The sequence below is a fragment of the Streptomyces cyaneofuscatus genome (genome assembly GCF_000718135.1).
Lineage (GTDB): Bacteria > Actinomycetota > Actinomycetes > Streptomycetales > Streptomycetaceae > Streptomyces > Streptomyces cyaneofuscatus.
The window spans coordinates 56,904-171,266 of sequence record NZ_JOEM01000006.1; the positions used below are offsets into that span (position 1 = coordinate 56,904).

98 protein-coding genes, 1 tRNA gene and 1 pseudogene (2 of these 100 running past the window's edge) are annotated in these 114,363 nt (G+C 71.8%); 33 read left to right on the forward strand and 67 right to left on the reverse strand.

Annotation, left to right across the window (positions count from 1 at the left end; all coding sequences use genetic code 11):
• From IF17_RS0111620 to IF17_RS0111645, 6 genes are all read left to right on the forward strand, one after another.
• A protein-coding gene (locus tag IF17_RS0111620) for a phosphatidylglycerol lysyltransferase domain-containing protein (protein WP_051883960.1) crosses the window boundary here: on the forward strand, window positions 1–875 show its 3' portion. 949 nt of this gene lie to the left of the window's left edge; the window shows 875 of its 1,824 coding nt (coding positions 950–1,824); its start codon lies off the left edge, out of view; the stop codon is at window positions 873–875.
• 30 nt (window positions 876–905) lie between these two features.
• A complete protein-coding gene (gene folP, locus IF17_RS0111625) occupies window positions 906–1,766 on the forward strand; it encodes a dihydropteroate synthase (RefSeq protein ID WP_078615860.1) in 861 nt (286 codons plus the stop codon).
• Window positions 1,763–2,236 (forward strand): nuclear transport factor 2 family protein, encoded by a 474-nt coding sequence (locus IF17_RS0111630; RefSeq protein ID WP_030564862.1) that lies wholly within the window; start codon window positions 1,763–1,765, stop codon window positions 2,234–2,236. The genes folP and IF17_RS0111630 overlap by 4 nt, the downstream gene beginning before the upstream one ends.
• A 202-nt stretch (window positions 2,237–2,438) precedes the next feature.
• On the forward strand, window positions 2,439–2,798 hold the full coding sequence (gene folB / locus IF17_RS0111635; protein ID WP_030564865.1) for a dihydroneopterin aldolase: 360 nt from the start codon (window positions 2,439–2,441) through the stop codon (window positions 2,796–2,798).
• Window positions 2,795–3,406: a 2-amino-4-hydroxy-6-hydroxymethyldihydropteridine diphosphokinase gene (gene folK, locus IF17_RS0111640; RefSeq protein WP_030564867.1), complete on the forward strand. Its 612-nt coding sequence runs from the start codon at window positions 2,795–2,797 to the stop codon at window positions 3,404–3,406. Before folB ends, folK begins: the two co-directional genes overlap by 4 nt.
• 76 nt (window positions 3,407–3,482) lie before the next feature.
• The gene (locus IF17_RS0111645) at window positions 3,483–3,974 is read left to right on the forward strand and encodes a DUF3180 domain-containing protein (protein WP_030564869.1); all 492 of its coding nucleotides are present in this window, start codon (window positions 3,483–3,485) and stop codon (window positions 3,972–3,974) included.
• Between the two features lie 52 nt (window positions 3,975–4,026).
• Here the strand turns inward: IF17_RS0111645 and folE are convergent, their stop codons facing one another.
• The 6 genes from folE to dacB form a co-directional block, all read right to left on the reverse strand.
• Entirely contained in the window at window positions 4,027–4,632 is a 606-nt protein-coding gene (folE, locus tag IF17_RS0111650) for a GTP cyclohydrolase I FolE (RefSeq protein WP_030564871.1), read from the reverse strand.
• A 164-nt stretch (window positions 4,633–4,796) separates the two neighbouring features.
• Window positions 4,797–6,857, reverse strand: coding sequence for an ATP-dependent zinc metalloprotease FtsH (gene ftsH / locus IF17_RS0111655; protein ID WP_030564873.1), 2,061 nt, complete (start codon window positions 6,855–6,857; stop codon window positions 4,797–4,799).
• A 186-nt stretch (window positions 6,858–7,043) separates the two neighbouring features.
• A complete protein-coding gene (gene hpt / locus IF17_RS0111660; RefSeq protein ID WP_003968263.1) occupies window positions 7,044–7,583 on the reverse strand; it encodes a hypoxanthine phosphoribosyltransferase in 540 nt (179 codons plus the stop codon).
• Window positions 7,584–7,681: 98 nt separating this feature from the next.
• Entirely contained in the window at window positions 7,682–8,839 is a 1,158-nt protein-coding gene (tilS, locus tag IF17_RS0111665) for a tRNA lysidine(34) synthetase TilS (RefSeq protein ID WP_030564875.1), read from the reverse strand.
• A gap of 187 nt (window positions 8,840–9,026) precedes the next feature.
• Window positions 9,027–10,163 carry a zinc-dependent metalloprotease gene (locus IF17_RS0111670; RefSeq protein WP_032771865.1) on the reverse strand — a complete coding sequence of 379 codons (1,137 nt, stop codon included), beginning with the start codon at window positions 10,161–10,163 and terminating at the stop codon, window positions 9,027–9,029.
• A 91-nt stretch (window positions 10,164–10,254) separates the two neighbouring features.
• Window positions 10,255–11,739 (reverse strand): D-alanyl-D-alanine carboxypeptidase/D-alanyl-D-alanine endopeptidase, encoded by a 1,485-nt coding sequence (gene dacB, locus IF17_RS0111675; protein WP_030564879.1) that lies wholly within the window; start codon window positions 11,737–11,739, stop codon window positions 10,255–10,257.
• Between the two features lie 86 nt (window positions 11,740–11,825).
• On the opposite strand from dacB, the gene IF17_RS0111680 reads away from it, so the two are divergent.
• Window positions 11,826–12,320 carry an inorganic diphosphatase gene (locus tag IF17_RS0111680; RefSeq protein WP_018514302.1) on the forward strand — a complete coding sequence of 165 codons (495 nt, stop codon included), beginning with the start codon at window positions 11,826–11,828 and terminating at the stop codon, window positions 12,318–12,320.
• 176 nt (window positions 12,321–12,496) lie between these two features.
• Complete coding sequence (locus IF17_RS0111685; RefSeq protein WP_030564880.1) at window positions 12,497–14,200, forward strand: threonine/serine exporter family protein; 1,704 nt, start codon at window positions 12,497–12,499, stop codon at window positions 14,198–14,200.
• A gap of 119 nt (window positions 14,201–14,319) precedes the next feature.
• Here the strand turns inward: IF17_RS0111685 and IF17_RS0111690 are convergent, their stop codons facing one another.
• On the reverse strand, window positions 14,320–15,027 hold the full coding sequence (locus tag IF17_RS0111690; RefSeq protein WP_030564882.1) for a DedA family protein: 708 nt from the start codon (window positions 15,025–15,027) through the stop codon (window positions 14,320–14,322).
• Window positions 15,028–15,178: 151 nt separating this feature from the next.
• On the opposite strand from IF17_RS0111690, the gene IF17_RS0111695 reads away from it, so the two are divergent.
• From IF17_RS0111695 to gad, 4 genes are all read left to right on the forward strand, one after another.
• A complete protein-coding gene (locus IF17_RS0111695; protein ID WP_030564884.1) occupies window positions 15,179–15,544 on the forward strand; it encodes a YbjQ family protein in 366 nt (121 codons plus the stop codon).
• A gap of 97 nt (window positions 15,545–15,641) precedes the next feature.
• The gene (locus tag IF17_RS0111700) at window positions 15,642–16,928 is read left to right on the forward strand and encodes an ion channel protein (RefSeq protein ID WP_030564886.1); all 1,287 of its coding nucleotides are present in this window, start codon (window positions 15,642–15,644) and stop codon (window positions 16,926–16,928) included.
• 125 nt (window positions 16,929–17,053) lie between these two features.
• Complete coding sequence (gene wrbA / locus IF17_RS0111705) at window positions 17,054–17,677, forward strand: NAD(P)H:quinone oxidoreductase (RefSeq protein ID WP_030564888.1); 624 nt, start codon at window positions 17,054–17,056, stop codon at window positions 17,675–17,677.
• Window positions 17,678–17,757: 80 nt separating this feature from the next.
• Window positions 17,758–19,185: a glutamate decarboxylase gene (gene gad, locus IF17_RS0111710; protein ID WP_030564890.1), complete on the forward strand. Its 1,428-nt coding sequence runs from the start codon at window positions 17,758–17,760 to the stop codon at window positions 19,183–19,185.
• Between the two features lie 6 nt (window positions 19,186–19,191).
• Here the strand turns inward: gad and IF17_RS0111715 are convergent, their stop codons facing one another.
• The 4 genes from IF17_RS0111715 to IF17_RS0111730 all read right to left on the reverse strand — a co-directional run bounded on the left by IF17_RS0111715 (window position 19,192) and on the right by IF17_RS0111730 (window position 23,161).
• Window positions 19,192–20,037 carry an ABC transporter permease gene (locus IF17_RS0111715; protein ID WP_030564891.1) on the reverse strand — a complete coding sequence of 282 codons (846 nt, stop codon included), beginning with the start codon at window positions 20,035–20,037 and terminating at the stop codon, window positions 19,192–19,194.
• Window positions 20,034–20,999, reverse strand: a complete 966-nt coding sequence (locus IF17_RS0111720; RefSeq protein ID WP_030564892.1) for a daunorubicin resistance protein DrrA family ABC transporter ATP-binding protein — start codon at window positions 20,997–20,999, stop codon at window positions 20,034–20,036. Before IF17_RS0111720 ends, IF17_RS0111715 begins: the two co-directional genes overlap by 4 nt.
• An 89-nt stretch (window positions 21,000–21,088) precedes the next feature.
• Window positions 21,089–21,730, reverse strand: a complete 642-nt coding sequence (locus IF17_RS0111725; RefSeq protein ID WP_030564893.1) for a PadR family transcriptional regulator — start codon at window positions 21,728–21,730, stop codon at window positions 21,089–21,091.
• A 45-nt stretch (window positions 21,731–21,775) separates the two neighbouring features.
• Window positions 21,776–23,161, reverse strand: coding sequence for an MFS transporter (locus IF17_RS0111730; protein WP_244890457.1), 1,386 nt, complete (start codon window positions 23,159–23,161; stop codon window positions 21,776–21,778).
• 65 nt (window positions 23,162–23,226) lie between these two features.
• On the opposite strand from IF17_RS0111730, the gene IF17_RS0111735 reads away from it, so the two are divergent.
• Window positions 23,227–24,234, forward strand: a complete 1,008-nt coding sequence (locus tag IF17_RS0111735) for a GlxA family transcriptional regulator (protein WP_237667096.1) — start codon at window positions 23,227–23,229, stop codon at window positions 24,232–24,234.
• A 41-nt stretch (window positions 24,235–24,275) separates the two neighbouring features.
• On the opposite strand, the gene IF17_RS0111740 is transcribed toward IF17_RS0111735, so the two are convergent.
• Both IF17_RS0111740 and IF17_RS0111745 read right to left on the reverse strand, forming a co-directional pair.
• Window positions 24,276–25,733, reverse strand: a complete 1,458-nt coding sequence (locus IF17_RS0111740) for an aldehyde dehydrogenase family protein (protein WP_030564897.1) — start codon at window positions 25,731–25,733, stop codon at window positions 24,276–24,278.
• Window positions 25,734–25,791: 58 nt separating this feature from the next.
• Window positions 25,792–26,673, reverse strand: coding sequence for a helix-turn-helix domain-containing protein (locus tag IF17_RS0111745; protein WP_167344514.1), 882 nt, complete (start codon window positions 26,671–26,673; stop codon window positions 25,792–25,794).
• Window positions 26,674–27,016: 343 nt separating this feature from the next.
• On the opposite strand from IF17_RS0111745, the gene IF17_RS0111750 reads away from it, so the two are divergent.
• Window positions 27,017–27,520 (forward strand): ATP-binding protein, encoded by a 504-nt coding sequence (locus IF17_RS0111750; RefSeq protein ID WP_030564901.1) that lies wholly within the window; start codon window positions 27,017–27,019, stop codon window positions 27,518–27,520.
• Between the two features lie 122 nt (window positions 27,521–27,642).
• Here IF17_RS0111750 and IF17_RS0111755 read toward each other — a convergent pair whose 3' ends face one another.
• Complete coding sequence (locus IF17_RS0111755) at window positions 27,643–27,879, reverse strand: DUF397 domain-containing protein (protein ID WP_018514287.1); 237 nt, start codon at window positions 27,877–27,879, stop codon at window positions 27,643–27,645.
• 275 nt (window positions 27,880–28,154) lie between these two features.
• On the opposite strand from IF17_RS0111755, the gene IF17_RS0111760 reads away from it, so the two are divergent.
• Entirely contained in the window at window positions 28,155–28,697 is a 543-nt protein-coding gene (locus IF17_RS0111760) for a hypothetical protein (protein ID WP_030564904.1), read from the forward strand.
• A 56-nt stretch (window positions 28,698–28,753) separates the two neighbouring features.
• Here IF17_RS0111760 and IF17_RS0111765 read toward each other — a convergent pair whose 3' ends face one another.
• A complete protein-coding gene (locus IF17_RS0111765) occupies window positions 28,754–30,880 on the reverse strand; it encodes an FUSC family protein (RefSeq protein WP_030564906.1) in 2,127 nt (708 codons plus the stop codon).
• Window positions 30,881–30,916: 36 nt separating this feature from the next.
• Window positions 30,917–32,116 carry a DUF2786 domain-containing protein gene (locus IF17_RS0111770; protein ID WP_030564907.1) on the reverse strand — a complete coding sequence of 400 codons (1,200 nt, stop codon included), beginning with the start codon at window positions 32,114–32,116 and terminating at the stop codon, window positions 30,917–30,919.
• Window positions 32,117–32,199: 83 nt separating this feature from the next.
• Here IF17_RS0111770 and IF17_RS0111775 point away from each other — a divergent pair, with 83 nt between their 5' ends.
• On the forward strand, window positions 32,200–33,873 hold the full coding sequence (locus tag IF17_RS0111775) for a bifunctional 3'-5' exonuclease/DNA polymerase (RefSeq protein ID WP_030564908.1): 1,674 nt from the start codon (window positions 32,200–32,202) through the stop codon (window positions 33,871–33,873).
• A gap of 92 nt (window positions 33,874–33,965) precedes the next feature.
• Here the strand turns inward: IF17_RS0111775 and IF17_RS1000000139710 are convergent, their stop codons facing one another.
• The 4 genes from IF17_RS1000000139710 to IF17_RS0111795 all read right to left on the reverse strand — a co-directional run bounded on the left by IF17_RS1000000139710 (window position 33,966) and on the right by IF17_RS0111795 (window position 38,517).
• Window positions 33,966–35,387, reverse strand: a complete 1,422-nt coding sequence (locus IF17_RS1000000139710; protein ID WP_051883961.1) for a hypothetical protein — start codon at window positions 35,385–35,387, stop codon at window positions 33,966–33,968.
• 78 nt (window positions 35,388–35,465) lie between these two features.
• Entirely contained in the window at window positions 35,466–35,975 is a 510-nt protein-coding gene (locus tag IF17_RS0111785; protein WP_030564913.1) for a SigE family RNA polymerase sigma factor, read from the reverse strand.
• A 194-nt stretch (window positions 35,976–36,169) separates the two neighbouring features.
• The gene (locus tag IF17_RS0111790; RefSeq protein ID WP_030564915.1) at window positions 36,170–37,042 is read right to left on the reverse strand and encodes a dioxygenase family protein; all 873 of its coding nucleotides are present in this window, start codon (window positions 37,040–37,042) and stop codon (window positions 36,170–36,172) included.
• Between the two features lie 107 nt (window positions 37,043–37,149).
• Window positions 37,150–38,517 (reverse strand): carbohydrate-binding protein, encoded by a 1,368-nt coding sequence (locus tag IF17_RS0111795; protein ID WP_030564916.1) that lies wholly within the window; start codon window positions 38,515–38,517, stop codon window positions 37,150–37,152.
• A 204-nt stretch (window positions 38,518–38,721) separates the two neighbouring features.
• Between IF17_RS0111795 and IF17_RS0111800 the strand changes: the two genes are divergently transcribed.
• On the forward strand, window positions 38,722–39,411 hold the full coding sequence (locus IF17_RS0111800) for a phosphotransferase (RefSeq protein WP_030564918.1): 690 nt from the start codon (window positions 38,722–38,724) through the stop codon (window positions 39,409–39,411).
• Between the two features lie 24 nt (window positions 39,412–39,435).
• Here IF17_RS0111800 and IF17_RS0111805 read toward each other — a convergent pair whose 3' ends face one another.
• Window positions 39,436–41,997 carry an FtsX-like permease family protein gene (locus IF17_RS0111805; RefSeq protein WP_030564920.1) on the reverse strand — a complete coding sequence of 854 codons (2,562 nt, stop codon included), beginning with the start codon at window positions 41,995–41,997 and terminating at the stop codon, window positions 39,436–39,438.
• Window positions 41,991–42,800 carry an ABC transporter ATP-binding protein gene (locus IF17_RS0111810; RefSeq protein WP_030564921.1) on the reverse strand — a complete coding sequence of 270 codons (810 nt, stop codon included), beginning with the start codon at window positions 42,798–42,800 and terminating at the stop codon, window positions 41,991–41,993. The genes IF17_RS0111805 and IF17_RS0111810 overlap by 7 nt, the downstream gene beginning before the upstream one ends.
• Window positions 42,801–43,002: 202 nt before the next feature.
• Between IF17_RS0111810 and IF17_RS0111815 the strand changes: the two genes are divergently transcribed.
• The 5 genes from IF17_RS0111815 to IF17_RS0111835 all read left to right on the forward strand — a co-directional run bounded on the left by IF17_RS0111815 (window position 43,003) and on the right by IF17_RS0111835 (window position 47,523).
• The gene (locus IF17_RS0111815) at window positions 43,003–44,385 is read left to right on the forward strand and encodes a sensor histidine kinase (RefSeq protein WP_030564923.1); all 1,383 of its coding nucleotides are present in this window, start codon (window positions 43,003–43,005) and stop codon (window positions 44,383–44,385) included.
• Window positions 44,385–45,029: a response regulator gene (locus IF17_RS0111820; RefSeq protein WP_030564925.1), complete on the forward strand. Its 645-nt coding sequence runs from the start codon at window positions 44,385–44,387 to the stop codon at window positions 45,027–45,029. The genes IF17_RS0111815 and IF17_RS0111820 overlap by 1 nt, the downstream gene beginning before the upstream one ends.
• A 124-nt stretch (window positions 45,030–45,153) precedes the next feature.
• Window positions 45,154–46,098, forward strand: a complete 945-nt coding sequence (locus IF17_RS0111825) for an ABC transporter ATP-binding protein (RefSeq protein WP_030564927.1) — start codon at window positions 45,154–45,156, stop codon at window positions 46,096–46,098.
• Entirely contained in the window at window positions 46,095–47,072 is a 978-nt protein-coding gene (locus IF17_RS0111830) for an ABC transporter permease subunit (protein WP_030564928.1), read from the forward strand. The genes IF17_RS0111825 and IF17_RS0111830 overlap by 4 nt, the downstream gene beginning before the upstream one ends.
• A gap of 46 nt (window positions 47,073–47,118) precedes the next feature.
• Entirely contained in the window at window positions 47,119–47,523 is a 405-nt protein-coding gene (locus tag IF17_RS0111835) for a GntR family transcriptional regulator (protein ID WP_030564930.1), read from the forward strand.
• Between the two features lie 40 nt (window positions 47,524–47,563).
• On the opposite strand, the gene IF17_RS0111840 is transcribed toward IF17_RS0111835, so the two are convergent.
• From IF17_RS0111840 to IF17_RS0111930, 19 genes are all read right to left on the reverse strand, one after another.
• Window positions 47,564–49,735: a serine/threonine-protein kinase gene (locus IF17_RS0111840; RefSeq protein WP_030564932.1), complete on the reverse strand. Its 2,172-nt coding sequence runs from the start codon at window positions 49,733–49,735 to the stop codon at window positions 47,564–47,566.
• Window positions 49,736–49,842: 107 nt separating this feature from the next.
• On the reverse strand, window positions 49,843–50,442 hold the full coding sequence (locus IF17_RS0111845) for a 4'-phosphopantetheinyl transferase family protein (protein WP_051883962.1): 600 nt from the start codon (window positions 50,440–50,442) through the stop codon (window positions 49,843–49,845).
• 47 nt (window positions 50,443–50,489) lie between these two features.
• Window positions 50,490–51,791, reverse strand: a complete 1,302-nt coding sequence (locus tag IF17_RS0111850) for an MFS transporter (protein WP_237667098.1) — start codon at window positions 51,789–51,791, stop codon at window positions 50,490–50,492.
• Between the two features lie 69 nt (window positions 51,792–51,860).
• Entirely contained in the window at window positions 51,861–52,904 is a 1,044-nt protein-coding gene (locus IF17_RS0111855) for a polysaccharide deacetylase family protein (RefSeq protein ID WP_030564938.1), read from the reverse strand.
• Entirely contained in the window at window positions 52,901–54,274 is a 1,374-nt protein-coding gene (locus IF17_RS0111860) for a condensation domain-containing protein (RefSeq protein ID WP_030564940.1), read from the reverse strand. The genes IF17_RS0111855 and IF17_RS0111860 overlap by 4 nt, the downstream gene beginning before the upstream one ends.
• Window positions 54,275–54,354: 80 nt before the next feature.
• Window positions 54,355–55,164: a hypothetical protein gene (locus tag IF17_RS0111865; protein WP_030564941.1), complete on the reverse strand. Its 810-nt coding sequence runs from the start codon at window positions 55,162–55,164 to the stop codon at window positions 54,355–54,357.
• Complete coding sequence (locus IF17_RS0111870; protein ID WP_030564943.1) at window positions 55,161–55,442, reverse strand: acyl carrier protein; 282 nt, start codon at window positions 55,440–55,442, stop codon at window positions 55,161–55,163. The genes IF17_RS0111865 and IF17_RS0111870 overlap by 4 nt, the downstream gene beginning before the upstream one ends.
• Window positions 55,442–56,449, reverse strand: coding sequence for a 3-oxoacyl-[acyl-carrier-protein] synthase III C-terminal domain-containing protein (locus tag IF17_RS0111875; RefSeq protein ID WP_179115505.1), 1,008 nt, complete (start codon window positions 56,447–56,449; stop codon window positions 55,442–55,444). The genes IF17_RS0111870 and IF17_RS0111875 overlap by 1 nt, the downstream gene beginning before the upstream one ends.
• Window positions 56,449–57,273, reverse strand: coding sequence for a class I SAM-dependent methyltransferase (locus tag IF17_RS0111880; protein WP_030564947.1), 825 nt, complete (start codon window positions 57,271–57,273; stop codon window positions 56,449–56,451). The genes IF17_RS0111875 and IF17_RS0111880 overlap by 1 nt, the downstream gene beginning before the upstream one ends.
• A gap of 39 nt (window positions 57,274–57,312) precedes the next feature.
• The gene (locus IF17_RS0111885; protein WP_018514263.1) at window positions 57,313–57,546 is read right to left on the reverse strand and encodes a phosphopantetheine-binding protein; all 234 of its coding nucleotides are present in this window, start codon (window positions 57,544–57,546) and stop codon (window positions 57,313–57,315) included.
• 16 nt (window positions 57,547–57,562) lie between these two features.
• On the reverse strand, window positions 57,563–57,988 hold the full coding sequence (locus IF17_RS0111890) for a holo-ACP synthase (protein WP_030564949.1): 426 nt from the start codon (window positions 57,986–57,988) through the stop codon (window positions 57,563–57,565).
• The gene (locus IF17_RS0111895; protein WP_030564951.1) at window positions 57,985–58,911 is read right to left on the reverse strand and encodes a class-II aminoacyl-tRNA synthetase family protein; all 927 of its coding nucleotides are present in this window, start codon (window positions 58,909–58,911) and stop codon (window positions 57,985–57,987) included. The genes IF17_RS0111890 and IF17_RS0111895 overlap by 4 nt, the downstream gene beginning before the upstream one ends.
• Window positions 58,908–59,780 (reverse strand): diiron oxygenase, encoded by an 873-nt coding sequence (locus tag IF17_RS0111900; protein WP_030564952.1) that lies wholly within the window; start codon window positions 59,778–59,780, stop codon window positions 58,908–58,910. Before IF17_RS0111900 ends, IF17_RS0111895 begins: the two co-directional genes overlap by 4 nt.
• A gap of 238 nt (window positions 59,781–60,018) precedes the next feature.
• A complete protein-coding gene (locus tag IF17_RS0111905) occupies window positions 60,019–60,645 on the reverse strand; it encodes a pyridoxamine 5'-phosphate oxidase family protein (protein ID WP_030564954.1) in 627 nt (208 codons plus the stop codon).
• Entirely contained in the window at window positions 60,642–61,670 is a 1,029-nt protein-coding gene (locus IF17_RS0111910; RefSeq protein ID WP_030564956.1) for a LuxR C-terminal-related transcriptional regulator, read from the reverse strand. Before IF17_RS0111910 ends, IF17_RS0111905 begins: the two co-directional genes overlap by 4 nt.
• Window positions 61,671–62,084: 414 nt before the next feature.
• Window positions 62,085–64,736, reverse strand: coding sequence for a BTAD domain-containing putative transcriptional regulator (locus IF17_RS0111915; RefSeq protein WP_051883963.1), 2,652 nt, complete (start codon window positions 64,734–64,736; stop codon window positions 62,085–62,087).
• Between the two features lie 320 nt (window positions 64,737–65,056).
• The gene (locus IF17_RS0111920; RefSeq protein WP_030564960.1) at window positions 65,057–68,020 is read right to left on the reverse strand and encodes a tetratricopeptide repeat protein; all 2,964 of its coding nucleotides are present in this window, start codon (window positions 68,018–68,020) and stop codon (window positions 65,057–65,059) included.
• Between the two features lie 12 nt (window positions 68,021–68,032).
• Window positions 68,033–69,880, reverse strand: coding sequence for an HSP90 family protein (locus IF17_RS0111925; protein ID WP_030564963.1), 1,848 nt, complete (start codon window positions 69,878–69,880; stop codon window positions 68,033–68,035).
• A 90-nt stretch (window positions 69,881–69,970) separates the two neighbouring features.
• Window positions 69,971–70,963: a hypothetical protein gene (locus IF17_RS0111930; protein WP_030564964.1), complete on the reverse strand. Its 993-nt coding sequence runs from the start codon at window positions 70,961–70,963 to the stop codon at window positions 69,971–69,973.
• A 299-nt stretch (window positions 70,964–71,262) separates the two neighbouring features.
• Here IF17_RS0111930 and IF17_RS01000000136310 point away from each other — a divergent pair, with 299 nt between their 5' ends.
• The 4 genes and pseudogenes from IF17_RS01000000136310 to IF17_RS0111950 all read left to right on the forward strand — a co-directional run bounded on the left by IF17_RS01000000136310 (window position 71,263) and on the right by IF17_RS0111950 (window position 74,268).
• Window positions 71,263–71,601, forward strand: a complete 339-nt coding sequence (locus IF17_RS01000000136310; protein WP_244890458.1) for a hypothetical protein — start codon at window positions 71,263–71,265, stop codon at window positions 71,599–71,601.
• Window positions 71,602–71,612: 11 nt separating this feature from the next.
• Window positions 71,613–72,200 (forward strand): class IV adenylate cyclase, encoded by a 588-nt coding sequence (locus IF17_RS0111940; RefSeq protein WP_030564966.1) that lies wholly within the window; start codon window positions 71,613–71,615, stop codon window positions 72,198–72,200.
• A gap of 1,262 nt (window positions 72,201–73,462) precedes the next feature.
• A pseudogene (locus IF17_RS01000000136315) lies at window positions 73,463–73,831 on the forward strand (ATP-binding protein).
• Between the two features lie 161 nt (window positions 73,832–73,992).
• Window positions 73,993–74,268 carry an STAS domain-containing protein gene (locus IF17_RS0111950; protein ID WP_032771868.1) on the forward strand — a complete coding sequence of 92 codons (276 nt, stop codon included), beginning with the start codon at window positions 73,993–73,995 and terminating at the stop codon, window positions 74,266–74,268.
• A gap of 175 nt (window positions 74,269–74,443) precedes the next feature.
• Here the strand turns inward: IF17_RS0111950 and IF17_RS0111955 are convergent, their stop codons facing one another.
• The gene (locus tag IF17_RS0111955; RefSeq protein ID WP_030564970.1) at window positions 74,444–74,788 is read right to left on the reverse strand and encodes a hypothetical protein; all 345 of its coding nucleotides are present in this window, start codon (window positions 74,786–74,788) and stop codon (window positions 74,444–74,446) included.
• A gap of 1,040 nt (window positions 74,789–75,828) precedes the next feature.
• Between IF17_RS0111955 and IF17_RS0111960 the strand changes: the two genes are divergently transcribed.
• Together IF17_RS0111960 and IF17_RS0111965 are read left to right on the forward strand one after the other, a co-directional pair.
• On the forward strand, window positions 75,829–77,124 hold the full coding sequence (locus tag IF17_RS0111960; protein ID WP_030564972.1) for a PP2C family protein-serine/threonine phosphatase: 1,296 nt from the start codon (window positions 75,829–75,831) through the stop codon (window positions 77,122–77,124).
• 184 nt (window positions 77,125–77,308) lie between these two features.
• The gene (locus IF17_RS0111965; RefSeq protein WP_030564974.1) at window positions 77,309–77,668 is read left to right on the forward strand and encodes a hypothetical protein; all 360 of its coding nucleotides are present in this window, start codon (window positions 77,309–77,311) and stop codon (window positions 77,666–77,668) included.
• A gap of 101 nt (window positions 77,669–77,769) precedes the next feature.
• On the opposite strand, the gene IF17_RS0111970 is transcribed toward IF17_RS0111965, so the two are convergent.
• From IF17_RS0111970 to trhA, 6 genes are all read right to left on the reverse strand, one after another.
• The gene (locus IF17_RS0111970) at window positions 77,770–78,081 is read right to left on the reverse strand and encodes an SCO5918 family protein (protein WP_030564976.1); all 312 of its coding nucleotides are present in this window, start codon (window positions 78,079–78,081) and stop codon (window positions 77,770–77,772) included.
• 56 nt (window positions 78,082–78,137) lie between these two features.
• Window positions 78,138–78,542: a CBS domain-containing protein gene (locus IF17_RS0111975; RefSeq protein WP_030564978.1), complete on the reverse strand. Its 405-nt coding sequence runs from the start codon at window positions 78,540–78,542 to the stop codon at window positions 78,138–78,140.
• Window positions 78,543–78,588: 46 nt separating this feature from the next.
• A complete protein-coding gene (locus IF17_RS0111980; RefSeq protein WP_030564980.1) occupies window positions 78,589–80,106 on the reverse strand; it encodes a DEAD/DEAH box helicase in 1,518 nt (505 codons plus the stop codon).
• Between the two features lie 325 nt (window positions 80,107–80,431).
• Window positions 80,432–80,635, reverse strand: coding sequence for a cold-shock protein (locus IF17_RS0111985; RefSeq protein WP_030564982.1), 204 nt, complete (start codon window positions 80,633–80,635; stop codon window positions 80,432–80,434).
• 648 nt (window positions 80,636–81,283) lie between these two features.
• Window positions 81,284–81,622 carry a helix-turn-helix domain-containing protein gene (locus IF17_RS0111990; RefSeq protein WP_030564984.1) on the reverse strand — a complete coding sequence of 113 codons (339 nt, stop codon included), beginning with the start codon at window positions 81,620–81,622 and terminating at the stop codon, window positions 81,284–81,286.
• Window positions 81,623–82,648: 1,026 nt separating this feature from the next.
• A complete protein-coding gene (gene trhA, locus IF17_RS0111995; RefSeq protein WP_030564986.1) occupies window positions 82,649–83,302 on the reverse strand; it encodes a PAQR family membrane homeostasis protein TrhA in 654 nt (217 codons plus the stop codon).
• 383 nt (window positions 83,303–83,685) lie between these two features.
• Between trhA and IF17_RS0112000 the strand changes: the two genes are divergently transcribed.
• Window positions 83,686–84,240, forward strand: a complete 555-nt coding sequence (locus IF17_RS0112000; protein ID WP_030564987.1) for a hypothetical protein — start codon at window positions 83,686–83,688, stop codon at window positions 84,238–84,240.
• Window positions 84,241–84,837: 597 nt separating this feature from the next.
• On the opposite strand, the gene IF17_RS0112005 is transcribed toward IF17_RS0112000, so the two are convergent.
• From IF17_RS0112005 to IF17_RS0112055, 11 genes are all read right to left on the reverse strand, one after another.
• A tRNA-Thr gene (locus tag IF17_RS0112005) sits at window positions 84,838–84,911 on the reverse strand.
• Window positions 84,912–85,029: 118 nt separating this feature from the next.
• Window positions 85,030–86,562 (reverse strand): alpha/beta hydrolase, encoded by a 1,533-nt coding sequence (locus IF17_RS0112010; RefSeq protein ID WP_030564989.1) that lies wholly within the window; start codon window positions 86,560–86,562, stop codon window positions 85,030–85,032.
• An 80-nt stretch (window positions 86,563–86,642) separates the two neighbouring features.
• Window positions 86,643–87,848: a DNA polymerase III subunit delta' gene (locus tag IF17_RS0112015; RefSeq protein ID WP_030564991.1), complete on the reverse strand. Its 1,206-nt coding sequence runs from the start codon at window positions 87,846–87,848 to the stop codon at window positions 86,643–86,645.
• 117 nt (window positions 87,849–87,965) lie between these two features.
• The gene (tmk, locus tag IF17_RS0112020) at window positions 87,966–91,244 is read right to left on the reverse strand and encodes a dTMP kinase (protein WP_030564993.1); all 3,279 of its coding nucleotides are present in this window, start codon (window positions 91,242–91,244) and stop codon (window positions 87,966–87,968) included.
• A 158-nt stretch (window positions 91,245–91,402) separates the two neighbouring features.
• Entirely contained in the window at window positions 91,403–94,300 is a 2,898-nt protein-coding gene (gene topA, locus IF17_RS0112025; RefSeq protein ID WP_030564994.1) for a type I DNA topoisomerase, read from the reverse strand.
• A 281-nt stretch (window positions 94,301–94,581) separates the two neighbouring features.
• Complete coding sequence (locus IF17_RS0112030) at window positions 94,582–94,779, reverse strand: hypothetical protein (protein ID WP_018514246.1); 198 nt, start codon at window positions 94,777–94,779, stop codon at window positions 94,582–94,584.
• Between the two features lie 545 nt (window positions 94,780–95,324).
• Window positions 95,325–96,851, reverse strand: coding sequence for a N5-glutamine methyltransferase family protein (locus tag IF17_RS0112035; protein ID WP_030564997.1), 1,527 nt, complete (start codon window positions 96,849–96,851; stop codon window positions 95,325–95,327).
• Between the two features lie 163 nt (window positions 96,852–97,014).
• The gene (locus tag IF17_RS0112040) at window positions 97,015–97,659 is read right to left on the reverse strand and encodes a hypothetical protein (RefSeq protein ID WP_030564999.1); all 645 of its coding nucleotides are present in this window, start codon (window positions 97,657–97,659) and stop codon (window positions 97,015–97,017) included.
• Window positions 97,660–97,998: 339 nt separating this feature from the next.
• Complete coding sequence (locus IF17_RS0112045) at window positions 97,999–100,452, reverse strand: sodium-translocating pyrophosphatase (protein ID WP_030565001.1); 2,454 nt, start codon at window positions 100,450–100,452, stop codon at window positions 97,999–98,001.
• Window positions 100,453–100,804: 352 nt separating this feature from the next.
• Entirely contained in the window at window positions 100,805–101,257 is a 453-nt protein-coding gene (locus IF17_RS0112050; protein ID WP_030565003.1) for an ATP-binding protein, read from the reverse strand.
• 219 nt (window positions 101,258–101,476) lie between these two features.
• Window positions 101,477–101,830 carry an STAS domain-containing protein gene (locus IF17_RS0112055; RefSeq protein WP_003967428.1) on the reverse strand — a complete coding sequence of 118 codons (354 nt, stop codon included), beginning with the start codon at window positions 101,828–101,830 and terminating at the stop codon, window positions 101,477–101,479.
• A 79-nt stretch (window positions 101,831–101,909) separates the two neighbouring features.
• On the opposite strand from IF17_RS0112055, the gene IF17_RS0112060 reads away from it, so the two are divergent.
• Window positions 101,910–104,378 (forward strand): DEAD/DEAH box helicase, encoded by a 2,469-nt coding sequence (locus tag IF17_RS0112060; RefSeq protein WP_076967095.1) that lies wholly within the window; start codon window positions 101,910–101,912, stop codon window positions 104,376–104,378.
• A gap of 431 nt (window positions 104,379–104,809) precedes the next feature.
• Window positions 104,810–105,286 (forward strand): DUF3515 family protein, encoded by a 477-nt coding sequence (locus IF17_RS0112065; protein WP_051883964.1) that lies wholly within the window; start codon window positions 104,810–104,812, stop codon window positions 105,284–105,286.
• Between the two features lie 67 nt (window positions 105,287–105,353).
• On the opposite strand, the gene IF17_RS1000000137645 is transcribed toward IF17_RS0112065, so the two are convergent.
• From IF17_RS1000000137645 to ssd, 7 genes are all read right to left on the reverse strand, one after another.
• Complete coding sequence (locus IF17_RS1000000137645) at window positions 105,354–105,944, reverse strand: Rv3654c family TadE-like protein (protein WP_078615869.1); 591 nt, start codon at window positions 105,942–105,944, stop codon at window positions 105,354–105,356.
• Between the two features lie 5 nt (window positions 105,945–105,949).
• Window positions 105,950–106,423: a TadE family type IV pilus minor pilin gene (locus tag IF17_RS0112075; RefSeq protein WP_051883965.1), complete on the reverse strand. Its 474-nt coding sequence runs from the start codon at window positions 106,421–106,423 to the stop codon at window positions 105,950–105,952.
• A complete protein-coding gene (locus IF17_RS1000000137650) occupies window positions 106,410–106,571 on the reverse strand; it encodes a DUF4244 domain-containing protein (protein WP_106980171.1) in 162 nt (53 codons plus the stop codon). The genes IF17_RS0112075 and IF17_RS1000000137650 overlap by 14 nt, the downstream gene beginning before the upstream one ends.
• Before the next feature lie 247 nt (window positions 106,572–106,818).
• The gene (locus tag IF17_RS0112085) at window positions 106,819–107,781 is read right to left on the reverse strand and encodes a type II secretion system F family protein (protein WP_030565015.1); all 963 of its coding nucleotides are present in this window, start codon (window positions 107,779–107,781) and stop codon (window positions 106,819–106,821) included.
• The gene (locus tag IF17_RS0112090) at window positions 107,778–108,680 is read right to left on the reverse strand and encodes a type II secretion system F family protein (protein ID WP_030565017.1); all 903 of its coding nucleotides are present in this window, start codon (window positions 108,678–108,680) and stop codon (window positions 107,778–107,780) included. The genes IF17_RS0112085 and IF17_RS0112090 overlap by 4 nt, the downstream gene beginning before the upstream one ends.
• Entirely contained in the window at window positions 108,677–109,825 is a 1,149-nt protein-coding gene (locus IF17_RS0112095; protein ID WP_030565019.1) for a TadA family conjugal transfer-associated ATPase, read from the reverse strand. The genes IF17_RS0112090 and IF17_RS0112095 overlap by 4 nt, the downstream gene beginning before the upstream one ends.
• Window positions 109,822–110,961 (reverse strand): septum site-determining protein Ssd, encoded by a 1,140-nt coding sequence (gene ssd / locus IF17_RS0112100; RefSeq protein WP_030565021.1) that lies wholly within the window; start codon window positions 110,959–110,961, stop codon window positions 109,822–109,824. The genes IF17_RS0112095 and ssd overlap by 4 nt, the downstream gene beginning before the upstream one ends.
• A gap of 502 nt (window positions 110,962–111,463) precedes the next feature.
• Here ssd and IF17_RS0112105 point away from each other — a divergent pair.
• The gene (locus tag IF17_RS0112105) at window positions 111,464–112,309 is read left to right on the forward strand and encodes an HAD family hydrolase (protein WP_030565022.1); all 846 of its coding nucleotides are present in this window, start codon (window positions 111,464–111,466) and stop codon (window positions 112,307–112,309) included.
• A gap of 464 nt (window positions 112,310–112,773) precedes the next feature.
• Here the strand turns inward: IF17_RS0112105 and IF17_RS0112110 are convergent, their stop codons facing one another.
• Window positions 112,774–113,598 carry a Fic family protein gene (locus IF17_RS0112110; protein ID WP_030565024.1) on the reverse strand — a complete coding sequence of 275 codons (825 nt, stop codon included), beginning with the start codon at window positions 113,596–113,598 and terminating at the stop codon, window positions 112,774–112,776.
• 102 nt (window positions 113,599–113,700) lie between these two features.
• On the opposite strand from IF17_RS0112110, the gene IF17_RS0112115 reads away from it, so the two are divergent.
• Window positions 113,701–114,363 carry the 5' portion of an ATP-binding protein gene (locus IF17_RS0112115; protein WP_030565026.1) on the forward strand. It continues 333 nt past the right edge of the window, so 663 of the gene's 996 nt are visible here — the first part of the coding sequence; the start codon lies at window positions 113,701–113,703; its stop codon lies off the right edge, out of view.

Consider the following 114,363-nt stretch of genomic DNA (forward strand, 5'->3'; position numbering starts at 1 on the left):
AGGCGCACTCCTGGACCCCGGCCGTGATGGGGTGCAGCGAGCGCGGCGGCGAGGTCTGGACCCGCGAGACCGGACTCACCGCCCTGGAGCTGGGCGACGAGGCGGTGGTCGATGTCGCGGATTTCTCCCTCGCCGGGCGGGCCATGCGGAACGTACGCCAGATGGTGGGGCGTATCGAACGCAACGGCTACGAGACCCGGGTCCGGCGAGCACGTGACATCGGCGCCACCGAGCTGGAGCGCATCCGCCGGGCCGCCGCCGACTGGCGCGGCACCGACACCGAGCGCGGCTTCTCCATGGCGCTCGGCCGGATCGGCGACCCCGCCGACGGCGACTGCGTGATCGCCACCGCGCACCTGCCCGGCACCGATGACGGACCGCACGGCGACCTGAAGGCCGTCCTCCACTTCGTCCCGTGGGGGCGCGACGGGATGTCCCTGGAGCTGATGCGCCGCGACCGCTCGGCCGACCCCGGCATGAACGAGCTGCTGATCGTCGCCTCGCTCCAGGCCGCCGGGAAGCTGGGCGTCGAGCGGGTCTCGCTGAACTTCGCGATGTTCCGCTCGGCGCTGGCCCGCGGCGAGCGGCTCGGCGCCGGGCCGGTGCTGCGCTGCTGGCGGGGGCTGCTGATCTTCCTCTCCCGCTGGTTCCAGATCGAGTCGCTGTACAAGTTCAACGCCAAGTTCAAGCCCCGCTGGGAGCCCCGCTTCGTGGTCTTCCGCACCAGCCGGGACCTGCCGCGCATCGGGATCGCGGCGATGCAGGCGGAGGGGTTCGTGAACGTCTCGCTGCCGCGCCCGTTCCGCTCCCGGGGCCGGCGCCCCTGCGGCCACACACTGCGTACGGCCCAGGAGCACGAGGTACGCGCGGCGTAGCGGGCGGCGTGGCGGGCCTAGGCTGGACGCATGAGTACGTCACGCACGCGGGGCACGGTCCGAGGGCTGCCGGAGTGGGACCGCTGTGCGGTCATGGGGGTCGTCAACGTGACGCCCGACTCCTTCTCCGACGGCGGCCGCTGGTTCGACACCACGGCCGCGGTCAAGCACGGCCTCGACCTGGTGTCCGAGGGCGCCGACCTGGTCGACGTCGGCGGCGAGTCGACCCGCCCCGGCGCCAGCCGGGTGAACGAGTCGGAGGAGCTGCGGCGGGTGATCCCCGTCGTGAAGGGGCTGGCCTCCGAGGGCGTCACCGTCTCCGTGGACACCATGCGCGCCCGCGTCGCCGAGAAGGCCGTCGCCGCCGGGGCCGTCCTGGTCAACGACGTGAGCGGCGGCCTCGCGGACCCGGACATGATCCCGGCCGTCGCCGCCGCCGGGGTCCCGTTCGTCGTGATGCACTGGCGCGGCTTCAGCGAGTCGATGAACAGCCGCGCGGTGTACGAGGACGTGGTCGCCGAGGTCCTCGACGAGCTGCGACAGCGGATGGACGCGGTGGTGGCGGGCGGGGTGGCCCCGGAACGCGTCGTGATCGACCCCGGCCTCGGCTTCGCGAAGAACGCCCCCCACGACCTGGCCCTCGTCGCGCACCTCGACGAGCTCCACGCGCTGGGCCGCCCGCTGCTGGTGGCCGCCTCCCGCAAACGCTTCCTCGGCCACGTGCTGGCCGGCCCCGGCGCCACCCTGCCGCCCGCCCGCGAACGTGACGCGGCGACCGCGGCGATCTCCGCCCTCGCCGCCCGGGCCGGGGCCTGGGCGGTCCGCGTCCACGAGGTGGGGGCCACCGCCGACGCCGTACGGGTCGCCCGCGCCGTCGAGGGAGCCGCGTGAACGAGGACCACGCGTCGGCCGCCGCCGACATCGCGGAGGTCGAGACGGCCAACACCGCCTTCTACGAAGCCCTGGAACGCGGCGACCACGAAGCCCTCTCCGGGCTCTGGCTGCCGGGCGAGGACCTCACCGTCTCCTGCGTCCACCCGGGGTGGCCGGTGCTCACGGGGCGGGGAGACGTACTGCGCAGCTACGCCCTGATCATGGCGAACACCGAGTACATCCAGTTCTTCCTGACCGACGTCAACGTCGCGATGACCGGCGACACCGCCCTGGTCACCTGCACCGAGAACATCCTCAGCGGCGGCCCGGCCGAGGAGGGCAACGACTTGGGGCCGCTGGTGGGCCAGCTGGTCGTCGCCACGAACGTGTTCCGGCGCACGCCCGAGGGCTGGAAGCTCTGGTCCCACCACGGCTCGCCCGTCCTGGCGGAGACCGACGAGGACGACGAGGAGGAGAGCCCCTCCTGAGGTCGGGGGCTCACCCTCCCGAGTGGACAGGGGTTGGAATCCACGACCGCGGGGTATGGGCGGCTACCAGTCCCGTGAGGCGCTGTCCATAGCCCCCACGGGCGAGCACTGTCGGTGCTCGCAGGTAGATTCGAAAGAAGGCACCTTGCCGCCCGCACGCGGCCGGGTGCCTCTTGGACCAACGACAGCAGGAGTGATTCGCGTGGATCGTGTCGCGCTGCGCGGCCTCAAGGCCCGTGGGCACCACGGCGTCTTCCCCAAGGAACGGGAAGAGGGCCAGACCTTCATCGTCGACCTGGTGCTCGGCCTCGACACCCGCCCCGCGGCAGCCACCGACGACCTGGCCCGCACCGTGCACTACGGCGTGGTGGCCGAGGAGGTCGTCGAGGTGGTGACGGGCGAGCCGGTCGACCTGATCGAGACGCTCGCCGAGCGCATCGCCCAGCGGTGCCTGAAGCACGAAGGTGTCCAGGAGGTCGAGGTCGTGGTGCACAAGCCGGACGCACCGATCACCGTCCCCTTCGACGACGTGACCATCACCATCATTCGGAGCCGAGCATGACTGCGTTTTCCACCGAGGGGCAGAGCGACCCGACCGTACAGCCGGTGCCCGCCGCCGTCGTCAAGCAGGTGGACGCCGCCGACGTCACCCTCTCCAACCCCAAGATGGCCGTGATCGCCCTCGGCTCCAACCTGGGCAACCGGCTGGAGACCCTCCAGGGCGCCGTCGACGCGCTGGAGGACACCCCGGGCCTGCGGGTCAAGGCCGTCTCCCCGGTCTACGAGACGGAGCCCTGGGGCGTCGCGGCCGACAGCCAGCCCTCCTACTTCAACGCGGTCATCCTCGTGAAGACGACGCTGCCGCCCGCCTCCCTGCTGGAGCGCGGCCAGGCCGTCGAGGAGGCCTTCGACCGGGTCCGCGAGGAGCGGTGGGGACCGCGCACCATCGACGTCGACATCGTGGCGTACGCGGACGTCCTCTCCAACGACCCGGTGCTCACCCTCCCCCACCCCCGCGCCCACGAGCGGGCCTTCGTCCTCGCCCCCTGGCACGACGTGGACCCCGAGGCCCAGCTCCCCGGCGCCGGCCCGGTCGCCGAGCTGCTCGCCGGGGTCGGCCGCGAAGGCGTCCTGCCCCGCGCCGACCTGGAACTGCGCCTGCCGGAGTAATCGTTAGGCTCGACGGGCACGAGCTCGGGAACAGCAGGCGGGCTCGGGAAACAGGCGACGAAGGGCGGCTGACGCGGTGAAGCAACTACGGCTCGGGGTACTGGCGGGCCTCTTCGCCGCCGCCGGCGTCCTCTCCTGGGGCGGCGCCCGCCTCTGGGACTCCCTCGGCACGCTCCCGAGCGTCCCGCTGGCCGCCTCGATCGTGCTCGCCGTGATCGCGGTGATCCTCCTGGCCACCGCCCTCTCCATCCGCACCCGCCTCCGCGCCCAGCGGGAGCGCCGCCCCGGCGCCAAGGGCGTCGAGCCCCTGATGGCGGCGCGGGCGGTCGTCTTCGGCCAGGCGAGCGCCCTGGTCACCGCCCTGGTCACCGGGATGTACGGCGGCGCGGGCGTCTTCCTGCTCAGCTTCCTCGACGTCCCACCCCGCCGCGACCAGGCCATCTACGCGGGCGCGGCGGTGGTGGCGGGCATCGGCGTCATCGCGGCCGCCTTCTTCCTGGAACGCGTCTGCCGCCTCCCCGAGGACGGCGAGAACAACCACGACGGCACAGGCACGGCAACCGCCTAGAGCGGCGCCGGGCCCGTGCCGCCGGGTTCGCCGAGCCGGCCGTCAGGCCGTGTCAGCGCGCCATGATGAGGCTCATCGCCTCGGCGCGCGTCGCGGGGTCGCGGAGCTGGCCGCGCACCGCGGAGGTGAGGGTCTTCGCGCCGGGCTTGCGGATCCCCCGCATGGACATGCACATGTGCTCGCACTCGACGACGACGATGACTCCGCGCGGCTCCAGGATCGCCATGAGGGACTCGGCGATCTGGGTCGTCAGCCGCTCCTGGACCTGCGGGCGGCGGGCGTAGACGTCCACCAGCCGGGCCAGCTTGGAGAGACCGGTGATCTTTCCGGTGGACGCCGGGATGTAGCCGACGTGCGCGACGCCCCTGAACGGCACCAGATGATGCTCACATGTCGAGAACACCTCGATGTCCTTGACCAGCACCATCTCGTCGTGACCCAGGTCGAACGTGGTCGTCAGGACGTCCTCGGGCTGCTGGTACAGGCCCGCGAAGATCTCCTTGTACGCCCGCGCCACCCGCCCCGGTGTCTCCCTGAGGCCCTCGCGGTCCGGGTCCTCTCCCACGGCGATGAGCAGTTCGCGTACGGCCGCCTCGGCCCGCTTCTCGTCGAAATCGCCGATCGATCCCTGGCCGTCCAGCGTCACCGGGTCGGTCATCTGTGCCTCGTTCCTCTGTGCCGCCCCGTGCGCGGTTCGCACGGAACATCCGCAGGCATACGGAAAAGCCGCGCCCCCACAGGCTAAAACCTGGGGGGCGCGGCATCCATTCCGGACCTGGTGAGACCCCCGTGACGGAGGTCTCACCGGGATGCGGTGCGGGTCTAGCTCTCGGGACGGTCCTCGGGGATCGCCTCCGTGGAGGGGGCGATGTCCTTGCTGAGGTCCGTCGCCGGGGCGATCTCCGGCGGGGTGGCCGAGCCGTTGGCGGTGGAGGCGCCGTTGGTGAGGGCCAGCTCCTTCGGGGAGAGCACCGGAGGCCGCGTCGACGGGGTGCGCCGGGCGGAGCCGGTCCACGCCGGGCGGGCGGGACGCTTGACGATCGGGGCGAAGATCTCCGCGATCTCGTCCTTGCCGAGCGTCTCCTTCTCCAGGAGTTCGAGCACGAGGGCGTCGAGGATGTCGCGGTTCTCGACGAGAATCTCCCACGCGTCGTTGTGGGCGGTCTCGATGAGCTTCTTGACCTCTTCGTCGACCAGTGCCGCGACCTCTTCCGAGTAGTCGCGCTGGTGGCCCATCTCACGGCCCAGGAAAGGCTCGGTGTTGTCGCCGCCGAACTTGATGGCGCCGAGCCGCTCCGTCATGCCGTACTGCGTGACCATCGCGCGGGCCGTCGCCGTGGCCTTCTCGATGTCGTTCGCCGCGCCGGTGGTCGGGTCGTGGAAGACCAGCTCCTCGGCCGCGCGCCCGCCCAGCATGTAGGCCAGCTGGTCGAGCATCTCGTTGCGCGTCGTGGAGTACTTGTCCTCCTCCGGGAGCACCATCGTGTAACCGAGGGCGCGGCCGCGGGAGAGGATCGTGATCTTGTGGACCGGGTCCGACTGGGGGGAGGCCGCCGCGACCAGGGCGTGTCCGCCCTCGTGGTACGCGGTGATCTTCTTCTCCTTCTCGGACATGATCCGGGTCCGCTTCTGCGGGCCCGCCACGACGCGGTCGATGGCCTCGTCGAGACTCTCGTTGTCGATGAGCTTCTTGTCGCTGCGCGCCGTCAGGAGCGCGGCCTCGTTCAGCACGTTCGACAGGTCGGCACCGGTGAAGCCGGGCGTCCGGCGGGCGACGGCGCCGAGATCGACGTCCTTCGCGACCGGCTTGCCCTTCTGGTGGACCTTCAGGATCTCCAGCCGGCCCAGCATGTCGGGGCGGTCGACCGCGATCTGCCGGTCGAAGCGTCCCGGGCGCAGGAGGGCCGGGTCGAGGATGTCCGGGCGGTTCGTGGCGGCGATCAGGATGACCCCGCCCTTCACGTCGAACCCGTCCATCTCGACGAGCAGCTGGTTGAGCGTCTGCTCGCGCTCGTCGTGCCCGCCGCCCATGCCCGCACCGCGGTGCCGGCCGACGGCGTCGATCTCGTCGACGAAGACGATCGCCGGGGCGTTCGCCTTGGCCTGCTCGAAGAGGTCACGCACCCGGGAGGCACCGACACCGACGAACATCTCGACGAAGTCGGACCCGGAGATCGAGTAGAACGGCACGCCCGCTTCGCCGGCGACGGCGCGTGCGAGCAGCGTCTTGCCCGTACCGGGCGGCCCGTAGAGCAGGACGCCCTTGGGGATCTTGGCGCCGACGGCCTGGAACTTCGCCGGCTCCTGGAGGAACTCCTTGATCTCGTGGAGCTCCTCGACCGCCTCGTCGGACCCCGCCACATCGGCGAAGGTCGTCTTCGGGGTGTCCTTGGTGATCAGCTTGGCCTTGGACTTGCCGAACTGCATGACCTTGGAGCCGCCGCCCTGCATCTGGTTCATCAGAAACAGGAAGACGACGACGATCAGGACGAAGGGCAGCAGCGAGAGAAGGATCGAGACGAACGGGGACTGCTTCGACGGCGAGACGGTGTAACCCTTCTCGATGTCACCCGCTTCGAACTTCTGCTGGAGCGTGTCGGCGAGCTGGACGCCCTGGTTGCCGATGTAGCTCGCCTGGAACTTGGTGCCGGACTCGCCGGCAAGCTTCTGGCCGTCCTTAAGTTCGATCTTGAGAATTTGCTCGTCACCGGTGGTCAGCTTGGCCTGCTCCACCTGGTCCTTGCTGATCGCCTGGATCACCTTGGCGGTGTCCACCGTCTTGTAGCCGCCCGACGAGCCGACGACCTGCATCAACACGACCACGGCGAGGACGGCCAGCACGATCCACATGACCGGCCCACGGAAGTATCGCTTCACGTCCATCCATACGGAGCGAAGACGCCCCGTCCCTCCTGCCCGTAGGTAAATGCTGCTGTGTTTGAAAGCTCTGTTGGAAAAGAGTGCTCTTCGGACGGTACCCCAGCAAGGAGGCCCGCGACCGCTGCGTGCGGCGGAGAAACCCGCTTTCGAAGCTTCAACGGCCCGCGGGCGGCCAGGGTTCCCCGGGGGTCAGCCGCCGTAGACGTGCGGGGCGAGCGTGCCGACGAACGGGAGGTTGCGGTACTTCTCCGCGTAGTCCAGCCCGTAGCCGACGACGAACTCGTTGGGGATGTCGAAGCCGATCCACTTCACGTCGATCGCGACCTTCGCGGCGTCCGGCTTGCGCAGCAGGGTGCAGACCTCCAGGGAGGCCGGCTCCCGGGAGCCCAGGTTGGACAGCAGCCAGGACAGCGTCAGACCGGAGTCGATGATGTCCTCGACGATCAGGACGTGCTTGCCCTTGATGTCGGTGTCCAGGTCCTTGAGGATCCGGACGACACCGGAGGACTGGGTGCCCGCCCCGTACGAGGAGACGGCCATCCAGTCCATCGTGACGGGGGTGGACAGCGCGCGCGCCAGGTCCGCCATGACCATCACCGCGCCCTTGAGGACGCCGACGATCAGCAGGTCCTTGCCCGCGTACTCCGCGTCGATCTTCGCGGCCAGCTCGACGAGCTTCGCGTCGATCTCTTCCTTGGTGAGGAGCACCGACTGAAGGTCGGTACCCATGTCCTTCTCGTTCACCCGCGTCTCTTTCTCGCCTGCCGGGCCCGGGGGTGTGCCCCGGGCCCGGCCCGGCTGTTCGCCTGCGGCTGGCCGCTCGCGCGTCAGCTCTGCCGAATGACCAGTCTGCCACCCTGCCGTCGGGCCTCGACGCGGCCGGGCAGGTTGATGGCCCGCTGGCCGCGCCAGCCGGTGATCAGGCGGTCGACTTCTTCGAGGTGGCGGGCGAAGAGGGAGCCGGCCGGCGCCCCGGCCTCGATGACGGCCCGGCGCAGCACCCGGCGGCGTACGGCGGGGGGCAGCACGTAGAGCTTGGCGCACTCCAGGCGACCGGTCTCGTCGCGCACGGCGAGCTCGGCCTCGGCGGCCCAGGTGTCCAGGGCGTCGGCGTCGTCGCGGGAGAGCTGGGCCGTCCGGGCGAGGGCTTCGACGACGCCCTTGCCGAGGGCCTTCTCCAGGGCGGGCAGGCCCTCGTGGCGGAGCCGGGAGCGGGTGTAGGCGGGGTCGATGTTGTGCGGGTCGTCCCAGACGGGGATCGACTGGACCAGGCAGGCCTTGCGGGCGGTCTGCCGGTCGAGCTGGAGGAAGGGACGGCGGTAGCGGCCGGCCGGTCCGGAGGCGGCGGCCATGCCGGAGAGCGAGCGGATGCCGGAGCCGCGGGCGAGGCCGAGGAGGACGGTCTCGGCCTGGTCGTCGCGGGTGTGGCCGAGGAGCACGGCGGCGGCGCCGTGGCGTTCGGCGGCGGCGTCCAGCGCGGCGTAGCGGGCGTCGCGGGCGGCGGCCTCGGGGCCGCCCTCGCGTCCGACGTGCACGGCGACGGCCTCGACGGGGTCGAGGTCCATGGCGGCGAGCCGGGTGACGACCTCGGCGGCGCGGAGGCCGGATCCCGGCTGGAGGTTGTGGTCGACGGTGATGCCGCCGGCCCGGACGTCGAGCTTGCGGGCCTCGAAGGCGAGGGCCGAGGCGAGCGCCATGGAGTCGGCGCCGCCGGAGCAGGCGACGAGGACGAGGGGGGCGGCGGGCCGGTCGGGGAGGGGCGGCCGGTCGGAGAGCGCGGGCCGGTCGGGGCGGGCGGGCCTGCCCGCCGCGCCGGCCTCGGCGTAGCGGGAGGCGGCGGGCGCCGGGCGCCCGGCCTCTTCGGCGGGGCGGTCGAGGCCGCCGGGGCCGCCGGGGCCGCCGTCACGGTGGGATTCGGTGAGGACGTCGTGGAGTACGCGGCGGACCGCCAGGCGTATCGCCGCGACCGCAGGATGGGGACCCATGTCCGGTGCCCTTCATGGAGGTTCGGGAGGAGCGTCGAGCGCCGGAACGCGTGAGTCCCGTCACTCAGAGTGCGTCGATGGTGACAGAGGCAAGCTGTTCATCGAGCATTGCACGCCTTCCCATGCCCTCATGGTCCCTCGGATGGGTGATAGAAGGGCAGTTTCCCGGTCCTGGGCCGGGAAAGGGTCACGATTCCGCCGTGCGGTGCACCCGCGCGACCCACTCCGCGGGTTTGGCGATCTCCGCCTTCGTCGGGAGGGTGTTGGGCGAGGTCCAGACCCGGTTGAAGCCGTCCATGCCGACCTCTTCGACGACCGATCGTACGAACTTCTCGCCGTCCTTGTACTGCCGCAGCTTGGCGTCCAGACCGAGCAGCTTGCGCAGCGCCTGGTCGAGCCGGCCGGCGCCCTGGGCGCGGCGCTTCTGGAACTTCTCGCGGATCTCGGCGACGGAGCCGACGACCTCGGGGCCGACGCCGTCCATCACGAAGTCCGCGTGGCCCTCCAGGAGGGACATCACGGCGGTGAGGCGGCCGAGGACCTCGCGCTGGGCGGGGGTCTGGACGACGTCGACGAGGCTGCGGCCCCTGTCGTCGCCGCGTTCGCCCTCGGGGCGGCCGGCGCCGGAGAGGGACTGGGCGGCCTCGCGGAGCCGCTCCAGGAAGGTCATCGGGTCGACGTCGGTCTCGTCCAGGAACGACTGGATCTCGCCCTGGAGGTGGTCGCGGAGCCAGGGGACGCCGGTGAACTGGGTGCGGTGGGTCTCCTCGTGGAGGGCGACCCAGAGCCGGAAGTCGTGCGGGTCGACGTCGAGTTCCCGCTCGACGTGGACGATGTTGGGCGCGACCAGGAGGAGCCGTCCGCCGCCGTCGGCGGAGCCGGGGAGCTCCCTGGTGGCGGGGGCGAACGTCTCGTACTGGCCGAGGATCCGGGAGGCCAGGAACGACAGCAGCATGCCCAGCTCCACGCCGGTGACCTTGCCGCCGACCGCGCCGAGCACGGCGCCGCCGGGTCCGCCGGAGCGGCGGGCCTCCATCTTGGCGAGCAGCGGGCGCAGCAGTTCGCGGAAGCCCGCGACGTTGGCCCTGATCCAGCCGGCCCGGTCGACGACCAGGACGGGGGTGTCCTCCGGTTCGGTCCCTTCCGGGATCATCCGGGTGAAGGCCCGGACGTGCTCCTCGGAGGCCTTGGCGTGGCGCCGGAGCTCCGCGACGACGGCGCGGGCCTCCTCGCGGCTGATCTCCGGCCCGGGCCGTACCAGTCGGGTCGCGGTCGCGACCGCGAGGTTCCAGTCGACCATCTCTGCACCACCGATGCTCGTCATGCGTCAACCGTACGTGAGCGACTCGCCCGGTGGTGGGGTGTTGCGCCGCCCTTCGGGTGGGGTCTTCAAAGGACCTCCCGAGGAACGGGGCTCAGCCGCCCGGTCCGGTGAGGGCGGCGGCCAAGGCGTCGAGAGCGGCTTCGGCGGCTTCGGGCGCGGTGGAGCCGGCGGCGAGGAAGGCGAAGGCGAGGAGCCGGCCCTGAGGGTCGACGACGGTTCCGGAGAGGGCGTTGACGCCGCTGAGGGTGCCGGTCTTGGCGCGGATCAGGCCGGTGGCACCGGTGGTGCCGGTGCCGTCCTGGTAGCGGGTGCTGAGGGTGCCGGTGAAGCCGGCGACAGGGAGGCCGGTGAGGACGTGGCGCAGTCCGGGCCGCTCGGGGTCGGCGGCGCGGGCGAGGAGCGTGGTGAGGAGGGCCGGGGTGACCCGGCCCTCGCGGTCGAGTCCGCTGCCGTCCGCGAGGCGGGCTCCGGCGGTGGGCACCTGGAGCTTCTCCAGCTCGGTGGTGACGGCGCGGCGGGCGCCCGCGAAGTCGGCGCTCTCGCCCTTGGCGATGGCGGTCTGCCGGGCGAGGGCCTCGGCGATGTCGTTGTCGCTGTTGGTCAGGGTGCGCTCGACGAGGGCGGCGAGCGGGGCGGAGTGGTGGGTGGCGACGGTACGGGCCTTGCCGGGCGCGCGGGCCTCGCGGGGCGCGCCGGTGACCTGGACGCCCGCCTTCTTCAGCCGGTCGGCGAAGGCGCGGGCGGCGTCGCCGGCCGGGTCCTCACTGCGGGTGGCGGGGCCGCGGTCGGTGTCGTCGAGCCGGCCCTCGTCGACCATCAGGGCGGTGACGGGCGCGAGGTTGGGGTTCTTGCCGATGGGGTGGCGCTCCGGGCCGGTGTAGCGGGAGGTGTCGTAGGTGAGCCGTACGCCGGTGGCGTCGGCCTTCTCGACCGCGCGCGCCGCGGAGGCGGCCAGGGACTTCAGGGCCGCCGGGGTCAGGGTGGGGTCGCCGCCGCCGACGAGGGTGAGGGTGCGGTGGTCCTCGGAGAGCCGGACGGTGGTGGCGATGCGGTGGTCGGGGCCGAGGGCGGAGAGCGCGGCGGCGGCGGTGGCGATCTTGACGGTGGAGGCCGGGGTCATCGGGGTGGCCGCGCCACGCCCGTACAGCTGCTTGCCGGTGGCGGTGTCGACGACGGAGGCGGCGACCCGGGTGCCGAGTTCGGGTGCGGCGATGAGCGGGGCGAGGGCGGTGCGCAGACTCGCGGGGTCCTGGGGGGCGGAACGGGTGACGGGGTCGAGGGCGCCGAGGACGGCGGGGGCGCTGGGGGCCGGTTCGGGGGCGCCGGGGAGCCTGCGGCCGTGATGTACGCCACCTGTGTGGTCCGCGGCGGCTGCGAGCTGCCGCTCGGCCTTACGCTGACCGTTGTCCCAGGGACCGGCGGCGAGGACGGCGCCGGTGGCCACGACCAGGCCGAGCACGGCGGAGCCTGCGACGACCTGCCAGGTGTTGGACCCGTTGCGCTTGCTCTTCAGGTTCTTGATCCGGCCCCACGGGTCCGACGGGCGGTTCGACGGTTCTTCCACCGGCTCGGCCACCGTTGACCAGCCCCTTTCGCGAGCACTCTTCTGCGTGGGGGACACTTAACCACCAGTCGTATGTGTTGATCATGGAGGAGCCACCCGTGGAGTTCGACGTCACCATCGAGATCCCGAAGGGTTCGCGGAACAAGTACGAGGTGGACCACGAGACCGGTCGGATCCGCCTGGACCGTCGACTCTTCACCTCGACCAGCTACCCGGCCGACTACGGCTTCGTCGAGAACACCCTCGGCGAGGACGGCGACCCGCTGGACGCGCTGGTCATCCTGGACGAGCCGACCTTCCCCGGCTGCCTCATCAAGTGCCGTGCCATCGGCATGTTCCGGATGACGGACGAGGCCGGCGGCGACGACAAGCTGCTGTGTGTCCCGGCCTCGGACCCGCGGGTGGAGCACCTGCGCGACATCCACCACGTGTCGGAGTTCGACCGCCTGGAGATCCAGCACTTCTTCGAGGTCTACAAGGACCTGGAGCCGGGCAAGTCCGTCGAGGGCGCCGACTGGGTCGGCCGTACCGAGGCGGAGGCCGAGATCGAGGCCTCGTACAAGCGCCTCGAGGCGCAGGGCGGCAAGCACTGACGTACCTCTTCCGGTTCCGTTTGTGAGCCGGACGGCCGTACGCGAACGGGCGGTACACCTTCACGGGTGTGCCGCCCGTTCCGCTGTGCGCACCGCCTCGTCATGCGGGGGTCATGTCCGTGGCCATACTGGGCACACGTGCGCCCGGAAGATCAGCCGAGGAGGAGCGAGGTCGAGTGGTGGCGGAATCGGGCGGTCCTGAGGACCAGAAGCCCCAGTCCGACGAGGCACGGAGCGCTTTCGTGCCGCCTGCCGGGACGATGCAGCCGGTGTCGCCGCCCGAGGAGGACCATCCGACGTCGGAGTTCGCGATCCCGACCGGCGTGCACCCCGAGGCGAGCGGCTCGGGCGGTTCCGGCGGCGGCTCCACCGGTGGCCCGAACTCGGACACCCTGAGTTCCGCTTTCACCCCGCCGAGCTCGTACAACGCCCAGCAGGCGCCCCCCGCGTTCACCCCGGCGCAGGGCATTCCGATGGTCCGGCTGACCAAGGAGGCGCCCTGGCAGGACCGGATGCGCACGATGCTCCGGATGCCGGTGACCGAGCGCCCGGCCCCGGAGTCCATCCAGCGCACCGACGACGACACGGGGCCCGCCGTACCGCGCGTGCTCGACCTGACGCTGCGTATCGGGGAGCTGCTGCTGGCGGGCGGCGAGGGCGCCGAGGACGTCGAGGCGGCGATGTTCGCGGTGACCCGGTCGTACGGCCTGGACCGCAGCGAACCGACGGTCACCTTCACGCTGCTGTCCATCTCGCACCAGCCCTCGCTGGTCGACGACCCGGTGACGGCGAGCCGTACCGTACGCCGCCGGGGCACCGACTACACCCGGCTGGCGGCGGTCTTCCGGCTGGTCGACGACATCACCAGCGAGGATGCCGACGTCTCCCTGGAGGAGGCCTACCGGCGCCTCGCGGAGATCCGGCGTAACCGGCACCCGTACCCGGGCTGGGTGCTGACGGCGGCCGCCGGGCTGCTGGCCGGCTCCGCCTCCGTGCTGGTCGGCGGTGGGGTGCTGGTCTTCATCGTGGCGGCGGCGGGCGCGATGCTCGGCGACCGGCTGGCGTGGCTGTGCGCCGGGCGCGGGCTGCCGGAGTTCTACCAGTTCACGGTGGCCGCGATGCCGCCCGCCGCGATGGGGGTGGCGCTGACGCTGACCCATTCGACGGACATCCGGCCGTCCGCGGTGATCACCGGTGGGCTGTTCGCGCTGCTGCCGGGGCGGGCGCTGGTGGCGGGCGTGCAGGACGGTCTGACCGGCTACTACATCACCGCCTCCGCCCGCCTGCTCGAAGTCATGTACTTCTTCATCGGGATCGTCGCGGGCGTGCTGATCGTGCTGTACCTGGGGCTGCAGCTGGGGGCGCAGCTCAATCCCGAGGCCCGGTTCGTGGCGTACGACGAGCCGGTGGTGCAGATCCTGGCCTCGATGGCGTTGAGCCTGGCCTTCGCGGTGCTGCTCCAGCAGGAGCGGTCGACCGTGCTGGCGGTCACCCTGAACGGTGGTGTCGCCTGGATCATCTTCGCGGCGATGGCCCGGACCGGGGGCATCTCGCCGGTCGCGGCGACGGCGGTGGCGGCCGGTCTGGTGGGGCTGTTCGGCCAGCTGTTCTCGCGCTACCGGTTCACCTCCTCGCTGCCGTACATCACGGCGGCGATCGGGCCGCTGCTGCCCGGTTCGGCGACGTACTTCGGTCTGCTGGGCGTGGCGCAGAACGAGCTGGACACCGGGCTCGCCTCGCTGTCCACGGCGGTCGCGACGGCGCTGGCCATCGCGATCGGGGTGAACCTGGGGAGCGAGATCTCACGGCTGTTCATGGGGGTGCCGGGCGCGGTCGGCGGGGCGAGCCGCCGGGCGGCGAAGCGGACCAGGGGGTTCTAGGCCCGGTCCACGGAGAGCCCCGGCCTACGGAAAGCGCCGGCCTACGGAAAGCGCCCCTCCCCGCAGGTTCGGGGAGGGGCGCTTTCGTACGCGTACGCAGGCGTACGTACGGGGACGGGTCAGCGCTTGGCGTGGCGGCCGCGGCCGGTGGCCGGGGGGGCCGGCGGGCCGTCGGGGGTGCCCAGTGCCTCGGCGGCGGCGGCCTTCTTGCCCTGGCTGCGGGCGCGCAGGACCTCGACCACGATCGGCACCACGGAGATCAGCACGATCAGGACGAGGATCTTCTCGATGTGCTCGTGCACGAAGTCGATCTTGCCGAGCATGGCGCCGAGCACGGTGACGCCGACACCCCAGAGGATGGCGCCGACGACGTTGTAGATGACGAACAGGCGGTAGTTCATCCGGCTGACGCCCGCGATGATCGGCGTGAACGTGCGCACGATGGGCACGAACCGCGCCAGGACCAGCGACTTCGGGCCGTGCTTCTCGAAGAATTCGTGGGCCTTCTCGACGTTCTCCTGCTTGAAGAGGCGGGAGTCCGGGCGCTTGAAGAGGGCCGGGCCGACCTTGCGGCCGAAGAGATAGCCCACCTGGTCGCCGACGATCGCGGCGACGGCGATCAGCGTGCAGACGAGCCAGAGCGGGTACTTCAACTGTCCCGTGGTCACCAGCAGCCCTGTGGTGAACAGCAGGGAGTCGCCGGGCAGGAAGAAGCCGATCAGGAGTCCGGACTCGGCGAAGACGATGAGAAGAAGGCCGGGGAGGCCGAACGTATTGAGCAGATAGTCCGGGTCCAGCCAGCTCGGGCCGAGCGCAAGCGTATTCAAGGGTCCGGGCTCCAGGATGTGTGCGATGGGGGCTCTGTAGGCCGCCCCAAGCTATCAACGCCCGGTGAACGCCCTTGGTTCCAGTGGCGGACAGCGGAAAATGCGCATCCCTCGGAGCGGGGTGAGGCTGGACCCAGGAGGTGCCACAGACATGGGCATTGAGGATTTCGGCGGCGGTCAGACCGCCCAGGCGGATGTGCTGGTCGTCACCACCAATGACGTACCGGGCTACCAGGTGAGGCAGGTCATCGGTGAGGTCTTCGGACTGACCGTTCGGTCCCGTCACCTCGGCAGCCAGATCGGCGCGGGGCTGAAGTCGATGATCGGCGGCGAGCTGAAGGGGCTGACCAAGACCCTGGTCGAGACGCGTAACCAGGCCATGGAGCGGCTGGTGGAGCAGGCCCGGGCGCGGGGCGCCAACGCGGTCCTGATGATGCGGTTCGACGTGTCGGAGGCGGCGGATGTGGGGACGGAGGTCTGCGCGTACGGGACGGCGGCGGTGATCAGCAAGGCGTGACTCGGGGGAGGTGTGGTTCTGCCGGAGCGGTGAGGCGCGGTTCCGCTGGAGCCCTAATTAGGGCGGTTCAGGCGTTTCGTCGCTCTAGGGTGGGGCGGTGGCCCCCGAATCTCCCGCGCCTGCGCACCCCCACCCCCCGGCCGCCCCCGCCCGGCGGCTCCTGCCGCTCGTGCTGCCCGCGATCGCCGTCGGCATCGTCTGCGCGCTGATCCTGCTCGGGGTCAGCCTCCTGGCGGAACGGCTCCAGGACGTGCTCTGGGAGACCCTTCCCGACGCGCTCGGCGTGGGGCGGTTCTCCTCGCTCTGGATGATCGTCATGCTCACCGCGACCGGCCTCGCGGTGGGCCTGGTCCTGCGGGCCGTGCCCGGTCACGGCGGGCCCGACCCGGCCACCACCGGGCTGGTCGACGCCCCGATGCGGCCGGGCGTCGTCCCCGGGCTGCTCCTGGTGACCGTGCTGGCGCTGGCGGGCGGGGTGAGCCTCGGGCCGGAGAACCCGATCACCGCGGCCAACATCGCCCTCGCCTACTGGCTGGGCCGCCGCGCCGCGCCGGGTGCGCCGGCCGAGCTCTGGGTGGCGCTCGCCGCCGCCGGGACGATCGGCGCCCTCTTCGGCACCCCGATCGCCGCCGCGCTGATCCTCTCCGAGTCGCTGGCCTCGCAACCGGGGCCCGGGGCGTTCTGGGACCGGTTGTTCGCGCCGCTCGCGGCCGGTACGGCGGGGGCGCTGACCATGTCGCTGATCGCGGAGCCCAGCTTCGACCTCTCGCTCCCCGCGTACGCCGGACCGCACTGGGGCGACCTGCTCTCCGCCCTCCTCATCGCCTCGGCGGGCGCGCTCCTCGGCATGGTGGCGGTGTACGCGTTCCCGGTGGCGCACCGGGCCTTCCACGCGTTGCGGTACCCGGTGCTCGCCCTGACCGCCGGTGGGCTGGTGCTGGGGCTGCTCGGGGCGCTGGGCGGCCATCTGACCCTCTTCAAGGGGCTGGACGAGGTGAAGGAGATCGCCGCGGACCCGGACGGGTGGTCGGCCGGGGAGTTCGCGGTGATGGCGGTGGTGAAGATGGCCGCCCTGGTGATCGCGGCGACGTGCGGGTTCCGGGGCGGGCGGATCTTCCCGGCGGTCTTCGCGGGGGTGGCACTCGGCCTCTGCGCCCACGCCCTGGTCGACGCCGTGCCGCCGGCGCTCGCGGTCTCCTGCGCGGTGCTGGGCGTGCTGCTCGCCGTCACCCGGCAGGGGTGGGTGAGCCTGTTCACGGCGGCGGTGCTGGTCAGCGACGCGTCCGTCCTGCCGCTGCTGTGCGCCGCCACCCTGCCCGCCTGGCTGCTGGTGACCGGGCGGGCGCAGATGCAGCTGGACGGGGAGGGCAAGGCGCTGCGGTGAGGGGGAAGCCCCAGGGGCACAGGGCGGGGGCGTCCGGCGCGCCGGGTGCGGCGGATATCCGTATCGTCAGCTTCGTACCGCTACGCACCGGTTCGCCCTGATGCTGTCCCGACGGAGGTCCCCGCATGTCCACGCCCGTCAACGTCGCCGTCATCTACTACTCGTCCACCGGCACGATCACCACCCTCGCCCGGGCCATCGCCGAGGACGCGGAGCGGGCGGGCGCGCAGGTGCGGTTGCGCCGGGCGGCCGAACTCGCCCCGCAGTCCGCCATCGACTCCAACCCGGCGTGGGCCGCCAACATCGAGGCGACGGCCGACATCCCCGAGGTCTCGCCGGACGACATGGTGTGGGCGGACGCGGTGATCTTCGGTTCGCCGACCCGGTACGGGAACATCACCGCGCAGCTCAAGCAGTTCATCGACACCCTGGGCGGGCTCTGGCAGTCCGGGCAGCTGGCCGACAAGGTCTACAGCGGCTTCACCGCCAGCGCCACCGCCCACGGCGGCCAGGAGTCCACGCTGCTCGCGCTCTACAACACGATCCACCACTTCGGCGGCATCCTCGTCACCCCCGGGTACACCGACCCGTCGAAGTTCGTCGACGGCAACCCGTACGGCACCTCGCACGTGTCCGGGCAGGGCGACCTGCCGATCGGCGACGTGACCCTGACCGCCGCCCGGGTGCAGGCCGAGCGGGTCGTGAAGTTCACCCGGGCGCTGAAGGCCGGGCTCGCCGCCGAGAGCTGAGAGACCCGTGAGCTCCAGACGCCGCGAGCTGAGAGACCGAGAGCCGCAGAAGCCGAGAGCTGAGGAAGAGGACTCCCCCCATGCCGCTTCACCGAGGCGCCCACCCGCAGCGGGACGAACACTCCGAGGAGCGGCGCAGGCTCGCCCTCAACCCCTTCTTCGGCGAGGCCGATCCGACGGCCGCGATGAACACCGCGCCGCCCCGGCACCGGCTCCCCGACGGGCCGATGCCGCCGCTGACCGCGTACCGGCTGGTCCATGACGAGCTGATGCTGGACGGCAACTCCCGGCTCAACCTGGCCACCTTCGTCACCACCTGGATGGAGCCGCAGGCCGGGGTGCTGATGGGTGAGTGCCAGGACAAGAACATGATCGACAAGGACGAGTACCCGCGCACCGCCGAACTGGAGCGGCGCTGTGTGGCGATGCTCGCCGACCTGTGGAACGCGCCCGATCCCTCGACCGCCGTGGGGTGTTCGACCACCGGGTCGAGTGAGGCGTGCATGCTGGCCGGACTCGCCCTGAAGCGCCGCTGGGCCAGGCGGAACGCGGACCGCTATCCGGCGACCGCCCGGCCCAATCTGGTGATGGGCGTCAATGTGCAGGTCTGCTGGGAGAAGTTCTGCAACTTCTGGGAGGTGGAGGCCCGGCAGGTCCCGATGGACGGCGAGCGCTTCCACCTCGACCCGCAGGCCGCCGCCGAGCTCTGCGACGAGAACACGATCGGGGTCGTCGGCATCCTCGGCTCCACCTTCGACGGTTCCTACGAGCCCATCGCCGACCTCTGCGCGGCCCTGGACGCCCTCCAGGAGCGCACCGGCCTCGACATCCCCGTCCATGTCGACGGCGCGTCCGGTGCGATGGTGGCGCCCTTCCTCGACCCCGATCTGGTGTGGGACTTCCGGCTGCCGAGGGTGTCCTCGATCAACACCTCGGGCCACAAGTACGGGCTGGTCTACCCCGGGGTCGGCTGGGCGCTGTGGCGTACGGCGGACGAGCTGCCGGAGGAGCTCGTCTTCCGGGTCAACTACCTGGGCGGCGACATGCCGACCTTCGCGCTGAACTTCTCCCGGCCCGGGGCGCAGGTGGTCGCGCAGTACTACACGTTCCTGCGCCTCGGGCACGACGGCTACCGGGCGGTCCAGCAGGCGTCCCGGGACGTGGCCTGCGGGCTGGCCCGGGAGGTGGAGGAGCTGGGCGACTTCCGGCTCCTCACCCGGGGCGACGAGTTGCCGGTCTTCGCCTTCACGACGAACCCGGACGTCCACGCGTACGACGTGTTCGACGTCTCCCGCCGGCTGCGGGAGCACGGCTGGCTGGTCCCGGCCTACACGTTCCCCGCCAACCGGCAGGACCTGTCGGTGCTGCGGGTGGTGTGCCGCAACGGGTTCTCCTCCGACCTCGCCGCCCTGCTGATCGAGGACCTGAAGCTGCTGCTGCCCGAACTGCGGGCGCAGAAGCATCCGTTGAGCCATGACCGGGGGGTCGCGACGGCGTTCCACCACTAGGGACTTCTAGCGGCTCAGCCGCGCGAACTTCCCCACCGCCAGCGGGAAGAACACCGCCATGATCACCACCGGCCAGAGGACCGCCAGGAGTTGGGCGTGTTCGGCGGCCCAGGAGCCGGTGGCGCCGCCCGGGTTGCCGAACAGCTCCCGTACGGCGGTGGCGGTGGCGGACATCGGGTTCCACTCGACCACCGTGCCCAGCCAGCCCGGCATCGACGCCGGGGAGGCGAACACGTTGGAGAGGAAGCCGACCGGCCAGACCAGGATCTGGACCGCCTGCACCAGCTCGGGCCGCCCCGCCACCATGGCCAGGTGGATGCCGGCCCAGAGCATCGCGAACCGGAGCAGGAGCAGCAGCCCCACCGCGCCGAGCGCGGCCGCCACCCCGTTGTGCCAGCGCCAGCCGACCGCGTAGCCGACCCCGGCCATCACCGCGAGAGCCGCCACGGACTGGAGCATGTCCGCGGCGCTGCGGCCCACCAGGACCGCGCCCGGGACCATCGGCAGCGAGCGGAACCGGTCGATGACGCCCTTGCCGAGGTCCTGGGTGACCGCGAGCATCGTGCTCTCCAGGCCGAAGGCCATGGTCAGCGCGAGCATCCCGGGGACCAGGTACTCGGTGGGGTCGCCCGCCACGTCCCGGCCGCCGCCGACCAGGTACGTGAACATCAGGAGCAGCATCACCGGGAAGGCCAGGCCCACGACCACCGCGACGGGCTGCCGGGCCCAGTGGGCGAGTTCGCGGCGGGTCATCGTCCAGGAGTCGGTCAGGGCCCAGGTGAGGCGGGAGGGGCCGGTGCCGTGTTCCGTGCCGGTGCCGGTGCCGTGTTCCGTGCGTGTGGTCGTGGTCATGCCGCCGCCTCCGTCTCGCGTACCGGCTGTTCGCCGGAGGGCCGCCCGGTCAGCGACAGGAACACCTCGTCCAGCGTCGGGCGGCGCACCGCGATGTCCTCCGCCTCGATGCCCGCCTCCTGAAGCGCCCGGACCGCCCACGTCAGCGCCGCCATCCGGTCCGGGGCGGGGGCGCTGATGAGGCGGCGGTCCGGGTCGCGGAGGGCGTCCGGGGAGCCCAGCAGCCTGGCCGCCTCCGCCAGGCGGGCCGCGTCGCGCAGGACGATGTCGATCCGGTCGCCGCCGACGAGCGCCTTGAGCTGGTCGGACGTGCCTTCGGCGGCGACCCTGCCCTCGTCGATGAGGGAGATCCGGTCGGCCAGCTGGTCCGCCTCCTCCAGATACTGCGTGGTCAGCAGGACGGTGGTGCCGCCGCCGACCAGGGACCGTACGGCGCCCCAGACCTCGGCCCGGCCGCGCGGATCCAGGCCGGTCGTGGGCTCGTCCAGGAAGAGCACGGCCGGTTCGGTGATCAGCGAGGCGGCCAGGTCGAGCCGTCTGCGCATCCCGCCGCTGTACTGCTTGACCGCCTTGCGCCCGGTGTCCGCGAGCCCGAACCGCTCCAGGAGTTCGTCGGCCCGGGTGCCCGCCCGGCGTGCGCCCAGGTGGTACAGCCGCCCGAACATCTCCAGGTTCTGCCGGCCGCCGAGCTGCTCGTCCACCGCAGCGTGCTGCCCGAGCAGCCCGATCCGCCGCCGTACGCCGGAGGCCCGCTCGCGGACGTCGAGCCCGGCCACGGTGACCCGGCCCGCGTCGGGGCGCAGCAGCGTCGACATGATCCGTACGGCGGTGGTCTTGCCCGCCCCGTTGGGGCCGAGCACCGCGTGGACGGTGCCGGCTCCGACCGTGAGGTCCAGCCCGTCGAGGGCGCGTTTCTCCCCGTACCTCTTGTGCACGCCGTCCAGGACGATCGCTTCGGTCACGTTCCCCGCCATCCTTCGGTTGCCGCCTTGTAGTCAAACTTGACTAGCAGCTCGAAGGTAAACCCGGTCCGCCCATTCGTCAAACTTGATTAGCCGTTGTCCCCGGGGTCGGGGACACCCGTCGCGTAGGGGTTCTCCTCGCCCTCGGCGAGTACGCCGACGAACGGGTCCCCCTCGCCCGCGAAGGTGTACGCTCCGCCCTCGATCCGCTCGATCAGCCCCCGGGTCCACTCCGCGCCCGCGTCGGCCGAGTGCACCCACAGGTTCATGATCTCGCCGATGTGGCCGAGGGATTCGGGGCCCTCCTCGGGCGTGTAGTACTCGGTGACCGAGTCCCGCCACTCCTTCATCCCCTCCACCCGCTCCTTGAGCAGCTCGATCGCCTCGTCGCGGGGCAGGTCGACGATGAACCCGATGGCCGCCGAGAGGACGTCGAGGTTCTGGTCGTAGGAGCGGATGGCGTCGCGCAGCAGGGTGCGGTACTCCGCGAGCCCCTCCTCCGTGACCTCGTACTCGGTACGCGGCGGGCCGCCGGCCGTGGAGGGGGCCGTCTCATGCGCGAGGAGAAGCCCCTGCTTCGCCATCTGCTTCAGGGCGTGGTAGATCGACCCGGGCTTGGCGTTGGACCACTCGTGGGCGCCCCAGTACTCCAGGTCGTTGCGGACCTGATAGCCGTGCGCGCGGCCGTGCATGCGCACAGCGCCGAGGACCAGCAGCCGGATCGCGGACATGGCACCCATCCATCCCGTCCCGGGGGCCGACCGCTCCCGGGGCTCCTATTCAACTTTGACTAGGGTAGCCCGTACGGCCGGGGCCAGCAGCGCCGCCACCAGGCACCCGGCGCTCAGGGCCACCCACACCACGTCGTACGTACCGAACACGTCCCGTGCCGTCGCTCCGAGGAAGGCCGAGGCCCCCGCACCCAGTTGGTGGGCGGCGTTGGCCCAGCCGAAGACGATGGGGCCGTCGGTCCCGTATGCGCGGCGGCAGAGCTCGATGACCGGCGGCACGGTCGCCACGTCGACCAGGCCGTAGACGAACACGAAGAGGAGCATCGGGGCCGTCACCGCGGAGGAGAACAGCGCGGGCAGAGCCAGCAGGGTGAGCGCCCGGAGAGCGAAGCAGACGGTCAGCAGACGGCGCGGGTCGAAGCGGTCGGTCAGCCAGCCGGAGAGGAGCGCGCCGAGGGCGGAGAAGACGCCGATCAGGGAGAGCAGCGAGGCCGCCGCCGTCACCCGCATCCCGTGATCGTGCGCCGCCGGGGCCCAGTTGGACCACATGATGCCGTTGGTGGACACTCCGCAGAGCACGAACATCCCGGCCAGCAGCCAGAACGGGCGGGTGCGCAGGGCACCGGCCAGCACCTTCAGCGTACGGGTCGCGGCACCGGGAGATGGGGGCGGCGCGGGGGTGAACTCCCTTGCTCCGTAAGGCTTTACGCCGACATCGGCCGGGTGGTCGCGCAGCGCCAGGAACACCAGGGCGGCGACGGCGAGCGCCACCAGCGCCAGGGTCACCACCGGGGGCCGCCAGCCGTGGCGCTCCACGGACCCCGCCAGCAGCGGCAGGAAGAGCAACTGGCCCAGGTGGCTGGAGGAGCTGAGCGCCCCGGTCACCAGACCCCGGCGCCGGTCGAACCAGCGGGCGGTGACGCCGGCCGCGAACGTCATGGTCAGGCAACCGCTGCCGAGGCCGATCAACACACCCCAGTACGCCACCAGTTGCCAGGGACGGGTCATGAAGGCGGTGAGCACGGCGCCCGCCGAGACGAGCAGCAGCGCGCCGCCGACCACCCGGCGGACGCCCACCCGGTCCATCAGGGCGGCCGCGAAGGGGGCGGTGAGGCCGAACAGGACCATGTTGCCGGAGGCGGCGAGCGCGACCTGGCCCCGGTTCCAGGCGAACTCCTCGCCCAGGGGCGTCACCAGCAGCCCGGGCACGGTCGTGAACGCCCCGGCGGTGACGATGGCCGCGCCGGCGACGGCGGCGGTCAGCCAGGCGCGGTGGAGGCGGGGGGCCGGTGCGGTGGGCTGGTCCGTGGTCCGGTCCTTGGCCTGTTCCGTGGTCCGGTCCTTGGCCTGTTCCGTGGTCCGGTCCTTGGTCTGTTCCGTGGTCCGCTTCGTGGGCTGTTTCGTGCTCTGTTTCGTGGTCGCAGGGGCCATGAGGTCAGCCTGGCGACCGGTGGCCCACCGCTGCGAGTGTCCAGATGGACCAGGTGCGCAAGAATATGGCCATGCCCACGGTCTTCACCCACCCCGGACGGCACCGCGTCGCCGTCCTCGCGCGCGCTGTCCTGCTCCCCATCGAGCTGGGAATCGTGCATCAGCTGTTCGGCCAGGCCAGAGCGGGTGGCACGGTGGACGGGAAGCCGCTGTACGAGGTCGCCACCTGCTCCCTGGCGGCGGGGGACGTGGGCACGGACGGGGACTTCACGGTGGCGGTCCGGCACGGGCCGGAGGCGCTGGCCGAGGCCGACACGGTGATCGTGCTGTCGTCGTACGAGGACTATGCGCAGGACACCCCGGCGCTCACGGCTCCCCTCGCCGAGGCCTTCGCCCTCATCCGGCCCGGCACCCGGACCGCCTCCATCTGCACCGGCGCCTTCGTACTGGCCTCCGCCGGACTGCTCGACGGGCACACCGCGACCACGCACTGGCGCTACACGGACCTCTTCGCCCGGCTGTTCCCCCGGATCGAGCTGGATCCGGACGTGCTCTACACGGACGGAGGCAGCGTCCTGACCTCGGCGGGGTGCGCGGCCGGCATCGATCTCTGCCTGCACATGATCCGGCGCGACCACGGGACGGCCGTCGCGGGCGATGTGGCGCGGCGGACCGTCGTACCGCCTCATCGCGAGGGCGGGCAGGTCCAGTACATCCGGCGGCCCGTGCCGCCACCCGCTGCGTCCGGCACCTCGGCCGCCCGCGCGTGGGCCCTGCGGCGGCTCCAGGACCCGATCACACTCGGGCAGTTGGCGGCCCGGGAGGCCATGAGCGTACGGAACTTCAACCGGCGCTTCCGTGAGGAGGTCGGCACCACGCCGATGACCTGGCTGAACCAGCAACGCGTCGAGCTGGCACGGGAGTTGCTGGAGGATTCCGACCTGGCCGTCGAGCAGGTGGCCGAGCGGACCGGGCTCGGGTCGGCGGCCAACCTGCGGCGCCACTTCCAGGAGGCGCTGGGCGTCTCGCCGAGCGCCTACCGTACGACGTTCCGCGGGCCGCCGGTCCGGTGAGGCGGCACGCTGCAGGTTGCGTGCTGCCAGGAGGCGTCCCGTCAGAACGGGAAGACCGAGCGGCCGTGCTGGATCGACATCCACTTCTGCGTCGTGAACGCCTCCACGACCGCCTCGCCGTTCAGCCGCCCCATGCCGGACGTCTTCTCGCCGCCGAACGCCACCAGCGGGTCGTCCTGGACGGTGGAGTCGTTGACGTGGAACATCCCGCTGACGATCCGCTGCGCGAACCGCACCCCGCGCTCCGCGTCGCCCGTGTGCACGGCGCCGCTGAGCCCGTAGGGGCTGTCGTTGACGATCGTCACGGCCTCGTCCTCGCCGTCGAACGTCATCAGCAGGGCCACCGGGCCGAGAATCTCCTGCGTCAGCAGCGGGGAGCCGTCGGGGAGGTCGGTCAGGACGGTCGGCTCCACGACGTTGCCGCGGGTCCGGCCCCGTACGAGCGCCGTCGCCCCGTCCGCGACCGCGCGGTCGACCAGTGCGGTCAGTGCGTCGGCCTGGAAGGCGTTGAAGACCGGGCCGATCCGGGTCTCCGGGTCCCTCGGGTCGCCGGACTTCAGCGCGGCCACCTCGGCGGTGAAGCGCTCGGTGAACTCGGCGGCCACCGAACGGTCCACCAGGATGCGGTTGGCCGCCATGCTCACCTGGCCCTGGTAGAGGAAGCGGCTGAAGACCGCCGCCCGGACCGCGTAGTCGATGTCGGCGTCCTCCAGCACCACCAGGGCGCTGTTGCCGCTGAGTTCGAGGATGGTCCGCTTGAAGAACCCGGCCGCCGTCGCGGCTATGTGGCGGCCGACCCGGTCGGAGCCGCTGAACGAGATCACCTTGGGCACGGGGTGCTCGATGAACGCGTCGCCGATCTCGGCGCTGTCGGTGATCAGGACGTTGAGCAGACCGGCCGGCAGCCCGGCGTCCTCGAATATCCTCGCGATCAGTCCGCCGCCCACGACGGGGGCGCTCTGGTGAGGCTTCACGACGACCGCGTTACCGAGCGCCAGGGCGGGCGCGACCGACTTCATCCCCACCAGGAAAGGGAAGTTGAAGGCGCTGATCACGCCGATGACGCCGACGGGGAGCCGGTACAGGCGGTTCTCCCGGCCGTCGGAGACCGCGGGCAGCAGACGGCCGGTGGGCCGCAGCGACTGGCGGACCGCCTCGCGCAGGACCTCGCTCGCGCCGCGCACCTCGTACGCGGCGCGCAGCCGGGTGCCGCCCAGCTCGTCGATGATCGCCTCGGCGATCTCGTCGGCGCGCTCCCCGGTGATGCGCAGGGCGCGCTCCAGGACGGCCCGCCGCTCGTACGGGTTGGTGGCGGCCCACTCCTGCTGCGCCCGCTCGGCCGCCCGGTAGGCCTGGTCGACCTCCAGCGCGGTCGCCACGGTGACGGCGGCGAGTTTCTCACCGTTGTAGGGATTGAAATCGATGATGTCCCATGAGCCGCTGCCCGTGCGCCACTCGCCATCGATGTACTGGTGGGCCAGTTCATGGAAGAAGGACATGCAATCCCTTACTGCAGGCGTTCGCAGACTCCTGATGTGACGTCATCGTAACGACAAATCACGTCAGTTGGAGGAGTCCTCGCAGGAGATCGCGGCTCTCCTCGGGACCGGGACTGTCCTTGCGCAGGCACCCCATGGCCTTTTCGTACTGCGCGACTTCCTCGGCCTTGTCCAGATAGAGCGCACTTGTCAGCTGCTCCAAATAGACAATGTCCGACAGGTCGGATTCCGGGAATCGGAGCATCGTGAACGAACCGCTCTCACCCGCATGCCCTCCGTAACTGAAGGGCATCACCTGGAGTGTGATGTTGGGCTGCTCCGACATGTCGATCAGGTGGCGCAATTGGGCGCGCATCACCTCGCGTTCGCCGTACGGGCGGCGGAGCGCGGCTTCGTCCAGGACGGCGTGGAAGACCGGGGCCCGTTCGGAGACGAGCACCTTCTGGCGCTCCAGGCGCAGGGCGACGCGGCGCTCGATGTCGGCGGCCGGGGCGCCGCGCATTCCGCGGGCGACGACGGCATGGGCATAGGCCTCGGTCTGCAACAGGCCGTGCACGAACTGGACTTCATAGATACGGATGAGGGAGGCCGCTCCCTCCAGACCCACATAGGTCTGGAACCAGCCGGGCAGCGCATTGCCGTAACTGTGCCACCAGCCCGCCACATTGGCCTCGCGCGCCAGACCGAGGAGCGCTTCGCGCTCCGCGACATCCGCGACACCGTAGAGCGTGAGCAGATCCTCGACGTCCCTGGCCTTGAAGCTCACCCGTCCCAACTCCATGCGGCTGATCTTCGATTCGGAGGCCCGGATGGAGTAGCCGGCCGCCTCACGGGTGATGCCGCGCGACTCCCGCAGCCTTCTGAGCTGAGAGCCCAGCAGGATGCGCCGCACCACCGATCCACTCGACTCGCCTGCCGACACTGGTCCGACCCTCCCCATCGCCCACTCGGGGCGCCCCCAGAACCCCTCGACCCCGAAGCCACGGATTCTGCCACCAAAACGCTTCAGCCCGTACTCATTCGGTTACGGAAATGGGAAGACGTCCGGAAAGCTCCGAAACTGCCCGACGGAAGAAATACCCCGGAATCACCACGGTACCGGGCAGGTCCGGCGCGTGCACGTGCATCTGCCCTTGCATCTGCTGTGCGCATTGGGAAGCATGACCCCTGCGCACCTGCGTGCTCGTGTTGTGCCGCTGTACCCCCCGCAGTACCGCTGACAGGCAGTGCCGCTACAGCCGCGAATCCCGGGAGTGCCTCGTATGGGGACGAATGGATCGACGATGCTCGAGCCGTTACGGCAGGGGCTTCCCCCGACCGACCCCTCAGGGGTCGCCGGCTCGGCCTCCTGCGCTCTGCCCGCACGTTACGAAGCGGTCGGCGGAGCACGGCAGTTCACCAGGTCCACCCTGGAGCGGTGGGAGCTGAGCGACCGTTTCGACGATGTCGCCCTGGTGGTGTCCGAGCTCGTCACCAACGCCCTGCGCCACGCGCTGCCGAGCGACCCGCCCCGGGAGTTCCAGGACCCGCCGGTGCGGCTGCATCTGATGCGGTGGAGCTCGCGACTGGTCTGCGCGGTGCGCGATCCCAGCCGGGAGAGCCCGGTGGCGGGCGAGGCGGCGGATTCCGCGGAGTCGGGGCGCGGACTGTTCCTGGTGGAGTGCGTCAGCGACAGCTGGGGGTGGCACCCGTCACCCGCGCCTGCCGGTGAGCTGCCGTCAGTACCCGTGTACGGCAAGGTGGTCTGGGCGCTGTTCCGGCTCTCGGCCTGCTCGAAGAACGAATAGATCCACCAGATCCGCACCGCGTCACCCAGGGCCGCCCGGCCGCCGGTTTCAGCCTCCGGCCGTCTGGCGGCCTTCGGTCGTCCGGTGTGCTTCGGCCGTCCGGTGGGCTTCGGTCATGGGCCTCAGATGGCCAGGTGGTCGAACTCGCCGTCCTTGACGCCGAGCAGCAGCGCCTCGATCTCGGCCGGTGTATAGACGAGCGCGGGCCCGTCGGGGTGGCGCGAGTTCCGCATCGCCACATCGCCTCCGGGCAGTTTCGCGAACTCCACGCAGGATCCCTGGGAGTTGCTGTGTCTGCTCTTCTGCCAGACGACTCCGCGAAGCTCTGTGGCCGCCATGCCGTTGTACACGTGGTGCACAGGACGCTCCCCGAGTTGCAAAGTGCAAGTGTCAACTAGATCGGATCATAGCTCTGTTCATATGCCGATGCATGAGCAGATGCACGTGCACGCGGGGTGTTGCTGCGATTACAGGTTTTCCTTCCCGGAGAAGGCCTTGGAGGAGATCCTGAAGGAGACCCCGGAGGAGAGACGAACGGCACGCCTATTTGGCTCCCGATTAACGGAGTTGGCCGGAAGAACCTTGGTAACGTGGCGCGGTCTTTCGACCGGAAAACAGCAAGGGGGAACTCCACGTGACCAGCTTCGTACGCACCGGAGGTGTCGTGGTCGCCGCTCTGGCCGCCTCATGGGCGCTGACCGCATGCGGCAGCGACGACGACGCGGGCAAGGGTTCCGGCTCCGACGCGGGGTCGAGCGCTACGCCCGGCGACGGCCAGGGGTCGGGCGGCGGCGCCGGTACGGACGCCGCGGCGCTGGAGGGCACCTGGGTGGGGCTGACCGGCGGCAAGAACGTCACCGTCTCCATCACCGCGGGCAAGGTCGCCCTCGTCGCCGACCAGGCCGTCTGCCAGGGCGATGTGAAGGACATGGGCGAGGTGATGCTCGCGCTGAAGTGCACCGGCGGGGCCGACGACCGCACCATGGGCGCGATCGAGTCCAACGACGGCAAGAAGCTGGTCCTCTCCTGGGACGGCGGGGTGAAGGACACCCTGACGAAGGCCGCCCCGGGCGAGCTGCCGACCGATCTGCCGTCGCTGCCTTCGGACCTGCCGTCGGATCTGCCCTCGGACCTGCCGTCGCTGCCGGAGATGCCCGAGGTGCCGTCGGCGTCCTGAGGCCCCGGCCTCTCGGCTTCTCGGCTTCTCGGCTTCTCGGCTTCTCGGCTTCTCGCTCAGTTCTCCGCGAGGGTGCTGCTCACCCGGGTCGAGCCGCCGCGCTCGTCCAGGGCCCGGGTGAACTCCTCCAGCGCGTCCAGAAGCAGCGCGGCGCCCCGGCGCACCACCGGGTCGCCGACCGGTGTCGTCCCGTCCTCCGTCGGCGTCGGCACGTCCCAGTGGGCCACCGCGTCCACCACCGGCTGCCAGTCCGGCAGCCGCCGCTCCCGTACCGCCTTCGCGCCCTTCTCGGTGGCCCGGCGCAACGCCTCCGCCAGCTGGGCGGCGCCCGGCACCGGGTCGGCCGAGCGGGCCGGAAGGTGGGCCTCCAGCACCATCGCGGACCGGCCGAGCTGGGCCAGGGCGTGCTGGGCGTCGGTGGCGGCGGCGCGGGAGATGCCCCGGTGGCGTACGGGTTCGTGCTGGGCGGTCGCCAGCGCCTCCTGCCAGGCGACCCTGGCCTCGCGGGTCGCGATCAGGGCGTCCCGTACCTCCTCCAGGTCGCGGTGGGCCGGATCCGCGTACCGGTCGACCACCGTCGCCGCGTACCGCCCGTCCGCCACCAGCCACTCGGCCAGCCGGTTGCGCAGCCGCGGCGTCTCCCAGGCCGGGTAGAGCGCGTACGCGACCATCGCGAGGAGCCCGCCGACCAGCGTGAGCACGATGCGTTCGGTGACGGTCTGGGACCAGTCGTCGCCGGCCATGCCGAGCAGGAAGACCACGTAGGCGGAGACGCAGACCTGGCTGACGGCGTACCCGGTCCGCATCAGCAGGTACATCAGCCCGGCGCAGACCACCGCCAGGAGCGCGGAGAGCCGGGCGTCGGGGCTCGCGGTCTGCACGATGGCGGTGGCGAGCCCGACGCCGATCAGGGTGCCGCCGAAGCGGGCCACGGAGCGGCCGTACGTCTGCGAGAACTCCGGGCGCATCACCATGACCGCGGTCATCGGCGCCCAGTAGCCGTGCCCGAGCGGGAGGGCGGCGCCGACGAAGTAGCCCACCACGGCGACCACGGCGACCCGGATCGCGTGGCGCAGGATGGGCGAGTTGTGGTGCAGCTCCCGGCGCATCGATTTCAGGACGACCGGGACCAGCCGCAGCAGGGTGGGGCGGTGGCGGGTGTCGGGGGCGAGGTGTTCGGGGACACCGCTGTCGGTGCCCGTGCCCTCCGCGATCTCCAGGACGTCGTCCAGCAGGGCGGCGAGGCGGTCGGCGGCGCGGAGGGCGGGGCCGACGAGGATCACGTCGTTGTCGGGGGTCTTCAGGACGCCCAGGTCGGTGGCGGAGAGGTGGACGGGCTCCCCGTACCGCACGGCCCGCGCGGCGGCGTCGAGCACCGACCCGGCGGCGCCGAGCAGCTCGTTCACCCAGGCCCGCTCCAGGCCGTCGGCCGGTACGCCCATCGCCGGGTCGGCCAGCGAGGCGAGGACCGGACGCAGCCGTTCCGCGATGCCCCGGGCGCCGTGGAGCTCGGCGGGGCGGCGGCGGGCCTGGCGGGGGGTGACGGCGGCGGCGCTGCGGGCGGTCATCAGGGGCAGCGGGTCGAAGGGGGCGACCGGGTCGTGGCGCAGGCGCCGGGCGTAGTCGGCCTCGGCGGCCAGCGCGTCGGCGAGCGCGTCGCGCTGGGCGCCCCATCTCCGTACCGGGAACAGGACGATCAGCGCCGCCTGCACCACCCCGCCGACCAGGATCATCCCGGCGTGGGCGGCGGCGTCCACGACGGAGGTCGGCAGGGTGATCGTCACCAGCATGATCGCGACGTTGGACGAGGCGATGATGCCGCCCGTCGGGCCCGCCGCCCAGGCCAGACCGGCGAGGAACGTCCAGGCGCCGAGCAGGCAGAGGAAGAGCACGGGGTGCGAGGCGGTGACATAGCCGAGGAACGTCGACACGGCGAGGCTGGCACCGGAGACGAGGGCCAGCACCGGGCGTGGGCGCCAGCTGCGCTGGAAGGTGGCGATGGCCGCCTGGAAGGCGCCGAACGCCGAACTCGCCGCGATCTCGGGCCCGAAGAGCACCAGGCTCGTACCGACGACGAGGGCGAGCCCGGCCGCCCCGCGGAAGGCGATGAGCGGTTCGAGTCTCTGCCGCTCGATCTCCAGCCCCGAGCGGGCGGTCTCCTTCAGCGCCCGGAGCCAGCTCATGGGCCGAGCCTAGCCCGGATCATGGGCAAGTCGGACTTACGCCATGATTTCGCCGTCGCGTCCACGGGGCGTGCGGTCGCTGCTGGAGCCACCTACGCGGGCCCGGTCGGCGGCCTCGGTGCCGTGGTTCCAGCCGTCCAGGTCGGTGGCGCCGCGGACACGGGTGGTCGTGGTCCGGGGGAACATCCGCTCGGCGGTCTCAGTGACGGCGATGTCCCGGGCGGCGAGGACGGGGAGCAGGTCGGAGCCACCTTCAGCCGTGCCCGTTTCCGTGTCTGCCGTCGCCGTGGTCCGTTCGGTGGTGTCGGCGAGCCGGGAGCCGAGGCGCTGCGCGTACGCCATCAGGAACGACTGCCGGAAGGTCTTGGTCCGCTTACGGCCGGAGGCCCGCTGTCCGGCCTCCGCCCGGGTCATCGCGGCCGTGCCCTGGACGAGGAGGGAGGTGAAGAGCAGCTCGACGGCCTCCAGGTCCGGCTCGAAGCCGACGACCGTGCTGAAGCCGAGGTCGCCGTTCCACACGGCCTGGCAGCGGTTGGCGGAGGCGACGGCGTCGAGCAGGATCGCCTTCGCGCTCTCGTACGGGGGCTCCACCCCGATCCGGCAGGCGCCGGGGGTCTCGGCGCTGTGACTGCGGGCGGCGATGAGGGCCTCGTCGATGCTGTGCCGGGCCATCAGCTCCTGCGCCTTGGCCGTCAGCGCCTCGGCCTCCTCCGGGAAGCCGGTCGCCTCCGCCTTCGCCAGCAGGGCCCGGATCCGGGTGAGCATGCGGGGCTCGTCGGGGGCGGGCGGCCGGTGGAGGTGGTCGGCGGCGGTACCGGGCGCCGGGCCGACGGGCTCGATGGCGGGGAGCCGGAGCAGCAGCCGGTACAGCTCCAGGAGGTCGGAGGCGTAGCTGAACCGGTCGGGCTTGTTGCGCGGTACGGGTACGGGTCCGGGCAGTTCGGCGAGCTGGGCGCGCCAGCGGGGCGGCAGCTCCCCGTACCGGGCGGTCTCGGCGGCGATCAGCGTGGCCGCCAGCACCGCCCGCCGCTCGTCGAGCTCCAGCCGGACGAACCGGACCAGGTCGGCGGGGTGCCAGCCCCTCCCCCAGGCCCGGGTCACGAACTCCTCGCCGCGCCGGTGCAGGTCATCGTCCGCGTCGGGGGCGGCGGCGAGCAGGGAGGCCCCGGTGTCCAGGGCCGCGTCGCCCTCCGCGTACAGCGCCGCCGCGCATGCCTGGTCGATCACCGGTTCCATCCGACCAGGGTAGGCGGGGCCCCGGGGAGGCTGGCGGGCGCCGGTTCCGGGGTGGTGTCAGTGGTGGGTGCCAGACTCGCACCATGACCGGACGGGAACGGTGGGCGGTGGCGGCTGCGGACGGGGGCGGGGCGCTGCTCGTGCCGCTCGCGGGGGACGGCGCGCCCGCCGGGCCGGTCCTGGCCGAGCCTGATCTCGTCGAGGCCGTACGCTCCCGGCCCGAGGTGACCCGCTGGGTGTGGCGGTCCACCGCCGAGCTCTACCCCCGGCTGCTCGCCGCCGGGGTCCGGGTCGAGCGGTGTTACGACATCGAGTGCGCCGAGCTCCTGCTGCTCGGGCACGCGGGGCGGCTCGGTGAGCCCCGGTCCGCGGCCGCCGCGCTGGCCCGGCTGGAGAACGCGCCCGTGCCGCCGGACCCGCCCGCCCGGTCCGCCGAACCCGGCTCCCAGTCCTCCCTCTTCGATCCGCCCTCCGGCCCCGAGGTCCCCTTCGAGGGGCTGCTGCGGGTCTACGCGGACCAGGTGCGCCGCCACGAAACCGCCGAGCACCCGGACCGGATGCGGCTGCTGACCGCCTCGGAGTCGGCGGGGATGCTCGTCGCCGCCGAGATGCACCGGGCGGGACTGCCCTGGCGGGCCGATGTGCACCGGGATGTGCTGCACGGGCTGCTGGGCGAGCGGTACGCGGGCGGCGGCGAGCCCCGCCGGCTCGCCGAGCTGGCGGACGAGGTGTCGGCGGCCTTCGGCAGACGGGTCCGCCCCGACCTGCCCGCCGATGTGGTGAAGGCGTTCTCGCAGGCCGGGATCTCCGTGAAGTCGACCCGGCGGTGGGAGCTGGCGGAGCTGGACCACCCGGCGGTCGAGCCGCTGATCGCGTACAAGAAGCTCTACCGGATCTGGACGGCCCACGGCTGGAGCTGGCTCCAGGACTGGGTGCGCGAGGGCCGTTTCCGCCCTGAATACCAGCCGGGCGGCACGGTCAGCGGACGCTGGACCACCAACGGCGGCGGGGCCCTCCAGATCCCCAAGGTCATCCGGCAGGCCGTCGTCGCCGACGCGGGCTGGCGGCTGGTCGTCGCGGACGCCGACCAGATGGAGCCGCGGGTGCTGGCCGCGATCTCCCGCGACCGGGGCCTGATGGAGGTGGCCGGTCATGACGGCGACCTCTACAAGGCCCTGTCCGACCGGGCGTTCCACGGCGACCGCGAGCACGCCAAGCTGGCGCTGCTCGGCGCGGTCTACGGCCAGACCTCCGGGGACGGGCTGAAGAACCTGGCCGCCCTGCGCCGCCGCTTCCCGCTCGCCGTCGCCTACGTCGACGACGCGGCGCGGGCGGGCGAGGAGGGGCGGACGGTGCGGACCTGGCTGGGCCGCACCAGCCCGCCGGTCGCGCTGGCCGGCCAGGACGAGGAGGCGGGCATCCCGCAGGAGGGCGGCGAGGCCGTCTCCGACGGCGGTCTGGCCCGGGCCAGAGGCCGCTTCACCCGGAACTTCGTGGTCCAGGGCAGCGCCGCCGACTGGGCCCTGCTCCTCCTTGCCGGGCTGCGCCGCACCCTCCACGAACAGGGGCTCCGCGCCGAGCTGGTCTTCTTCCAGCACGACGAGGTTATCGTGCACTGCCCGGCCGAGGAGACCGACGCCGTGACCGAGGCGATCCGGGCCGCCGGCGAGCTGGCCGGACGGATCGCCTTCGGGGAGACCCCGGTGCGGTTCCCGTTCACCACGGCGGTCGTCGAGCGGTACTCCGACGCGAAGTGAGCGGGACCGCCTCCGGGTGCGGTCCCATCGGGCTCCCTGCCTCTGCTGGAACCACCCCACTTCTGCCGGAGCCCCCACTTCTGCCGGAGCCCCTACTTCTGCTGGAGCTTCAGCCACTCCGGGCTGGTCGCCACCGCCGTGAGCTGCTCCATGGTGAGCGCCGGCTCCGGACGGGTCGCGGGCGTCGACTGCGCACCGGAGTTGAAGGCGGAGACCACCACCCGCAGACCGTCCGGCCGCATCGTGTCGGCCGTCCACCGGACGACCCCCGCGCCGCCCTTCTCCCCGGGCTGCTGGGAGGTGGCGAGCAGCGTCCCGTCGGGCAGCGTCGTCGCGCCCCCGTACAGGCCGTCGGCGACGCTCCGCATGTCGGGCTGCACATTGATCTGCACCAGGGTCTTCCCCTGCCCGTCGTCGACGACGACGGAGGCGAACTCCCCCTCGCCGTCGACCTTCTCCCCCACCGTGAGGCCCTCGGGCAGCAGCTTCAGGAGGGTCGGTATCACCAGCGCGTAGTCGAGCGGAGGCGCCTTCGGCCCCTTCTCCCCCGGGCGCGACGGGTCCGGCGAACCCTGACCGGTCCGCGGGGTGTCCTGACCGGTGCGGGGGTTCTCCTTCCCGGTGCGGGTGGCGTCCTCGGCGCCGGGCGTCGGCTGCACGGGCGCGTTGGAGGGTTCCACGGGCGCCCGGGAAGCACCGTCGGTCCCGGCCGCTTCGGCGTCGCCGGCCAGCGCGCCCGCCAGCGGGCGCCACACGTCGGCCCGCGCCAGCCGCATGAGCCCCTTCTCGTCCAGGGCAGGGCCGGGACGACCGGGCCCGCCCACGCTGCCCAAAACCCGGTCGAAAGCGCGGGCGTCCACCACGAGACCGCCTGACATGAAGAAGGTGGCCCGCGCCGCACCCGTCGAGCCGCCCGTGCCACCCGCGTCCCACCCCCAGAATTCCTTGGTGCCGTTGACGAAGCACATCTCGCGCTGGGATTCGACCCCTTGATCACCGTCCACCAGGCCGAGGCCCTGACTCAGTCGCTCCCTGCACTCGGCCGCCCTGGCCGCCTTGCCGGCCGGCAGGGGATACAGGACGAGCAGGACCGACCCCTTCCCCTTACCGTCGTCGTAGACAGCGGACACCGAGGCGCGTTTCGGGCCCTTCTCGTCCCCGGTCACCTCCCCGCGCGCCTCGCTGACCTTGCCCGGCGGGAGCAGCTCCTCCAGGACGGCTGCCAGCTTCTCCTCGGAGAGGCCGCCCCGCAGGCTCGCCGGGGCCGCCGGTCGGCCGCTCGCCACGTCCGTACCTCCTCCGGGGCCACCGCCCAGCAGCCCGGCCCCGAACGCTCCGCCTCCCCCGACGAGGGCCAGGGCCAGCACGCTGCCCGCCACGGCGGCGCCCCGGCGGCGGCGGAGTGAGCGGCGCCCCTGCTTCAGAGCGCCGTCGACCACGGCGGTGCGGGCGGTGAGGTCGAAGGTCTCCCCGGTCCGGCGGAGCTCCTCGCTGAGTTCGTCTTCGAAAGGCATGGGAAACCACCACTTCTCGTTCTGCTTGCACGGCTGGGTGAACGGTCTGAATGCCTGGGCCGGAACAGGCGCGCCCGGTCAGCGGGCGGCCAACTCCGCGATGCTGCCGCCCAGCTGGGCGCGGAGCCGACCGAGAGCCCGCACGCAGCGGGTCCGTACGGCAGCGGGGCTGACCTGGAGCGCGGCGGCGGTCTCCTCGATGCTCCGGTCCTCCCAGTACCTCAGGACCACCACCGCACGGTCCTTCGGGGCCAGTTGGGCGAGCGCCCGGAGCAGCGTCATCCGCAGTGCCGGATCGTCGGGGTCGGTACGGCTCTCCTCGGGCAGCTCGGCCAGCGGGCGTTCCGAGGCGGAGCGGCGGCGCCGGTGGGTCAGGAATATCCGGACGAGCACGGTCTGCGCGTACGCCGCCGGGTTGTCGATCCGCCGGGCCCGGCCCCAGTGGACGTACATCCGGCCCAGCGTCTCCTGCACCAGGTCCTCGGCGAGGTGAACGTCACCGCTGGTCAGCAGGCAGGCCGAGCGATACAGATGACTCGCCCGCATGGCGGCGAACTCCTTGAACTCCTCGGCACGCGATGTCCTCATGCCTTCCCCCGTCCATCTTCGTACGTCCTCCGTTCCGCCCCTTCACCTGATCGACGCGACAAGGCCCGGCAAATGTTTCAGACCTCCCGAGAATTCCGCCGGACCGGAGGGACCGCACGCGGAAGCGCCCCGTTCACGCGCCGGACGGCGTGAACGGGGCGCGGGGCGGTGGTGCGCCTGCGCTGCTGTCGCGTCTACCCGCGTTCCCACAGCGCGGGGACGTTCGGCGGCTCCCAGCCCGTCGTGGATTGGTGTGCCTGCCGGCAGCGGTAGGCGACCCCGCCGTAGGTGACGCGGTCTCCCGCGCGGTAGGAGGTTCCGGGTGCCCAGGTGCCACCCGGCGGATCGGTGGGCGGATCGCTCGGGCCGGGCGTCTGGGCGACGTCCAGCACGAAGTCGAAGGTGCCCTGGCGACCGTTGCCGACGCTGCGGACGTTCATCAGCAGCTCCGGGTCGAACAGGGCGTCGGTGTTGTTGCGCGGCTCGTTCGGGAAGTAGAGCTGCGTGGTGAGGATGCGGCCCCCGGGCGCCTGCGCCTTCACATGGATGTGGCGGGTGCGCCCCGGGTAGAGCCCCGGCACGATCGTGGTGAGGCTGAACGCCCCGTCGGCACCGGTGAACTGGTGCCCCCGGAAGGCGTACTGGGCCATGTCGTACGACCCGTTGGTGTCGGCCTGCCAGAAGTCGAGCAGGGCGCCGGCGATGGGCCGGCAGGCCCGGCCGAAGACGTAGCCGCTCACGGTGAGCGGTACGCCCGGGGTGCCGGACGTCACCAGACTGGTGCGCCGCGGGGAGTTGGGCTTGAAGTACGGGCCCTCCATCTGCGGCGGTGTCGTGTCGTCGCCGTCGTCGCACTGCGGGGTAGGGGCCAGGAGAGCGCCCCCGCCCGACGATGCGGCGTCCCGGGCGAGCGCGACGCCTCCTCCGGCGAGCAGAGGAGCCGCGCTCGCGACGATCGCGGCCTTCAGGAGACCTTTGCGGCTGATGCGCCGCGGGTCGGCCGACGCCGCGTCAGAGGTGTTCGCCTCGTCGGAAACGTTCGGCTCGTGGGGGGTTGCGTTGTCCATTTGTGGAGTCATGACAGATTCCTCGGAGTCCTCGGTGCGGGGAGGCGGAGAGGTTCAGGAGGTTCGGTGACGCCGGGCAGGTGGGGTGAAGGCCGCCGGAACGGCGGTCAGATGCGCTGCCAGAGGGCCGGGACGTCCGCCGGGGTCCAGCCGGCCTGGGCCGTGTGCCCCTGGAGGCAGCGGTAGGTCGCTCCGCCGTATGTCACAGTGGCGCCGACGGCGTAGGTCGTGCCCGCCGCCCAGGTGCCGCCCGGCTGGTCGGTGGGCGGCGGGGTGGTGGGCGGGGTGCCGCCGCTGGTGACGAGCGTCAGCCCGTAGGCCTGCAGGGCCGGGAGCAGCGGCTGGAAGTACGTCGTACCGCCGGAGGAGCAGTTGCCGGAGCCGCCGGAGGTGACACCCTGCGCCTGGCTGCCGGAGATGTACGCGCCGCCGGAGTCACCCGGTTCGGCGCAGACGGAGGTGCGGGTCACGCCGGAGATGGTGCCCTCCGGGTAGGTGACGCTGGTGTTGAGCTGCTGGATCGTGCCGCAGTGCCAGCCGGTGGTGGAGCCGGAGCGGCAGACCGAGGCGCCCACGACGGACGGGGTGGAGCCGGTGACGGTCACATCGCCGCGGCCGTAGCCGTTGACCAGGGGCTTCGGCACCCAGTTGGCGTTGGTGGCGACCCAGGCGTAGTCACGGCCGGGGAAGGTCGAGCCCTGGAAGCTGCCCTGGGCCTGCTGGTTGACGCCGTTGGTGGTGGTGCCCACCCGGCCGCAGTGGCCGGCGGTGACGAAGCCGTTCTGGGTACCGCCGCGCGTCACGGAGAAGCCTACGGAACAGCGGCCGCCGCCGCCCATGTAGTACGCGTCGCCGCCGCGGATGTCCGCGAGGGCGCGGGGCTGTTCGGTGGAGCGGGCGACGGTGACGAGCTGGTCGCCGACCCCGGCGGCCTTGACGAACGCCTCGCCGGCCGAGGTGCTCGCGGCGTTCACGACGACCCGGTTGGCCGCGACGTCGACGTACCAGACGGGCACGTTCTTCGGGGCCTTGCTCAGCGCCGCCTTGTCGAGGGCGTCCTTGACCGCTTCGAGGCGGTCCAGGCTGTGGCCGACGACCTCGGCCCTGGCGCCCGCCTTCGTGATGAGGGCGGCCTCGGACGCGTCGGTCGTGGAGACCGTGAGGTCCGCCTTGTCCCCGCTGACCCGGGCCCCGGCGAAACTGGTGCCGAGGGACTTCTCCAGGCCGGCGGCGATGGCGGCGGCGCGGTACTCGCCCGCTATCCGGGTTCTGGCGGCGTCCGCGTCGAGCCCGAGGTCGCGTTCCAGGGCGGCCAGCAGGCCGGGCGAGAGGCTGTCGGCGGAGACGGCCGGGGCGGTGGTTCCCGGCGGGCCTGCGGACGCCACTCCGGTCAGTCCCGCGAGGGCGAGCGCGCCCACGGCCACCGTGGCGGTTGCGGTGGCGAGCACGCGTCTGCGGAGCTTGGTGTTCTCCACGTAACTCTCCTTGCTTCAGGGGGTGTCCCGGCCCGGTGGGGGGTTGGTCCGGACCAAGGAATTGCCGACACCGTAGCCGCGCGCGGACCGGGCGCAGGAGATCCCGTTCACCCCCTCCTCCCGCGTTATGGGGGCTCGGCCCCACCACGCGCAAAGCCGCCCGGCGTCTCCCCTTCACCGGTGCGCCCGGGTAGGTTCGGCCCCATGCACACAGGGCAACTTCTGGGCTCGGGACGCACCGCCGACGTGTACGAACTCGACGGCTCCTGGGTCCTTCGCCGCTACCGCGACCGCTCCGACACCACGGAGGAGCTGGCCGTGATGTCGTACGTCCGCGCCTTCGGGTACCCGGTGCCGCGCATCGGCCCGCCCGCCGACGGGGCCCGCCCCACGGATCTGGTGCTCCAGCGGCTGACCGGCCCGACCATGTCCGAGGCCCTGCTGGCGGGGACCCTGGGCGCCGCCGAGGGGGGCGTACTGCTGGCCCGGCTGCTGCGCGAACTGCACGCCATCCCGCCCCGTGTCTCGGCCGATCCGCAGGACTGCATCCTCCACCTCGACCTGCACCCGGAGAACGTGATGCTGACGGACCAGGGTCCTGTGGTGATCGACTGGTCCACCGCCACGGAGGGCCCGCCCGGCCTCGACCGGGCGATGTCGGCGCTGACCTTGGCCCGGGTGGCGCTCGACCCGGAGTTCCCGGCGCCGGAGGCCGGGGCCCGTACGCTGCTGACTTCCCTGTTGGCGGAGCTGGCCGGCGACGGCGGCACCGACGCCGACGACCTGGCCCGCGCCCGGGCCCGCCAGCGGGAGAACCCGTTCCTGACGGCGCCCGAACGCGGCTGCCTGGACGCGGCGGTGAAGATGGTGCTGGGCTGCGCGCCTTCGCGGTAGCGGAACTGATTCCCGTACGGAGAACTACTCGCGCATCCCCGCCAGTTCGACCGGCCGGGTGCGCAGCGCGAACGCGGCGGGCACCACGGCGGACACGGCCGCCACGACGGCCGCGGCCGCGATGACGGCTCCGGTCGTCCCCCACGGAACGACGACCCCCGACCGGACGCCCAGCAGCGCCAGCGCTCCCCACACCCCCGCCAGGTTCACGGCGGCGACCCCGGCGCCGATCACCGCCCCGACGGTCACCACGGCCACGGCCTCCGCCGTGACGAGCCGCAACACCTGCGGGACGGAGGCCCCGGTGAGGCGGAGCACCGCGAGGTCGCGGACCCGGTCGGTGGTGGCCGTCACCAGCGTGTTGGCCAGGGCGATCCCCGTACAGAGGAGGGCCATGGAGAGGATGAGCCACAGTCCGGCACGGGTGCTGTCGCTCGTCCCGGGGGCGGCAGCCGCGGCCCACTCCGCCCCGGTCAGCACCCGTATGCCGGTGCCCTCCGCCTCGGCGGCCGTACGCAGTGCGGCGGCGACAGCGCCGGGGTCGGCGGCCTCCGCGACCGCCACGTCGATACGGTCGGCCCCGGCCCCTCCGGCGTTGCGGGCGGTGACGTAGACGCCGTTGCCGCCGGTGCCGGTGGCGAGGACGGCGGCGATGCGCAGGGACACCTCGCGGCCGTCGCCGAGCCAGACGGTGACCCGTTCGCCGACCGTCGTGGTCAGCCACTCCTCGTTGACGACGATGCTGTCGTCGTCGAGGTCGGTGAGGCGCCCGGCCACCACGGGCGGCGCGGCGACGGCGGTGAGGCGGGCGGGGTCGACCGCGCGGGCCTCGGAGGTGACCAGGGCGGTGCCCTCTTCGAGCACGGTGACGGCGGTGGGCCGTGAGACGCCGGCCACGGCGCCTTCGACGGCCCGGACCCGCTCGACGAAGAACGGCGGGAGCGTGCGGCCCTCGGCTCCCGGGACGACCACGAGGTCGGCGGTCGTGGCGGTGCGCACCTCGGTGGCCTTCGCCTCGGCGAGGGTGGCCACCGTGCCCAGCAGCGAGGCGGTGAGGGCGACGGTGATGACGACGGGGGCGGCGACGGCGGCGGTGCGGCGCACCCCGGCGGAGGCGTTCTCCCGGGCGAGTACGCCGGTGGCGCCGGGCAGCCGGGCGGGCAGCCAGGTCAGCGCCCGGACCAACGGCCCGGCGAGCACCGGCGCGAGGAGGGCGACGCCGACGATGAGCAGCAGCGGCCGGGTGATGTAGGCCTTGCGCCCCAGGGCGTCGCCGGGGTCGAGCACCAGCGCCGTGACCAGCAGCCCCGCGCCGGTCAGCAGCACGAGGGCGGCCAGGATCCAGCGGCTCACCGGCATGGTCCGGCTGTCGACGGCCGCCTCGCGCAGCACCTCGGTCGGGGCGGTCCGCCCGGCCCGGAAGGAGGCGGCGAGCGCCCCGGCCGTCGCGACGCCCACCCCGGTCCAGAACGCGATGTGCAGCGGCCAGGTCTGTTCCCCGATCGCGAACCACGCCGGGGCCAGGCCCGCGTCGACCAGCCGGGCGGCCAGCAGGGGAGCCCCGGTGGCCCCTAGCCACCACCCCGTAGCGGAGGCGAGGACCCCGACGACCGCCGCTTCGGCGACGACGGTCCACCGGATCTGGCCGGGCGTGGCGCCCGCCGTGCGCAGCAGCCCGAACTCGCGCCTGCGCTGGGCGACGGCGAACGAGAACGTCGAGGCCACCACGGAGACCGAGACGAACAGCGTGATACCCGCCGCGGTCCCCAGCAGGGCGTTGACCGAGACGAGGGCCTCCGCGTCGTGGTCCGGGCCCGGGTCGGCGCGGCGTCTCCCGTCGCCGGTGAGGACGTCCATGCCGCCGCCCGCACGGGCCACCACGTCCCGTACGGCGGTGGCGTCGGCGTGCACCACCAGGGCGTCGACGGCCGGGGAGATCCTGGCCGCCTCCTCGTCGCCGAGGAACACGGCGCTCTCGAAGCCCCGGTCCGCCACGGTGCCGACCACGGTCAGGGTGGTGGCGCCTGCGGGCGTGGTGGCCCGGACCCGGTCGCCGGTACGGAGGTGGCTGCCCGGCCCCGCGGTGACGACGGCCTCGCCCGGGGCGGCCGGGGAGCGGCCGCTCGTCAGCCGGTACGGGGCGGCCGCGGCGACCGACCACGGGTGGCCGGTCCTCGGCTCGACGCCCTGGGTCCTCGGCCCGCTGCCCTGAGCCCTCGACGCACTGCCCTGACTCCTCGGATCGCCGTCCCGGCCGGTGGCGGCCAGGTCCACCGGGAAGGCCCGGTCCTCCACCGTCCTGCCGAGGGCGGCCAGTTCGGTGACGAGCGCGGGCGGCACCGGGGCGGTCCGGGCGAGCGGCCGGGTGCGGACACCGTTCGCCGTGCGGACGCGCAGCTGGTCGTCGGCCCGGACCACGACAGGGGCGGCGGCGAACCGTTGGGGGCCCTTGTCCGGGGCGCTGAAGGTGGCCGCGAGGGCCAGTCCGGTGGCGGCGATCAGGCCGACGCCCAGGGCGAGGGCCACGAAGGAGCCGACGAAGGTGACCCACCGGGTCCGTACGCCGTGCAGGGCGAGCATCAGCACGGGGCCACCTCCGCACGCACCGGAGCCTCCGCACCCGCCGCAGCCTCCGCACGCACCGGAGCGGGCGATGCCCGCACGGTCCGGTCGGCGCGGGCCATCCGGGCGGCCACCTGCTCCGCCGACGGCGCGTACAGCTCGTCGACGATCCGGCCGTCCGCCAGGACCAGCACCCGGTCGGCGAAGGACGCCGCGACCGGGTCGTGCGTCACCATGATCACGGTCCGGCCGTCGTCCACCATCGAGCGGAGCAGCCCGAGCACCCCGCGCCCGGTCGTGGAGTCCAGGGCGCCGGTCGGCTCGTCGCCGAAGAGCACCTCGGGCCGGGTCACCAGGGCGCGGGCCAGGGCCACCCGTTGCTGCTGGCCGCCGGAGAGTTCGCCGGGCCGGTGCCGGGCCCTCTCCCGCAGCCCCACCTGCTCCAGCGCCTCCAGCACCTGGGCCCGGTCCGGTCTGCGGCCCGCCAGCCGCAGCGGCAGGGCCACGTTCTGTGCGGCGGTCAGGGAGGGCAGCAGGTTGAAGGCCTGGAAGACGAAGCCGATCCGCCCCCTGCGCAGCCGGGTCAGCCGCTTCTCGCTGAGCCCGGTCAGCTCGGTGTCGCCCAGGAACACCTGGCCGGCGGTGGGCCGGTCGAGGCCGGCCGTGCAGTGGAGGAGGGTCGACTTGCCGGAGCCGGACGGGCCCATGACGGCGGTGAAGGTGGACCGGGGGATGTCCAGATCGACCTTGTCGAGGGCTTTCACCTCGCCGCCTGCGCGGCCGTAGGAGCGGGTGACGGAGCGGAGCCGGACGGCTGATTCGTTCATGCCGTCCAGTCAACTCGGGCCGGGCGGGCGGCACATCACAGCGGGCTGGTGTCCTGATGGTGGAGCTACCTCCACCCCCGGCCTACGGATACCGGCAGGTCAGAAGGGGGGCGGAGGGGATGGTCGGCGGGCGGTGGCGTCTCGTAGCGTTTCCGGCATGCATTCATCCGGCATGCACTCGCCCGGCATGCGCCCGTCCGGCATGCACTCATCGGGCCTCTGGCGACCGCTCCGGCGGCGTGACTACGTGATCAGCGCCCGCCCGTGGCGCGCCGCGCTCTATCTGCTGACCAGTGTGCCGCTCGGTGCCGCCACGCTGCTCACGCTGGTGCTGCTGGCCGTCGCGGGCAGCGCGCTCGCGGTGGTCCTGGTCGGGCTGCCGCTGCTGCTCGTCCTGGCCCTCTCCGGTATACCGCTGGCCTCGCTGGAGCGGCGCAGGCTGCGGCTGGTCGACAGCACCCCGCTCGCGGACCCGCACCGCGAACCGCCGGGCACGGGGCTCGCCGCCTGGCTGCGCACCCGTCTCCAGGAGCGTTCCACCTGGCGGGAGTTGGGGTACGCACTCCTCTTCGCGACGGTCCTGTGGCCGCTGGAGGCCTTGGCCGTCGGGGCGATGCTCCTAGTCTGCGGCGGGCTGATGACCACGCCGGCCGTGATGGCGGCGGGCGGCGACGGGGAGGCGAAGGTCCTCAAGCTCTGGATCGCCGACTCCTACCCGGAGGCGTTCGCCGTGCTGGCGGCCGGGGTGCTGCTGCTGCCGGTGCTGGCGTACCCGCTGGGCGCGCTGGCCGCGGGGCGCGCCGTGCTGACCCGGCAGCTCCTCTCCGTACCGGAGTCCGGGGCCGACTCCCGTCTCCAGGAGCTGGACCGGTCCCGGATGCGGCTGGTGGACGCGTTCGAGGCGGAGCGGCGGCGGATCGAGCGGGACCTGCACGACGGGGCGCAGCAGCGGCTGGTCGCGCTCTCCATGACGCTGGGCCTGGCCCGGCTGGAGGGTCCCGCCGAGCCGCTGGGCGGGCTGCTGGCCAAGGCGCAGGGGGAGGCCGATGTCGCGCTGGTGGAGATACGGGAGCTGATCCGGGGCATCCATCCCCAGGTCCTCACCGACCGGGGGCTCCCGGCGGCGGTCGAGGACATCGCGGACCGCTCTCCCATACCCGTGGATGTCCGGCTCGACGTGCCGGGCCGGCTGCTCGAAGCCGTCGAGAGCGGGGTCTACTTCGCGATCAGCGAGGCCCTGGCGAACGTGGCGAAGCACAGCGGTGCGACCCGGGCGAGCGTGCGGGGCGGCGTCGCCTTCGGGCGGCTGGCGGTGGAGGTCGAGGACGACGGGCAGGGGGGCGCGCGGCTGGCGGCGGACGGCGGGGAGGCCGGGGCAGCGGACGGCGGGGAGGCCGGGGCGGCGGACGGCGGGGCCGGTGGCAGTACAGGCACAGTCGGCGGGGCCCGCGTCGGTACAGGCCTTCAAGGGGTCGCCGACCGTCTCTCGGTGCTCGGCGGCTCCCTGCTACTGTCCAGTCCGCCCGGAGGACCGACGGTGTTCCGGCTGGAGGTCCCCTGCCCGCCCGCCCGATCGAGGACCTGATGCTGCGCGTCGTACTGGCCGAGGACAGCGTGCTTCTGCGCGAGGGCCTCATCGGCCTCCTGGAGCGGTTCGGCCACCACGTCGTCGCCGGGGTGGGCACCGCGGGCGAGCTGACGGCGGCGGTCCTGGAGCACCGCCCGGACATCGTGGTGACCGACGTCCGGATGCCCCCGGGCTTCTCCGACGAGGGCCTGCAGGCCGCGGTCGAGCTGCGCGAACGGCTGCCCGGGCTGCCGGTCCTGGTGCTCAGCCAGTACGTCCAGCGTGCCTACGCCGAGGACCTGCTCGACTCCTGCGACGGTACGGGGGTGGGCTACCTGCTCAAGGAGCGCATCGGCCATGTCGAGGAGTTCGTCGGCGCGCTGGACCGGGTCGCGCGCGGGGACACGGTGGTCGACCCCGAGGTCGTACGGCAGCTGATCCGGCACCGCCGCGACCCGCTGGCCCGGCTGACGGCCCGCGAGCAGGAGGTGCTGGCCCTGATGGCGGAGGGCCGGTCCAACGCGGCCGTCGCCGCCGCGCTCTCCGTGGGCGAGGGAACGGTCAGCAAGCACTTCGGCTCGATCCTCACCAAGCTCGACCTCTCCGTCTCCGACGACACCAACCGCCGGGTGCTGGCGGTCCTGGCGTACCTGCGCGGCTGAGAAACCCTTTCCGCTCCATCCGCCGCCCCCTCCCCCGACGCACACGCAGCGGCATGCGCTTGACAGGCATTCCCTCGGAACACCATGATTCCATTAATTGACTAATGGAATCGAGGCGAGGCGCGTGGCAGACACGAGCACTCCGAACGGAACCGCGGGCAGCTGGGCCCTGGAAGCCCGCGGACTGGGCAAGCGCTACTTCCGCGGCTGGGCGCTGCGCGACTGCTCCTTCCGCATCCCGGCCGGACGCATCTGCGGACTGGTCGGACCGAACGGCGCCGGCAAGAGCACCCTGCTGGGCCTGGCGACCCGTCAGGTGCAGCGCACCACCGGCGAGTTGCGGGTCTTCGGCACCCCCGTCGACGACCCCGCCGTGTTGCCCAGGTTCGCCTTCCTCGGCCAGGAGAAGCCGCTGTTCAAGCGGTTCACCGTGGCCGACACCCTGCGGATGGGCGCCGAGCTCAACCCCGGCTGGGACGCGGCGGCGGCCGAGCGGATCGTGCGCTCCGGCAACGTGCCGGCGCACGCCCGGATCGGCACGCTCTCCGGCGGCCAGCGCACCCGCGTCGCCTTCGCGCTCGCCTTCGGCAAGCGCCCCGACCTGCTGCTCCTCGACGAGCCGATGTCGGACCTCGACCCGCTGGCCCGCGACGAGATGAGCACGCTGCTGATGGCGGAGGCCGTCGAGCGCGGCACCACGGTGGTGATGTCCTCCCACATGCTGACCGAGCTGGAGGACATGTGCGACTACCTCCTGGTCGTCGCGGAGGGCCGGATCCGCATGGCCGGGGACGCCGACGCACTCGTACCCGCCCACACCCTGGTGACGGGCGTGACCCGGGACGGCGCCCTGCCGGCCGGGCTGGACCGGCACACCGTGGTCGAATCCCGCGTCCAGGGACGGCAGTTCCAGGCGATGATCCGGCCGAAGGGGCCGCTGTCCGCCGACTGGGAGAGCGTCGAACCCTCCCTGGAGGAAGTCCTGCTCGCCCATCTCCGCTCCCCGGACGCACCCTCGCTCTACACCCAGGGCGCCCGCGTCGACGCCGAAGGGACCCAGGCCGCATGAGCACCACCCCCACCCTCACCGAGACCCCCGCCGCACTCCGGCCCCGGCGCCGCCTGCTGCGCGGCCTGCCCTGGCTCGTCGTACGCCAGCACCGGACCGCGCTGGCCTGTGTCCTCGGCATCGCCGTGCTCGGCACGCTCTGGATCGTGTACCAGCGGTACGAGATGGTCCAGCTCCTCGACGCGCGCGGCTGGCCGGAGAAGGAGGTCCGGTACGCGGTCGACGACAGCCGCGGTTACAGCTACGTCCACTCCCTCCTCAACGCCCTTCCGCTGGTTCTCGCCGTCTTCGTCGGAGCCCCCCTCATCGCGGGCGACCGCGAGAGCGGCACCGCGCAGCTGGTCACCACCCAGTCCGTGACCCGCCGCCAGTGGCTGACCGCCAAGCTGGGCTTCGCCTACGCCCTCGCCCTGGTCTGCGGCCTGATGCTCTCGGCCGCGTTCACCTGGTGGTGGCAGCCGCACCGCTCCCTCTTCTTCACCAAGTGGGTGGAGGGTCCGATCTTCGACAACACGGGGCCGGTCCTGCCCGCGCTGCTGCTCTTCATGACCGCCGCGGGCATCACCATCGGTGTCCTGCTGCGCCGGCTGGTGCCCGCCATGGCGGTGGCGCTCGGCTTCACCGCCGTCTCCGCGTACGTCTGGGACGAGATCCGGATCCGGCTCGGCTCCACCCAGATGTTCACGTACCCGAAGGACAGCGACCTCCCGGCCCGCTTCGACGAGGCGTACGAGGTCGACCGCTGGGTCGGCAACGCGCAGGGGGAGCTCTTCGGCTGGGGCACCTGCGCCGAGGCCACCGAGAAGGCGCAGAACGCGTGCATCAAGGAGCACGGGATCATCAACGACGTCATCGAGTACCTCGACTACGACCAGATGGCGGCGATGCAGTGGACCGCGGCAGGCCTCCTGCTCGCCGGGACGGCGCTCCTCACGGGGTTCGTCCTGTGGCGGGTCTCGCGCCGCCCGCTGTAGGGGCCGTGCGCATCCCCTACGTAAAGTGTCGGCAAACGAGCGGAAGGTGAAGTCCGTGGTCGTGTTCCGCATCGACCGGCGCAGCGGGGTGGCGACGTACCTCCAGATCGTGCGCCAGGTCGAGCAGGCGCTGCGCATGGGGGCCCTGGAGGAGGGTGACCGGCTGCCCACCGCGGCCCAGGTCGCCGCCACGACCAAGGTCAACCCGAACACCACGCTCAAGGCCTACCGCGAGCTGGAGCGGGCGGGGCTGGCCGAGGTGCGGCAGGGGGCGGGCACGTTCATCACCCGTTCCCTCGCCCAGCCCCAGTCCGGCCCCGACTCGCCGCTCCGCGCGTCCCTGACCGCGTGGATGGACCAGGCACGCACGGAAGGGCTCACGGCCCAGGACGTGACGGCCCTGTTCCACTCGGCGTTCGAGACCGCGTACCCGGGCGAGGCGCCGGGCTGAGGCGCCCTTCAGTGCCTCCAACGGCCTTTGCCGGCCGGTGTCAGGCCCGGTTGTAGCGGTAGCCGCTGCCGTGGGCGGGGCCGACGTCGTGCAGGATGCCGGACCCGTCGACGGCGAAGAACGAGGGGTCGGTGTCGCGGCACATCCCGGTGGAACGCGCCTTGTCCACGGTGGCGGTACCCACGTTGATCCGCTTCCCGCCGTTCGTCACGGAGGACAGTGTCGCCGCGTACTCGCAGTGCCCCGTGCCCTGTACGTCGGCGACGAGGGTCACCGCCACCTGTCCCGGGGAGACCCGGCGGATGACCACGGTGTGGGGCTGGAGGGCGTACTGCGACGCGATGGACCAGGTCCCGACGAAGTGCTGCGGTACGCGGTTGTCCGCGGCCGGGGGGTCGGGGTCCGGGGCGGGCGGCTCCGGGTCGGTTCCGGAGCCGGAGCCCGAGCTGGATCCGGAGCTGGATCCGGAGCTGGAGCCCGTACCGGAGCCGCCGTTGTCGGAGGAGCCGGAGCCGGGCTGGGTGCCGCCGCCACTGCCACCGGATGAGGAGGACGCCGAGCCGCCTGATCCGGAGCCGCTGCCCCCGGGGACGGCTGCTCCGCCGGAGCCGGAGCCGGCGGCCTCACCTGCGCCTGCGTCGCCGCCCTTGCCCTTCTCCTCCTCCTGGCCCTTGCCGTCCTTGCCCTTGTCCTTCGGCTTCTCCTCGTTCCCGTCCTTGCCGGTGGGGCCTGCGGAGGGTGCGGTGGAGGGGCCGTCGCCGGTTCCGGAGGGCGCGGCCGCGTCGCTGTCGCGGGCGTCCGTGGGGGCGCCGGGGCCGTGCTGGAGGAAGGCGACGGTGGAGCCGGTGGCCAGCACGGCGAGGACCGCCGCCGCCACGACCCAGGTACGCCGACGCCGGCGCGGGGCCTTTCCGCCGGGCTCGCCTGCCGAGACGACGAGGGCGGGCGGTGGCGTGGCTCCCGGGGCGGGTGTCGGTTCCGGTGCGGGAGTGGGAGCGGGGTCCGGTGCAGGTGCGGGAGCGGGGTCCGGTGCGGGAGCGGGCGCCGCCTCCGGTGCCGGTGCCGGTGCCACTGCCGGTTCCGGTGCCACTGCCGGTTCCGGTGCCACTGCCGGTTCCGGTGCCACTTCCGGTGCCGCTTCAGGCTCCGTTGCGGGTTCCGGTGCCGCTTCCGCCTCCGTCACGGGTACGCGTACGGGCCCCGCTTCAGCCCCCGGTACGGGCACAGCCTCAGCCGCCTCCGGCACATCCGCGTCCAGCAGCACCGCCGCCTGCCGCGCCAGCCGGGCCAGGAGCTGCGGCGGCAGCCACGCCCCGCCGCGCAGGGCGGCGCCCGGGCTCTCCGACGTACCGGCGCCCGCCAACAGCGCTCCCACGCCCGGCCGTTCGGCGGGTTTCTTGGTCAGGCAGCGCCCGATCAGCTCCCGCAATGCCGCGTCCCCCACCTGGCTGAGGTCTGGTGCGGACTCGACGATGCGGTACATCACGGCGTGCTGGTTGCTCGCCCCGTTCCCGAACGGCAGCTGCCCCGTGGCCGCGTACATCAGGACGCAGCCGAGCGCGAAGACGTCCGCCCCCGTACCGGTCTCCTCGCCGAGGATCTGCTCGGGCGCCATGAAGCCGGGTGAGCCGATGACCATGCCGGTGCTCGTCAGCAGCGACTCGACCGAGACCTGGAGCGCGCGGGCGATGCCGAAGTCGATGACGCGGGGGCCGTCGACGGTGAGCAGGACGTTGGACGGCTTCAGGTCGCGGTGCACGATTCCGGCGGCGTGGATGCCGCGCAGCGCCCGCAACAGCCCTTCGGCCAGGGCGTGTACGGACTCGGCGGGGAGCGGGCCGTGTTCCCGTACGGCCTGTTCCAGGGAGGGTCCGGGCACATAGCCGGTGGCCACCCACGGGTGGTCGGCATCGGCGTCGGCGTCCAGCACGGGGGCGGTGTAGCGGCCGCCGACGCAACGGGCCGCCTCGATCTCGCGGCGGAAGCGGGCCCGGAACTCCCCGTTGGAGATGTGCTCCTCGTGGACGACCTTCACCGCGACCGTACGGCCCCCCGCCGACCGGGCCAGATAGACCCGGCCCATGCCGCCCGCCCCCAGCCGGCCGAGCAGCGGATAGGGCCCGATCCGTTCCGGATCACCGGCCACGAGGGGGCGTATGCCCTCCATGGCCGTGTAGCGCTCGCCGTCGTGCTGTTCCCTGCCGCCGCTCATGCTGACCCGATCCCCCGATGGCCCGTACCTCTGCGGTCGCCCGCGCTCGGCTCAGGATAGAAGCCCTGTCTGCCGGGCAGCGCGGCCGGGGCAGGTGGCAGCACGGCTCAACTGGTCGTCGGCAGGCTCGCGTTCCAGGCGCAGCCGACCGGGAACGGCTCCCCGTCGCGCGGGGCGCACCAGCTCACCCGCCCCCAGTCACCCGCCTGTTGGCCGAGGTTCACCGGCACGTTCCACGGGCGGCCGGAGAGTCCCCGCCCGACGGCTTTCACACACGCCTCCTGGACCGTGAAGATCCAGGCGAACTCGCGTCTGCGCCGGGCCTCCGGCATGCCCGCGAGCGCCTCCGCGTCGGCCGGCGAACAGCACAGTCCCAGCAGCCGGTCGGAGACGTAGGAAGGGGCCTGCACGTCGACGCCGACCGCACAGCCCCGGCCGACCGCCGCCGCGACCCGGCCGGAGGAGTGCGAGAGGCTCACGCCCAGATCCGGCCGGCCGGGCAGGTACGGCCGGCCGCTCGGGTGGGCGGCGACCGGCCCGCCCGACACGTCCTCGCCGATCTCCCGCAGCAGGGCGCGCAGCAGCGTCCGCGAAGCGGCGTACTCCTCCGCACGCCACGGCGGCAGCCGCGATGCCGCCGCCCGGTCCCTCTCCGCGACGGGCAGCGCGGCCAGCACCTCCTCGCTCCGGCCGACCACGTAGTGCACGCCTTCAGCAGCCGTACGCCGGCGGAGCGGCCCGGGTCCGACGGTGTTCAGAGCCGGTCCGGCACCCGGCGCAGTTCGCGGATCGGGCGGGCGATGAGGAGCGCGGAGGCGGTGAGGAAGGAGACCACGACGCCCACCATGAGCACCGTCTTCGTGGAGAACAGGCCGACCGCCGGGCCGGCCAGCGCGCTGCCGATGGGGTACATGCCGACGGAGCCCGCGACCTCGTACGCGTGGATGCGGTTGAGCATCTCGCCGGGCACCTGGGTCTGCACGCTGGTCGACCACATGACGCCCCAGATGCCGATGCCGGTCCCGACCGCGACCTGGGCGGCGATGAGCATCCAGACCGGCCAGCCGAGCACGATGCCGAGCGGGTACAGCGGGTACGCCATCATCGCCACGGCCCCTGCGGCGAGCGGCCGTTCGGGCTTGTAGCGGATGGCCAGCAGGCCGCCGATGATGGTTCCGGCGCCCAGCGCGGCGTTGACCAGGCCGAAGGCGCGCGCGCCGTGCTCGGGGACGATGACCCCGGCGGCCAGGGAGAGTTGGGGGCCCCAGGCGAGCACCGCGTAGAACATCCAGATCACGATGACGCCCCAGAGCCAGCTGCGGGACCAGAACTCCCGCCAGCCGACCGCCAGGTTGTGCCACATCGACTCACCGGCCGGCGGGGCGGGCACCACGCCGAGCTTGAGCACGAACAGGCACAGCGCGCTGGTCCCGTAGGCGACGGCGGAGATCACCATCACCCAGCCGGTGGAGCCGAACCCGACCAGGGTTCCGGCCAGCGCCGGGCCGCCGAGACCGGTGATCGCCTCCGAGGTGCGCAGGATGCCGTTGGCGCCCTGCACGTCCCGCGAGACCAGCGGGACGGTGGAGGCGGCACCGGGCTGGAAGAGCGCGTTGGCGGTACCGGCGACCACCAGCAGCGAGTACAGCTGCCAGAGGTGGTCGATGCCGTGGATGAACAGGAGGGCCAGCAGGACGTGGGCGACCAGGTTGGCCAGGTCGGCGAGGATCATCATCCGGCGGGCGGTGAACCGGTCGGCCAGCACCCCGCCGAACAGCACCAGGCCGGCGAACGGGGCGACCAGGAAGGCCATCGAGTAGCCCGCGGTCTCCAGGCCGTACCCGTCGATGAGCAGACCGGCGGCGACGGCGACCGGCAGCATGGCCCAGCTGAGCAGACCCGCGCTGCGGCCGACGAAGTAGAACTTGAAGTTACGGGACCAGATCGCCGGCTCCCCCGCCGACGGGCCCCCGCCGGACCCGCTCGGCCCGCCGGGTCCGTCCTTGGGCGGCGTCGGCGGTGGCGGGGGTGATTCCGCCGCGGCGTGCTCTGCCAAGCGCTCTTCCATAGCCGTTCAAATCCTTCGGTCGTTGATCGGTGACTTCGTGGTGGGGGAGGGGCGTGTTCAGGTGCTGTCGGGCGTCGCCGCCAACTCCCCCACCGGGACCAGCTGCAGGCCGCGCTCCAGCAGGCCCTCGATGATCGACGGGAGGGCCTGTACGGTCTGGGCGCGGTCGCCGGCGCCCTCGTGCATCAGCACCACCGAGCCCGGCCCGGCGCCCTCCAGGACGGTCGCGGCGATCTGCTCGGGCCCCGGCCTCGACCAGTCGCGGGCGTCGACGTCCCACATGGTCAGGGTGGTCGGGTAGCCGCCGAGGGTGGCCAGCACCTCGGGGGTCAGGGCCCCGTACGGCGGCCGGAACCACGCCGGGGCCGCGCCCGTCACGCGGGCCAGCTCCTCCCCCGTGCGGTCGAGCTGCTCGCGCAACTGCTCCGGCGTCAGGTCGGGCAGGAACGGGTGCGACCAGGAGTGGTTGCCCACCTCGTGCCCGGCCGCGGCGATCTGGCGTACCTCGTCGGGCAGCGCCGCGACATGGTGGCCGACACAGAAGAACGTCGCGCGGGCCCCGTACCGCCCCAGGATCTCCACCACCTGGCGGGTGAACACCGGGTCGGGTCCGTCGTCGAAGGTGAGCGCCACCCGCGGGTCGTCCCGGCGGCCGTGGTCGAAGCAGCGCCCGGCCGCCGTGAGCGCCGCCCGGGCCGGTTCGCCGCGCTCGACGCCCTCGAAGTACTCATCGGCGCGGCCGGTCAGCGTGCCGCCCTCGGCGGTCACCCTGGCCAGCGCGCCGGGCGCGGTCCGGGCCTGCTCCGCGAGCTGTACGGCGGTGACGGAGCCAAAGTCCGGGCGCGGCGGAAGCAGCCAGGGGTCCGCCCGGTACACCTCCAGCCCGGCCGCCGTCATCGGGCCGTCGAGCAGCCCGTTGGTGCTGTCCAGGACGACGGCCGGAACCTCACCGTCGCCGAAGCCCTCCAGCCAGCCGATGAGCTCGGCGACCCGGTCGCCGCTCCAGCTGCTCGGCTCGGCCACCCGGCGTCCCGCGTCGTCCAGGACCTCGACCCGGTAGCCCGCCGCCGTCCAGGCGATCCCCGCGTACCGCTTGCTCATCGGCCCTCCAGCGCGATCGCCCTGGCCACGATGTGCCGCTCGGCCCCCCGGAGGAACTGCTCCATCCCCGTACGGCTGATGACGGCCGGGTCGGCGGTCATCGCCAGGTCCAGGGCGCCCGGGGCGGTCAGCGCGTCCACCGCGATCGAGACGTTCCTGCGGGGCAGGAACTCGGTCGGCCAGCTCAGCTCGGTCCGGTCGGTCAGCTCGCTCAGCGGGACGTCCGGCCGCTCCACGGTGTCGAACGGGGTGACGGCCGGGTCGCGGGTGTCGTTCCACCAGTACGAGTGGTCGGCGGCCGCCTCCTTCTCGACCAGGCCCGCCACCTCGCGGTCCAGCGCCCACTTGTCGTACGCGGCATGGCGGAAGGCGCTGAACGCGACCGACCGCGTCCGCCGCACCGCGTCCTCGAAGTCCCGGTCCGCGTCGGTGAGCCGGAACAGGGCCTCCTGCGCCACCGTGGAGACCACCGCGGCGGCGGCCGGCTGGAACCGGTTGCCCACCACCACCTGGAAGATTACGTCGCTGCTCCCCGACGACAGGGCCAGCTGGTGGGAGACCGCGCCCAGCAGCACGGCGGCATCGCTCACCCCCAGCTCCTCGGCCACCCGCCCGACGGCCACCGCCAGCACGGGCGAGCGCAGCAGGGCGCCCGGAAAGCGGCGGGTCGGGTCGTCCGCGAGCTCGGGGGCGGCGGGGTTCCGGAAGATCTGCCGGGGGCCGGCCGCCAGCTGCTCGGTCCAGTAGCGGCGGGCCGCCTCGTCCCGGCGGCGGCCGAGTGGGGACGCCTGGACCTCCGCGGCCTCCAGGGGCTGGAGGGCGGAGCGGGATGCGCGGAGCGACGCGGCGGTCGCCCCCGCCTGGACCGACTCCAGGTCGCGGAGCAGCCGGCCGAGGCCCCAGTAGTCCATCCCGGTGTGCGCGCCGACCAGCACCAGCCGGTGGACCAGGCCCCCGCTCTCCACCAGGCCGACCCGCAGGGGCCACTCCCGCGTGTGGTCGAAGGCGCGCCCGCCCAGCTCCGCGAGCAGGGCGGCGCCCACCTCCTGGACCTGCTCGGGCGCGCTCGTACGGAGCTCGACGGGCAGCTCACCGCTGCCGTCCACCACCTGCTCCAGACCGTCCTCCCCCTGGGGAAGGAAGCGGGTGTGCAGGCTGTCGTGGAGCAGGAGCAGCTCCTTGATGTCCGCGAGCACGCGAGGGACCGGGCGGGGCGGGGAGACCGGGAGCGCGACCGGCAGGTTGTAGCGGGGGGCGTCGTCGCCGAGCCGGGAGACGACCCCCCAGATCGCCCGCTGCCCCCAGGTCGCCGGGCCGCTCCCGGCTCTCGCGGAGTCCAGCCTGATGGTCCGGTCCTCGGCCGTCGTCATCGTGTTCCCGCCTTCCCTTCCCTTGCTCGGTCCGATGTGTGTAGTTCTCTCCGCAGTGCTCTCTGCGGTCTTCTGGCGCCCTAGCCGCCGGTGGCGGCGAAGAGCGCCACATGGCTGCGGCCGGAGCGCGGGTCCGTGTCGCACAGCACGATCCGCCGGAAGTCCCGCTGCCACTCCTGCCAGTGGTCGGCCAGCTCCAGCCAGAGGCTGGTGCAGTAGCTGCCCGGGGCCACCCGGTGCACCGCCCCGTGGTCCGGGACGTCCTCGGTGACCCAGGGCCCGAGGACCAGCAGCGTCCCGTCCTCCCCGAGCTCGCGCCCCAGGGCGGCCGCCGCCGAACCGGCCGCGTGCGCGCGGACGAAGCCCAGCCCCTCCCCGGTGGAGGCCCCGAGGACCAGGGCCGCCGCCGAGTCGGTCAGTGAGGTCTCGCGCGGGAGCGGCAGCGGGAACGGCGTCGGCAGGGTCGTCTGCTCCAGCACCGCGATCACCACCTCCGCCGCCCGCCCCGAGCGGTGGTACGCCGAGGCGATCCGCAGCGCGGTGAAGGGCGCGGCCAGACCTTGCTGGCCGATCGCGAAGTTGACCGCCCGGCCGCCGAGTTGCTCCGTCAGGTGCGGGGCGACGGCGGTGAACGGCACCACGTCCGGGAGGGCGTGGGCGACGATCGCCAGCTCCGGCCGGCTCCGGCCGACGCCCCCGTCGGCGACGAGCAGGTCCACGAGGTCGCGGTGGTGGACGTGCGGCCCCCGGCTCAGCAGCTCCTCGTCCGGCTTCTCCCCGAAAGGGGTGAGCAGGTCGCGGAAGTAGTCGAGGGCGGCCGGAACGCCCTCCGGCACCCGCCCCCGCGGTGAGCGCACCGATGCGGCGGCGCGGACGACGAGCCCGCTCATGAGGTCCCCTCCTCCTTGTGGATCTCTTCCTTGCGGATCGCGGCCTCGACGTAGTCGGCGAAGGACCCGAGGGTCCGCAGGTCGTCGATGTCGAGCCCCTCCGGGTCGACCGAGATCCCGGTCGCCTCCTCGACGCTCATCAGCATCCCCAGCACGGCGAGGGAGGTGAGCTGGAGCTCGTCGAAGAGCGCGGTCTTCTCCGTGAGCCCGCTGACCGGCCGCTCCAGCACCTCGCTGAGCGCCCTCTCGATGGTCAGCACGAGTTCCTGACGTTCCATCAGGCACCGCCTCCCGCACGGTGGGTGATCACCATCGCGCCGAAGGTGGCGCCCAGGCCGACGGAGACCAGCAGATAGTGGGCGCCGTCGACCAGGCGGCCCGCGTCCCGCAGGGTGGTGTAGTTGACGAAGACGTCGGAGGCGTAGGTGTGGCTGAAGCGCGGGACGTTGTCCAGGAACACCTTCTCCGGCTCCACCTCCAGCTCCTTGATGGTCTGCCGCCAGGCCAGCTTGTTGACGTTGTGCGGGATCACCAGGTCGACCTCGTCGAGGCTCAACCCGGCGTCCTTCAGGGCCTCGTGGATGACGTCGGCGATCCGCCGGCCGTACTGCTCCCCGAACTCGGTGTTCTGCTCGGGGGTCAGCTCCAGCCACTGGGCGTACTCGCCGAGGGTCCGGATGGCGAAGGACCGCACCACGTCGCCCTCGCCGTCGAGGGTGATCAGGCAGGAGGCCGCGGCATCGGCCATGATCGAGGTGTTGGGGATGTGCTGGACCATCGGCGAGTACGCCTGTTCGCCGGTGACCATCAGGGCGTACGCGCCCTCCTCCCCCTCCGCACGCAGCAGTTCACCGAGCACCTCGATGGCGCCCAGACTGCTGACGCACGCCTGGTGACTGAAACCGAAGGCCTCGGCGTCGGGGAGACCGAGGTCCTCCCCGACCACCTGGGCGATGTCCACGTCGGGCGGGGCCACCGCCTGGGTGGTGTGCGCGTACGCCAGGTAGCCGACCCGGCCGCCCTCGGGCAGCGCGGCCAGGGCGGAGCGGGCGGCGGGCCGCAGCAGGTCGAGCAGCGGGAGCTCGGGGTCGAAGCGGAGGGTGTCCAGGCCGTAGAACTTGCGGAACACCCCGAGCTGGGCCCGGTGCAGGCCCAGCCGCTCGCCCAGCTCCTCGATCCGTACGCTGCGCTCGGGCACGTACGACTCGATGCGCTCCAACGTGATCCGGCGTTCCGGGGCCGGGGAGCCGTCCGTCGAGGGCCGGTCGGTGGTCGCGTGCCCCATCAGCCCGTCACGACCTCGGCGCGGATCAGCCACAGCCGGTTGGCGCCGCGACGCCCCCGCGGCTGGACCTCGTACGGCCAGCGGCCCTCGCCCGCGCCGGGCTGCCCGGGCTCGCGCAGGTCGGTGGTCTTCCAGCCGTGCGCGGTCAGGAACTCCTCGGGCTCGTCGGTGCCGAAGAGCCAGGGCGTGTCGTCGGCCGCGAGCGCGTCCAGGAAGCGCTTGGAGAACGGGCTGCGCAGCATGGCGCGCCCGAGCATGTCGAAGGCCAGGTGGCTGCCGGGGGCGGAGGCGGAGGCGAGCAGCCGCAGCAGTCCGCCGGCCTGCTCCTCGGTGAGGAAGAAGGTGAGCCCCTCGGCGACCCACAGGGTCGGCCGGCCGCGGTCGAACCCGGCGGCCTCCAGATCGGGCAGCCACTCCTTCGTCAGGTCGGCGGAGACCTCGCGCCGGTCGGTGCGCGGCTCGGCGCCCAGGGCGTCGAGGCGGCGGCGCTTCTCGGCGATCAGCGGGGCGTGGTCGACCTCGTAGAGCTCGGTGCCGTCCGGCCAGTCGAGCCGGAACGCGCGGGTGTCCATGCCCGCCGCGATCAGCACCACCTGCTGGATTCCGCTCCCCGCGACGATCTCCTTGATGGCGTCGTCCAGGAACCGGGTCCGGATCGAGATGAAGGGGAGCACGCCGCCACCGACGTACCGCTCGATCAGTTCGAAGCCCCGGGGTGCGGCCAGGTCACGGGCGAGCGGGTCGACGAAGAGCGGGTCCTCCCGCTCGGACTCCTGCGCGCGGGCCGCGGCCATCCACTGGGCGGTGTACGAGACTGCATCCATGGTGAAGACCCCTCCTCGGGATCGGAAGAACCCTGGGGATCAGGCGAAGAACGCCTTCTCGATGGTGGCGAGGGTCTGGAAGTCCTCGATGTCGATGGTGTCGAAGTCGATCTCGACGCCCGCCGCGTCCTCGATGGTGTAGACGAGCTCGACGAAGGCGAGCGAGTCGACCAGCCGGCTCTCGATGAGGTCGACGTCGGCGGCGAGTTCGGTGCGCTCGGGGTGACGGCCGAGGATCCAGTCCCGGACCTTGTCGATACCTGCGGAACTCATGGCATTCCCTTCGAAGTCACTGATCCAGCGGGATGAGGTGGTCGAGCGGTGATGTGCGGGAGGTGGTGGCCGCCGCGACGGCGATCGCGAAGCCGCCGTCGTGGCTGATGCTGACGTCGATCGGGCCGAGTCCGGCGTGCTGCGCCAACTCGGCCGCCGTACCCGACAGCCGGACCCCCGGGCGGCCGCCGGGCCCGCGCAGGACCTCGATGCCCTGCCAGGGGACCGGCCGCCCGACGGCCCCGAGGAGCTTGAAGACGGCCTCCTTGGCGGCCAGCCGTCCGGCGATCCCCGCCCGGTCCGGCTCCCCGTCGGGGGTCCGGGAGGCGGCCAGTTCGTCGGCGGAGAGGAACCGCCCGAGCACCGGCCCGGCACCGGGGTCCAGCAGCTCGCCGACCCGGGCGAGCGGTACGAGGTCGACGCCGATCAGGGGCTGGCTCACGGCGTTTCTGCGGCGGTGCGTACGCCGGTGGGCGCGGCGCCGCGTACAGCGTCCGGCGCGGCCGCGCGTACGGCGCCGAGCGCGGCGTCGAGGTCCGCGTCGAAGTGCTCGGTCAGCACGGCGAGCCAGCGCTCCAGGCCGAAGGCGACACAGGAGGTGTAGGCGTGCTCGCCGGAGTCCAGCCGGATCGAGCACCGCTCACCGAAGAAGTTGCGGTGGGTGTTGACCGAGGCGATCGCCAGGTCGCCGTACTGGAACTCGTACTTCACCGGGCTGAGCTTCTGCATCAGGGCCCGCCCGCTGTCGTTCTGGAAGAACGGGTCGCCGGCCGCCTCCCGGCCCAGCTCGATGCCGAGCGCGGCGGCGAAGGCCTGGATGCGTCCGGTGAAGCGGGCCAGCACCTCCTGGGTGTGGTCGAAGCTGCCGAGCGCGACGATCTCGCGCATCTGGAAGCTGGCGAGGCGGCGCAGCCCGCTGTAGTGGTCCTCGTTGCGGAAGCAGCGGTTGACCAGGGTCACCAGCAAGTCGTCGGCGACCTGGCCGCCCTCGTGGAAGAGGTACGCGCCGTAGCAGGTGGCGTGCGGCAGCCCGTACCGCGCCTCGGTGACGGCTCCAGGGCCGAACCTCCCCTTGACTGGCCTGAACTGATCATCGGTCAGTTCAAGCGAACCGGCCACCCAGGCGAGGTGGGGGAAGTTGGTGTAGACGTCGAACTTCTCCAGGTCGGTCACCGGGAAGAGCGGCGGGGCGCTGATCTCCTCGGCGCCGTCCGCCAGGCCCCAGCCGGTGAAGATCCGGTCGAGCTCCTTGACGAGCGCGGTGGCCTGCGGGCCCAGGATGGCGAGGGCCTGCTCACCGTCGCTGCCGGTCAGCCGGGTCGGTCGCGTCGCTCCGGCCTCTCGGGTCGGTCCGGTCACCGTCATCGGATGAGTCCCGTCTTCTCCAGGAACTTGGCGGTCTTACGGAAGGTGCGGTGCTCGGCCTCGGCGCGGGCGGGCGAGTCCAGCAGGGCCCGGCGCAGCTCGTGCGGGCGCTCGATGCCGGCGTCGCGGTAGACCTGGGGGTGGTAGAGGGATTCGAAGCTGTGCCGCATGTAGCGGCGGAGGTACGTGGAGACCTCGTCCAGCTCCTGCTCGGTGGCGGTCCGCTTCAGGTCCTGGTGCAGCAGGTTGACCAGTTCGCGGCCGAAGGCGATGTGCCGGGACTCGTCCTGGTGGTGGATCCGGTTGATGCCGCGGATCGTCTCGTGCAGCCGCTCGTCCTCGGCCATCGCCGAGTTGAAGTGGTCGACCAGCTCCTCGAAGATCAGGATGCGGGCGAAGACCAGCAGGCTCTGGACCTTGTCCGAGGGCGCGGCCGTCTCCGCGCCGCCGGCGGGCTGCCGGTAGATCTTCTTGCCGTAGCGGAGGCAGAATTCGGCGAAGAACCACATGTGCTCGTTCTCCTCACCGATGAAATGGTGGAAGAACTCCGACGGCGTTTCGAAACCGGCGGTGTGGATCCGGTTGACCACCTCGACGAGCAGTTCCCGGATACCGTGGACATTGAGGCTGTAGAAATTGATGCTCTCGTGCTTGGAAAGCGTGTGGAGCTGCTCGGGAGTGAGCTTCTCGGCCCATTCCGTCCCGTAGGTGGTGGTGAGCTCGGGGCTCATCCACCACATGTCCTCGGGGAGCTGTTCCGGCCACTCGAAGAGCCGGTAGGGGTTGTAGTAGTCATCGATCGACTTGGTGGCGAGCCGGTCCAGGATTCCCCGAAACCGGTCGTTCCGGTCGATCACTTCGCTGACCATCGAGTGATTCCTCCGTTCGCTTCGAGGGCTCGTTGCTGAATCCAGATTAGGAATCCGGGCAGGAGTTCCTCAATGCCCGGAACCGGCTGCCGATTTCGGCCAGTGGGCCGTTCGGTTCTGGTCAGGGATTTCCCTCGCGGAGGTGCTGGATGGCCGGATCCGGCTGCCGTTTCCGGACAGCCGGCGAAAGGCGGGGGCTACAGCCGGGGCCTACAGCCAGGGCCTACGGCCGAGGCGGCTACGGCCGGCCGGCGAGTTCCGCGCGCAGGGCGGCGTTCTCCTCCTCCAGCCGCGCGAGGCGCTCGTGGAGCGGGGCCAGCGCCTCGGAGACCTCCTGCTGGCTGAAGCGCGGCGTGATGTGGTTGGGGCAGTTCCAGGCGTACGCCTCGACCCGGACGGTCATGATCTGTTCGACCCGGCCCTCGGTACGCGGCGACTCCAGCCGCTCGGCGAGCGCGAGGTTCTCGTCGACCGGTACGGCGGTGGCGTGGCCGAACACCTTGAGGCGGGCCTGCCGGGCGTGGTCGATGAAGAAGAGCGCGACCCGGTCGTCGCCGCGCACATTGCCGGTGGTGACGTACTGCCGGTTGCCCCGGACGTCCAGGAAGGCGAGCGTGTACGGGTCCAGCACATGGACGAACCCCTGCGGCCCGCCCTTGAACTGGATGTACGGCCAGCCGGTCTCGCCCACGCTGGCGAACAGGAAGCCGTCGAGGCTCCGGATGAAGTCGGCCGACCGCGCGTCCAGCGGATCGGGCTCCTCCACCTGCTCCCGCAGCCGCCGCCCGGCCGCCGTGGCGCTGCCCATCTCCTGCTGCACCTGACGGACCGTCGTGGTCTGCGCGAGTTGGTTGAAGCGGCTCATGCGGCACTCCTCAGGGCCAGGTCGACCAGGCCGGTACGGGCGGCCAGCACGCCGGCCTGGAAGCGGCTGCTGGCGGACAGGTCCTGCATGATCGTGGCGACATGGCGGCGCAGCGTCCGCTCGGACATGCCGACCCGGCGCGCGATGACCTCGTCCTTGGCGCCGGAGGCCAGCAGGGAGAGCAGGGTGGCCTTCAGCTCCTCCATGGTCCCGGCGTAACCGGCCGCGCCGGAGTCGAAGTCGACGGCGGACTCCCAGATACGGGCGTGCAGCCCGGCCAGGAAGGCCGCGACCGTACTCTCGTAGACGACGGCGATCTCGCCGTCCTCGCCGGACGGGATGAAGGCGGTCTTCCGGTCGAAGACCAGGAAGCGGTCGCTCACCTCCTTGGTGGTGCGCACCTGACCGCCCGCGGGCAGGAGTTCGCCGAGGTGGGCGCGGGTGCCCGAGTCGCCGCGGGCGGTGTGGGGGTAGAGGATCCGCCCGTGCGCGCCGCGCCGCAGCGCCTCCAGCACCAGCGGGCGGGCCAGCCGCAGTTCGCGGGTCTCGCGGGCCACGCAGGGCTGCATGACCAGGACCTCGGTGGTGCAGCTCTGGGCGGCCTCCAGCAGCCGCAGCTCGATCTCGTCCTGGTCGCCGGTGATCACCACCGGTTCGGCGCGAGTTCGGGACTGTCTCTCGAACGCCGCCGCGAAGGCGCTCAACTGCCCCTTGAATCCGGCGAGCCGGTGACGGCTGTCGAGGATCTCCCGCTCCAGGGGGACCAGCAGCTCCATCTGGGCCGCCTCCGGGCTGACCGCCACCAGCCGGTCCGCCCTGCTCTCCGCCGGCTTGACCAGCCGCAGTTCGCGCAGCACGCCGACCGCGTGCTCGGCGTACCGCGGCGGGGCGCCCAGCTCCTCGGCGATCCGCAACGGGTCGAACTCACCTCTGTCTATGGCACGTTCGTAGAAGGCGACGGCGAACTCGAGGAGCTCTGCCGCCCATTGAGCTCCTTGCTGCGGGGCCTGTGCCACGAAGTGCATCGTTACCTCATTCTCAGCGCGCGGATGATGGTGGCCTGGCCGAAGGAGAGGGGCCCGGAACGCGCCTCGCACGGGCGGTGGCGATGCCACCGTGAGCTGTGGCAACGCGTCACCTCATGAGTCGGCACGGGGACTGGCCTTGCGGTGCGGTGCAGTACGGGTGCGGTGCGGTACGGGTGCGGTGCGGTTCGGCGGTGCGGTTCGGCGTGATTCGGTGCCGCCACAGTACGGTCCCGGTCTGGTCGGTCTCCTACAGCCGGACCAGAGACCGGGGAACGCCCGGCGGCCCGGTTCCGGCCCGGCACGGGGGCGCTGAGCTGGAGTTCTGCCGGTCACCACCGATGGGTTCACGTCAACCGGCAGAACCGGTCCAACTGCCGGAGTAGTTGTCCTGCCGCCGGAGCGGCGCGGCCTTCAGCAGGTCAGCCCCAGGCCGACGGCACCGCTCTCCCGGTGGGCCGCGCCGATGCGGCGCAGCGCCAGCGCCTGACCGTCGGCCCAGCCGGCCTGCCGCGCGAGCTCCAGCGCACTGCCGAGCAGTTCCAAGGCCTGCGCCCGGTCCGCCAGCAGCCAGTGGCATTCGGCGCGCCGCAACTGGGCGGCGGCCTGGGCGCGCGGCTCGCCGTCCGCGACGGCGGCGAACAGGCCGGCGGTCGCGACCTTGAGGCACTCGCCCGTGTACATCCCCACCGAGAGGAAGCCGTGCAGGCTCTCCGCCAGCCGCCAGGCGAGAGTGGTGAAGCCCGCGCCGGCCGCCTGCGGGACGGCCCCCGACAGGTTCTCCCGCTCGCTGTCCAGCCACTCCGAGGCCTCACCGTGGTCCGAGAAGACCAGCGCGGCCGAGGGCGCCGCCCCGGCGCACGGGCCCGGCGCGGGCTCCACCGGGTAGAGCAGCCGGGCCGCCGCGTCGGCGTGGTAGAGGTACCACTCGAAGAGCCGTTGCCGTGCGGCGTGCGCCTCCTCGGTGCCGGCCAGCTCACGGGCGTACGAGCGCACGAGGTCGTGCAGCCCGAAGCGGCCGGCGGCCCGTTCCCGTACCAGATGGGCGTCCGTCAGGGTCACCAGCAGCTCGGCCGCGGCGGCCGATGTGGTGTCCGCCAGGGCCGCCGCGCCGTTCACCGAGACGTCCGGGCCCGGCATGAGGCCCAGGAGCCGGAACATGCGCCGGGCCCCCGCCGGGAGCGCGAGGTAGGAGAGGTCGAAGGCGGCCCGCACGGTCGAGCGCCGGTCCCCTTCGACGCGCAGCCGGCTGAGCAGGTCGCCGCCCGCCAGTTCGGCGCAGTAGCCGGCGATGCCCGTGTCGCGGGCCACCAGATTGGCGCCGGCGATCCGGATGGCCAGCGGCAGGCCGCCGCAGAGCCGTACGAGCCGGCGGGCCGCCTCCTCCTCGGCCGTGGCCCGGCACTCGCCGACGATGCTGCCCAGCAGCCGGCGGGCCTCGCCGGGGTCGAGGACGTCCAGGGCGAGCTGGCGGGCGCCGTCGCTCGCGACGAGCCCCGCGAGCCGGTTACGGCTGGTGATCACCACCGCGCAGCCCCGGGCGCCCGGGATGAGCGGTCTGACCTGCTCGGCGTCGCGCGCGTTGTCCAGCACGATCAGCATCTGCCGGTCGGCGAGCAGCGTGCGGTACAGCGCCGCGGCCTCGTCCTCGTCGGCGGGCAGCCGGCCGGGCGTCGCGCCCAGGGCCCGGAGGAACTGCGCCAGGACGTCGCCCGGCCGCAGCGCCGGCAGCGGGGAGTGGCCGCGCAGGTCGACGAAGAGCTGCCCGTCCGCGAAGTGTTCGCGCCGGGCGTGCGCCCAGTGCTTGGCGAGGGCGGTCTTGCCGACGCCGGGCGCGCCGACCACCGCCATCACATGGGAGCGGCGGGCCGGGTCGGGCGAGACGAGGGCGTCCAGGTCCCGCATCTGTCCCAGCCGTCCGACGTACGAGCCGGCCATGGCGGGCAGCTGCGCCGGGAGCGGGCCGGCCGGGGCGGCGCGGCCGGCGGGCGCGGGGCGGGCCGGGTGCTGTGCGCGGGGCAGTTGTTGGCGCAGCACCCGCAGGTGGGCATCGCGGACCTCGGCGCTGGGCGCGATGCCCAGCTCCTTGTCGAGCCGGTCGCGCAGCCGGCTGAAGACGTTGAGCGCGGCCGCCTGCTCCCCGCAGCTGCCGAGGGTGAGGATCAGCCGGGCGTGCAGGCCCTCGTGGAGGGGCTCGGTGTTGACCATGGACCAGAGGACCGGGACGGCCTCCTCGGGCCGGCGCAGCAGCAGCGCGGTGTCGGCGTACAGGAGTACCGCCTTGACCCTCCGCTCGTTGACGACGACCGCGGCCGGATGCTGGCGCAGCACCGGGTCCGCGTCCGCGAGGACGGGGCCTCGCCACCACCGCAACGCCTGCGTCAGCGACTCGTACGCGGCCCCCGGGTCGGGCGCGCGGTGCAGACGCTCCGCCTGGGCCAGCAGCTCGTCGAAGTGGCCGAGGTCGGTCTGGCTCCGGGACGCCTGGAGCAGGTAGCCGGTGGGCGTGCGGACGACGGTGGGGGCGGGGGCGGTGCGGGGGCCGCCGGGGTCGAGGAGGCGGCGGACCTGGCTGACGTAGGTGTGGATCAGGCTCTGGTGGGAGCTGGGCGGCCCGGACGGCCAGAGGGTGTCGGTGATCTCCCGCTGGGTGGAGGGCTCGGGGTGCTTGAGCGCCAGCAGCCCGAGGAGCCGGCGCAGCATGGGGCTGGTGACGGGGACGGGCGCCCGGCCGCGCTGGAGGGCGAGCGGGCCGAGGATCAGCAGGCGCGGTCGGGCGGCGCCGCGCGGTGGTCCGGTACGGGTGACGGCCAGCAGATCCGCCAGCTCACTGCCGGTCAACTCCAGCACTTCCGCCAGGTGTTGGAGGGTGCGCGCCTGCGGCCGCTGGACCCGGCCGCGCTCGATGTCACGGAGGGCCCGGGTGCTGATCCCAGCCCGTAACGCGGCCGCCTCCTGGCTCAGTCCGGCCCGCCTGCGGAACGCCTGGAGCCGGAGACCGAAGGCACCCTGCTCGCCCGCCGGACCTCCCCGGGACAGCTCCGCGGCCGACGTCCTCTCTGACATGGCATCCCCCTCGTCCGATGACCGCCCCTTGCCGATCACGGCCTGCGGCGGCTTTTCGGGCCGTGCGCGGCCGACTCTCCGGAGGCTTCGTCGCGGATCAGTTTGGACTAGACCAATGGGTCAGGCAAGAGGACCCCCACCTCGCGGACACGGGCACCGGACGGGCGCTCCGGGACCAGGGGAGACGGGCGGCCGGAAGGGCACAACACGGCGCCGCGCCGGCCATGCGGCGGGAGGGGCACAGCGCGACGCCGCACCCACCGCCGCGCCCGACACCACCGCCCCCCTCACCCCTCACCCATCGCTCCCTCCCCCTCCCCTCACCCCTCGTCGCGCAACTGGGCGGCCAGGGAGGCCAGCGGCTCGCACTCCTCCAGGTGGCCGAGCGCCGTCAGCCGGGCGACCGCCGCGTCGAGCCGGACGAGCGCGGGCGCGGGGCGCTCCAGGTAGATCCCCTCCACCGCACCCGACAGACGGACGCACTCCGCCCACTCGCCCGCACCGCCCTCCTGCGCCCCCGGCTCACCGAGCAGGGCCAGCGCCTTCTCCAGGGCGGCGAGGGCGTCCTCGTACGCGCCGACGTAGGCATGGACCCGCCCGTGCTCGTAGGCCAGGGCGGTCTCCAGGGGGCGCCCCACGGGCTGGAACCCGGCGGCGCGGGCCGCGTCCGCGACCCGCCCGGCCTCGTCCAGGTGGGCGAGGGCGGCGGCCAGGCCGTCGGGGCCCTGCTGCTGGGCCCGGAGGCGGGCGAGCTCCCGCAGGCAGTTGCTGATCAACTCGTAGCGCGGGGACAGCGCATGGGCGGCGAGCGCCCGGTCCGCGACCTCACCGGCCCGGTCGAACTCGCCCGCCTCGGCGAGGATCATCGCCGTCTCCGCGGCGATCATGGCGTGGCTCCCCGGGTCGTCGTCCCAGTCGGCCGACTCGGCCGCGAGGGCGACGAACTCCGCCGTGGCGGCCTTGAGATCGTCGCCCGCGTGCAGGGCCCGGGCACGCAGAAGACGCAGCTGGGCGACCAGCCGGTCGTCCAACTCGCCTCCGATGACGTCCGGTTCGCCGAGCAGCGAGTCGAGCAGCGCGATGGAGTCCTCGATGCGGCCGAGGTCGAGGCAGAGCTGGGCGGCGTTGCTGTACGTGCAGAACGCGTCCACCCGCTTGCCGTCCCGCAGATCCACCTCCGCCGACCGGGTGAGATGGGTCAGCGCCTCGTCGGGGCGGCCGAGGTGCAGGCACGTCTGGGCCAGATCAGCGTGCAGACGGGAGGTGTCGACCGCGTCGGCCGGCCACGCGGCGGCCAGCCGCAGCCCCTCCGCCAGGTCCGCGTGCGCGGCGGCCGCGTCCCGGAGGCCGAGCTGGAGCCGGCCGCGCAGGCCGAGCGCGCGCGGCAGATGCCAGGCGGGACCGTCCGACGCCAGCCGGTCGCGGAGGGCGTCGATCTCGGCGACCGCCGCCGGCAGATCGCCGGAGAGCGCGTACGTACCGGCCCGCAGCAGCATCGCGCCGGAGACCTGCGTGGTGAGGCCGTGCCGGGTGGCGAACTCCTGGAGCAGATCCGCCTCGGCGAAGACGACGGCGGCGTGCGCCTGCTCCCCCGACGTCTGGAGGCGCACGCCGAGCGCGGAGGCCCGCAGCCTCAGCAGGCGCCCCTCGACGTACGGGGCGAGGCCGGACGCCTCCTCCTGCAGCCGGACCACGGCGGCATGGGCGTCGGCCAGAGCGGCGGCCTTCACCTCGGCCTCGTCCTCGCCGTCCTCCCCGGCGGCCTCGGCGGCGGCGAGCAGGGCACAGGCCCGAGCCAGCACCACGTCGTCCGGCGCTCCGGCGTCCTCGTACAGCCCGGCGGCCTCCTCGTGGAGATCGACGGCGGAGGCGTAATCGCCACGCTCGGCCGCCCGGTACGCCTCGTCGGACAGCAGGTCCGCGCACAGCCGGCCGTACGGGCCGACGGCCGGGTCCTCGGGATGGGCGTAGTCACGAGCGGCGACCAGGTCACGCAGCCGCGCCCAGCAGGCCCGCGCGTCCGGGTGCCCCTCCTCGTCCAACTCCCGTGCCCGCCGGATCAGTTCGGGCAGCTCCTCGGGCACGGCCGCGGCCGCACGCGAGGCGGACGCGGCAACAGCGACACCCCCAACACTCCGAGCATCACCCGGCACCGGCTCGCCCAATCCCCGGCTGCGCAGGGCCAGTTCCAGCGCGTCCAGGAGCGGGGCCCGGTCGAGTCGGACCGTGCGGCGGCCGGACTGGGCGCTCGTTCCGTTACGGGTGTCGAAGCGGGCGGCGAGGCCGTCGCCCCGGCCCCGTACCTCGGCACACAGCCCGGCCACGGTCCACGCCCGGCCCGCGTACCCGGCCACCGGCAGCCCACCGTGACCGAGGCCCTCCACCCGGCGCAGCAGCACCTCCACACCGGTCAGGAAGTCGAGCTGGTCCAGCGGCGAATCCACCTCGTCGAACAGGTTCCGGTTCTCAGCGAGCAGTTCGAGCCCACGCGCCTCGTTGCCGGTCAGCGCGCAGAACTCCAGGTGCCGGCCGACCTCCCCGGCCATCGACGGATTGCGGCGGCAGGCCCGGTACCCGGCGAGGTGCAGCTCCCGGGCCCGGTCGGCGTGGCCGGTGCGCAGCAGGGGCAGCAGCGCGTACGAGACGGAGCGGGCCGGCTCCTCCTGGCAGGATTCCTTTCCGGCCAGGACCGGCGCCCAGACCTCCAGCGCGCGCTCGTCGTCGCCCGCGGCGACGCGGTACAGGGCGCGCTCGCAGATCTCGCAGGCCTCGCAGTCGCTGTGCGGGGTCCGGCGGCGGCCCGCCCAGAGCTCGTAGGCGAGGGTGGGGTCCTCACCCACGTGGACGGCGAGCTGGTAAGCCTGCCCGTAGTAGGGCTGGAGGCCCAGGCCCTCCTTCTCGTACCGGTCGCGCATCTCGGTCAGCCACTGGCGCAGGCTGGCCAGCGGTATCTCGGGCAGCGCGCGCAGGGCGTTGGCCACCCACTTGAACCGCCAGAACAGCTGAGCCCGCAGGCGCTCGTCGAAGGCGTCGGGCTGCTCGTCGAAGAGGGTGAGCAGGCGGGCGAAGACGACGGGCGACTTCCGGGGGTCGGAGCCGTAGGTGTACGCCTCCTGGAGTTCGAGGAGGGCGTGGATGAGGGGTACGGGTTCGGCGAACCGCTCGGCGGCGTCGACGAGTTCCTCGGCGGTGACGGTCCGGATGCGGCCGTAGGGGAGCTGGTGGTTCTCCCGGAGCGCGTGGAACAGCTCGTCGGTGCTCTGGGGGTGAGGTGCGGTGGGCATCGTCAGCTGTCCTTAGCTGTCCTTGCGGAGGGCATGGGCGAGAAGGTCGAGGAAGGAGCGGTTGATCAGGCTCGACTCGGCGGGCCGGAGCGGGCGCCGGGAGAGCAGCGCGGCCTGCCCGTAGAGGGCCTCGGCGCTCGTACGGGCCAGCTCGGGCTCGTCGATGGCCACGGCGGTGCGCACCAGCGGGTTGAGCTGGTTGAGGATCAGCTGGGCGCGCGGGGCCTCCTGGCGTAGCGCGCCGAGGATGTCGCCCCACAGGCCGCCCTCCTGCTCCCGGGCGAGCTGGGAGCGGGTGCGCTCGTGCCGGGCCTCGCGGCTGTCGACGAGCAGGGCGGGCGCGGACGCGGGGTGGAACGTACGCAGCGCGACATCGCAGTCGAAGACGGCCAGCGCGTCGCGGGCCAGGGCGAGGTAGGCCGAGGCGGCCAGTTCGGTCTCGCGGTCGACGGGGTCGAGGTGGGCGGTGAGGGTGGCCGGATCGAGGTCGGCGACGCTCGCCTCGGGCCTGATCTCGGGGAGCCGGTGGACCAGTTCGCGGTCGTAGGTGTAGCCGCCGTTGACGACGCCGAGCCCGGCGGCCGAGGCGATCGCCGCGACCTGCCGGAACTCCTCCACGCTCGACGTGACGAGCACCGTGCGGTGGGTGCGCGCGAACTCGTCGAGGGTGGTGTGCCCGTCGGTGGTCTCGAACGGCAGCCAGGGCAGCAGCAGCCGCAGGATCTCGTCGTCGTGCACGGCGAGCGACTTCACGGCCAGGTGGTGGGCCTGGAGGAACCGCCCGAGCAGCTCCGGGTCGCTGGCGGCGGCCCGGGCGATCCACGCGCGCATCCGTTCGGCGAGGGCGTCGCGTACGGCGGCGAGCGTGTCGTCCTCGTACAGGGACTCGCGGGATGCGGTCGGGCGGAGGCTCTCGGCGTCGATGACGCAGCGGACGAAGAAGGCCCACTCCGGCAGGATCTCGTCGGCCTGCTCGGAGAGCAGCATCCCCTTGACGTGCACCCGATGACCGTGACGCCGCCCGGCGGGCACCGCCTCGGGCAGCACGCAGGCGATGCCCTTCAGCCCGACGGCCGGCAGGTCCAGCTCGATGGTGTCCAGCGGGGCGAACCCGAAGACCTCCTCGCCGTACGCGGCCAGCGCACGGGACCGGGAGCCAGGGGTGGGGAACGTACGCGCCCAGGGCGCTGGTTCGGGGTTGACGGAGACCGCCGCCGCCCCCGCCGTACCGTCGCTGAAGGTCACCGGATGCCGCAGCAGAGACCCGAAGTGCCGCCCCAGCGCGTGTACTTGTGCGGGCCGGGTCCACTCCCCCGTATCGCTGCGCGGCGTGAGCGTGACGGTGGTCCCGGGCAGAGGCCGGGCGGAGGCGGGCAGGGTCCGCACGCTGTAGCTGCCGTCCCCGTGTCCGCGCCACTCCACGGCGGGTGCGTCGGGGGTCCGGGCGGAGCGGCTGACCACATGGATCTCATCCGCGACGAGAAAGCACGACAGCAGCCCGATCCCGAACTGCCCGATGAAGTCGCCGCGTTGCTCGGCGATCCCGTCGGCGCGCTTGCTGCTGCGCCCGATCGTGGCGAGGAAGGTGTGGACGTCCGCCTCGCTGAGCCCGACGCCGTCGTCCTCGACGCGGACCACGGACCCGTCGGCGAACAGCCGGATGCCGAAGGCACCGTCGGGCGCGTCCGGTTCGAGGCCACGCCGGGCGGTCAGGGCGTCGACCGCGTTCTGGAGGAGCTCGCGCAGATAGACGCGGGGGCTGGAGTAGAGGTGGTGGGAGAGGAGATCGACGAGGCCGCGCAGATCCACCTGGAAGGCGCGGTCGGCGCCGTCCGGGGACGCGGGACGGGGGAGAGTCATCGGACAGTCCAAGGAAGAGAGCCGCGAGCGGCGTACGGAGGCAGGGACGTACGGAGGCACGGGGTGCGGAGAGGGACCGGAACCCCCCGCTCAGGCGCGGTTGTGACGGTGCCGATGGGCGAACTGCCCCTCCGGATCATCGAAATAGGTCCAGGGCCATCCGGTGTAGGCGCCGTCGAGCGCGCGGAAGACACGCCGGACCGTGTGGCGCTCGTCGGCGATCGACAGGGCCATGGCGAACATGCTGAAGTCGTGCTGCCACCCCGGACGCCGTACGTAGGCGGGGTGGAGGATGCTGTGGTCGGCCGCGTCGCGCAACTCCGCCCGGAACTCGTCGGTTCCGAGGATGTCCGGGTCGTCCGACTCGACCCACTCCTCGATGGCGGCCATGGCGATCACGCAGCCGAGCGGATGTCCCTGCGGAGCCCGCCCGAGCGCCTCCCGGGCGAACGCCAGCGCCTCCCCCGGCTCGCCGCCCCACCGGGGCTGCAACTGCGACACCCAGTCGATGTGGACCTCCAGATCCAGCGGGTCACGGCGCAGGGCGGCGTCGAACCGGGCCCGGTTGACGCCCTCGCCCAAGGACAGCCCCCGCCCGGAGGTGAGGAGCCGGCGCCAAGGGGTGACCCACGAGGGCTCCAACTCCGCTGCGGCCAGAAGCTGTTCCTCCGCCAGAGCAAGCCGCTCCTTGAAAACCCGCCACTGCTCCTGGGTGACATCGACGGCCCGCGCGGAGGTACGCGCCTCCCACCCCCAGCTGACATGCCGCGCCCCGGATATCAGCAGAGCGGCAGCCCGATGCTCGGGGTCTCCCTCCACGGCCTGCCCGATCCACTCCTCCACCCCGTCCACCTCGGCCAGCTCACCGAGCACACGATGGTCCCGCCCGATGTCGAAGGCCCCGAGCGCGCCCTTGACGCCCTCCCACTCCCCGGCGTCAGCCGCCTCGACCAGCGCGAGCACCCGCCGGTCCCCCAGCGCCCGGAGCGTGTGGGTCCCGTTCTTCCGCTGACGCGCGGCGGGCAGAACGTACGGATCCTCCGCCGGTCTCTCCCCACCCCTGCCGAACAACTTGCCGAGCATGCCGCGCCCTCCCCTGGTCCCGCGTGATCTTCGGGTGCAGCATAAGGGGGCTCTGGGGCCCTGTTTCCACAGGGTATTCACAGATACTTCACGCGTACGGGTCCGGGTACGGGGACCCCCGCCTCAGCACGCACCGCCGCCCGCATGGACGGACCCGTTCTCGACATCGTCGGCGTGGACAACGGCATCCGGGATGTCCATGAAATGCATGAGGGCCTTGAGCTGAAGCTCGAAGAACTCGACGAACGCGTAGAAGTCGTAGAGGACGACTTCCTCAACGGCGCACCCCTGGGCCTGCAGTGCGCGACGCGGTCTGGAAGAGCTGCTCCTGGCCCTACAGTGCCAACCACCACCACCCGCTCGGCGAGTTCGTCGACCGCATGCAGCGCCTGGTCCGCCCGGGCGGTGTGTTCGGCGCGGAGTTCATGATGCCCGTCGAAAGACGTCACCACATGATCGAGCACTACACCTCCCCGGAGCGCCTTCACCCCCACTTCATCGGCGACTGGGAGGTCCTGCTCACCCTGCGCACCACCGAGTTCACCGAGCGGCCCCACGTCGGCCAGCTGCATGACCACACCCACCGCATGGGCCTGCTGCTCGCGGCCCGGACGTCCACCCTCACCGACCACTTCTGAGAGAAGGCTCCATGAAGCACGAGTACGAGGCGAAGTTCCTGGCCGTGGACGTCGCCGGCCTGCAGAACAAGCTGAGCGCCCTCGGTGCTGTCCAGGCGTTTCCCCGCACTCTCCTCACCCGCAAGATCTTCGAGAACGACTTCCTCGACGGCGGGGCCTGGATTCGGCTGCGGGACGAGGGCACCCGCTCGACGCTCACCCTCAAGCAGGTCACCGACGCCACGACGATCGACGGCACCAAGGAGATCGAGACCGAGGTCACCGACCTGCACGCCATGGCCGATATCCTGCGCCGGGTAGGCCTCATCGAGGTCCGTTACCAGGAGAACTACCGCGAGGAATGGCGCCTGGGCGAGGTCGCCTTCGACTTCGACACCTGGCCGGACCTTCCCACCTTCCTGGAGATCGAAGGGCCCGACGAGGCGTCGGTGCGCCAGGCCGCCGCGCTGCTGGACCTCGACTACTCCGAGGCCCGGTTCGGCAGCGTCGACGAGATCTACAAGAGCGAGTCCGGCCGCGACATCCTCGCCGAGCCCACGCTCCTGTTCTCCGAAGCCGAGAAGCAGAAGGACGCTTCTCCTACGGCCCAGGACCGTTGATCACGGAGGGAGACGAGCGATGCTGACGGAAGTCGCCGTACAGCGCAGGCGCCGCAGCGTGAGCTCCGTGGGCAGGGCCGGGGGGGTGTGGACACTCCCGACAGGAGCCTGCCCAAAACGAACGACCCGTTGCTTCCCACTACCCGCGGGGATCACGCAGGCAACTCCACGGCCACCCAGGCCGTGGACCCGCCATGCCCCGAGCAACAGAAAACCCCAGGTCACGGGCTATGTGACCTGGGGTTTTTCTGAGCCGCCTTCGGGATTCGAACCCGAGACCTACGCATTACGAGACCGCGAGCACTCATGTCGGGTGGTGCCCCGTTGTGCTGGCCCATGACGTTTCTCCTGATCAGAGCATGTGCAGCAGCTTGGCCTCTGCCACCCCGTGCTGCACCGTCCAAAGGCGCCCGTCCACCGCCCGTCCACCGGCGAGGCCGCGCGACCGCACATCCCTGTCAGGCCGCGTGGCTCTCCACGAGGACCGGGCACGTTGGGCGGAGGTACGAGGGCGACTGTCATTTTCCTGCAACGCGCGGCCGCCCGGCACCGCTGCAAGGCCCACTCCGCGAAACGCAGTCGGGCCCCGGCGCCATTGGCGCCGGGGCCCGACTGCACTGCTACACCACCCACCGGCCCTGATACTGCGCCGGAAAGGCGTACCACTGATACCGCGAACCGCTGGTGACCTCTCACAGCGCCACTCCGGCAGCCAGCCCCGTCGCCCATCCTGCATCTGCTCGGGCTTAGAACCCCTCTACCGAACTTCCCGGTACGCGCGCCGCAGCCTGACGCCATTTACCGAGGAACCAACTGGTACTGCTGACTGCGGTACTGCCTGCGGTGGCCCCTGATCCACTGCGGGCCACCCGATCCGGGGCCAGTCCCGTCGCCGTCCTTCAACAATCCTGGCTTCGCAACTCCACCACCGCACCGTCCTGCATCCTGCAACTGCGTCAGTGCTTCACGGCAGTTCATGCCTGCCGGTCCTGCTCGATCTCTTGGCTACGGACAGGACACTAGCCCCAGCGATACTCACATGTCTACTTCCGGCACAACAGACTTTCTATGGATGCCGCCATTGAAGTCCTGCAGTACGCAGAGTCGGCCTTGCGCTCCGGGACGGGGCCTCAAGGTGTGAGCGCTGCCGGAATCGGGCAGGCGGGCCAGCACGGAACAAGCGCCACAACCGATCACAGGTGGGGTGTACGCGCATGACCAGCACGCAAATCGCCATCTCAGAGGCGCCCCTCGTACCGACCATGGTCCGAGGCAACAGTGCAGCAGACATCCGCCAGGCCCGCCGGGCCGCCCGGGTCTTCGCCGACCGCCTGGCCCCAAGGCTCTGTCCGGACGTGGCGGACACCCTTGTCCTGGTGGTCTCCTAGCTCGTCACCAACGCCCTGCGCCACGGCGACGGCACCTTCGTGCTCCGTCTGAACGCCCACCTCGACGCGGTCGAGGTCGCTGTCGACGACACGAGTCCGCGATGGCCGCGCGTGCGGACCCCCGACGTGACCGGTTCCGACGGCGGCTTCGGCTGGCCCATGGTCAACCGCCTGGCCCGCACGACCGCGGTCACTCGCCGGGCAGCCGGAGGCAAGACCGTCACAGCCTTCCTCTCCCGCTGACACTGCCACGGGCAGCAAGACCTCCGGGTCTGATCACCGCAGAGCCGGCGAAAGCCCGAAAGACTGAACAGGGAAGCAACTGAGGTCGTTCCGGGGCGCATACGGGGCACCTGCGGCAGCAGGGCGGCGATCACCCGTGGCGAGGTTTCGGGCCGCTGCCGGTGGTCGCCCCTCGCGGGGAATTCGACTTCGAGTCCCTGCCGTCTCTGCAAGCACAGATCGAATCCGCCGTCGCGGCCAGCGGGGGAGTGATTCTGGACGCCAGCGGCATCACGTTCGCCGATTCGATGTTCCTCGTGCTGATCCTCACCTACCATCAGCAGGCCGACCTGCGCATTGTCAGCCCTTCTCCCAAGCTCACACGCCTGTTCAGCATTCGGGGCGTCGACGCGGTCCTGGACATCTACCCGAGCCTCGATGCGGCTCAGATCATCTGATCCCACCGCAACGCACGGCCGACGCCCTCGCTGCCGCTCCGCCCCGAACACAGGGACGGAGCAGCTGTCTGTCGGCACACCGAAACCGAAGCTGCCGAGGCAGGCGTGCCAGGGCCGGTCTCGTCGCGGTGGAGTACCAGCCCCTGGTAGGCGGGCCCGCCGACTGCGCCCAGGTTCAGCGAAGGGGCGCGGTGCGGAGAGAAAGGTAGTAGTCACCGACCGCCGACAGGTAGTCGGGGTCACCTGTCTCGCTGTCGGTGGTGAATCGGGGAGCGGCTTTGATCTCCTCCCGGGACGGTGCGACCTTCACCGTCTGCGCCCTGGTGTCGATGGCAATGACAGCACCGGCCGGGATCAGCACGCTTCTGCCGAACTTCCACACACCGGTGTCGACGACCAAGTGCTGCATGCCGGGCTGGTCCTGCTGACGGTCTACGTGGCCGATGCCCCCGTCCGCGGCCTCCACGGTGAAGCCCACCAGCGACTGGCCATCCATGTGACCGCTGTCCTGCGCGTACATCCACATACTGCTCACCGACCCAGTCCTTCATCCCGGCCGACCGCGGACGGTGGCCTGGTCTCCTACGACGGTCTCTTCCTTCCCTGCCACGTGCCGAGCAATCAGCGATTCGATGCGGCGGTCGGCGTGTGAGCGAGCCAAGTCCGTTGCCGATGGAGCGGGTTGAGTGGTGGCTTCCGTGACCGCCAAGGCCCTGTGGCGGAGGCGGCCGTTGCGCGAAGGGCGGGCCAGGGCAGGCCGGCGGAGTACGGCAGCAGTATCCGGAGAGGTGGAGGAATCGTTCTGGCATATGTGACGAATGATCATGGGGCCGAATCGAACCGCAGCGCACCGGCCGGCAGGGGCAAGCGCAGAGCGGGCCCTCGTCTTCCGGAGCAAGCGCGCGGCAAACATTCCTGCAGCCCAGCTCACGCCCGAGAGCAGGCCTCTGACGAAGCGATGAACGGGAGTACACCTCTGTACAGTCGGCTCGCCGAAGAATGGTCATCCGAAGGAGCCGCCGTCCCCTGCCGTCCTGACCCGTTGTGGCAGCGTCTGGTGTCCTTCGAACACTTCAGGCGTGAGACGGAAGGCACGTTGCGCCGACTGCGCCTGGAAGCAGAAGCCCCTTGGGAGGCGCAGCGGGGTCGGCTCGACTGAAGGCTCCCGAGGTGGTCCGCGCCGCACCGGCGTCTCAGGGCTGCCTAGGCACCTCGCCACCTCCGCTTCCGGTCCCATGAGCTCCACTCCCGCCAGGCCGGAAAGTCGGTCACGACCGCGCTCCGCCCCCTCCCTTGGTTCAAGGCCGACACCCGCTGGTGCCCCCGCCCAGGGTGTCGGCAGACGCACCGCAGCGGCTGCGCATCCTTGAGGTCGGCTCGCGACGCATCGCCAGCACACGGCACCCACGGCGAGAGCAGACCAGCTGTGTCGGGGGGCGCGTCGCCCTACACGAGTAGGTAAGCCGTGCCCTGCGGTGGGGTAACTTGCCTGTCGTGCTCGGCCGGAAAGCCGTGTCGCCAGGCACGTACACGCGGGCACGCTGGCGGGAGGTCGCTTCCATGCGGGACAGTGAGAAGGACGGCCTGGGTGAGGCGCTGGCCGCGGCGGAGGCCGCGCCGCCGGTGGAGTCCGTCGACGTCATAGCCGCTTCTTTGAGAAGACAGCTCGGGGCCCGGTCGGTGTCGTTCCTGATCACCGACTTCACGGGTGCCTCCGTCGTCCGCCTGGGCACCGCGGACGACATCGACCTGGAGCGTTCCGCAGATCCGATCGCCGTCTCCGGCACCGTCTACGACAAGGTGATCCGGACCCAACGGCCGCAGGTGGAGGCCGTAGAGGGCGGTGCGTGGACGCGGGTGATCGCACCGGTCACCAATCGCGGGGACGCGATCGGGCTGCTTGAGCTCCATCTGCCCCAGTACCCCGGGGCGGACGCACTGCTGAGAATCAGCCGGAGTGCCCACGCCCTGGCCTACATCATCATCGCGAACCGGCCCTTCACCGACCTGTATCAGTGGGGCCGGCGTACTTCCCCGCTGGGCCTGGCCGCCGAGATCCAGCACCGGCTGCTGCCCACGTCGCTGGCCTGCGAGGCGGCCCAGTTCGCGGTCGCCGGGGCCTTGGAGCCGGCCGAGCATGTCGGCGGCGACACCTTCGACTACGTCATAGACCGCGACTACGTCCAGCTGTCCGTCACCGATGCCATGGGGCACGACGTGGATGCCGCGCTCCTGGCCACCCTCCTCGTCGGCGCACTGCGCCGTGCCCGCAGGCAGGGGGCCGACCTCGCCGAGCAGGCGCGGGCCGCCGACCAGGCCGTGGCCGAGCACAGCGGCGGCCGCTACGTCACCGGACAACTGCTGCGGATCAGCCTGCGCGACGGTCGAACCGAGTTCATCAACGCCGGCCACCCCTGGCCCCTGCGCCTGCGCGGCGGAAAGGCCGAGGAGATCACACCGGCCGTCGACATGCCCTTCGGCTTCATAGCGCCCCACACCTACACGGTCCAGGAGCTGGACCTGCAGGCCGGCGACCGGCTGGTCATGCTCACCGACGGAATGCTGGAGCGCAGCGCTGCGGCTCTCGATCTGCCGGCGCTCATCGAGAGCACCCAGGACCTGCACCCGCGGGAGGCCGCCCGGTTCCTGATCGAGCACGTCGTCCAAGCCCACGACGGGCGCCTGGACGACGACGCCACCGTGATGTGTCTGGACTGGTACGGCACCATGTCCACCCGCCGCGACGCGGACCAGGGCGCCGACGTCTCCGAAGCTTCCCCGACGGCAGGACAGCACACCTCTCCCTCAACGGCCGCAGGACCTCGAAGCCGAAGGGGCCCGGCCCCATGCCCGTAACGGACCATGCGCCGAGCGCGAGGATCGACTCGATGCAGAGGTGAGCCGACTCGTCTCCAGGAGCCTTGGCTCCGGTGCCGCTGACAGGCGGTTCAGCGCCTCCGGCAACAGGGCCTCAGTGCTGTCCTGCTCGCAGCGGCAGCGCGGGAGAGCCTGCCAATGTTCGACTAATATAATCGGCTCTATGTCGAAGCCTGACGCGCTGCTTGTTGACGTTGCCGCCCTGGTGGAATCCGGGCGCAGCAATCAGATGGCCCTGACCGTGGTCGCCGGTGGAGCTGTCATCACAGGCCGGCTGGCACCCGAGGCCGTCTGGAGGCAGCGGGTGTCGGAGGTCCTTGCGGACTCGGCCCGCCTAAGCGACTTCTCCGCCACGTTCACCACCGCTGCACCCGAGGAAGGGCCGCCCACGCACCTGCACTTCCACGTGGCGCGGATTCTGCAGGGCACGGTGGGGATCCCGGAGACGGGCGGGATGTACCGGGTCGCGATCGAGGACGTCAGCGCCTGGACGATGGGCGACTTCAGCTACTCCGACCACTGAGACACTGCCGGGCCGGACTGCTCCAGCACACGGTGAGGGCCGCCCGGATGCTCCGGACGGCCCTCACCACTGCTTTCCGGCGGCTCACGCCTGCCCGTCGCTCAAGCGGCCACAGGGGCGCCGAGCATCGCGGATGCCTGCTGCAAAGGATTGAGAACGCGAGTGGGCGCGGGGGCCGGGGCCAGGTCGCGGCAGGTGAAGCCGAGCTGGGTCATGGCCCGCAGTACTTCTCCTGCGCTGAAGTCGCGGCGGTCCTGGCGTGTGATGACCTGTCCGACCTGTTTGACGGGGTAGGTCCGTCGGCCGATGATCACGGACTCGCCGACAGCGTGCTCGGGCTTGATGCCCTTCATCGATTCCAGGACGCCGCTCCTGGTGAGGTCGAACGGGAAGCGGGCGATGACACAGCGCATGATGCCTCACAGGGAGAGGAACGAAGAGGGAGTGGTTCTGCCGCGGATGGGACGGCTCAGCGGGCGAGGGCGAGGACGCCCAGGGCGCTGCCGTGTTCGTCGACCACGGGCAGGGCATCGACGTCGCTGTAGCGCATCATGTGCCCGGCTTCGGCCATGGTGGTCACGGGCGAGGTGAACGGCCCTCGGTCCCCGAGGATGTCCCGCAGCCGGACCCTGTCCGAGTACGCGGAACCGTCACGAGCTGCTGCAAGCTGGGTTTGGGTGACCAGCCCGGTACACCGGCCGCTGTCGTCGCAGACAAGCAGATGCCCGGTGCGGGCACTGGCCATGACGGACAGGGCCACCTCGACGGTCATGTCATCACAGACCTGCGGCCCGGCGGTGTCCATGGCATCGGCGACCGTCCTGCCTACGGCAGTGGCATGCGTCGTGCGGGGCTGCATCTGGACGAACGTCAAAAGGTGCCTCCTGCAGTGGTGGGTGAGTTTCCGGATCACGGAGTTCTCAGGCTGCAGCGTCGAAGGAGGACTGATGTACGGTCACGCGCCGGGCCGCGGAGGCGGGGCTGCGCCGGCCGCGAGAGGATGCGCTGCGGCTGCGCTCACGCCGCGCGACTACCGGCGCGGTGATCGTCACAGGAATGCCGGAGGGGGCCTGGGCGCCGGTGATGCGGCCGAGTGCCTCTTCGCCGGAGCGGACCTGGGTGGTCTGGGGCACGATGCCGGCGGCGGTCATGAGGCGGGTCATGTCGCGGCGCTGGTTGGGGGTGACCAGCGTGACGACGCTGCCGGACTCCCCTGCCCTCGCGGTTCGGCCGCCGCGGTGCAGGTAGTCCTTGTGGTCGGTCGGCGGGTCGACGTTGACGACGAGGTCGAGGTTGTCGACGTGGATGCCGCGCGCGGCGACGTTCGTGGCCACGAGCACGGTGACGTGCCCGGTCTTGAACTGGGTGAGGGTCCGGGTGCGCTGCGACTGCGCCTTCCCGCCGTGCAGCGCCGCGGCCCTCACCCCGCTGGCCAGCAGGTGATCGGTGAGCTTGTCGACGGCCCGCTTGGTGTCCAGGAACATGATCACCCGGCCGTCGCGGGCCGCGATCTCGGTGGTCGTACGGTTCTTGTCCGCGCCGTGCACGTGGAGCACGTGGTGCTCCATCGTGGTGACCGCACCGGCGGAGGGGTCGACGGAGTGGACGACCGGGTCGCTGAGGTAGCGGCGGACCAAGCGGTCGACGTTACGGTCCAGGGTGGCGGAGAACAGCATCCGCTGGCCCTCGGGGCGGACCTGGTCCAGAAGCTCGGTGACCTGGGGCATGAAGCCCATGTCGGCCATCTGGTCAGCCTCGTCCAGCACGGTGATCGCGACCTGGTCAAGTCGGCAGTCACCACGGTCGATGAGGTCCTTGAGCCGGCCCGGCGTCGCCACGACGACCTCGGCACCACCGCGCAACGCCTGGGCCTGCCTCCCGATCGACATCCCACCGACGACGGTGGCCATGCGCAGCCTCACCGAGCGGGCGTAGGGAGCCAGGGCGTCGGTCACCTGCTGGGCCAGCTCACGCGTCGGCACGAGGACCAGGGCCAGAGGCTGACGGGGCTCGGCACGCTGACCGGCGGTGCGGGCCAGCAGGGCCAGTCCGAAGGCGAGGGTCTTGCCGGAGCCGGTGCGCCCTCGCCCCAGGGCGTCGCGGCCCGCCAGGGTGTTGGGCAGGGTCGCCCCCTGGATCGGGAACGGAACGCTCACCCCCTGCGCGGTCAGCGCCGCCAGCAGCTGTGCCGGCATGTCGAGGTCGGCGAACGCCTCGACGGCGGGCAGTGCGGGAGTGACCGTGACCGGCAGGGCGAACTCGCCCTGTACCGCGGCGGGCCGCCGCCCATGGCCACCCGAGCGGCCCGAACCGCCGGAACGGGCCGGGGCAGCGGAACGGGTCGGGGCGGTCGAGTTGAAGCGGCTACCGCCCCGGCCGGAGTCGGCGGTACGGCTGCGGGCACGGGAAGAGCGGTTGTTCGTACGTGTGGGGTTCATTCAGAACCTTCCTTGATACGGCACGTATCAAGGAATTCCCGCAGCGGAAGAACAGCGCGGGGAATCACAAGAACGGGCCGAGCAGAATAGGGAATCGAATAAGGCCTGCGAATGATCCCGGATGGGGAGGCGGGCCATGGAACGGGCGACGCCACAGGGGCGAGGAATCCAGTTCCACCGGTAGGTGGGACTCGCAAGGAGTGGGCAGCGAGAAAACTCTGCGGGCGAGGGTTTCACCGCAGGTGGCACCACTCCGGGAGAATGCCCGGAGCTGGGGCCCACACCCCGAAGGATGCGGGCCCCAGCTACGAAGTGCGCGTCAGCGTCAGGCGGGAACGATGCTCTCGGCCGTCGGGCCCTTCTGGCCCGGTGCGATGTCGAAGGTGACCTTCTGGCCTTCGAGCAGCTCGCGGAAGCCCTGGGCCGCTATGTTCGAGAAGTGGGCGAACACGTCAGCGCCGCCACCGTCCTGCTCGATGAAGCCGAAACCCTTGGCTGCGTTGAACCACTTCACAGTGCCTGACGCCATGTCATATCTCCTTCGGGGCAGGTACGTCGGGATCCGTCATGCACGGATTCCGCGTCGCCGCGATGATGCCCCGACCGGAGAGAACCGGAAATACAATGAAGCTTCCACTGGTTGGAAATACCCACGCAGAAGCTTGAAGTTTTGGGAACCACAACTGCAACCGAGATCGACAGTAGCATGCCGTAATGGTCCGCGTACGGTGAAAAATTTCAGTCTCTTTGCTGCGGTAAAAACACTCCCAGCGCGGCGCATTGAACTCTCACGCCGCGGCCATAGATATCGGCCCGCCCCGAGCACAGCGTTGCCTGAAGGGTCCTCACCCTTCACAGTGCGGGGATGCCGACCGCTTCCCGGCGCGACAGGCTGGAGTTCACGGCAGCCCGAAGGGCACGAACGGGGCGGTACGCCTCCGGGAAGCTGCCCCTCTGACGCCGCGACCAAAGCTCTTCACTGGGTCGAAGCTGCCTGCAGACGCCGCCCCAACCAGCCGATGGACATCTTGCGCGAAGAAGCAGCGCCACGACAGAGCACCCACACCGAAGACGAGAGCAGCCTTTCGAGCATGACGACCGCAAGGGAGACGACCCTTGAGCACACTTCCGGCAGGTGAGTCCGACACCTGCCGGTCTTCCACCGGCGCGCGGCGCTTCAGGCCGAGGTCGGCATGCCGGGCGGCTTGGTGTCTCGGTGGTGTTCGGCGTTGATGCGCCGGGCTTCCTCGAGTTGGTCCTCAAGGATGACGATGCGGCAGGCGGCCTCGATCGGGGTACCGCCGTCGACGAGCTCGCGGGCGCGGGCGGCAATGCGGAGCTGGTAACGGGAGTAGCGGCGATGGCCGCCCGCGGAGCGCAGTGGGGTGATGAGGCGGGCTTCGCCGATGGCGCGGAGGAACCCTTGTGTGGTGTTGAGCATCTCGGCTGCCCGGCCCATGGTGTAGGCGGGGTAGTCGTCGTCGTCGAGACGGCCGAACGAGTCGTCTGCTGTCATCTGTACCTTCCTGTGGAACACGCGTCGGAGGGGCCCGGGTGCCATGTGGCACCCGGGCCCCGAAGGAACTGCTACACCATCAGCCGGCCTTGATCGGCTACGCCGGCTCTGTGTTTCCGCATACCTGCCGGAAAGAGATCCGGGGGTTGCGGGGATCGCGGTTGCTTGACCGGAGACCACCTCACTCACGATGTCCTGCGGTACCCGGGCCCAACACTTCCGCCCGGGCGATCCTGATGGCGCTCAACTCCTCCGTTCTTTCCCTCTGCACAAACCACTTCCGTACTCCTGGTGGCCTCTCACAGAGCCACTCCGGCAGCCAGCCCCGTCGCCCGTCCTGCATCTGCTCTGGCTTAGAACCCCACTGCCGAACTTCCCGGTACGCGCGCCGCAGCCTGACGCCATTTACCGAGGGACCACTGGTACTGCGGACTGCAATCGCTTCCTGCGGTTGTGCTCACGGCAGCCCCTGAAAACTGCGGGCCACCCGGTCCGGTCGTCAGCCCCGTCGCCATCCTGCAAGAACCCTGGCTTCGGAACTCCACCACCGCACCGACCTGCACACTGCAACTGCTGAGTACTGCTGCCCGGTAGTTCATCTCTACCAGGCCCTGCCGTCCTTCTCTTGCTTACGAGAGAAACCATAACCACCCCGCACCTCAATGTCTACCTCAGCCAGCACAGATTTTCAGGCGCTAGCGAGAAAGGCTCTCTGCCTGAGCCACCGGCGGAGCAGAGATGGGCCATCCCAGCCAAGACCCTTGCACCCGACCAGGGCCGTTACCCGCAGCTGGGCACATCCGGTCGGGGCGCGGCCGGACAGGACACAGGCCCCGTTCAGACAGGACTCCAGCACGGCCGACGGAGACCAGGGTGGCCTGGTGGACACGATGAGCGTCGACGTCTCACCTGCCCGCTCGGCGACGGCACCTGCCCTTTGGGCCGGCTCACCTATCCGCCTGCCCGGACAACATCACGGTGGCCGTCCACGCCAACGGCGGATCGCCCCTCATGTGCGGTGACTGGTCAGCAAGCGGCCAAGAGGATGGCGATGTAGTGCACGGTGAACGCTGCCACGGTGAGCGCGTGGAACACCTCATGGAACCCGAACCACCGAGGTGAGGGGTCGGGGCGCTGGAGTGCGTAGACCATTGCGCCCGCGCTGTAGAGAAGACCGCCGATCACGATCAGGGTGAGTACGGCCGCTCCTCCGGTGTGCAGGAAGTCGGCCAGGTACCACACCGGCGCCCACCCCAGAGCCAGGTAGCACGGGGTGTACAGCCAGCGCGGCGCTCCGACCCACAGGGCCCGGAACGCGATGCCGGCCAACGCGCCCGCCCAGACGGTCCACAGCAGCACAGACCTGTCGTTGGGCGACAGAAGCAGCACGGCCAGGGGGGTGCAGGTACCGGCGATGATCAGGAAAATGTTGGCGTGGTCGAGGCGTCGCAGGAGAGCCTCCCCCAGTGGCCCCCAGGTACCGCGGTGGTAGGTGGCGCTTGTCCCGAACAGCAACCAGGCAGTTACCGCGTAGACGGTGCAGGCCCAGGCTGCCTGCGGCGTGCGAGCCAGCCAGATGAGCGCGATGCCCGCGATCAACGAGGTGGGGACCATCCCCGCATGCAGCCAGCCACGTAGCCTCGGCTTGACCGGCTCCACCAGGTCGACAGCCTGCTCCACCAGAGCAGCGACCGGATGACCACTCTTCGCTCCATCGTCACCCTGGGCTTCGCGGGGCCGAGCGGCTTTGCTGCGCTCTCCACGCCCCGCGCCGACGTGGACACCTCCAGCTCCAGCTGCATCGCGGGACACGGCTTCCCGACCTTCACCGGACTCATGAGCGTCACTGGCAATCATGCGCTCATGCTAGAAAAGCCAACGCGAAAGCCCTCAGGAGGTCCGGGAGAAAGAACTCGCCGCCGATGCGGAACCGACGCCGCCAGACGAACCCCCGCGCCCCCGACGTCGGTTCGGCCTGCCGGAGCCGAGTAGACCGACCGGCCGTGGGGAACGATCAGGCTTCCGGACCGGCATCTCCGCTCACCCACCCGCAAGGATCGCCCATGCTCCCTGAAGTTCGCCCCCATCTGTCCACCCATCTGACCGATCAGCTGGAACATCAGCTGGGCCCCTCTTCGGGAACCAGCCGGCTCGACGTGGAGCGCCTCGCAGGCATCGCAGTGGTTGCAGCAGCCCACTCCGGTGGCTACGCGGCAATCGGCCATCTCCTCGGACTGCTGGCCGCGCTCCCCGCCCCTACCGAGGCAGGAGAACGCTTCTGGTCGGACCTGTGGAGGTCTTCAGGCACTGCCTACCTACTGCCCGCCACTATCAAGGCCGGCGTACTCGAATCACTGACCGGCGAAGGAACCACCCTGGCCCGACAGATTCTGTCTGCCGTCGACGAGATGACCCCACCCCAACGCCTCGCAGCCGGAGAGGTTATCGGCCAGGCCCTCATCGAGTCCGACCACCTCCCCGACCTCAAGACACAAGTCATCGGCGAACTATGGATCCGCGATCTCGAACTCACCGCCTGGCATGTCCTGCACGCCGACCGCAGGTCGGACGATGCTGTAGGGCGGAAAGCCTTCCTCAAAGCTTGGTCGAGCGTCTGAGAGCAGGCTCTCGAGGTGGGATCGGCAACGGCGCGTCCGCGTCGGACGACAGCCGCTCGCTCGGGCTCGCTCAGCTGGGTCGTAAGTGACGTGCCGCAACCCTGCGGCACACCACAGGGCGCTTCCCCCCTCAAAGCACTCGGCCCAGCGCACAAGCGGTGGCCGCACTCCCCGCACACAGCGAGGGACATGACGGCCGACGGCGACCAGCAGGCTGGTGGAACAGCGACAGGCAGCTGCTGCTGAAAGATTTCTTCCCTATGTCGGACCAGCGCAGAGAGCCCTCCGGCCGAACCGCCCCTCCGCAGGCATCAGAAACCATCCCCTTCCCACGGAAGGCGCAGGCTTCCCTGACGCAGCGTCAAGCACGCTTGTCCACCGGCTGTCCACCGGAGTAAGTGACCGCTAGGTCACCGAAGGGCTCAGCTGACCAAAACTGCAGGTCAGAGCCTTGCCGGAACTCACAGACGACAGCGAAACGAACCTGCGACCTAAGCATTGAGGCGAACAGGCCATAGGTGACGGATATACCGCGATGTCACGCTCACCAAAAGAGAAAACCCCAGGTCACGGGCTATGTGACCTGGGGTTCTTCTGAGCCGCCTTCGGGATTCGAACCCGAGACCTACGCATTACGAGTGCGTTGCTCTGGCCAACTGAGCTAAGGCGGCACGCCCTGTCGCACTATGGTGCGATCAGCAGCGGGGCCAAGTCTACACAGTTTCCGGGGGTGCTCCGTACACGGCGCCCCCGGAGGCGTTTGCCCTGGTCAGAGCGGTTCAGAAGGCGTCAGGTGCACTTCTTGCCGTCGGTGGGCGGGGTGCCCTCCAGGAGGTACGTGTTGATCGCCGTGTCGATGCAGTCGCTGCCCCGGCCGTACGCCGTGTGGCCGTCGCCGTCGTACGTGAGCAGGGTGCCGGAGGAGAGCTGGGCGGCGAGGGCCTGGGACCACTTGTACGGGGTGGCCGGGTCGCGGGTGGTGCCGACCACGACGATCGGGGCGGCGCCCTTCGCCTCGGTGCGGTGGGGGGTGCCGGTGGCCTCGGTGGGCCAGTAGGCGCAGTTCAGGGAGGCCCAGGCGAAGCCCCGGCCGAAGACCGGGGAGGCCTTCTCGAAGTCCGGGACCGCCTTCTCCACCGCGTCGGGGGTGTCGAAGGCGGGCGGGAGGTCGAGGCAGTTCACGGCGGCGTTGGCGTACATCAGGTTCGCGTACTTCCCGTCCGGGCCGCGCTCGTAATAGCTGTCCGCCAGTGAGAGGAGGCCGGAGCCGTCGCTGCGCTGGGCGCCCGCCAGCGCCTCGCGGAGCTGGGGCCAGGCCGCCTCGTCGTACATCGCCGCGATCACGCCGGTCGTCGCCAGGGACTCGCCGAGCTTGCGCTCCTCGTCGCCGCTCGGGATCGGCTTGGCGTCCAAGTCCTTGAAGAGCTGCTTCAGCTCGGTCGCCGCGTCCGGCGTGGACGTGGTGCCCAGCGGGCAGTCCGGCTGCTTGACGCAGTCGGCGGCGAAGGACTGGAACGCTCCCTCGAAGCCCGCCGTCTGGTCGCGGTTCATGTCGACGGCCGGAAGGGAGGGGTCCATCGCGCCGTCCAGGACCAGGCGGCCGACCCGCTGCGGGAAGAGGTCCGCGTACGTAGCGCCCAGGAACGTGCCGTACGAGGCGCCCACATAGTTCAGCTTCTCGTCGCCGAGGAGCGAGCGCAGCACGTCCATGTCGCGGGCCGTGTCGACCGTGGAGACGTACGGGAGGATCTCGCCGCTCCTCTTCTCGCAGCCCTGCGCGAACTTTTCGAAGGCCGCGCTGAGCTTCTGGACCTCCGCCTCGTCGTCCGGCGTCTGGTCCACCTGCGTGTAGGCGTCCATCTCCTTGCCCGTCAGGCACTCCACCGGTTCGCTGCGGGCCACGCCGCGCGGGTCGATGGCCACCATGTCGTAGCGGGCCCTGACCGGGGCCGGGTAGCCGAGTGCCGCGTACCCCTGGAGATAGCTGATCGCGGAGCCGCCGGGGCCGCCCGGGTTCACCAGGAGCGAGCCGATCCGCTTCCCGGGGCCGGTCGCCTTCTTACGGGAGACGGCGAGGTCGATGTCCCCGTCACCCGGCTTGTCGTAGTCCCTCGGCGCCTTCATGGTCGCGCACTCGAACCCCTCCACCCCGCAGTCGCGCCAGCTCAGCTTCTGCGTGTAGTACGCCGACAGCGCCTCCGGCGCCGCTGTGCCGGTGGCCGAGGCGTTCGGCGACGAGCCGCCGGCGCTGCAGCCGGAGATGAGCAGGCCGGCAGTGCCGATCCCGATGGCGAAGGTGCGGAGCAGGCGCCTGGTATCCATCCTGGGAGCGTATCCGGCGGGTGACGAGTCGTCCGATTCCCTGCTCAATCGGGTGAACAGGGCCCCGCCTGGAAAACCCTCTAGCCCGCCCTCAGCGACATCGTCATCGCCTCCACCGCCAGCAGCGGCGCCACATTCCGGTCCATCGCCTGCCGGCACGCGATCACCGCCTCGATCCTGCGCAGCGTCTGCGCGGGCGTCGAGGACTCCGCGACCCGGTCCAGCGAGTCCTGCACGTCCACATTGGCGATGGCGATCCGCGAACCGAGCTGAAGCGCCAGCACATCGCGGTAGAAGCCGGTGAGCTCGGTGAGCGCCAGGTCCAGGCTGTCGCGCTGTGTCCGGGTCTTGCGGCGCTTCTGCTTGTCCTCCAGCTCCTTCATCGCCCCCGCCGTGCCGCGCGGCATCCGGCCGCCCGCGACCCCGCCGAGCGCCGCCTTGAGGTCCTCGGTCTCCTTGACGTCCACCTCCTCCGCCATCTGCTTGGCGTCGTCGGTGGCCGTGTCGATCAGCTCCTGGGCCGCCTTGAGGCAGCCGCCGACATCGGCGATCCGCAGCGGGACCTTGAGCACCGCCGCCCGCCGCGCCCGCGCCCGCTCGTCCGTGGCGAGGCGGCGCGCCCGGCCGATGTGCCCCTGGGTGGCCCGCGCCGCGGAGTGCGCTCTCTCGGGGTCGACCCCGTCGCGGCGGATCAGGACGTCCGCCACGGCCTCCACGGGCGGGGTGCCCAGGGTGAGGTGGCGGCAGCGCGAGCGGATCGTGGGCAGGACGTCTTCGAGGGAGGGGGCGCACAGCATCCACACCGTGCGCGGCGCCGGCTCCTCGACCGCCTTCAGCAGCACGTTGCCCGCGCCCTCGGTGAGCCGGTCCGCGTCCTCCATGACGATGACCTGCCACCGGCCGACCGCCGGGGAGAGCTGGGCGCGGCGGACCAGGTCGCGGGTCTCCTTCACGCCGATGGAGAGCAGGTCCGTACGGATCACCTGGACGTCGGCGTGCGTACCGATCAGGCTCGTGTGGCAGCCGTCGCAGAAACCGCAGCCTGGCTCCCCGCCCAGCGCCCGGTCCGGGCTGGTGCACTGGAGCGCGGCGGCGAACGCGCGGGCGGCGGTGGACCGCCCGGAACCCGGCGGTCCGGTGAACAGCCAGGCGTGGGTCATCTTCGAGCCCTGTTCCAGCGGCTTGCCGTCGGAGACGGCCGTGACCAGCGCGTCGGCGTCCTTGGCGGCAGCGGCGAGCTGTTCCCTCACCCGGTCCTGTCCGACCAGGTCGTCCCATACGGTCACCGGCCAGCCCTTCCCATCATCGGATTCCCTGTGCCATCCCATTGTGGGGGACACCACTGACAAGTCCGGCCCGCCCACCCCTCAGGGCGGACGGGCCGGACTCCCGGCAGATGCGGGTCAGCCGCGCGGGCGGCGCCCCCGGCCCGTGGGGCGGTCGTCGTCGTCCTGGCCGCCGAGCAGCTCGTCCGCCAGCGTCGGCAGATCGTCCAGCGGGGTCTCCTCGGCCCAGTCCGGACGGGGACGCTTGCGGCGGGCGCCGGACTCGTCACCGGTCTGGCCCACGGCCTGCGGGTCCTCCACCTGCGGCAGCTCCCGGGTGCGCTCGTTCTCGCTCTCCGCCGGCGGGGAGGCCGGGCCCTCGTCCCGGAAGTAGCCCTTGGGCACCCGGTCGGAGGGCTGGTGGTCCCGTACGGGCGGCAGCACCGCCGTCTCGTCGGCGGCCCGAGCGTCACGGGCACCACGCGCATCACGGGTATCACGCGTATCACGCGTATCACGCGTATCACGCGTATCACGCGATTCCCGAGCGTCACGGCCGTCGCGCCCGCCACTCCCGTCACGTCCCGACCGCTCGTCCGTGATCCGCGGCAGCATCGTCGTCTCGTCGTCCCCGGACGGCTTGTCCTCCTCCGGACGCGCCGCGGGCACCTGCTGCGTGATCTCGTTCGGGTTCACGATCGGCGTGGGCACCGTGAGCTCGTTCTCCGGAACGTTCGGCCCGTGCCCCTCCGACCGAGAGGACGCCTCAGACCGGGAGGCACGGGAAGCCGCCTCCGCCCGCTCCGCCTCGGCCCGAGCCGCCTCCGTACGCGCCGCCGCCTCGGCCTCAGCGCGCCGACGCGCCTCCTCGGCCCGAACCAGCGCCTCCTCCGCCTTCCGCTGCTTCTCCAGGCGGAGCGCCTCGGCCTCCTTGCGGAGCCGCGCCTCCTCCTCGGCCTGCTTGCGGAGGCGTTCCTGCTCGGCCTCGCTGGCCCGCTCCTCGGCCTCCAGCCGGCGGCGGTCCTCCTCGGCGCGGCGGCGGGCCTCCTCGGCACGCTGCCGGGCTTCCTCCGCCTGGCGCTCGGCCTCGCGCTGCCGGGCCTCCTCCAGCTCGCGCTGCTTGCGCTCCTCCTCCTCGGCGCGCAGCCGGGCGAGCTGCTCCTGGCGCTCCTTCTCCAGGCGCTCCTCCTCGGCCTTGCGGGCGGCCTCTTCCTCCGCCTTGCGCCGGGCCTCCTCCTCGGCCTTGCGCCGGGCCTCCTCGATGGCCTCGATCTCGGCCTCGGAAAGCGGAAGGAGCCGGTCGAGCCGGTGACGTACGACGGTGGTGATCGCCTCGGGCTCCTGCCCGGCGTCCACCACCAGGTAGCGCGTCGGGTCGGCGGCCGCCAGGGTCAGGAACCCGGACCGTACGCGCTCGTGGAACTCCGCCGGCTCCGACTCCAGCCGGTCCGGCGCCTCCGTGAACCGCTCCCGCGCGGTCCGCGGGTCGACGTCCAGCAGCACCGTCAGATGCGGTACGAGGCCACTCGTCGCCCACCGCGAGATCCGGGCGATCTCGGTCGGGGCCAGGTCCCGTCCGGCGCCCTGATAGGCCACGGACGAGTCGATGTAGCGGTCGGAGATGACGATCGCGCCGCGCTCCAGCGCCGGGCGGACGACGGAGTCGACGTGCTCGGCGCGGTCGGCGGCGTACAGCAGGGCCTCGGCGCGGTTGGAGAGCCCGGCGGAGGAGACGTCCAGCAGGATCGACCGCAGCCGCTTGCCGACCGGGGTGGCCCCGGGCTCCCGGGTCACGACGACCTCGTGGCCCTTGGACCGGATCCAGTCGGCGAGCGCCTCGACCTGGGTGGACTTGCCCGCTCCGTCGCCGCCCTCCAGGGCGAGGAAGAAGCCGGTGGCGGCGGGCGCGACGGCCGGGTCGCCGCCGCGCAGCGCCTCGCGCAGGTCGCGGCGGAGCGGTACACCCGACCGGTCGTCCGTCTTGGCGAGGACGATCGCGGCGACCGGCAGCAGCAGCGCGCCGATAAGCATCAGCGTGAAGGCCGCCCCGCCGTGGTCGAAGACGAAGTCACCGGAGGCGGAGGCCAGGCGGTGCTGGCCGATCGCGGCGGCGAGCAGCGGACCCGCGACCGCGCCGAGCGCGACGAGCACCCGGACGAGGGCCTGGAGGTGCTCGGTGGTCCGGGCCTGCCGGGACGCCTCGGTCTCCTGGTCGATGATCGCGTGCCCGACGTTCGCGGCGACCCCGGCCGCGTAACCGGCCAGCAGCGCGATCGCGAGCACGGTGGCGGTGTCCGGCACCAGGCCGAGCGCGAGGAGCGCGATGCCCGTGACGGTCACGGCCAGCGCGAGCAGGCGGCGCCGCGACAGGGCGGGCAGCACCTTCTGCGCCGTACGGATACCGAGGGCGGTACCGCCGGTCAGCGCGAGGATCAGCAGCGCGAACGTGACGGGCCCGCCGCCCAGGTCGTAGGCGTGCAGGACGGATACGGCGGCGGCCGCCGCGATCGCCCCGGCGACCACCGCGCAGACGGCGACGACCAGCGGGAGAGCGCCGGTGCGGCCCTTGTCGGGCCCGCTGCCGGTGGTGGGGCGGCGCAGGCCTTCCAGGGGCGAGCGCGGCCGGGGGGTCTGGGTGTCGGGCAGTTCGAGGAAGTACAGGGTGGAGATGGAGGCCGAGAACAGACCGGCCGCCACATACGAACCCAGGGCCGCCTGGTGGAAGGAGAACCACTCCAGGCCCGTGCCGAGGAGGTTGCCGATCAGTGTGGCGATCAGCAGCACCACCGCGGCGGCGGGAACGGCGAGGAAGTTCGTACGGAGCGACAGCCTGCGCAGGGCGTCGAGGTGGTCGGGGAGCGGGCGGACGGCGGCGCCCTCGATCGGCGGGGCCGGCAGCAGCGCCGGGGCGGCGCTCTCCTTGGCCACCGTCCACAGGCGCTCGGCGGCGCCCGTCACGAAGACGGTGATGAGGATCATCATGGGCGCCTTGTCCGGCACCCAGTCGATCCACAGCGGGGCGATGATCAGCAGGGCGAGCCGCAGCGCGTCCGTCCCGATCATCAGCCATCGCCGGTCCAGTTTTCCGCCGGGTGCCGTGAGCGACGTCAAAGGCCCCAGGAGTACGGCTCCGAAGAGCACGGTGGACAGGATGCGGGCACCGAACACGGCGGCGACGGCGAAGGCCGCCCCGCGGTATCCGGCCCCGAATGAGCCCTCCAGGACCGCTGCTTGCAGCGACAACAGCACCAGCACGAGAAGGGCGAGTGCATCGCCGATACCGCCGACGAGCTGGGCGCTCCACAACCGCTTCAGCGGGGGAACACGCAACAGGGCTCGTACGGCGCGCTCGCGTGAGTCTGCGGCAAGTGTGTCGGAGGTGGGGCTCACGACCGTTGGCTGCTCGGCTCGCGTCATCCGCCCAGCCTATCGGCAGCGGTGCGGTGACTGTCGGCCCGTCCGAACATATGGCCGTAGATCACTTCCGGCCAGCTCGCGGAGAGCCCTCTTGACGCACTGCTGCCCGGCACCTGGATCAGGTGCCGGGCAGCAGTGCGTCACATCGACAGAACCGGTCAGTCCTCCGACGAGGCCGAGGCGGAAGCAGAAGCCGAAGCCGAGGCCGTCTTCTTGGCCGTCGCCGTCGCCGTCTTCTTCGCCGCCGTGGACTTGGTGGCCGTCTTCTTCGCCGCGGTCTTCTTGGCGGCCGTGGTCTTGGTCGCCGTCGTCTTCTTCGCGGCCGTCTTCTTGGCCGTCGCCTTCTTCGCCGGGGCCTTCTTCGCCGTCTTCTTCTTGGCGGGTCCCTTGGCGCGCTTCTCGGCGAGCAGCTCGTAGCCGCGCTCCGGCGTGATCTCCTCGACGCTGTCGCCGGTCCGCAGGGTGGCGTTGGTCTCGCCGTCGGTGACGTACGCGCCGAAGCGGCCGTCCTTCACCACGACCGGCGAACCGCTCACCGGGTCGGTACCCAGCTCCTTCAGCGGCGGCTTGGCCGCGGCCCGGCCGCGCTGCTTGGGCTGGGCGTAGATCGCGAGGGCCTCTTCGAGGGTGATGTCGAAGAGCTGGTCCTCGGAGGTCAGCGACCGGGAGTCGGTGCCCTTCTTCAGATACGGGCCGTACCGGCCGTTCTGCGCGGTGATCTCGACACCCTCGGCGTCCGCACCGACGACGCGCGGCAGCGACATCAGCTTGAGGGCGTCGGCGAGGGTGACCGTGTCCAGGGACATGGACTTGAAGAGCGAGGCGGTCCGCGGCTTCACCGCGTTCTTGCCGGTCTTCGGCGTCCCCTCGGGCAGCACCTCGGTGACGTACGGGCCGTAGCGCCCGTCCTTGGCGATGATCTGGTTGCCGCTGACCGGGTCGGCGCCCAGCTCGAAGTCGCCGCTGGGCTTGGCCAGCAGCTCCTCCGCCAGCTCGACGGTCAGCTCGTCGGGCGCCAGGTCCTCGGGGACGTCGGCGCGCTGGTGACCCTCGGCGTCCTTCTCGCCCCGCTCGATGTACGGGCCGTAGCGGCCGACGCGGAGCTTGATGTCGTTGCCGACCGGGAAGGAGGAGATCTCCCGGGCGTCGATCGCGCCGAGGTCGGTGACCAGTTCCTTCAGGCCGCCGAGATGGTCGCCGTCGCCGTTGCCCGCGTCGGCGGCCGCACCGGCTCCGGCGGTGTCGTCACCCGGCCGCGTGCCGAAGTAGAAGTGCTTGAGCCACGGCACGGACTGGGCCTCGCCCCGCGCGATGCGGTCGAGGTCGTCCTCCATGCGGGCGGTGAAGTCGTAGTCGACGAGCCGGCCGAAGTGCTTCTCCAGCAGGTTGACCACGGCGAAGGAGAGGAAGGACGGGACGAGTGCCGTGCCCTTCTTGAAGACGTAGCCGCGGTCGAGGATGGTCCCGATGATCGAGGCGTACGTCGACGGGCGGCCGATCTCGCGCTCTTCGAGCTCCTTGACCAGCGAGGCCTCGGTGTAACGGGCCGGGGGCTTGGTGGCGTGTCCGTCGACCGTGATCTCGTCGGCGCTCAGCGCGTCGCCCTCGGCGACCTGCGGCAGTCGGCGCTCGCGGTCGTCCAGCTCGGCGTTCGGGTCGTCGGCGCCTTCGACGTACGCCTTCATGAAGCCGTGGAAGGTGATCGTCTTGCCGGAGGCGGAGAACTCGGCGTCCCGGCCGTCGCTCGCCCGGCCGCCGATCTTGACGGTGACGGAGTTGCCGGTCGCGTCCTTCATCTGGGAGGCGACGGTCCGCTTCCAGATCAGCTCGTAGAGCCGGAACTGGTCGCCGGTGAGGCCGGTCTCGGCAGGGGTGCGGAAGCGGTCGCCGGAGGGGCGGATCGCCTCGTGCGCCTCCTGCGCGTTCTTGACCTTGCCGGCGTACGTACGCGGCTTCTCGGGCAGGTAGTTCGCCCCGTACAACTGCGTGACCTGGGCCCGGGCCGCGGAGACCGCGGTGTCCGAGAGGGTCGTGGAGTCCGTACGCATGTAGGTGATGAAGCCGTTCTCGTACAGTTTCTGCGCCACCTGCATGGTCGCCTTCGCCCCGAAGCCCAGCTTGCGGCTCGCCTCCTGCTGGAGGGTCGTCGTACGGAAGGGGGCGTACGGGGAACGCCGGTACGGCTTCGACTCGACGGACCGGACCGCGAAGGACGTGTCGGCGAGCGCGGCGGCCAGGGCGCGGGCGTTCACCTCGTCCAGGTGCAGGGTCTGGGCGGAGCCGGCCTTGAGCTGTCCGTCGGCGCCGAAGTCGCGGCCCTGGGCGATGCGGCGGCCGTCGACCGCGCTGAGGCGGGCGGTCAGCGTCGAGGGGTCGGAGGCGTCACCGGTACGGCCGGTGGCGAACTTTCCGGTCAGGTCCCAGTACTCGGCGGAGCGGAAGGCGATGCGCTCGCGCTCCCGCTCGACGACGAGGCGGGTGGCGACGGACTGGACGCGGCCCGCCGAGAGCTTCGGCATGACCTTCTTCCACAGGACCGGCGAGACCTCGTAGCCGTAGAGGCGGTCGAGGATACGGCGGGTCTCCTGGGCGTCGACCATGCGCTGGTTGAGCTCGCGCGGGTTGGCGACGGCGGCCCGGATCGCGTCCTTGGTGATCTCGTGGAAGACCATCCGGTGGACCGGGACCTTGGGCCGCAGGACTTCCTGGAGGTGCCACGCGATGGCTTCGCCCTCGCGGTCCTCATCGGTGGCGAGGAAGAGTTCGTCGGACTCGGCCAGCAGCTGCTTGAGCTTCCTGACCTGGGCCTTCTTGTCGGCATTGACCACATAGATGGGCTGGAAGTCGTTGTCGACGTCCACGCCGAGGCGGCGTACCTCGCCGGTGTACTCGTCCGGGACCTCGGCCGCGCCGTTCGGGAGGTCGCGGATGTGCCCGACGCTCGCCTCGACGACGTATCCGGGGCCGAGATAGCCCTTGATCGTCTTCGCCTTGGCAGGCGACTCGACGATGACGAGTCGGCGGCCGCCCTGTGCGGTCTCGCTGGTCGGGGACAACTTCGCTCTTCTCTCCGGTCGACACTCGATGGGCATCCGGGCAGCGTCGGAACGCTTCCCGCGGTGCTGTCGCTGCGGAGTGTGACGGTACAACCCGCCCCCGTGTCAAACGGCAAAAGCCCGCAACGGCCACTCGAACGGTAACCCGACTTCCGCCATTCCTGCCGCCCGGACCGTCGGGTCCGCGCCGTGCGAAGCCCGGGCCTGCGGCTTTTCCGGGGTGGTCGCGGTGATCGCCCGGCGCCCCCTCGACCCGGGCGGGGCCCCGGCGGGGGCGGGGATCAGACCAGCGTGAAGCACCACACGCCGAGGACGAGGAAAACTACGCCGAAAAGTGTCGTGAGTGCGGTGGAGGCGACGGGGCTCACACCGTGCAGCACCGGCGCGCGGTGCACGGCGCGCGCCCCGGTCCAGATGAGGAGCGCGGCGCCGAACAGCGCGAAGGCCGTGCCGGCGAAGACTGCTGCGACGCTCTCCATGTCGTACCCCTCGACCCTGTCGTACCGCCCGAGCCCGTCGTACCCGTCGTACGGCTCGATCATGGGGGGAGGCTGCCACCCCGGGGCGTCGCCGACACGAACCCCGGGTGAACAGCACGCACCCACAGGGAGTACCGGGGTCGTCACATGACGTCAGAGGTCGTCGGGAGCGGGGGGTGCGCATCGGCTCCGGGCCGCAGGAGCGGTACGGAGCGGTCAGGAGCGGTACGGAGCGGTACGGATCCGGCCACGGCGGAGGTCGGAGGAATCGGGCCGCCCGGGAGATCAGGAACACCGCGCGGGCGCCGGGCCCGAGCCCTGGCGGAGCGCTCGCGGCGCGCCGAGCGGAATCCGTGGACCGGGCAGGAGGCGGTCGATGTTCAGCGTGAAGGCGCTGATGAGAAGGGCGCCGAGGACATGGGGCGCGGCCTGTCCGATCCGGAGCGGAGTCCGGTGGCGGTGAACACGTGACGCCCCGTCCGATCCGGATCGCTCCGCCCCCGGCCGAAGCCGGAGCTCCGGGCCGGGGCCCCCGGCCCGGAGCCCTAGCCGGAAACGGCCCCCGGCACCGGCACCGGCTCCAGGAAGCCCTCCTCGACCAGCAGCCGGATCGCCTGCGGGGTGCGGTCGCGCAGGAGCACCGGGTCCTCGGACATCAGCTGGGCGATGGCGTCCAGGATCCGCCCGGCGGGCAGCGAGCCGTCGCACACCCCGGCGAACCCGGCGGCCACCGCGTCCACCTTGGTCGCCCGCATCATCCCGCGGTGCTGGCGCAGCACCACATGCTCGGGATCCTCCGCCCCGGGCAGCCCCACCTGCTCCTGCACGACCTCGGCGGCGAGGGTGAAGTGCCCGGCGAGCAGGGCGGCGTCGTCCTGCTCGCGCAGATAGTCCTGGCGGGCGAAGTGCTCCTCCACGGCCCGGCCCAGTGGCTGCTGCACGGTGTGCGGCCACTCCTCGACGACGATCGACGGGTTCCCCGCGGCCGCCGCGGCGGACCTGCGCAGGGTGATCCAGCCGAAGCCGACGGACGTGGTCCCGCGCGCCTCGAACTCGTCGAGCCACGCCTCGTACCGCTCGGCGTACGCGGCCGGATCGCTGCGGTGGTCGCCGCTGTCGCGCAGCCACAGCTCGGCGTACTGCGTGACGTCCTGGACCTCGCGCTGCACGATCCAGGCGTCGCACCCGGCGGGCACCCAGGAGCGCAGCCGGTCCTGCCACTCCTCGCCCTCCACGTGCTGCCAGTTGGCGAGGAACTGGGCGTAACCCCCCTCGTTCAGATGGCTCCCCGCCTGCTGGACCAGGGTGCGGCAGAGGTCGTCGCCGGCCATGCCACCGTCCCGGTAGGTGAGGCGGGCGCCGGGCGAGATGACGAAGGGCGGGTTGGAGACGATCAGGTCGAAGGTCTCCGTGCCGACCGGCTCGAAGAGGGAGCCCTCGCGGAGGTCGGCGGGGGCGGCGCCGGAGAGGGCGAGGGTGAGCCGGGTGAACTCCAGGGCGCGGGGGTTGAGGTCCGTCGCGGTGACGCGGGTGGCGTGCTGGGCGGCGTGCAGCGCCTGGATGCCGGAGCCCGTACCGAGGTCGAGGGCCGAGGCGACCGGCGTACGGACGGTGATGGAGGCGAGGGTGGTGGAGGCCCCGCCGACGCCGAGGACGACGCCCTCCTCGTGCGAGCCGATCCCGCCCGCACCGCCGACCGCGCAGCCGAGGTCGGAGACGATGAACCAGTCCTCGCCGTCCGGACCGCCGTAAGGCCGTACGTCGACGGTGGCGCGGACCAGGCCGCCCTCGACGCTCACCCAGCCGTCCCGGACGCACTCCTCCAGCGGCAGGGCGGCGCGGGCCTGCTCCTCGGGGACGGGGCGCTGGAGGAGGAACAGCCGCACCAGCGTGTCGAGCGGCGACCCGCCCCGGGTGGCGCGCAGGGCGGGCACGGTCTCGCTGCGGGCGAGCGCGGCGTAGGCGGGCGCGCCGAGCCGGTCGAGGAGGCCGTCGGCGGTGAAGGCGGCGGCGAGCAGCGCCTCGCGGAGGCCGGCGGTGTGGTCGGGTGCGGGAAGGCTGGTCTCACTCACCCGACCATTGTGTCCGGTCCCACCGACAACGGCAGCGGCCCGGGCACCCACCGGGTGTCCGGGCCGCCGCACCGAGGCCGTTCTCGCGGTCCTGAGGCCTCCTGGTCTCCCTCAGGGAGGCCAGGAGCGCAGGAGCCGGGAGCCAGCAGCCTGGAGCCGGGTGCTACGCCTTCTTCTCCTCCGAGGGCGAGGCCGACGCCGAGGGGGTCGCCGCGCCCGCGTCCGGCGCCGCGGATCCCCCGGGGCTGGCGGGCCCGGTCGAAGGCGCCGGCTTCTGGCAGCCCTTCTGCTTCGACATCGCGGCGCCGACCTCACCGGACTGGAGCTTCTTCAGCGCCTGGTCACCGCTGGTGCTGATCTTGTTGAGCTCGTCGGCGATGCCCTTGAGGCCGTCGGCGAACTTCGCCTGGTCCTTGGTCTCCAGGGCGTCGACCTTGGTCTTCAGATCCGCGTACGCCGTGGAGGAGGCGTTGAGCTCCTTCACGGCCTCCTTCTGCGTGGTCTCGCCGTCGTCGACCGGCGGCGGGCCGGCCGAGTCCACGGCCGTGCCCAGCGACTTGTACGCCTGGGAGATCTGCTGGAAGGCGGCCGAGTCCGTCTTCTGGACGTCGGCGGGCTTGCTGTTGTCCGCGGTCTGCTGCTGGATGGAGGCGTTGGCGTTGGCGATCTTCTGCAGCTGGGGCTGGACCTGGTCGCAGACCTTCTTGGCCCAGTCGTTCACCTTGTCGTCGCTGTCGTCGCTGCAACCCGACAGCGTCAGTACGAGTACCGCACCGCCGGACAGTGCGGCTGCAAGCTTCTTGTTCACCGGATGGGTCCCTTCCAAGGCTCTCGGCCCCGGAACTTACACGCCGAGGGGGCTCCATCCGGGTGCCGGGCATCCGATGCACACCCTTTTGAAGCCATTTGCACCAAGGGAAATGAGGGAGATGCCACTCGGCCGGAGATTCCTACACCCGTTCGGTCACTCGCCGGAACGACGGGATTCGATCACCGGCCCCCATAAAGGAGCGCGGGTGGGCGGTACGCCATCACGCACCGCGCGGGCGGGCAGTGCGTCAACACGCACCGCGCGGGCCGGCAGTGCGTCAACACGCACCGCCTGCCCGCACAGTGACGGGAGGTCACCCGCTCCGGCAGCGCCGGGCTACGGGGCCGCCGCCGGGTTCGGTGACGGGAGCGACGGACCGCCGCCGTCCGGCGCACCGCTGTCGTCGTCGCCCACGGCGATGCCGCGCCGCTTGGACACGTAGACCGCGCCGACGATGACCACGACGGCGAAGACGGCGACCGCCGCCCGGATCCAGGGGTTCGCGTGCGCCCCGTAGCTGAACTGCACCACCGCCGGGGCGATGAGCAGCGCGACCAGGTTCATCACCTTCAGGAGCGGGTTGATCGCCGGGCCCGCCGTGTCCTTGAACGGGTCACCGACGGTGTCGCCGATCACGGTCGCGGCGTGGGCGTCGCTGCCCTTGCCGCCGTAATGCCCGTCCTCGACGAGCTTCTTGGCGTTGTCCCAGGCACCGCCGGAGTTGGCGAGGAAGACCGCCATCAGGGTGCCGGTGGCGATGGCGCCCGCGAGGTACGAGCCGAGCGCGCCGACACCGAGGCTGAACCCGACCGCGATCGGCGCCAGGACCGCGAGGAGGCCGGGCGTGGCCAGCTCGCGCAGGGCGTCCTTGGTGCAGATGTCGACGACGCGGCCGTACTCCGGCTTCTCCGTGTAGTCCATGATCCCCGGGTGCTCGCGGAACTGCCGCCGGACCTCGTAGACGACGGCCCCTGCGGACCGGGAGACCGCGTTGATGGCGAGCCCGGAGAAGAGGAAGACGACCGCCGCCCCGAGGATCAGGCCGACGAGGTTGTTGGGCTGCGAGATGTCCAGGCTGAGCCCCAGCTCCCCCGCCCCGGCCCCCACGTCGGCGACCGCCGTGGCGATGGCGTCACGGTAGGAGCCGAAGAGGGCGGCCGCCGCAAGAACGGCGGTGGCGATGGCGATGCCCTTGGTGATGGCCTTGGTGGTGTTGCCGACGGCGTCCAGGTCGGTGAGCACCTGGGCCCCGGCGCCGGTCACGTCACCGGACATCTCGGCGATGCCCTGGGCGTTGTCGGAGACCGGCCCGAAGGTGTCCATGGCCACGATGACCCCCACCGTGGTGAGCAGCCCGGTCCCGGCGAGCGCCACCGCGAAGAGCGCCAGCATGATCGACGTACCGCCCAGCAGGAACGCCCCGTAGACGCCGAGGCCGATCAGCAGCGCGGTGTAGACGGCCGACTCCAGGCCGATGGAGATACCGGCCAGCACCACGGTCGCCGGGCCGGTCAGCGAGGACTTCCCGATGTCCTGGACCGGGCGGCGCTTCGTTTCGGTGAAGTAGCCGGTGAGCTGCTGGATCAGCGCGGCGAGGACGATGCCGATGGCCACCGCGACCAGGGCGAAGACCCGCGGGTCGCCGCCGTGCGTGGTGATCGCCTCGTCGGTGACCCCGGTGAGGTCGGCGTACGAGGACGGCAGATAGGCGAACGCGGCCACGGCCACCAGGACGAGCGAGACCACGGCGGAGATGAAGAAGCCCCGGTTGATCGCGGTCATCCCGCTGCGGTCGGCGCGCCGGGGAGCGACGGCGAAGATCCCGATCATCGCCGTCACGACACCGATCGCCGGGACCATCAGCGGGAAGGCCAGGCCGGAGTCGCCGAAGGCGGCCATGCCGAGGATGAGCGCGGCGACGAGCGTCACGGCGTACGACTCGAAGAGGTCGGCGGCCATGCCCGCGCAGTCACCGACGTTGTCGCCCACGTTGTCCGCGATGGTGGCGGCGTTGCGCGGGTCGTCCTCCGGGATGCCCTGTTCCACCTTGCCGACGAGGTCTGCGCCCACATCGGCGGCCTTGGTGAAGATGCCGCCACCGACCCTCATGAACATGGCGATCAGCGCCGCACCGAGGCCGAATCCCTCCAGCACCTTGGGCGCGTCGGCCGCATAGACGAGCACCACACAGGAGGCGCCGAGCAGCCCGAGCCCGACCGTGATCATTCCGACCACACCACCGGTACGGAAGGCGATTTTCGTCGCCCGGTGCGCAACGGTGGTGAGATCCTTTTCCGGTTCGCCTTCTCCCGGAGTCGCCTCACGCGCGGCGGCGGCCACACGCACATTGCTCCGTACGGCGAGTCGCATACCGATGTATCCGGTCGCCGCCGAGAAAAGCGCGCCGACCAGGAAGAAGAGCGAACGCCCCGCGCGCTGCGACCAGTTGTCGGCCGGCAACACCAGCAACAGGAAGAACACGATCACGGCGAATACGCCGACCGTTCGCAGCTGCCGGGCGAGATAGGCGTTGGCGCCCTCCTGGACCGCCGCGGCGATCTCCTTCATACGCTCGGTGCCCTCGCCGGCCGCCAGGACCTGGCGCACCAGCAGCCGGGCGACGATGAGCGCGGCGACGGCGACGACCGCCACGATGATGACGATCAGCCGGTTGTCGTCGGTGAGGACCGCCGCCGCGAGGGAGACGGGCCCGTCGGAAAGTGCGGATTCCTGCGTCGGTGCAGCCGGTACGGCCGGTGCAGCCATTGGGGTGGTGAAGAACTCCGCCATACGTCCTCCTTGACGCTCAGCGCTCAAGACGTGGACGGATTGTAGGGAGCGGAACCGGATCAAAACAGTGGTCCGGAAGAGAATTGATCGCACTCCCCCCAACGCCGAAAGATCGACGGAGGTATTTCCCCGAATGCAGTAACGGGGCAGGGACATTACTCCGGACCACTGCCCAGATGCATTACCGAGAGGGGACGTGCGGGACCGCATGGGAAAGGCCCTGCTCAGCAGGGCCTTGGAAAAGTTGGAAAAGGAAGTGGCACACGGGACACCAGCAGGGCGCCGTACAGGACCTCAGCCCTCAGGGCCGCAGGTCTCAGGGCTGCAGGCCTCAGGGGCGCAGCCGCAGGGCTCAGGGGCGCACCCCGGCGAGGGCCGTCGGCCAGCTCATCCGGATGGTTCCGCCGTCCGCACCGGAACGGACCTCCACGTCGTCGACGAGACCACTGATGACCGCGAGGCCCATCTCGTCCTCGCCACCGTCGCCCTCGGGCTCGTCCGGCCCCCCGGACGCACCGCCGCGCGCTCCGGGCGTGGCGGGGTCGCTCCCGGGATCGGGAACGCCGTCCCCGACCTCGATGGAGAACGCCTTCTCCTCCTCGGTCAGCACGACGCTGACGGGCGCGGTGATGCCATGGCTGCGGTGCAGCCCCACGGCACGGCTGCACGCCTCGCCGACGGCGAGCCTGACCTCGTCGAGCACCGCCTCGTCGACGCCGGCCCGGCGCGCCACGGCGGCCGCCACCAGGCGGGCCGTCCTGACATGTTCAGGCTGGGCACTGAAGCGGAGTTCAACGGTGGCCATGCGATCCCCCTGGAACGTTCGGGCGTACGCGTCAGAGGTCCCGGGCCTGAAGCCCGGCACCTCTGCTCTCCTCACTCCGGAAACCGACGGATCCACAGGGATCGACGGAACCGACAGCCGACCCGGAGGTCGACCGCCTGCCCGCCACGGCACGGTTTCTGCCGTTGTCGGTCCGTTCACTGCCTGACGACCGGCCCGGAGGCCGGTCGGAAGCCGACCTCAGTCGGTGGCGGCAACAGCCTCGTCGACCGTGGTGTGAATCGGGAACACCTTGGTCAGGCCCGTGATCCGGAAGATCTTGAGAATGCGCTCCTGGTTGCAGACCAGGCGCAACGAGCCCTCATGGGCCCGGACACGCTTCAAGCCGCCCACGAGCACGCCGAGGCCGGTGGAGTCGAGGAAGTCGACACCTTCCATGTCGACAACCAGGTGGTAGCTGCCGTCATTCACCAACTCGACCAACTGCTCGCGCAGCTTGGGCGCGGTATACACATCAATCTCGCCACCGACCTCGACGACCGTACGGTCGCCACCAGGCCCGGACACATTGCGAGTCGACAGGGACAGGTCCACGGATCCTCCAGCACCTTGCTATCGAGCGGTCGCCCCTCGGTCTCCCCGACGGAGGCCAGGGGACGGATCGCCAGCCGCGATGGCATTCAATCACTTACCAGCAGCCATGCACGACGCCTTGGGACCATTGTCCGTCACGCCAGTGACACACTCGGTGCCGATGGCCAAGAATCACCGTCCCGGACGACCACCCGAGAGTGGGGACACGCGCCCCTCTCCCGCCATGATCCTCGACCGGCTCGCCACAGGGGCGGGCCGGGCCGCGCGCATCACTCATACGGAGCACTTGCCCCCTAGATCGGGAACCCATGCCATCTGGCCGGATCGCATCCGGCCAGAAGTGATCTCGGCGATCGAAAAAGCCGGAATCGACCATCCGTGGGCCCACCAGGCCGCCGCCGCGGAGCACGCGCTGGACGGCGAATCGGTCGTGATCGCGACCGGTACGGCGTCCGGCAAGTCGCTCGCCTACCTCGCCCCGGTCCTCAGCACCCTGCTGGAGGGCTCCGAGGCCCCCAACGGCCGCGGGGCGACCGCCCTGTACCTCGCCCCCACCAAGGCGCTCGCCGCCGACCAGCGGCGCTCGGTGAAGGCCCTGGCGGCTCCGCTGGGCAACGCCGTACGGCCCGCGGTCTACGACGGGGACACCCCGGTCGAGGAACGCGAATGGGTGCGGCAGTACGCGAACTACGTGCTGACCAACCCCGACATGCTGCACCGCGGGATCCTGCCGTCCCACCCCCGCTGGTCCTCCTTCCTGCGCGCGCTGCGGTTCGTCGTGATCGACGAGTGCCACACCTACCGGGGCGTCTTCGGCTCCCATGTCGCCCAGGTCCTGCGCAGGCTGCGCCGCCTCTGCGCCCGCTACGGGGCGAACCCGGTCTTCCTCCTCGCCTCCGCCACCGCGGCGGCCCCCTCGGTCGCCGCCGGGCGCCTGACGGGCCTGCCGGTCACGGAGGTGTCCGACGACGCCTCCCCGCGCGGCGAGCTGGTCTTCGCCCTCTGGGAGCCCCCGCTGACCGACCTGCACGGCGAGAAGGGCGCCCCCGTACGCCGTACCGCGACGGCCGAGACCGCCGACCTCCTCACCGACCTGACCGTCCAGGGGGTCCGCTCGGTCGCCTTCGTACGCTCCCGGCGTGGCGCCGAGCTGATCTCGGTCATCGCCAAGGAACGCCTCGCGGAGGTGGACCGCTCCCTGCCGAAGCGGGTCGCCGCCTACCGCGGCGGCTACCTCCCGGAGGAGCGGCGCGCCCTGGAGCGGGCCCTGCACTCCGGCGAGCTCCTCGGCCTGGCCGCCACCACCGCCCTCGAACTCGGCATCGACGTCTCCGGCCTCGACGCCGTCGTCATCTGCGGCTACCCGGGCACCCGGGCCTCCCTCTGGCAGCAGGCGGGCCGCGCCGGCCGGTCGGGGCAGGGCTCCCTGGCCGTCCTGGTCGCCCGGGACGACCCGTTGGACACCTACCTGGTGCACCACCCCGAGGCGCTGTTCCGGCAGCCCGTGGAGTCGACCGTGCTGGACCCGGACAACCCCTACGTCCTGGCCCCCCACCTGTGCGCCGCGGCCGCCGAGCTGCCCCTCACCGAGCCCGACATCGCCCTCTTCGGCCCCGCCGTGCCCGAGCTGCTGCCGCAGCTGGAGGCCGCGAAGCTGCTCCGTCGTCGGGCCTCGGGCTGGCACTGGACCCGCCGCGAACGGGCCGCCGACCTCACCGACATCCGGGGCGGGGGCGGGCGCCCCGTACAGATCGTCGAGGAGTCCACCGGCCGTCTGCTGGGCACGGTCGACGCGGCCGCCGCCCACACCGCCGTCCACGAGGGCGCCGTCCACCTCCACCAGGGCCGCACCCATCTGGTCCGGAAGCTGGACCTGGAGGACTCCGTCGCCCTGGTCGAGCAGGCCGACCCCCCGTACTCCACCGTCGCCCGCGACACCACGGCCATCTCCGTCCTGGAGACCGACACCGAGATCCCGTGGGGTCAGGGGCGGCTCTGCTACGGCTCCGTCGAGGTCACCAACCAGGTCGTGTCCTTCCTCCGCCGCAAGCTGATGACCGGTGAGGTCCTGGGCGAGACCAAGCTCGACCTGCCGCCGCGCACCCTGCGCACCCGCGCGGTCTGGTGGACCGTCACCGAGGACCAGCTCGACGCCGCCCGGATCAATCCGGAGATCCTCGGCGGCGCCCTTCACGCGGCCGAGCACGCGTCGATCGGCCTGCTCCCGCTCTTCGCCACCTGCGACCGCTGGGACATCGGCGGCGTCTCGATACCGCTGCACCCGGACACCCTGCTGCCGACGGTCTTCGTGTACGACGGCCACCCGGGCGGCGCCGGATTCGCCGAACGCGCCTTCCACACCGCCCGTACGTGGCTGACCGCGACCCGGGAGGCCATCGCCTCGTGCGAGTGCGAGGCGGGCTGCCCGTCCTGCATCCAGTCCCCCAAATGCGGCAACGGCAACGAGCCCCTGCACAAGCGGGGCGCCGTACGCCTCCTGACCGAACTCCTCAGGGGGGCGCCGCCGGAGGACCGGCCGGAAACCTGACAGATCAGGTCGGCGGCACGGACAAACCCCATTCCTGCCGAGCGCGGGCCTTGCTCGAATCGCTGAGCTTCTCCAGGCAGGTACGCGTGCGAACCGGCCCTCGTGGAATTGGACGCGACGGCCTTGCCCGCCGACTTGTTGCAGATCTTCGAGTTGGCCGGAGTCCACTGGTGGCTCTTCTTCGCCGGCTTGCCGCGCATTGCTCTTCTTGCTGCCGCCCGTCGAAAGGCAGTTGTCCGGCGCCCAGACCCGCTCGACCGAGCACCCGAAACCAGGATTGAACTCCTGCTCACATCAGGTCCCTTGGGGAGGAACCCGAAGAGGTATTGCCTCAAAGGGCAAAGGGGAGACCCGCATTCAGAACGCCTCCCCCCATGCCATAACGTGTCGCACGACCACCTCCCCCGGAGCGGGAAGACGAACTGTTGAGCATGCCCAGCAAACGCACGACCCTCCCCCTGGCCGCTGCCGCCGTGGCTGTCGCCGCCGTTCTGGTCTTCGTGGTCACCAAGGAGCCCCACTACAACGTCCGGCCGGGCGCCCAGTCCGGCAACGCCCATTGCGGGCGCATAGCGGAGAACGCTCCCGCCAAACTGGCAGGGCACACCAAGCACGCCACCAAACTGGCGGGCGTCGCGCTCTGGGGTGACAGCAACATCGTTCTGCGCTGCGGCGTGACCGACATCGGTCCCATCTCGGACCCCTGCTTCTCGGCCGACGGCGTCGACTGGGTCATCGACCCCACGCGGTCCACCGACACCCAGAAGGTGATCATCACCTATGGCCGCACCCCGGCCACAGAGGTCACCGTCACTCACTCCCCCAAGGCACCCGACGAGATCCTCGGCGAGCTCTCGGCCCTCATCGCGCCGATCACGCAGACCTCGGAGTGCACCCGGTCGGAGTGAGAACCTGCCGTTCCGGGGGACGAAGCGCCGGTGGACAGCGCGTTCGTGACGGGCATCTTCGCCCTCTTCAGCCTCCAGCCCCCGGCGGCGTGGGGGCTTGTCCGGGTGGCGCTCGGGGAACCTGAAAGTCGTGCTCCCAGCGGCCCACTCGGACGTCCGGACCGGCTGACACCGTGCGGTGGCTCGTGGCCGAAGCGAAGGACGACCGGCCGGCCACCGCACGGGGACCCGTCGGAGGGGCGGCCCGGGCCCGGACAGCGGGCGCGTAACGCCCGAGGCTCGACCGGGCGACCACATCGGCGATCTCCCCCTGCACCGAGCAACGGACGAGCACCGCCTTCTGCGCCAGGGCCACCCTCCGGGCCGCCTCGCACGCGGCCTCCGGCCCCTCCAGTGCCCGGTCCGCTGCCGCGAGTGCCGCCAAATCCGCTGCACCACCAGCCCGGTGACGTGCGGTCACGGCCTGCCCCAGCTCAAGCACAAGGGCGAACACCGCGCACAGGGCCACGGTGGTGACAGCCACCCACACCGTCGCCACTCCCCGGTCCGTGCCCCGAAACCGCTCCCCACCCGGCCCCCCGCCCCGGCCCTGGCTCCGGACCCGTCCCCCGACCTCCTCCTGACGGCACCGCCAACGCCCCCCGCTTTCAGGGCCCATCAGCTTCACGGCACAGCACCCCCCGCCGTGTCCTCGGCCAGGGCGGCTGCCTCGGCGCGCAGCGTCACGGCCAGCGCCGACGGCCCCGGAGTGGGCGCCTCCACCGTTACGCGCCACATCTCCCCGGCTCTCCCCACCGCGACCCGGGCCCCACGGGGCGCGGCATCGCGTGTGGCCGTCAGCACCGCCGCCTCCGGCTCCGAACGGGCCGCAGCCCTGGCCCCCGCCCGTGCCGCGTCCACACACCGGATCTGGACCGAGGCCGCCGCCAACGCCCAGAGCAACGCCATGGCGAAGGCCACCAGCACCGGGATCACCACAGCCGCCTCCGCCGTCACCGCCCCACGATCCCGAAGCCGGCACACGCTCCGGCGTCCGGCCCCGCCCTCAGGTCGTCTGCGTCGGCGTCGGCGTCGACGTCCGGCCCCGGCCTCAGGCTGTCTGCGCAGCCGTCCGGCTCCGGCCTCAGAACTTCGCATCGAGTGCGCCCTCGATCACGGACTGCATCGCCGACATGACCGGCCCGCTGTTGACCACCTTGTAGAGCACCGCCGCGAAGGCGCACGCGGCGATGGTGCCCACCGCGTACTCGGACGTGGTCATCCCGCGATCGGACGACCCGCCCAGCCTTCCCTGCCACCGCGCGACCCGCGTCGCCGCCGAGCGGCCCGCCGACCGAGTCGCCCGCGCTGTGCGGCAGAGCGCGCCAACCCCACGCCTCTCTCCTCCCGTTCGCCCCTCCTCTTCCCTTTGCTCCGTCAGTTCCGTGCTTCCCTCGAACATCTTGTTCATTTCGTCCCCCGATGGGCATCGATAGACAACGAGCAGGCGTCCGAACGGAACGCCCGTGAATCGTGAACAGAGGCCGTGCGGCCTAACCCGTGGCCAGCAGTCCGCCGGCCAGGCCGATGATCACCGGTGCCACCCCGACCGCCAGGAAGGCGGGGAGGAAGCACAGTCCGACCGGCGCGGTGATCAGGACCCCGGCCCGCTGAGCGCGAGCCACAGCGGCACCGGCCTGCTCGGCGCGCATCGCCTCAGCCAGCCTGGAGACCGGCTCCGCCGCCGGGGCCCCTGTCGACCCGGCCCGGTGCAGACAGCGGGCCAGCGGTCCGGCGCCCGGTATCACCCCGAGCCGCCCCCACGCCTCGGCGGGCTCCCCGCCGAGGCGGATCTCGGCAGCGACCCGGGCAAGCCGGTCGCCGATCGGGCCGCCGATGGACTCACCGACCGCCTCCGCCGCCTCGCGGGGCCCGGCACCTACGGCGATGCACGCCGCCAGCAGATCGGCGGCCAGAGGGAGCTGTCCGGCGATCGCGGCCTGCTCCTCACGGGACTCGCCCGGGCCGGGCCGGGGCCGGGACCGCTGCCATCGCCACGTCCCGTACGCCGCCGCCGCACCGACGGCACACCCCATCAGGCCGCCGATCAGGAACCACCCGGCCAGCCAGGCGCCGGCCGGAGCGGCCCACCGCAGGACACCGGCACGAGCCCCGGCCCCGCCCCCGGCATCAGCACTCGCACCGGCACCGGCACCGGCACCGGCACCGGCACCACCGACCGTCCGGGCGCCGTCCCCCGTCCGAGCAGGGTCCCCAGCCGCCCGGACACCCTCGCCACCCGCCCGATCTCCGCCGCCCTTCCAGGCCCGTACGACCGCCGTCCGGGACCACCAGCCAGCCCTCACAGCCGGTGCGGCCTCCAGCAGCAGGGCGCCCCGGCCACGCACCACCCTGCTCCGGCGCTCCGCGGCCACGGCGAGCGCCAGCTGCGCCGCGGCCCCCGACAGCGCCCCCACCATCCCCAGGCTGTGGAGAACTTCTCCCGTCGCCCTCATGGCGCCTCCCCTGCCCGCACGATCCGGCAAGCCCAGAAGAGTCCCACCGCTTCCAGGAAGCCCCCCACCGCCAGGCAGAACAGCCCGCCCGGCGTATGGAGCAGCACCCTCAGCGGGTCGGCTCCCAGCGCGGCGCCCAGCCCCAGACCCGCCACCGGCAGCAGGGCCAGAACCACGACGGTCGACCAGGCCCCCGCCAGCTGGGCCCGCAGCTCCTCCCGTCTGCGCCGGTCGGCCCGTAACGCCGTTTCCAAGCGGTCCAGGCCCGCCACGAGACCGGCTCCGCCGTCCACCGCCACCTGCCAGCACGCGGCCATCCCGGACAGGCCTCCCAGCCCCGGCCCGGCCGCCGCCTGCCGCAACGCCCCGGGCACGTCTCCCCCGAAGCGCGCGGCCGCGAGCACAGCGGCCTCCGCGTCCCCGAGCCACGCCCCGCCGCCGGCCCGCGGCTCCCCGTCCGCCGCGCACTCCCTCAGCCCGGCCGACAGGGCCTGGCCCGGCTCGTGGCCGGCCCGCAGCTCCCCGACCACGGCCGCGCACAACGCCGCCACCGAGTCCGCCGCCCGCTCGCGCTGCTGGCGCCGGGCACGGCCGCGCATCCACCTCCGTACCAACGGCACCGCCACGGCTCCGGCGATCAGCGGCAGCGCCGAAGCCCCCAGCACGGCCAGCACCACCGCCACCGGAACGCACCACCACTCGCGCCGCTCCACCGCCAACTCCCGGGCCTTGAGCAGGAAGCGCCATGATCGCCACGCCCGCCACGGCTCGGCCGGCCCGTCCACGAACAGCACCCGCGCCCGCCGGGCCCCGGGCTCCCGCATCGCGACCAGCCACACGGCCGCACCCGCGCACAGGGCCGCCGCATGCGCCGCGTATCCCGCGGTTCCCCCCGTCACAGCGCACCCCCGATCAGCGACTCCAGCCGCGCGCGGCCCCGCTCCGGGACGAACCCGTCGGCGCCCCAGCTCAGAGCGGGCACGGTGAAGACCAGGCCGGCCGCGTCCCGCTCCAGGACGTGCACGTCGGCGATACGTCGCCGTCCGGTCCGGTCCCGTACGAGATGGACGACCACCGAGAGCGCGGCCGCCAACTGGCTGTGCAGAGCCGTCCGGTCCAGGCCCGCGGCGGTCCCGAGCGCCTCCAGCCGGGCGGGCACGTGCTCGGCGGCGTTCGCGTGGACCGTGCCGCAGCCACCCTCATGACCGGTGTTCAAGGCCGCCAGCAACTCCGTCACCTCAACACCTCTGACCTCACCCACCACCAGTCGGTCGGGCCGCATCCGCAGTGCCTGGCGCACCAGGTCGCGCAAGGTCACCCGGCCCGCGCCCTCCTGGTTGGCGGGGCGGGACTCCAGGCGCACCACATGGGGGTGATCGGGGCGCAGTTCGGCGGAGTCCTCGGCGAGCACGATCCGTTCGTCCGCACCGACGGCGCCCAGCATGCTGGCGAGGAGGGTCGTCTTGCCCGCTCCCGTACCGCCGCTGATCAGATACGAGAGACGGGCCTCCACCATGGCCCGCAGGATCCGGTCGCCACCCGGCGGCACGGTCCCGGCCTCCACCAGCTCCGCCAGGGAGAAGGCCCGCGGGCGCACCACCCGCAGGGAGAGGCAGGTCGAGCCGACGGAGACCGGGGGCAGCACGGCGTGCATCCGGGTCCCGTCCGGCAACCGCGCGTCCACCCATGGCCGGGCATCGTCCAGCCGCCTGCCCGCGACCGCGGCGAGCCGCTGGGCCAGCCGCCGAACCGCCGCCGCATCCGGGAAGGTGATCCCTGTGAGCTGAAGCCCGCCGCCCCGGTCCACCCACACCCGGTCGGGCGCGGAGACCAGCACATCGGTCACCTCGGGGTCCGCGAGCAACGGCTCCAGCACCCCGGTCCCGACGAGTTCGCCGCGCAGTTCAGCCGCGGCGCCGAGCACCTCCGCATCGCCCAGCAGCCGCCCCTGCGCCCGAAGCGCGGCCGCCACACCGGCAGGTGTCGGTGCGTCACCACTGCGTGCCAACCGTTGGCGCACGGCGTCCAGGAGCGCATCGGTCATGGTGTGCCTCCCCCGGCCGGAGCCGCGGTGGGACCGGGCTCCCCCGCTGCTGCCGCCGCCTGCTCCCAGAACTCCGCGCAGAAGCGGGCGAGCGGGCCGCGAGCGCTGCCACCCGGTGGCATTCCGGCGTCCTGGGCGGCCAGGAGGTCCGGCTCCGGGGGCAGTTCACCGACGAGCGGCAGGCCGATGGCCTGGGCCACCCAACGCTCGTCGAGACCTGCCGCATACGGTCCCCGGGCCACCACCCGCACGTCGTCCAGCACCATGCGAACCGTGGACGCCACGCGCTGGGCCGCCGCGACCGCCCTCAGCTCGCCCGGCACCACGAGCAGGCCGAGGTCGAGCTGGACCAGGGCTTCCGCGACGCCCTCGTCCACCCGGCGCGGCAGATCGACGACCACCACCCCGCCGAGCCGGCGCGCGGCAGCCAGGACCGCCCGCACGGCCTGCGGGGCGATGGTCACCTCGTCGTCACGGCCCCAGCTCAGCACCCGCAGTCCGTGGAGCGCGGGCAGGGAGTCCTCCAGTGCCCCGCCACCGAGGCGCCCCTTGGAGTGGGCGAAATCCGGCCACCGCATGCCCTCGGCCCGCTCTCCGCCGAGGAGGACGTCGATACCTCCGCCCAAGGGGTCCGCGTCGATCAGCATCGTCCGCCGGCCGGACCTCGCCGCGCTGACGGCGAGGGCACAGGCCAGCGTCGACGCGCCGGAGCCGCCCCGTCCGCCGATCACCCCGACGGTGAGCGCGGGCCTGCCGACGCCCTCCGCCGCATTAGCGATCTGGTCGACGAGCCAGCCCTCCGAATCCGGCAGCCGCAGCACGTATTCGGCCCCGATCTCGACCGCCCGCCGCCAGACGTCCGGGTCGTCCTGGTCCCGCCCGACCAGCATCACCCCCCGTCTGCGGGCGGCCCCGCGGCACCGCGCGGCGGCGTCGTCGCCCACCAGGACCATGGGAGCCCGCTCCCAGCCACCCCGCCGCCCGGGCGGCCCGTGATGAACCTCCGGCTCCGCGCCGGCCGCGGCGCAGAGCCGCAGCAGATCATCGAGCAACTCCACGTCTTCCGTCACGATCAGCGGTCCGCCGCGTCGCCCTTCGGCGACCGTCAGCCCTTCTCGCGTGAGGGATCCAGCCACGATCTCCGCCTCCTTCTCACTGCCCCTTCAGTGCGGTTCGCGGCGATCTCGGGCGTTTCCGAGATGCGCGATTCCGGTACCCGCGGACTTCGCGGGAGGAATCAACGTGCAGCACCCCGGAAAAACATGTGGATCTTGCTCGAAAACTGTGGACAACTTTGGCGTTGTGAATAACTCCGTCACCCGAACCAGCGACTTCCGGAGCGCAGCCTTGCTGCTACACACTGTGACGAGACGAGGCTCGCGTCGACGCCTCGCACGAACGGGCCCCGCAGGGTCCGGAAGGGAGGGAGGCATGGGGCCCGGACGTCAGAAATGCATCCGGACATGCGACGACCCCCGCCGGGGGGGAGAGCGGGGGTCGTCCCCACGGCCGACTCGGGGGGGGAGGAGCCGGACCGGGGTTGGCACGGTCGCGAACGATCCGTGACTTCCATGGTGTACCCGAGGGCCCTCTCAGGCAAACCCACGCGCCGGATTTTACGCCGAATGGCGGCCCCCTATGCTCAGCCTTGTGGAAAACTGCTTCTCGCCGCGCACAGCAGCCTTCTTTGACCTGGACAAGACGGTCATTGCGAAGTCTTCGACGCTGACCTTCAGCAAGTCCTTCTACCAAGGCGGACTGATCAACCGCCGTGCCGTACTGCGCACCGCGTACACACAGTTCGTGTTCCTGGCCGGGGGCGCCGATCACGAGCAGATGGAGAAGATGCGTGCCTACCTCTCCGCCCTCTGCAAAGGATGGAACGTCCAGCAGGTCAAGGAGATCGTCGCCGAGACCCTGCACGACCTGATCGACCCGATCATCTACGACGAGGCGGCCACCCTCATCGAGGAACACCACACGGCCGGCCGCGACGTGGTCATCGTCTCGACCTCCGGCGCGGAGGTCGTCGAACCGATCGGCGAGCTGCTGGGCGCCGACCGTGTCGTCGCCACGCGCATGGTCGTCGGCGACGACGGCTGCTTCACGGGAGAGATCGAGTACTACGCCTACGGGCCGACCAAGGCCGAGGCGGTGAGGGCGCTCGCCGTCTCGGAGGGGTACGACCTTTCGCGCTGCTACGCCTACAGCGACTCGGCGACCGATGTGCCGATGCTGGAAGCGGTCGGCCACCCGCACGCAGTCAACCCCGACCGCGCGCTGCGCCGCGAAGCGACCCTTCGCGAGTGGCCGATTCTCGTCTTCAACCGCCCGGTCCGACTGAAGCAACGGCTCCCTGACTTCTCCATGCCGCCGCGTCCGGCACTCGTTGCCGCCGCCGCGGTCGGCGCCGCAGCCATCACCGCGGGGCTCGTCTGGTACGCGAGCCGTCGGCGTACCGCCGGGTCGGCACTCCCCGGCTGAGGCGACCCGCGAGCGGTGGAGCCGAGCGACACGCGACCCGGGGGAACGGAGCCCCGGGCCGCCGGACCGCCTCGCCGCCCGCACCACTGTCCGATTCACCCTTGATTGAACCTAAAAGTAAAGAAGTGCGGCCAGGGCTTTCCCTTCCCCGGGTCCTGGAGTACAAAGGATTCAACGGCCCGCGAGACCAAGGACATCCGTGAGGATGACCTGTAACGCTGTGACGGCCCCACGGACCGAAGCACGAAAGCCGAGCACCCACGCGACGTCGACCCGTCGATTACGGGCCAGCCGCACCAGGTGACGGGCAAAGTACCTGACCTGATGGGCAATTTACGAGGACGCTTGGTAACTGGGCGGACGTGCCAGCGGCGGTACCGCATTCCGGTACCGCCGCAACCCTTTCCCGGGCTTCTCCTGTCGGCAGGAAGCACCGGCCCCGCCCGCCCGTCTCCCGACGCCGCCTACGCCGCGCCGCGCTGGAGGGCCTCGCAGACCGCCGTCGACTCGCGTACACCCAGCTCCACGGAGCGCCCGCAGTGCGCGATCCACGCGGCCACGCCTTCCGGGGTCCCCGTCGTGTAGCCCTCGAACGCCGCGACGTACGCCGCCCGCCCCTGTTCCGCGTGGCCCACCTCGGCCGGGCAGATGGACTTGGGGTCCAGTCCGCTGCCGATCAGCACGATGCGCTCGGCGGTCCGCGCCACCAGGCCGTTGTGCGAGCCGAAGGGGCGCAGCGCCAGCAGTTCGCCATGGACCACCGCGGCCGTCACCAGGGCAGGGGCCGCGGTGCCCGCGATGATCAACTGCGAGAGGCCTTCGAGCCGTCCGGCCACCTCATCGGCGCCGGGTAGCGGCGCCTCGATCAGCGGCTCGTCGACGGACTCCCCGGCCAGCCGCGGGCGGCCGACCGCGTCGTCGGGCGCGGCCCCGCCGGCCGCGACCAGGTGCAGCCGGGCCAGCACCCGCAGCGGCGACTGCCGCCAGATGGAGAGCAGTTGCCCGGCCTCCGCGGTGAGCCGCAGCGCGGCTCCGACCGTGCGCGCCTCGTCCTCACCGCTGAAGTCGGTACGCCGGCGCACCTCCTCCAGGTTCCAGTCGGCACCGGCGAGCGCCGCCGACCCCCGGGAGCCCCGCAGCGCGGCCTCGGCCGTGACCTCGTTGCTGCGGCGGCGCATGACGCGGTGGCCGTAGACCCGGTCGACGGCCTTGCGTACGGAGTCCACGGCATCGGGCACTCCGGGCAGGGAACCGAGCGTGGCGAGCGGGTCTGAGGCAGTCGTACTCATAAGTAGCGAGGCTACGCGCCCCCTACACCCGGACCGCCCTCAAGTGGCCATCTTCACGAACATCGACAGCGCAGCGCGATCAGTCCACTACCCTAGGTGAACATGAAGATCGCTTTCGTCGGGAAGGGCGGCAGCGGTAAGACCACGCTGTCCTCGCTCTTCATCCGCCACCTCGCCGCCAACGAAGCCCACGTCGTCGCCGTCGACGCCGACATCAACCAGCACCTGGGGGCCGCCCTCGGCCTCGATGAGGCGGAGGCGGCCGCGCTGCCCGCCATGGGAGCGCACCTCCCCCTCATCAAGGACTACCTGCGCGGCACCAACCCCCGGATCGCCTCCGCCGAGACGATGATCAAGACGACGCCGCCCGGCGAGGGCTCGCGGCTGCTGCGGGTAAGCGAGGACAACCCGGTCTTCGACGCCTGTGCGCGTACGGTCCGGCTCGACGACGGGGACATCCGGCTGATGGCCACCGGCCCGTTCACGGAGTCCGACCTCGGGGTGGCCTGCTACCACTCCAAGGTCGGGGCCGTCGAGCTCTGCCTCAACCACCTGGTCGACGGCCCGGACGAGTACGTCGTGGTGGACATGACGGCGGGGTCGGACTCGTTCGCCTCGGGGATGTTCACGCGCTTCGACATGACGTTCCTGGTCGCGGAGCCGACCCGCAAGGGGGTGTCGGTGTACCGCCAGTACAAGGAGTACGCACGGGACTTCGGCGTCGCGCTGAAGGTCGTCGGCAACAAGGTGCAGGGCCCGGACGAC

Excerpts from the sequence above, each read along its gene's own strand:
- IF17_RS0111915 (WP_051883963.1), bottom strand. The coding sequence starts at position 64,736 with ATGTCAGAGAGGACGTCGGCCGCGGAGCTGTCCCGGGGAGGTCCGGCG.
- IF17_RS1000000139710 (WP_051883961.1), bottom strand. The coding sequence starts at position 35,387 with ATGCCTTTCGAAGACGAACTCAGCGAGGAGCTCCGCCGGACCGGGGAG.
- IF17_RS0111830 (WP_030564928.1), top strand. The coding sequence starts at position 46,095 with ATGAGCACCACCCCCACCCTCACCGAGACCCCCGCCGCACTCCGGCCC.
- tmk (WP_030564993.1), bottom strand. The coding sequence starts at position 91,244 with ATGACGCGAGCCGAGCAGCCAACGGTCGTGAGCCCCACCTCCGACACA.
- IF17_RS1000000137645 (WP_078615869.1), bottom strand. The coding sequence starts at position 105,944 with ATGGGCCCTGAAAGCGGGGGGCGTTGGCGGTGCCGTCAGGAGGAGGTC.
- IF17_RS0112075 (WP_051883965.1), bottom strand. The coding sequence starts at position 106,423 with ATGCGAAGTTCTGAGGCCGGAGCCGGACGGCTGCGCAGACAGCCTGAG.
- IF17_RS0112110 (WP_030565024.1), bottom strand. The coding sequence starts at position 113,598 with ATGAGTACGACTGCCTCAGACCCGCTCGCCACGCTCGGTTCCCTGCCC.
- wrbA (WP_030564888.1), top strand. The coding sequence starts at position 17,054 with ATGTCCACGCCCGTCAACGTCGCCGTCATCTACTACTCGTCCACCGGC.
- IF17_RS0111900 (WP_030564952.1), bottom strand. The coding sequence starts at position 59,780 with ATGGTCAGCGAAGTGATCGACCGGAACGACCGGTTTCGGGGAATCCTG.
- IF17_RS0111750 (WP_030564901.1), top strand. The coding sequence starts at position 27,017 with ATGCTCGAGCCGTTACGGCAGGGGCTTCCCCCGACCGACCCCTCAGGG.
- IF17_RS0112065 (WP_051883964.1), top strand. The coding sequence starts at position 104,810 with ATGCCCAGCAAACGCACGACCCTCCCCCTGGCCGCTGCCGCCGTGGCT.
- IF17_RS0111745 (WP_167344514.1), bottom strand. The coding sequence starts at position 26,673 with ATGGGGAGGGTCGGACCAGTGTCGGCAGGCGAGTCGAGTGGATCGGTG.
- IF17_RS0111910 (WP_030564956.1), bottom strand. The coding sequence starts at position 61,670 with ATGCACTTCGTGGCACAGGCCCCGCAGCAAGGAGCTCAATGGGCGGCA.
- IF17_RS0112060 (WP_076967095.1), top strand. The coding sequence starts at position 101,910 with ATGGCATTCAATCACTTACCAGCAGCCATGCACGACGCCTTGGGACCA.
- IF17_RS0111925 (WP_030564963.1), bottom strand. The coding sequence starts at position 69,880 with ATGACTCTCCCCCGTCCCGCGTCCCCGGACGGCGCCGACCGCGCCTTC.
- IF17_RS0111885 (WP_018514263.1), bottom strand. The coding sequence starts at position 57,546 with ATGAGTTCCGCAGGTATCGACAAGGTCCGGGACTGGATCCTCGGCCGT.
- IF17_RS0111790 (WP_030564915.1), bottom strand. The coding sequence starts at position 37,042 with ATGGACAACGCAACCCCCCACGAGCCGAACGTTTCCGACGAGGCGAAC.
- IF17_RS0112105 (WP_030565022.1), top strand. The coding sequence starts at position 111,464 with ATGCTCAGCCTTGTGGAAAACTGCTTCTCGCCGCGCACAGCAGCCTTC.
- IF17_RS0112085 (WP_030565015.1), bottom strand. The coding sequence starts at position 107,781 with ATGAGGGCGACGGGAGAAGTTCTCCACAGCCTGGGGATGGTGGGGGCG.
- IF17_RS0111770 (WP_030564907.1), bottom strand. The coding sequence starts at position 32,116 with ATGGAACCGGTGATCGACCAGGCATGCGCGGCGGCGCTGTACGCGGAG.
- IF17_RS0111785 (WP_030564913.1), bottom strand. The coding sequence starts at position 35,975 with ATGAGGACATCGCGTGCCGAGGAGTTCAAGGAGTTCGCCGCCATGCGG.
- ftsH (WP_030564873.1), bottom strand. The coding sequence starts at position 6,857 with ATGGACGTGAAGCGATACTTCCGTGGGCCGGTCATGTGGATCGTGCTG.
- IF17_RS0111905 (WP_030564954.1), bottom strand. The coding sequence starts at position 60,645 with ATGAGCCGCTTCAACCAACTCGCGCAGACCACGACGGTCCGTCAGGTG.
- IF17_RS0111860 (WP_030564940.1), bottom strand. The coding sequence starts at position 54,274 with ATGACGACGGCCGAGGACCGGACCATCAGGCTGGACTCCGCGAGAGCC.
- IF17_RS0111735 (WP_237667096.1), top strand. The coding sequence starts at position 23,227 with ATGGCCATGCCCACGGTCTTCACCCACCCCGGACGGCACCGCGTCGCC.
- IF17_RS0111800 (WP_030564918.1), top strand. The coding sequence starts at position 38,722 with ATGCACACAGGGCAACTTCTGGGCTCGGGACGCACCGCCGACGTGTAC.
- IF17_RS0112045 (WP_030565001.1), bottom strand. The coding sequence starts at position 100,452 with ATGGCGGAGTTCTTCACCACCCCAATGGCTGCACCGGCCGTACCGGCT.
- IF17_RS0111730 (WP_244890457.1), bottom strand. The coding sequence starts at position 23,161 with ATGGCCCCTGCGACCACGAAACAGAGCACGAAACAGCCCACGAAGCGG.
- IF17_RS0111980 (WP_030564980.1), bottom strand. The coding sequence starts at position 80,106 with ATGAACCCCACACGTACGAACAACCGCTCTTCCCGTGCCCGCAGCCGT.
- IF17_RS0111870 (WP_030564943.1), bottom strand. The coding sequence starts at position 55,442 with ATGGAACGTCAGGAACTCGTGCTGACCATCGAGAGGGCGCTCAGCGAG.
- IF17_RS0112000 (WP_030564987.1), top strand. The coding sequence starts at position 83,686 with ATGCTCCCTGAAGTTCGCCCCCATCTGTCCACCCATCTGACCGATCAG.
- IF17_RS0112010 (WP_030564989.1), bottom strand. The coding sequence starts at position 86,562 with ATGGATACCAGGCGCCTGCTCCGCACCTTCGCCATCGGGATCGGCACT.
- IF17_RS0111740 (WP_030564897.1), bottom strand. The coding sequence starts at position 25,733 with ATGTCCTTCTTCCATGAACTGGCCCACCAGTACATCGATGGCGAGTGG.
- IF17_RS0111880 (WP_030564947.1), bottom strand. The coding sequence starts at position 57,273 with ATGGATGCAGTCTCGTACACCGCCCAGTGGATGGCCGCGGCCCGCGCG.
- IF17_RS0111725 (WP_030564893.1), bottom strand. The coding sequence starts at position 21,730 with ATGTCCGCGATCCGGCTGCTGGTCCTCGGCGCTGTGCGCATGCACGGC.
- IF17_RS0111815 (WP_030564923.1), top strand. The coding sequence starts at position 43,003 with ATGCACTCATCGGGCCTCTGGCGACCGCTCCGGCGGCGTGACTACGTG.
- IF17_RS0111670 (WP_032771865.1), bottom strand. The coding sequence starts at position 10,163 with ATGACGAGCATCGGTGGTGCAGAGATGGTCGACTGGAACCTCGCGGTC.
- IF17_RS0111955 (WP_030564970.1), bottom strand. The coding sequence starts at position 74,788 with ATGTACGCGCAGGACAGCGGTCACATGGATGGCCAGTCGCTGGTGGGC.
- IF17_RS0111960 (WP_030564972.1), top strand. The coding sequence starts at position 75,829 with ATGCGGGACAGTGAGAAGGACGGCCTGGGTGAGGCGCTGGCCGCGGCG.
- IF17_RS0111985 (WP_030564982.1), bottom strand. The coding sequence starts at position 80,635 with ATGGCGTCAGGCACTGTGAAGTGGTTCAACGCAGCCAAGGGTTTCGGC.
- IF17_RS0112030 (WP_018514246.1), bottom strand. The coding sequence starts at position 94,779 with ATGGAGAGCGTCGCAGCAGTCTTCGCCGGCACGGCCTTCGCGCTGTTC.
- IF17_RS0111840 (WP_030564932.1), bottom strand. The coding sequence starts at position 49,735 with ATGAGCGGCGGCAGGGAACAGCACGACGGCGAGCGCTACACGGCCATG.
- folE (WP_030564871.1), bottom strand. The coding sequence starts at position 4,632 with ATGACCGACCCGGTGACGCTGGACGGCCAGGGATCGATCGGCGATTTC.
- IF17_RS0111875 (WP_179115505.1), bottom strand. The coding sequence starts at position 56,449 with ATGGGGCACGCGACCACCGACCGGCCCTCGACGGACGGCTCCCCGGCC.
- IF17_RS0111810 (WP_030564921.1), bottom strand. The coding sequence starts at position 42,800 with ATGAACGAATCAGCCGTCCGGCTCCGCTCCGTCACCCGCTCCTACGGC.
- tilS (WP_030564875.1), bottom strand. The coding sequence starts at position 8,839 with ATGGGTCCCCATCCTGCGGTCGCGGCGATACGCCTGGCGGTCCGCCGC.
- IF17_RS0111930 (WP_030564964.1), bottom strand. The coding sequence starts at position 70,963 with ATGCTCGGCAAGTTGTTCGGCAGGGGTGGGGAGAGACCGGCGGAGGAT.
- IF17_RS0111970 (WP_030564976.1), bottom strand. The coding sequence starts at position 78,081 with ATGCGCTGTGTCATCGCCCGCTTCCCGTTCGACCTCACCAGGAGCGGC.
- IF17_RS0111920 (WP_030564960.1), bottom strand. The coding sequence starts at position 68,020 with ATGCCCACCGCACCTCACCCCCAGAGCACCGACGAGCTGTTCCACGCG.
- IF17_RS0111865 (WP_030564941.1), bottom strand. The coding sequence starts at position 55,164 with ATGAGCGGGCTCGTCGTCCGCGCCGCCGCATCGGTGCGCTCACCGCGG.
- folK (WP_030564867.1), top strand. The coding sequence starts at position 2,795 with ATGACTGCGTTTTCCACCGAGGGGCAGAGCGACCCGACCGTACAGCCG.
- IF17_RS0111765 (WP_030564906.1), bottom strand. The coding sequence starts at position 30,880 with ATGAGCTGGCTCCGGGCGCTGAAGGAGACCGCCCGCTCGGGGCTGGAG.
- gad (WP_030564890.1), top strand. The coding sequence starts at position 17,758 with ATGCCGCTTCACCGAGGCGCCCACCCGCAGCGGGACGAACACTCCGAG.
- folP (WP_078615860.1), top strand. The coding sequence starts at position 906 with ATGAGTACGTCACGCACGCGGGGCACGGTCCGAGGGCTGCCGGAGTGG.
- IF17_RS0111715 (WP_030564891.1), bottom strand. The coding sequence starts at position 20,037 with ATGACCACGACCACACGCACGGAACACGGCACCGGCACCGGCACGGAA.
- IF17_RS0112095 (WP_030565019.1), bottom strand. The coding sequence starts at position 109,825 with ATGACCGATGCGCTCCTGGACGCCGTGCGCCAACGGTTGGCACGCAGT.
- IF17_RS0111965 (WP_030564974.1), top strand. The coding sequence starts at position 77,309 with ATGTCGAAGCCTGACGCGCTGCTTGTTGACGTTGCCGCCCTGGTGGAA.
- IF17_RS0111895 (WP_030564951.1), bottom strand. The coding sequence starts at position 58,911 with ATGACGGTGACCGGACCGACCCGAGAGGCCGGAGCGACGCGACCGACC.
- hpt (WP_003968263.1), bottom strand. The coding sequence starts at position 7,583 with ATGGGTACCGACCTTCAGTCGGTGCTCCTCACCAAGGAAGAGATCGAC.
- IF17_RS0111940 (WP_030564966.1), top strand. The coding sequence starts at position 71,613 with ATGAAGCACGAGTACGAGGCGAAGTTCCTGGCCGTGGACGTCGCCGGC.
- IF17_RS0111775 (WP_030564908.1), top strand. The coding sequence starts at position 32,200 with ATGACCGGACGGGAACGGTGGGCGGTGGCGGCTGCGGACGGGGGCGGG.
- IF17_RS0112050 (WP_030565003.1), bottom strand. The coding sequence starts at position 101,257 with ATGGCCACCGTTGAACTCCGCTTCAGTGCCCAGCCTGAACATGTCAGG.
- IF17_RS0111990 (WP_030564984.1), bottom strand. The coding sequence starts at position 81,622 with ATGACAGCAGACGACTCGTTCGGCCGTCTCGACGACGACGACTACCCC.
- IF17_RS0111695 (WP_030564884.1), top strand. The coding sequence starts at position 15,179 with ATGGGCATTGAGGATTTCGGCGGCGGTCAGACCGCCCAGGCGGATGTG.
- IF17_RS0111820 (WP_030564925.1), top strand. The coding sequence starts at position 44,385 with ATGCTGCGCGTCGTACTGGCCGAGGACAGCGTGCTTCTGCGCGAGGGC.
- IF17_RS0111855 (WP_030564938.1), bottom strand. The coding sequence starts at position 52,904 with ATGAGCAAGCGGTACGCGGGGATCGCCTGGACGGCGGCGGGCTACCGG.